Source organism: Fictibacillus fluitans (genome assembly GCF_030418125.1).
In the GTDB taxonomy this organism is placed as follows: Bacteria; Bacillota; Bacilli; order Bacillales; family Fictibacillaceae; genus Fictibacillus_C; species Fictibacillus_C fluitans.
Window position 1 is genome coordinate 170,947 of record NZ_JAUHTR010000007.1, and the last position, 82,882, is coordinate 253,828.

At 45.8% G+C, this 82,882-nt stretch carries 88 protein-coding genes, 1 other RNA gene, 2 pseudogenes and 2 riboswitches (1 of these 93 cut by a window edge); of the genes and pseudogenes, 21 read left to right on the forward strand and 70 right to left on the reverse strand.

Annotated elements, in window-relative coordinates:
* From QYB97_RS14495 to hxlR, 5 genes are all read right to left on the reverse strand, one after another.
* Positions 1-612 carry the 5' portion of an extracellular solute-binding protein gene (locus QYB97_RS14495; RefSeq protein WP_301166719.1) on the reverse strand. Its footprint begins 699 nt before the window's first position, so the window shows 612 of its 1,311 coding nt (coding positions 1-612); its start codon is at positions 610-612; its stop codon lies beyond the left edge, outside the window.
* A gap of 108 nt (positions 613-720) precedes the next feature.
* The gene (locus QYB97_RS14500) at positions 721-1,506 is read right to left on the reverse strand and encodes a response regulator transcription factor (RefSeq protein ID WP_301166804.1); all 786 of its coding nucleotides are present in this window, start codon (positions 1,504-1,506) and stop codon (positions 721-723) included.
* A complete protein-coding gene (locus QYB97_RS14505) occupies positions 1,478-3,262 on the reverse strand; it encodes a sensor histidine kinase (protein ID WP_301166720.1) in 1,785 nt (594 codons plus the stop codon). Before QYB97_RS14505 ends, QYB97_RS14500 begins: the two co-directional genes overlap by 29 nt.
* Before the next feature lie 136 nt (positions 3,263-3,398).
* Entirely contained in the window at positions 3,399-3,848 is a 450-nt protein-coding gene (locus QYB97_RS14510) for an Lrp/AsnC family transcriptional regulator (RefSeq protein ID WP_301166721.1), read from the reverse strand.
* A gap of 102 nt (positions 3,849-3,950) precedes the next feature.
* Positions 3,951-4,307 (reverse strand): transcriptional activator HxlR, encoded by a 357-nt coding sequence (gene hxlR, locus QYB97_RS14515; protein WP_301166722.1) that lies wholly within the window; start codon positions 4,305-4,307, stop codon positions 3,951-3,953.
* A gap of 199 nt (positions 4,308-4,506) precedes the next feature.
* Here hxlR and hxlA point away from each other — a divergent pair, with 199 nt between their 5' ends.
* The 4 genes from hxlA to QYB97_RS14535 all read left to right on the forward strand — a co-directional run bounded on the left by hxlA (position 4,507) and on the right by QYB97_RS14535 (position 8,083).
* Complete coding sequence (gene hxlA, locus QYB97_RS14520; protein WP_301166723.1) at positions 4,507-5,139, forward strand: 3-hexulose-6-phosphate synthase; 633 nt, start codon at positions 4,507-4,509, stop codon at positions 5,137-5,139.
* Between the two features lie 12 nt (positions 5,140-5,151).
* Positions 5,152-5,709, forward strand: a complete 558-nt coding sequence (hxlB, locus tag QYB97_RS14525; protein WP_301166724.1) for a 6-phospho-3-hexuloisomerase — start codon at positions 5,152-5,154, stop codon at positions 5,707-5,709.
* 401 nt (positions 5,710-6,110) lie between these two features.
* Positions 6,111-6,827, forward strand: coding sequence for a 3-ketoacyl-ACP reductase (locus QYB97_RS14530; RefSeq protein ID WP_301166725.1), 717 nt, complete (start codon positions 6,111-6,113; stop codon positions 6,825-6,827).
* Positions 6,828-6,943: 116 nt separating this feature from the next.
* Positions 6,944-8,083, forward strand: a complete 1,140-nt coding sequence (locus tag QYB97_RS14535; protein ID WP_301166726.1) for a zinc-dependent alcohol dehydrogenase — start codon at positions 6,944-6,946, stop codon at positions 8,081-8,083.
* Positions 8,084-8,119: 36 nt separating this feature from the next.
* Here QYB97_RS14535 and QYB97_RS14540 read toward each other — a convergent pair whose 3' ends face one another.
* The 8 genes from QYB97_RS14540 to QYB97_RS14575 all read right to left on the reverse strand — a co-directional run bounded on the left by QYB97_RS14540 (position 8,120) and on the right by QYB97_RS14575 (position 15,685).
* A complete protein-coding gene (locus QYB97_RS14540) occupies positions 8,120-9,265 on the reverse strand; it encodes an ABC transporter permease (protein ID WP_301166727.1) in 1,146 nt (381 codons plus the stop codon).
* On the reverse strand, positions 9,216-10,373 hold the full coding sequence (locus tag QYB97_RS14545) for an ABC transporter permease (RefSeq protein WP_301166728.1): 1,158 nt from the start codon (positions 10,371-10,373) through the stop codon (positions 9,216-9,218). The genes QYB97_RS14540 and QYB97_RS14545 overlap by 50 nt, the downstream gene beginning before the upstream one ends.
* 134 nt (positions 10,374-10,507) lie before the next feature.
* Positions 10,508-10,639 carry a hypothetical protein gene (locus QYB97_RS14550; protein ID WP_301166729.1) on the reverse strand — a complete coding sequence of 44 codons (132 nt, stop codon included), beginning with the start codon at positions 10,637-10,639 and terminating at the stop codon, positions 10,508-10,510.
* A 128-nt stretch (positions 10,640-10,767) separates the two neighbouring features.
* Positions 10,768-11,703, reverse strand: a complete 936-nt coding sequence (locus QYB97_RS14555) for an ABC transporter ATP-binding protein (protein WP_301166730.1) — start codon at positions 11,701-11,703, stop codon at positions 10,768-10,770.
* A 121-nt stretch (positions 11,704-11,824) separates the two neighbouring features.
* Positions 11,825-12,925, reverse strand: coding sequence for a sensor histidine kinase (locus QYB97_RS14560; protein ID WP_301166731.1), 1,101 nt, complete (start codon positions 12,923-12,925; stop codon positions 11,825-11,827).
* Between the two features lie 10 nt (positions 12,926-12,935).
* Positions 12,936-13,574: a response regulator transcription factor gene (locus QYB97_RS14565; RefSeq protein WP_301166732.1), complete on the reverse strand. Its 639-nt coding sequence runs from the start codon at positions 13,572-13,574 to the stop codon at positions 12,936-12,938.
* A 144-nt stretch (positions 13,575-13,718) separates the two neighbouring features.
* On the reverse strand, positions 13,719-15,023 hold the full coding sequence (locus tag QYB97_RS14570) for an Nramp family divalent metal transporter (protein WP_356948185.1): 1,305 nt from the start codon (positions 15,021-15,023) through the stop codon (positions 13,719-13,721).
* A gap of 317 nt (positions 15,024-15,340) precedes the next feature.
* Positions 15,341-15,685, reverse strand: a complete 345-nt coding sequence (locus QYB97_RS14575; protein WP_301166733.1) for a DUF3870 domain-containing protein — start codon at positions 15,683-15,685, stop codon at positions 15,341-15,343.
* A 287-nt stretch (positions 15,686-15,972) separates the two neighbouring features.
* On the opposite strand from QYB97_RS14575, the gene QYB97_RS14580 reads away from it, so the two are divergent.
* Together QYB97_RS14580 and QYB97_RS14585 are read left to right on the forward strand one after the other, a co-directional pair.
* Complete coding sequence (locus tag QYB97_RS14580; RefSeq protein WP_301166806.1) at positions 15,973-17,298, forward strand: alkaline phosphatase family protein; 1,326 nt, start codon at positions 15,973-15,975, stop codon at positions 17,296-17,298.
* A gap of 59 nt (positions 17,299-17,357) precedes the next feature.
* Complete coding sequence (locus tag QYB97_RS14585; protein ID WP_301166734.1) at positions 17,358-18,044, forward strand: hypothetical protein; 687 nt, start codon at positions 17,358-17,360, stop codon at positions 18,042-18,044.
* Positions 18,045-18,083: 39 nt separating this feature from the next.
* On the opposite strand, the gene QYB97_RS14590 is transcribed toward QYB97_RS14585, so the two are convergent.
* From QYB97_RS14590 to QYB97_RS25220, 10 genes and pseudogenes are all read right to left on the reverse strand, one after another.
* On the reverse strand, positions 18,084-18,692 hold the full coding sequence (locus QYB97_RS14590; protein WP_301166735.1) for a DedA family protein: 609 nt from the start codon (positions 18,690-18,692) through the stop codon (positions 18,084-18,086).
* Positions 18,693-18,780: 88 nt separating this feature from the next.
* Positions 18,781-20,166: an MATE family efflux transporter gene (locus QYB97_RS14595; protein ID WP_425589805.1), complete on the reverse strand. Its 1,386-nt coding sequence runs from the start codon at positions 20,164-20,166 to the stop codon at positions 18,781-18,783.
* On the reverse strand, positions 20,163-20,519 hold the full coding sequence (locus QYB97_RS14600) for a GIY-YIG nuclease family protein (protein WP_301166736.1): 357 nt from the start codon (positions 20,517-20,519) through the stop codon (positions 20,163-20,165). The genes QYB97_RS14595 and QYB97_RS14600 overlap by 4 nt, the downstream gene beginning before the upstream one ends.
* 19 nt (positions 20,520-20,538) lie before the next feature.
* Positions 20,539-21,291 (reverse strand): DUF2087 domain-containing protein, encoded by a 753-nt coding sequence (locus QYB97_RS14605; RefSeq protein ID WP_301166737.1) that lies wholly within the window; start codon positions 21,289-21,291, stop codon positions 20,539-20,541.
* Positions 21,292-21,427: 136 nt separating this feature from the next.
* Positions 21,428-22,621, reverse strand: coding sequence for a nucleoside transporter C-terminal domain-containing protein (locus QYB97_RS14610; protein WP_301166738.1), 1,194 nt, complete (start codon positions 22,619-22,621; stop codon positions 21,428-21,430).
* 135 nt (positions 22,622-22,756) lie between these two features.
* Positions 22,757-22,864, reverse strand: a riboswitch (purine riboswitch).
* A 79-nt stretch (positions 22,865-22,943) separates the two neighbouring features.
* Entirely contained in the window at positions 22,944-23,819 is an 876-nt protein-coding gene (gene purU, locus QYB97_RS14615; protein ID WP_425589806.1) for a formyltetrahydrofolate deformylase, read from the reverse strand.
* 78 nt (positions 23,820-23,897) lie between these two features.
* The gene (locus tag QYB97_RS14620) at positions 23,898-24,863 is read right to left on the reverse strand and encodes a nuclease-related domain-containing protein (protein WP_301166740.1); all 966 of its coding nucleotides are present in this window, start codon (positions 24,861-24,863) and stop codon (positions 23,898-23,900) included.
* A gap of 239 nt (positions 24,864-25,102) precedes the next feature.
* Positions 25,103-25,810: a DNA alkylation repair protein gene (locus tag QYB97_RS14625; RefSeq protein WP_301166741.1), complete on the reverse strand. Its 708-nt coding sequence runs from the start codon at positions 25,808-25,810 to the stop codon at positions 25,103-25,105.
* Between the two features lie 95 nt (positions 25,811-25,905).
* A pseudogene (locus QYB97_RS14630) lies at positions 25,906-28,284 on the reverse strand (efflux RND transporter permease subunit); the annotation flags it as partial.
* 138 nt (positions 28,285-28,422) lie between these two features.
* Positions 28,423-29,172, reverse strand: a pseudogene (locus QYB97_RS25220) (efflux RND transporter permease subunit); the annotation flags it as partial.
* Between the two features lie 174 nt (positions 29,173-29,346).
* Between QYB97_RS25220 and QYB97_RS14635 the strand changes: the two are divergent.
* Entirely contained in the window at positions 29,347-30,234 is an 888-nt protein-coding gene (locus QYB97_RS14635; RefSeq protein WP_301166743.1) for a TetR/AcrR family transcriptional regulator, read from the forward strand.
* 37 nt (positions 30,235-30,271) lie between these two features.
* On the opposite strand, the gene QYB97_RS14640 is transcribed toward QYB97_RS14635, so the two are convergent.
* The 3 genes from QYB97_RS14640 to QYB97_RS14650 are packed head-to-tail and all read right to left on the reverse strand — an operon-like array spanning position 30,272 to position 31,988.
* Entirely contained in the window at positions 30,272-30,793 is a 522-nt protein-coding gene (locus tag QYB97_RS14640) for a ferric reductase-like transmembrane domain-containing protein (protein ID WP_301166744.1), read from the reverse strand.
* A complete protein-coding gene (locus QYB97_RS14645) occupies positions 30,790-31,638 on the reverse strand; it encodes an FAD:protein FMN transferase (protein ID WP_301166745.1) in 849 nt (282 codons plus the stop codon). The genes QYB97_RS14640 and QYB97_RS14645 overlap by 4 nt, the downstream gene beginning before the upstream one ends.
* A gap of 38 nt (positions 31,639-31,676) precedes the next feature.
* Positions 31,677-31,988 carry a hypothetical protein gene (locus QYB97_RS14650; protein ID WP_301166746.1) on the reverse strand — a complete coding sequence of 104 codons (312 nt, stop codon included), beginning with the start codon at positions 31,986-31,988 and terminating at the stop codon, positions 31,677-31,679.
* A gap of 182 nt (positions 31,989-32,170) precedes the next feature.
* Between QYB97_RS14650 and QYB97_RS14655 the strand changes: the two genes are divergently transcribed.
* Genes QYB97_RS14655 through QYB97_RS14665 form a run of 3 tightly spaced genes read left to right on the forward strand, consistent with a single transcriptional unit; the run spans position 32,171 to position 33,608 of the window.
* Positions 32,171-32,605: a MarR family winged helix-turn-helix transcriptional regulator gene (locus QYB97_RS14655; RefSeq protein ID WP_301166747.1), complete on the forward strand. Its 435-nt coding sequence runs from the start codon at positions 32,171-32,173 to the stop codon at positions 32,603-32,605.
* Between the two features lie 45 nt (positions 32,606-32,650).
* Entirely contained in the window at positions 32,651-33,286 is a 636-nt protein-coding gene (locus QYB97_RS14660) for a nitroreductase family protein (RefSeq protein ID WP_301166748.1), read from the forward strand.
* 28 nt (positions 33,287-33,314) lie between these two features.
* Complete coding sequence (locus QYB97_RS14665; RefSeq protein WP_301166749.1) at positions 33,315-33,608, forward strand: putative quinol monooxygenase; 294 nt, start codon at positions 33,315-33,317, stop codon at positions 33,606-33,608.
* Between the two features lie 45 nt (positions 33,609-33,653).
* Here the strand turns inward: QYB97_RS14665 and QYB97_RS14670 are convergent, their stop codons facing one another.
* Positions 33,654-35,114, reverse strand: a complete 1,461-nt coding sequence (locus QYB97_RS14670) for an aldehyde dehydrogenase family protein (protein WP_301166808.1) — start codon at positions 35,112-35,114, stop codon at positions 33,654-33,656.
* Positions 35,115-35,294: 180 nt separating this feature from the next.
* Between QYB97_RS14670 and QYB97_RS14675 the strand changes: the two genes are divergently transcribed.
* The 6 genes from QYB97_RS14675 (at position 35,295) to QYB97_RS14700 (ending at position 39,224) form a co-directional block, all read left to right on the forward strand.
* Positions 35,295-35,948, forward strand: a complete 654-nt coding sequence (locus tag QYB97_RS14675; RefSeq protein WP_301166750.1) for a TetR/AcrR family transcriptional regulator — start codon at positions 35,295-35,297, stop codon at positions 35,946-35,948.
* A gap of 173 nt (positions 35,949-36,121) precedes the next feature.
* Positions 36,122-36,547, forward strand: coding sequence for a carboxymuconolactone decarboxylase family protein (locus QYB97_RS14680; RefSeq protein WP_301166751.1), 426 nt, complete (start codon positions 36,122-36,124; stop codon positions 36,545-36,547).
* A gap of 78 nt (positions 36,548-36,625) precedes the next feature.
* Complete coding sequence (locus tag QYB97_RS14685) at positions 36,626-37,015, forward strand: CidA/LrgA family protein (RefSeq protein ID WP_301166752.1); 390 nt, start codon at positions 36,626-36,628, stop codon at positions 37,013-37,015.
* Positions 36,990-37,691 carry an LrgB family protein gene (locus QYB97_RS14690; protein ID WP_301166753.1) on the forward strand — a complete coding sequence of 234 codons (702 nt, stop codon included), beginning with the start codon at positions 36,990-36,992 and terminating at the stop codon, positions 37,689-37,691. The genes QYB97_RS14685 and QYB97_RS14690 overlap by 26 nt, the downstream gene beginning before the upstream one ends.
* Before the next feature lie 82 nt (positions 37,692-37,773).
* A complete protein-coding gene (locus QYB97_RS14695; RefSeq protein ID WP_301166754.1) occupies positions 37,774-38,997 on the forward strand; it encodes an NAD(P)/FAD-dependent oxidoreductase in 1,224 nt (407 codons plus the stop codon).
* 59 nt (positions 38,998-39,056) lie between these two features.
* Positions 39,057-39,224: a hypothetical protein gene (locus tag QYB97_RS14700; protein ID WP_301166755.1), complete on the forward strand. Its 168-nt coding sequence runs from the start codon at positions 39,057-39,059 to the stop codon at positions 39,222-39,224.
* Between the two features lie 34 nt (positions 39,225-39,258).
* Here the strand turns inward: QYB97_RS14700 and QYB97_RS14705 are convergent, their stop codons facing one another.
* From QYB97_RS14705 to QYB97_RS14760, 12 genes are all read right to left on the reverse strand, one after another.
* Positions 39,259-39,783 (reverse strand): PepSY domain-containing protein, encoded by a 525-nt coding sequence (locus QYB97_RS14705; protein ID WP_301166756.1) that lies wholly within the window; start codon positions 39,781-39,783, stop codon positions 39,259-39,261.
* Complete coding sequence (locus tag QYB97_RS14710; RefSeq protein WP_301166757.1) at positions 39,780-41,159, reverse strand: sensor histidine kinase; 1,380 nt, start codon at positions 41,157-41,159, stop codon at positions 39,780-39,782. The genes QYB97_RS14705 and QYB97_RS14710 overlap by 4 nt, the downstream gene beginning before the upstream one ends.
* Positions 41,149-41,850 carry a response regulator transcription factor gene (locus QYB97_RS14715; RefSeq protein ID WP_301166758.1) on the reverse strand — a complete coding sequence of 234 codons (702 nt, stop codon included), beginning with the start codon at positions 41,848-41,850 and terminating at the stop codon, positions 41,149-41,151. Before QYB97_RS14715 ends, QYB97_RS14710 begins: the two co-directional genes overlap by 11 nt.
* Before the next feature lie 101 nt (positions 41,851-41,951).
* Positions 41,952-42,479: a PepSY domain-containing protein gene (locus QYB97_RS14720; RefSeq protein WP_301166759.1), complete on the reverse strand. Its 528-nt coding sequence runs from the start codon at positions 42,477-42,479 to the stop codon at positions 41,952-41,954.
* Positions 42,480-42,832: 353 nt separating this feature from the next.
* Positions 42,833-44,287, reverse strand: a complete 1,455-nt coding sequence (locus QYB97_RS14725) for a DHA2 family efflux MFS transporter permease subunit (protein ID WP_301166760.1) — start codon at positions 44,285-44,287, stop codon at positions 42,833-42,835.
* Positions 44,288-44,305: 18 nt separating this feature from the next.
* Positions 44,306-44,884 (reverse strand): TetR/AcrR family transcriptional regulator, encoded by a 579-nt coding sequence (locus QYB97_RS14730; RefSeq protein WP_301166761.1) that lies wholly within the window; start codon positions 44,882-44,884, stop codon positions 44,306-44,308.
* Positions 44,885-45,256: 372 nt separating this feature from the next.
* Positions 45,257-46,261: a FecCD family ABC transporter permease gene (locus QYB97_RS14735; protein WP_301166809.1), complete on the reverse strand. Its 1,005-nt coding sequence runs from the start codon at positions 46,259-46,261 to the stop codon at positions 45,257-45,259.
* Complete coding sequence (locus QYB97_RS14740; protein WP_301166762.1) at positions 46,261-47,301, reverse strand: FecCD family ABC transporter permease; 1,041 nt, start codon at positions 47,299-47,301, stop codon at positions 46,261-46,263. Before QYB97_RS14740 ends, QYB97_RS14735 begins: the two co-directional genes overlap by 1 nt.
* A 27-nt stretch (positions 47,302-47,328) precedes the next feature.
* A complete protein-coding gene (locus tag QYB97_RS14745; RefSeq protein ID WP_301166763.1) occupies positions 47,329-48,267 on the reverse strand; it encodes an iron-hydroxamate ABC transporter substrate-binding protein in 939 nt (312 codons plus the stop codon).
* A 69-nt stretch (positions 48,268-48,336) separates the two neighbouring features.
* Positions 48,337-49,149 (reverse strand): ABC transporter ATP-binding protein, encoded by an 813-nt coding sequence (locus QYB97_RS14750; protein ID WP_301166810.1) that lies wholly within the window; start codon positions 49,147-49,149, stop codon positions 48,337-48,339.
* Positions 49,150-49,327: 178 nt separating this feature from the next.
* Positions 49,328-49,732: a cupin domain-containing protein gene (locus tag QYB97_RS14755; RefSeq protein WP_301166764.1), complete on the reverse strand. Its 405-nt coding sequence runs from the start codon at positions 49,730-49,732 to the stop codon at positions 49,328-49,330.
* Positions 49,733-49,761: 29 nt separating this feature from the next.
* On the reverse strand, positions 49,762-50,940 hold the full coding sequence (locus tag QYB97_RS14760) for an MFS transporter (RefSeq protein ID WP_301166765.1): 1,179 nt from the start codon (positions 50,938-50,940) through the stop codon (positions 49,762-49,764).
* A gap of 217 nt (positions 50,941-51,157) precedes the next feature.
* Between QYB97_RS14760 and QYB97_RS14765 the strand changes: the two genes are divergently transcribed.
* Positions 51,158-51,706, forward strand: a complete 549-nt coding sequence (locus tag QYB97_RS14765; RefSeq protein WP_301166766.1) for a TetR/AcrR family transcriptional regulator — start codon at positions 51,158-51,160, stop codon at positions 51,704-51,706.
* A 53-nt stretch (positions 51,707-51,759) separates the two neighbouring features.
* Here the strand turns inward: QYB97_RS14765 and QYB97_RS14770 are convergent, their stop codons facing one another.
* Positions 51,760-52,929, reverse strand: coding sequence for an MFS transporter (locus QYB97_RS14770; protein ID WP_301166767.1), 1,170 nt, complete (start codon positions 52,927-52,929; stop codon positions 51,760-51,762).
* Positions 52,930-53,128: 199 nt separating this feature from the next.
* Positions 53,129-54,169, reverse strand: coding sequence for an NAD(P)-dependent alcohol dehydrogenase (locus QYB97_RS14775; RefSeq protein WP_301166768.1), 1,041 nt, complete (start codon positions 54,167-54,169; stop codon positions 53,129-53,131).
* Positions 54,170-54,387: 218 nt separating this feature from the next.
* On the opposite strand from QYB97_RS14775, the gene QYB97_RS14780 reads away from it, so the two are divergent.
* Entirely contained in the window at positions 54,388-54,795 is a 408-nt protein-coding gene (locus QYB97_RS14780) for a MerR family transcriptional regulator (protein ID WP_301166769.1), read from the forward strand.
* A 191-nt stretch (positions 54,796-54,986) separates the two neighbouring features.
* Here QYB97_RS14780 and QYB97_RS14785 read toward each other — a convergent pair whose 3' ends face one another.
* The 7 genes from QYB97_RS14785 to secG form a co-directional block, all read right to left on the reverse strand.
* Complete coding sequence (locus tag QYB97_RS14785) at positions 54,987-55,475, reverse strand: P-loop nucleotide/nucleoside kinase family protein (RefSeq protein WP_301166770.1); 489 nt, start codon at positions 55,473-55,475, stop codon at positions 54,987-54,989.
* A gap of 213 nt (positions 55,476-55,688) precedes the next feature.
* Positions 55,689-56,049, reverse strand: a transfer-messenger RNA (tmRNA) gene (ssrA, locus tag QYB97_RS14790).
* A 126-nt stretch (positions 56,050-56,175) separates the two neighbouring features.
* The gene (smpB, locus tag QYB97_RS14795; protein WP_301166771.1) at positions 56,176-56,643 is read right to left on the reverse strand and encodes an SsrA-binding protein SmpB; all 468 of its coding nucleotides are present in this window, start codon (positions 56,641-56,643) and stop codon (positions 56,176-56,178) included.
* A 101-nt stretch (positions 56,644-56,744) separates the two neighbouring features.
* Positions 56,745-59,045 (reverse strand): ribonuclease R, encoded by a 2,301-nt coding sequence (rnr, locus tag QYB97_RS14800; RefSeq protein ID WP_301166772.1) that lies wholly within the window; start codon positions 59,043-59,045, stop codon positions 56,745-56,747.
* Positions 59,046-59,090: 45 nt separating this feature from the next.
* Positions 59,091-59,843 (reverse strand): alpha/beta hydrolase, encoded by a 753-nt coding sequence (locus tag QYB97_RS14805; protein ID WP_301166773.1) that lies wholly within the window; start codon positions 59,841-59,843, stop codon positions 59,091-59,093.
* Positions 59,844-59,858: 15 nt separating this feature from the next.
* The gene (locus QYB97_RS14810; protein ID WP_301166774.1) at positions 59,859-60,554 is read right to left on the reverse strand and encodes an alpha/beta hydrolase; all 696 of its coding nucleotides are present in this window, start codon (positions 60,552-60,554) and stop codon (positions 59,859-59,861) included.
* A 139-nt stretch (positions 60,555-60,693) separates the two neighbouring features.
* The gene (gene secG, locus QYB97_RS14815; RefSeq protein ID WP_301166775.1) at positions 60,694-60,924 is read right to left on the reverse strand and encodes a preprotein translocase subunit SecG; all 231 of its coding nucleotides are present in this window, start codon (positions 60,922-60,924) and stop codon (positions 60,694-60,696) included.
* A gap of 124 nt (positions 60,925-61,048) precedes the next feature.
* Here secG and QYB97_RS14820 point away from each other — a divergent pair, with 124 nt between their 5' ends.
* Together QYB97_RS14820 and QYB97_RS14825 are read left to right on the forward strand one after the other, a co-directional pair.
* Entirely contained in the window at positions 61,049-61,696 is a 648-nt protein-coding gene (locus QYB97_RS14820; protein WP_301166776.1) for an ABC transporter ATP-binding protein, read from the forward strand.
* Positions 61,686-62,465, forward strand: coding sequence for an ABC transporter permease (locus QYB97_RS14825; RefSeq protein WP_301166777.1), 780 nt, complete (start codon positions 61,686-61,688; stop codon positions 62,463-62,465). Before QYB97_RS14820 ends, QYB97_RS14825 begins: the two co-directional genes overlap by 11 nt.
* On the opposite strand, the gene QYB97_RS14830 is transcribed toward QYB97_RS14825, so the two are convergent.
* From QYB97_RS14830 to QYB97_RS14895, 14 genes are all read right to left on the reverse strand, one after another.
* Positions 62,457-63,173 (reverse strand): ATPase, encoded by a 717-nt coding sequence (locus QYB97_RS14830; protein ID WP_301166778.1) that lies wholly within the window; start codon positions 63,171-63,173, stop codon positions 62,457-62,459. The genes QYB97_RS14825 and QYB97_RS14830 overlap by 9 nt on opposite strands.
* Complete coding sequence (locus QYB97_RS14835) at positions 63,157-63,660, reverse strand: ECF transporter S component (RefSeq protein ID WP_301166779.1); 504 nt, start codon at positions 63,658-63,660, stop codon at positions 63,157-63,159. The genes QYB97_RS14830 and QYB97_RS14835 overlap by 17 nt, the downstream gene beginning before the upstream one ends.
* Positions 63,647-64,234 carry a cob(I)yrinic acid a,c-diamide adenosyltransferase gene (locus tag QYB97_RS14840; RefSeq protein WP_301166780.1) on the reverse strand — a complete coding sequence of 196 codons (588 nt, stop codon included), beginning with the start codon at positions 64,232-64,234 and terminating at the stop codon, positions 63,647-63,649. The genes QYB97_RS14835 and QYB97_RS14840 overlap by 14 nt, the downstream gene beginning before the upstream one ends.
* Before the next feature lie 15 nt (positions 64,235-64,249).
* Positions 64,250-64,678, reverse strand: a complete 429-nt coding sequence (locus QYB97_RS14845; protein ID WP_301166781.1) for a bifunctional adenosylcobinamide kinase/adenosylcobinamide-phosphate guanylyltransferase — start codon at positions 64,676-64,678, stop codon at positions 64,250-64,252.
* Positions 64,630-65,259 carry a histidine phosphatase family protein gene (locus tag QYB97_RS14850; protein ID WP_301166782.1) on the reverse strand — a complete coding sequence of 210 codons (630 nt, stop codon included), beginning with the start codon at positions 65,257-65,259 and terminating at the stop codon, positions 64,630-64,632. The genes QYB97_RS14845 and QYB97_RS14850 overlap by 49 nt, the downstream gene beginning before the upstream one ends.
* Positions 65,217-66,029: an adenosylcobinamide-GDP ribazoletransferase gene (gene cobS / locus QYB97_RS14855; protein ID WP_301166783.1), complete on the reverse strand. Its 813-nt coding sequence runs from the start codon at positions 66,027-66,029 to the stop codon at positions 65,217-65,219. Before cobS ends, QYB97_RS14850 begins: the two co-directional genes overlap by 43 nt.
* A complete protein-coding gene (locus QYB97_RS14860) occupies positions 65,998-66,600 on the reverse strand; it encodes a bifunctional adenosylcobinamide kinase/adenosylcobinamide-phosphate guanylyltransferase (protein ID WP_301166784.1) in 603 nt (200 codons plus the stop codon). The genes cobS and QYB97_RS14860 overlap by 32 nt, the downstream gene beginning before the upstream one ends.
* Positions 66,594-67,679, reverse strand: a complete 1,086-nt coding sequence (gene cobD, locus QYB97_RS14865) for a threonine-phosphate decarboxylase CobD (RefSeq protein ID WP_301166785.1) — start codon at positions 67,677-67,679, stop codon at positions 66,594-66,596. The genes QYB97_RS14860 and cobD overlap by 7 nt, the downstream gene beginning before the upstream one ends.
* Positions 67,654-68,613 (reverse strand): adenosylcobinamide-phosphate synthase CbiB, encoded by a 960-nt coding sequence (cbiB, locus tag QYB97_RS14870; RefSeq protein ID WP_301166811.1) that lies wholly within the window; start codon positions 68,611-68,613, stop codon positions 67,654-67,656. Before cbiB ends, cobD begins: the two co-directional genes overlap by 26 nt.
* Complete coding sequence (locus tag QYB97_RS14875; RefSeq protein ID WP_301166786.1) at positions 68,613-70,076, reverse strand: heme ABC transporter ATP-binding protein; 1,464 nt, start codon at positions 70,074-70,076, stop codon at positions 68,613-68,615. Before QYB97_RS14875 ends, cbiB begins: the two co-directional genes overlap by 1 nt.
* Entirely contained in the window at positions 70,073-71,137 is a 1,065-nt protein-coding gene (locus tag QYB97_RS14880) for a FecCD family ABC transporter permease (RefSeq protein WP_301166787.1), read from the reverse strand. Before QYB97_RS14880 ends, QYB97_RS14875 begins: the two co-directional genes overlap by 4 nt.
* The gene (locus QYB97_RS14885; RefSeq protein WP_425589807.1) at positions 71,100-72,059 is read right to left on the reverse strand and encodes an ABC transporter substrate-binding protein; all 960 of its coding nucleotides are present in this window, start codon (positions 72,057-72,059) and stop codon (positions 71,100-71,102) included. The genes QYB97_RS14880 and QYB97_RS14885 overlap by 38 nt, the downstream gene beginning before the upstream one ends.
* Before the next feature lie 133 nt (positions 72,060-72,192).
* Positions 72,193-72,382, reverse strand: a riboswitch (cobalamin riboswitch).
* 35 nt (positions 72,383-72,417) lie between these two features.
* Positions 72,418-72,984, reverse strand: a complete 567-nt coding sequence (locus QYB97_RS14890) for a GNAT family N-acetyltransferase (protein WP_301166788.1) — start codon at positions 72,982-72,984, stop codon at positions 72,418-72,420.
* A 165-nt stretch (positions 72,985-73,149) separates the two neighbouring features.
* Positions 73,150-74,223, reverse strand: a complete 1,074-nt coding sequence (locus QYB97_RS14895) for a tartrate dehydrogenase (protein ID WP_301166789.1) — start codon at positions 74,221-74,223, stop codon at positions 73,150-73,152.
* 199 nt (positions 74,224-74,422) lie between these two features.
* On the opposite strand from QYB97_RS14895, the gene QYB97_RS14900 reads away from it, so the two are divergent.
* Entirely contained in the window at positions 74,423-74,875 is a 453-nt protein-coding gene (locus QYB97_RS14900) for a TspO/MBR family protein (protein ID WP_301166813.1), read from the forward strand.
* Positions 74,876-74,922: 47 nt separating this feature from the next.
* Here QYB97_RS14900 and eno read toward each other — a convergent pair whose 3' ends face one another.
* The 8 genes from eno to QYB97_RS14940 form a co-directional block, all read right to left on the reverse strand.
* The gene (gene eno, locus QYB97_RS14905; RefSeq protein WP_301166790.1) at positions 74,923-76,215 is read right to left on the reverse strand and encodes a phosphopyruvate hydratase; all 1,293 of its coding nucleotides are present in this window, start codon (positions 76,213-76,215) and stop codon (positions 74,923-74,925) included.
* Positions 76,216-76,309: 94 nt separating this feature from the next.
* Complete coding sequence (gene gpmI, locus QYB97_RS14910; protein ID WP_301166791.1) at positions 76,310-77,845, reverse strand: 2,3-bisphosphoglycerate-independent phosphoglycerate mutase; 1,536 nt, start codon at positions 77,843-77,845, stop codon at positions 76,310-76,312.
* Complete coding sequence (gene tpiA, locus QYB97_RS14915; RefSeq protein WP_301166792.1) at positions 77,838-78,599, reverse strand: triose-phosphate isomerase; 762 nt, start codon at positions 78,597-78,599, stop codon at positions 77,838-77,840. The genes gpmI and tpiA overlap by 8 nt, the downstream gene beginning before the upstream one ends.
* A gap of 107 nt (positions 78,600-78,706) precedes the next feature.
* Positions 78,707-79,891: a phosphoglycerate kinase gene (locus QYB97_RS14920; protein WP_301166793.1), complete on the reverse strand. Its 1,185-nt coding sequence runs from the start codon at positions 79,889-79,891 to the stop codon at positions 78,707-78,709.
* Positions 79,892-80,082: 191 nt separating this feature from the next.
* The gene (gene gap / locus QYB97_RS14925; protein ID WP_301166794.1) at positions 80,083-81,090 is read right to left on the reverse strand and encodes a type I glyceraldehyde-3-phosphate dehydrogenase; all 1,008 of its coding nucleotides are present in this window, start codon (positions 81,088-81,090) and stop codon (positions 80,083-80,085) included.
* 80 nt (positions 81,091-81,170) lie between these two features.
* On the reverse strand, positions 81,171-82,193 hold the full coding sequence (locus QYB97_RS14930) for a sugar-binding transcriptional regulator (protein WP_301166795.1): 1,023 nt from the start codon (positions 82,191-82,193) through the stop codon (positions 81,171-81,173).
* A 166-nt stretch (positions 82,194-82,359) separates the two neighbouring features.
* Positions 82,360-82,611: a glutaredoxin family protein gene (locus tag QYB97_RS14935; RefSeq protein ID WP_425589808.1), complete on the reverse strand. Its 252-nt coding sequence runs from the start codon at positions 82,609-82,611 to the stop codon at positions 82,360-82,362.
* A gap of 67 nt (positions 82,612-82,678) precedes the next feature.
* Positions 82,679-82,882, reverse strand: a 204-nt coding sequence (locus tag QYB97_RS14940; protein ID WP_301166796.1) for a hypothetical protein, incomplete at its 5' end; no start/stop codon positions are given.

The window sequence follows — 82,882 nt, forward strand, 5'->3', positions numbered from 1 at the left end:
GCCTGTCCATCTGTCTTTGTTTCCAAGAGCGATCGGTGCGACGCCATTGCTTCTCAGTGTTTTGACAACCTGCTGAAATTCGCTGTACGTCTTTGGAATCTGAAGGTTATATTTTTTGAAAATGGCTTTGTTGTAGTAGATCGGAGCAATGTTCAGCTCCAATGGAAGACCGTAAGTTTTATTGTCAATCGCATATGCCTCAGTGGTTCCCTTTACAAAAGAGTTCTTCAAGTTTCCGTCAAGAACATCATCAAGCGGTGCAAAGAGTTTTCCTTTTACAAACGGAGTCATATATCCGGCGGCCCACGTAAAGCCTACATCCGGCAGTTCATTGGAAGAAGAAAGCACTTTCATTTTATTTTTGTATTGCTCGTTCTCCAGGATTTCCACCTGAACCTTTACGTCTTTATGCTTTGCCTCAAATTGTTTGATAATATCCTGTACAATCATATTTTGAGGTTTGGCGCTTCCTGCTGGCCATAAGTGCATAAATTTAATGACTTTCTTGTTACCCCCGTCACTTCCTGCACTCTCTGAGCCCGAACAGCCCGTTAAAGCAACTGTCAGAATGAGCAGTACAGCAAGCCAAACAGCATGCGATTTTTTTAACATTTTATTGATCCCCCTGCATCATGTATTCGCTTACATTTATGATTTTACCAGCAAAAAAAAGAAGCTGTAAGGTAACAGCCATTGGGTAAAATTCCACTTTTTTTAGATTTACACATCATTCGTATTACTGTGTTTTCTGTATTTGCTTGGTGTGATTCCCTCGTACTCCTTAAATAATTTAATAAAATACTTTGCCGTTTGGTAGCCTGCGGCTTCGGCAATTTCCTCCACCGAATACTGGGTGGTAAGCAGAAGCCGCTTTGCCCTCTGCAGCCGTTTTCTTGTTACGTATTCGGTAAAGGTAAGCCCGGTTTGTTCCTTGAACAGCACACTGAAGTAGCTCGGGTTCAAATGGACCGAATCGGCTGCCTCCTTCAGGCTGATTGCCTTGTCAGAGTGCTTTTCGATAAAGGAGAGCGCCTGTTTGATATGATCCTTGTCCCCGATTCGTTCATCCTCCATCTGGATCAGCTTCTGGTCCGCTGCTTTTTCCATATACTCTGTTTTCTGCAGGCTTTCTTCCGCTGCCAGCGCCTCTTCAACCGCTTCGATCAGTTTTTGTTTGTTTACCGGCTTTAAAAGATAATTGATGACCCCAAGCCGGATCGCTTCCTGCGCATATTGAAAATCCGGATAACCGGATACAATGATGACGACCGGCTTTTTGCCATTTACACGCAGTGTTTTCAGCAGCTGCAGTCCGGACATCTCGGGCATGTTTACATCCGTGATCATTAAGTGGATCTTTTTTTGCTGAAAATGCTGAAGCGCTTCCTTCCCATCACACGCACTTATAATATCATGGGCTCCTGAAGACCAGACTTCCAGCCGCTTCTTCAGCCCTTCCCTTGTTCGTTCTTCATCATCAACGATCAATATCGTTTTTCCCGCCATCATCGCTCTTCTCCTTTAACGGAATTTCAAAACTGACTGTCGTCCCCCGGCCTTTTTCGCTGTCAATACGCAGTGCGCCCCGTTCCTGCTTGCCAAAATAAAGGCGGAGGCGTTTGTTCACATTCTGAAGAGCAATTCCCAGTCTTTTCGATGGCGTATATGTTCCATTTTCAATAGCCTGCCTGATCGCTGCCAAGGCTTGCGCATCCATCCCCGGCCCATTGTCTTTCACACTAATGATAACCGTTTCTGAATGTTCTGCTCTTTCTGCACCCACTACAATGACTCCATTTTTTCTCTGCTTCTCGATTCCATGGAACACCGCATTTTCAACTAAAGGCTGTATCATCAATTTAGGAATCCTCATATTTGCCAATTCGTACGGTTGCTCAATCTTCCAATCCAGACGTTCACCCAGCCTCATTTTCATAATGGATAAGTAACGTTCGACATGCTCCAGTTCTTCACGGACCGTCACCCATTCATCATGATGGGCCGGGTTGATGGTATACCGGAAAAGCTCGGACATGGCAATCACCACTTCAGCAAGCTCTTCCTCCTCTTTCTCATCAAGCGACCAGTACAGTGCATTCAATGTATTATAAAGAAAATGCGGATCGATTTGAGCCTGCAGCGCTTTCAGCTCGGTCTGGCTTCTCAGCAATTCCTTTTCATAGACTTCCTGAATCAAGTGATTGGTGTTTTCCACCATTTGATTATAGGTTTTATTCAGCTCTGCGATTTCTATGGTGGATGACAGTTCGGGATTAAATTTCAGCTCATCCATTTTGGCGTTTTTCATAATATGCGTCAGCCGCTTGATCGGCCGGGTGATGACGGCGGACAGAAATATGGAAAAAACAAAAAATATAACGTAACCGATCACTCCGGAAAACAGCACGGAAGTCCTGACGACCGATAATCCTTCCATTAAAAAGCTCATGGGCTTTAATATGACAAGCGTCCAGCCTGTAATCTCAGAATGCTCCTTTACGATCATATATTCCGAGCGCCCAATCGAAACACTGTTTCCGGATCTCTCAATGAGGTTCCTTGTGTTCCCTGGGTAATTTGAAGTAATTGGTGTCGAGTCACGGTCAAGCAGCAGCATATATTCTTTCTGATCGCCGCCACTGTCCTTGATCTGAAAATACGGATTGGCAATCCGGACGAGCAAATAGCCTGCCGGTTTAAACCAGTGGTCCATTAAATTTACCCGCCGGACTGCATACGAATAGTCTGCGTCCTTCGCGTCCAGGCCTGTCCACACCAGCCTTCCTTTTTCTTCATCTGCCTTAAGAATCCATTTTCCGTCGATCCTGCTCGACAGCACGTTATCATCGTACGGAAAAATCTTCGTTCCGTTTTGGGAATACAGTTCAAAGGAATAGATGCCGTCAGAATAAGCCAGGAAATTTTGGATGACCCCTAGCAATGCTTTCTTTTTCTCAGGACCAAGAGTCTTACCCTCGGATGTATCCTGCATCATTTGCTGAATCGTCCGGTTGGTGACAAGCTGATTGGAAAGTGTATCAATTTGCCTGTAAAGCGTTTCCAATCTTCCGTTAGCTTCAACAGCGGTTTGCTGGATCTGCTTCTCGGCATTGTTCTTCACCAGTTCCCCAATGCGGTCCAACATGAGAAAGGCTACAATGGTAAGCACGATCGCCATTACCAGTAAATAGATAAATAAGATTTGATTTCGAAGGGTGTTTGCCCTTTTGAGCCGTTTTGCCCATTGCATGTTCATGTTCATCGATACATGTCCCTATTCTTTTTGTAATTATCTAAATTTTATCAGAGACTCCTTTTTTTACAACTTTGATGTTTTTGAGAAACGACAAAAGCCATTCGGGTGCTGGTGACCCGAATGGCTTTTGTATGTAAGCTGCCTACAGTTTTAATCCTGAACGGCTTTTGAATCGCCGCAGCAGAATATGTGATTCAACTCTTGTAATTCCTTCGATACCGTATAGTTCATTATTGATGAAGCTTTCCAGTGACGGAAAGTCTTCTACCAGCACATGCATGTGCAAGGTGCTTGGACCTGTCATCTGATAGCAGCTTGCCACACTTGGGTTAATCACCAGTTTCTCGGCGACTGTCACCAGATAGGCGGGTTCACAGTCCACTTCAAAAAAGGCAGACACCGTCTTCCCAACCATTTCCGAATTGATAACCACACTGAACTTTTCAATGATGCCGGCTTCCATCATCTGATGGACACGATCCCTTATGGATACTCGGGAAATGTTCAATTCCTTACCGATCTCCGCATAGGACATGCGCCCGTTCAGTGAAAGGAGCTCTAAAATTTTCCGGTCTGTTTCGCTTAATTTCAACTTTGATCACCCACGGCTTTTGAATAATACCCATTGTAAGCGTTGCATTCATGAAATACAAATAGTTTTTCGCAAAATAAACCCATCCATGGCTGGACGGGTTTATTTTGCGTCATCTAGCGGTTTCATATCCATGGTGACCATGTAGTCTTTTCCCCACTGGTACATGGCATCCAATATCGGCATCAGGCTTTCGCCTTGTTTTGTTAACGAATATTCGACTTTTGGCGGAACAACAGGATAGACTTCCCGATGTATGATCCGGTCTTCTTCCAGTTCCCGCAGCTGGTTGACGAGCATGCGCTGGGTAATGCCCGGAATCAAAAATTTCAATTCCCCAAACCGCTTCGTTCCTTCTTTCCCCAGGTGCCATAAAATAATCATCTTCCATTTACCGCCGATGACAGACAATGTTAGTTCTTTTTCACAATTAAACATTTTCCCATCCATTCTTGACATTGCACATCACCTCCATCCCCATTATAACCCATAGTATACTTTTTGACACTATGTAATATTAAAGTCAGTACTTCACAAAATGTAAATGAAGAGTATACTTACAACTATCCTTTCCGTGTGAAGCAAAAATAAATCGGGTAAAAGGAAATCATTCAGGTTGCATTAACCTGGGCAAGACACCATAGGAGGAAAACATAAAATGGAATTACAACTAGCGATCGACCTCGTCAATACGGAAGAAGCCATCCAATTGGTGAAAGAAGTAGAAGATCATATTGATATCGTTGAAATCGGTACCCCCGTTGTTATTAATGAAGGGCTGGGAGCTGTGAAAGCCATGAAAGAAGCATTTCCGAATCTGAAGGTTCTTGCTGACTTGAAGATCATGGATGCTGCAGGATATGAAGTAATGAAAGCTTCAGAAGCAGGTGCCGACATGATTACAATCCTTGGCGCTGCTGAAGATGCATCCATCCAGGGTGCGGTAGATGAAGCCAAAAAACAAAACAAGAAGATTCTTGTTGATATGATTGCTGTCAAAGACATTGAGTCTCGCGCCAAGGAGCTTGATGAACTTGGTGTTGATTATATTTGTGTTCATACCGGCTATGACCTTCAAGCGGCCGGAAAGAACTCTTTCGAAGACCTGAAAGCCATCAAACGTGTGGTTAAAAATGCAAAAACAGCCGTTGCCGGCGGCATCAAGCTTGAAACCATTAATGAAGTGGTGGAAGCGCAGCCTGACCTTGTCATTGTCGGCGGTGGAATTACCGGACAAGACGACAAAAAAGGAACTGCTGCTAAAATCCAAGAATTAATCAAGCAAAACTAAGGCTATAAAAACATGGAAGCTTCCCAATATTATTCAGAAATTGTGAAGGAATTAAGCAGAGCTGCCGACTTAATTTCCGACCAAGAAGCAGAAAAGCTTGTCGATGAAATTCTGCTATCAAAAAAGATTTTTGTTGCTGGCGCCGGCCGTAGCGGATTGATGGGAAAATCCTTCGTTATGCGGATGATGCATATGGGCCTTGATTCCTATGTTATCGGTGAAACGGTGACCCCCAATTTTACCGAGGATGACCTTATCATTTTCGCATCAGGTTCCGGGGAAACGAAAAGCTTGATCTCCATGGCGGAAAAAGCCAAAAGCATAGGCGGCAAGGTGATGGCCGTTACCATTTTTCCTGACTCTGCCCTCGGCAAATTGGCAGATGCCTGCGTGAAACTGCCAGGCTCTCCAAAAGACCAGTCGGACAATGAGTATACGACCATACAGCCGATGGGATCCCTCTTCGAACAAACACTATTGTTGTTTTTCGATGCGGTGATTCTGCGTTTTATGGAAAGAAAGGGACTCGATACAAGCACTATGTTCGGCCGCCATGCAAATTTGGAATAGAATAGATTTACCGGGATTGGGGTTGTCCTGAAAGTCAGTAAAGTTGACTTCTAGTAACTCCTTTTTCATATACAACAATGAGTTTGGTAGTTATCTTCTTTGATAATTACTTGGAGTGGAGGGTGCGAGACTCCTCGAAAATGAAGATCGCATTTTCTTCGTGCGATGTATCGCTGCCGGGGCATTCCTTGTCCTGCAGGGGAAGCGTGACAGGTGAGACAAGGTAGGCGTTTACGCCGGTACACAGGCGCTTGCGTCGGTGGGGCTCAGCGCACGCCCTGCGAAAGTAGGCGCCTGCGCCGGTAAAAGCGAGCATCCCGTAACGGAAAGTAACGCTTTCAAGAGCTTCAAAGACACTTATTGGACAGCCCCTTCCCGTGTACATAAAAGGAGGAATATTCATGCAGTCATTAAAGGGAAAAACGGCGCTCATTACTGGAGCCGGCCGGGGAATCGGCCGTGCTACAGCCATCGCTTTTGCACAGGAAGGCATTCATGTCGGGCTGATGGGAAGAACGCAAGCCAATCTTGAAAAAACAGCAGGACAATTAAAGGAATATGGCGTAAAGGTATCCATTGCTGAAGCGGATGTGACAGACTATGAAGCCGTTAAAAAAGCAGCAGAAACCATCTCATCCGATTTAAACCACATTGATATTCTCATCAACAACGCCGGAATCGCTCAATTCGGCGCTTTTCTTGAGCTTTCACCAGAAGAGTGGAAAAATATTATCGATGTGAATGTAATGGGTGTCTATAATGTTACAAGAGCGGTCCTGCCGGGAATGATTGAACGAAAAACAGGCGACATTATTAACATTTCATCCACTGCAGGGCAAAAAGGAGCGCCCGTAACCAGTGCATACAGCGCCTCCAAATTTGCGGTTCTTGGATTAACTGAATCTCTCATGCTTGAAGTCAGAAAACACAATATCCGGGTCAGTGCCCTGACACCGAGCACGGTGGCCACAGATCTGGCCATCGACAGCAACCTGACGGACGGCAATCCTGAAAAAGTCATGCAGCCGGAAGACATGGCAGAATACATGGTTTCACAGCTCAAATTAAACCCGCGTATTTTCATTAAAAGTGCAGGCATGTGGTCAACCAATCCGTAAATCAAAAATGTGCAGCCCTCCATGTGAGAGGCTGCTTTTTTAACGATTATGTAAATGATGGATATATAAATCCCACAAAGGGTATAGGATTTTATACCAATTATAGGAGGTTGATTATGAAGGCCGTTACTTTCCAAGGAGCAAAAGAGATCGAAGTAAAGAATGTAGAAGATCCCCGACTGCAAGAAAAGGAAGATATTATTGTCCGCATTACCTCCACTGCCATCTGTGGGTCGGATTTACACATTTATCAGGGAGCTTTGCCTACACATAAAGACTATGTCATAGGGCATGAGCCGATGGGCATTGTAGAAGAAGTCGGACCTGAAGTCACCCGGGTGAAAAAAGGTGACCGTGTTGTTTTGCCATTTAATATTTCATGCGGCCATTGTTTTTACTGCCAACATGAGATGGAAAGCCAATGCGATAATTCCAACCGTAATCCTGAATTTGATACAGGAGGATATTTCGGATTTACCGAACGCTATGGTGATTACAGCGGCGGACAGGCGGAATACCTGCGTGTACCTTACGGGAACTTTATGCCATTTGTGATACCCGAATCAGCTGAACTGGAAGACGAGGCGGTCCTCTTCATGTCAGACGTTCTTCCTACTGCTTGGTGGAGCGTAGAAAACGCCGGGGTCAAAGAAGGAGATACGGTTGTTGTTCTAGGGTGTGGTCCTATCGGCCTGATGACTCAAAAGTTCGCCTGGATGAAAGGCGCCAAGCGGGTCATCGCTGTAGACAATGTTCCTTACCGCTTGAACCATGCGGTCAAAATGAACAATGTGGAAGCCTTTAACTTTGACCAGTTCGATGATATGGGCGCCCATATTCACGAAATTACCAACGGGGGATCTGATGTCGTCATCGACTGTGTCGGAATGGACGGCAAAAAATCCGCCGTGGAAGCTGTTGAACAAAAATTAAAGCTTCAGGGCGGAACATTGAGTGCGATCCAGATTGCCATCAGAGCGGTTAAGAAATTCGGCACCATTCAAATGACCGGTGTATACGGATCCATGTATAACATGTTCCCGCTCGGAAACATCTTTGAGCGTAACATCACCCTGAAAATGGGACAGGCCCCTGTCATTCATTACATGCCGATGCTTTTTGATAAAATCGCCAACAAAGAATTTGACCCGACAGAAATCATCACCCACCACGTGCCGTTGGACGAGGCGAGCGCAGCGTATAAAACCTTCAACGACCATCAGGATGAATGCATTAAAGTCGTATTGAAGCCATAACGCAAAATCCCCTTTGGTTTTCCAAAGGGGATTTTTTTAGATAAAGTTTCTAACATTGTTTCCGCGGCTGAATTTGTAGATGGCGATCATGAAGAAGGCCAGTGCAAAGGCGAATAAAATCGAAATGTTCATGGAAAGGCTGCTGAGCGAATGCCCTTTTTGCAGCTGGGTAATGGTATCCAGCAGCCATCTTTGTGGCAGGAATTCGGCTATCTTTTGCATGGTTTTTGGCATGATTTCAACCGGCCAGAAGCATCCGGCCAAAAGGCACGTTGGCGTCATAATCAGGTTTTGCATCGCTCCGGCTGAAGCAGTTGTTGAGGCAAAGGAGGTAATAACAAGCGACAATCCTACTCCTGCAAGTGCAAAGATCAATAATACTTCGACCATTGTCCAGAACGGCACGCCCGGAGAGATATGGAATACCTTGGTCATCACTGTGAGTGTAACCAGTATTTGCACGGTCATGATGATCATGTTCACCACCACATTGGAAAAGACATAAATCCGGCTGTTGATGGGTGACGACATTAAGCGTAAATACGTTCTGTTTTCCTTTTCACGAATGATAATCTCTGATAATCCGCCTGCACTCGAAAGCATGATCATGATAAGGAAGCCGATCGTCTGGCCTGTAATATCATTATTTTTCGAAGTGTCCTTCAACGAATGGGCATCCAGCTTAAAGCTTGATGCTTTGTACTGATCGTACATTTTCTGGAATGCCGCATTGTCTCCACCCGACGCTTTGCTTAAGGAAGCCACATTGGACAGATAATTATTCACATACGATTTTACAAAACCTGTGATAGACGCTCCTTTAATTGAAACAATCTCAATATGATCGGGATTTCCATTCATCACACTGCTGGAAAAACCGGAATCCAGTATGATGACGCAATCCAGTTTACCAGATGCTATCTGATCGTTTACTTTTGAAGAATCTATGGTTGTGACCTTAACATTATTGATTCCGTTGATGAATTTCACGGTATCTTTTGCTATTTTTCCATTGTCATGATTAACGACACCTGCATACATCTTAGTCGGGCCCGTATTCCCGTAGGCCGCGATCCCGATCAGAATCCCAATCAGCGGAACAAACAGGTAGGTTAATAATCTTTTCTTGTTCCTAATGATAGAACTCAACGAATTTGAGATGAGCCAAAGGACTTCTTTCATTTAGATCCCTTCCGACGATGGCAATGCTTAAAAAGACAATTGCGATACCCAGGTTTAAACCGATGACTTGAAAAGAAGCAGCGAGATCATTGTTATAGATAATTTTAGTGATCGCGGTATTTGCCCATGTAATCGGGGAAAGATTCATGATAAACTTCATCAGCCCGTCTGCGCCTTCAATTTTGAAATACGCACCTCCAAAGAATGAAGCCAGCTGAAGGATAATCAAAATGAGCGTTCTAGCAGCTTCTCCTGTTTTGACCATATAGCTGATCCCTAGACCGAAGCTGACTGCAAGGAAAACTTCAGAAAGGAGAATGAGGATAACAAAGCCAAGATGATCTCCCCAGTTCGCTTTAAACAGGAATGAACTCACAGCAACGATCAATAAAAGAGACAGCAGGTTGAGCACAATGCTTCCGATGATTTTCCCGAGAAAGATTTCCGCCTTAGTGATTGGCGCAACGGCAAGGCGCACCGCTGTATTCCGGGTTCTTTCCCCCCTGAGCAGGAAGGTGGCTCCAATCGCTCCATATAAGGCAATCATGGTGGTTACCGCCACCGCATAATAATCCATCGAACCCGGTGCTTTTTTGGCGTTCAATGACGTTTCTTTTACATAGTCATGAGAGGATCCGCCCGCGAGCACAGCCTGTGTGTGACCAGGCTTCACCTTGGCCACCTGGCTGACCAGGTTATATTTATCCGCAAAAGCCGTCAGCATGCCCTGAACAATGCTGCTCTCGATGCTGTTCCGTTCACTGCCGTAGAAATTCATTCCCTCATTGGAAACCTCTACATAGGCATCATAGTGGTTTTGCCTTACTTCCTTTTTGCCATCCGCTGAATCGGAGGCTTTATAAAAATGAATGTTTTCCTTTTTGGCCGCTTTCGTAAATTGTTCAAAGTATGGTGCGATGTTCGTATTGTCCGTCTCTTTATACAGGACCTTCATTTTATCGATTTCGAGATGGTTATCAAACGCATTGGATAGTGCTGATCCCAGAACCAGCATCATGACGATGGGAAACGCCAGCATGAAGATCAGCGTTCGTTTATCCCTGATGCTGATTTTCAGCTGCATCAGTGCAATGTTAAACACGTTCACGGGGAGGACCTCCTTAAAAGATAAGATTTTTGAAAGATGTTTTTGTATGGATTGGGGGAGTTGATTTTCGTTTCAGGTCACTCGCTTTCCGCGGGGCGTGCGCTGAGCCCATCGGCGCAAGCGCCTAAATGGTCTCACCTGTCACGCATTTCCTGCAGGACAGGGAACGCTCCGGCAGCAAGACATCGCACGATGAAAATGAGCAGTTCATTTTCGAGGAGTCTCGCACCTTCCACTACAATCAACTGCAAGCAAGCATGAAACAATAGAGCTTCTCTTTTAGCTCCACCTTTTTTAATGGTAGGAGATTTTGGCTAGCGCCTTTTCAAAGGTAGAAGATTTTGGCTAGCGCCTTTTTTTAATGGTAGGAACAATTGACTGTTGTCAATTTTCCTTAATCCCTCAAGTTTCTGCCGGTCAGGGTGAGGAAGACGGTTTCGAGGTTGGGTGCCTGTTCTTCGAGGGAACGGATTTCAATGTTGCGGTTGATAAAATACTGGATGATTTTATTCAGGTTGCTTACTTCGGCCTGGGAGTTGATTTTTACGACGTTTTCTTCAATCTGGACGGCATTTACTCCGTTAATTTCTTTAATCGCTTGTTCTTCAAGGTTTTCGTTTGATTTTACATCGACCCAGATGTCTTTCGTATCCGTAATGATGGCTTTCAGCTGTTCTTTCGTGCCCTCTGCGATAACTTTGCCATGGTCCACAATGGCAATTCTCGTACAGATCTCTTCCACTTCCTCCATGTAATGGCTCGTGTAGATGACGGTGCAGCCCATTTCGTTCAATTGACGGACAGAGTTCAGGATGTAATTTCTCGATTGCGGATCAATGCCGACCGTCGGTTCATCCATGATAATGAGTTTAGGTTTATGGGCAATGGCACATGCGATGTTCAGCCTTCTCTTCATGCCGCCGGAAAAGTTTTTCGGCAGGCTCTTTTGTTTATCGAGCAAGCCAACGAACTTTAGCGCTTCTTCTGTACAGTCTTTCAGTTCGGTACCTCTGAGGCCGTATAGACCGGCAAAAAAGCGGACATTCTCAAAAGCTGTCATATCTTCGTAAATGGCAAGATCCTGTGGAACGATGCCGATGTTGCTTTTTGCAAATTTGCTGTGGCTGGCAATGTTTTTGCCCAGAATTTTTATTTCTCCTTCGTTGCTTCGCAGCAGTCCGGCGATCATATTGATCGTCGTACTTTTCCCGGCCCCGTTCGAACCCAGAAAGCCGAAAATTTCTCCTTCTTTAATACTCAAGGACATATTATCTACTGCGATGAAGTCACCGAATTTTTTTGTAAGATTGTTGATTTCCAAAACGTTCATCCGTCTCACCTCGTGTTATTCTTTATAGTCTCAGTATACGGAAAAAGAGTGAACCCCCGCAGTGCAGTAGTTCACTCTTTTCTTATGAGAATTCTCATGTTCTTCCTGTGAGTACCTTCCTTCAGCCCAGCGGGAGAAGCGTCGTAACGGAAAATCCTTTCGTACCATCAACAATGACGGTTCCATTCACTGAAGCCGTCCTCTCTTCCATCCCCATGATTCCAAGGCCTTTTACTACCTTTTGTGCACCTTTTCCATCATCTTTAACCTCAGCTTTGATCATCTGGTTGAGCACATGAATTTCAATGCATATTTCTGTTGCCCTGCTGTATTTTAACGCATTCGTCAAAGCTTCCGTTATGTTCTCTGTGATAATCTTCCACTGGATCGGTGTGATCAAATCCATATTCCCTTTATAGACAAACGGAACCTTGATCCGGTGTTTGACGGAAAACTCTTCGAGGATCAGTTTCAACCGTTGAACTCCCATCTGTTCGGTTGGCGGCTTCATGTTCTTTAATGTGATCCGTATATCTTCAATGCCTTGCTTGGAAATGGAAATGGCATTCTGCATGAGCTCCTTTGCTTTTTCGGTGTCCAGGCCAAGCAGGCTTTTTGCCGCTTCCATTTGAATCAGTGCTCCAGTCATGGAATGTCCGATGCTGTCATGAATTTGCTGGGAGATCCGGTTCCTTTCCTCCAGCCGGTTGGTGTATTCCGACTGTTTGATGAATTCCTGGTTTTCGTTCAGGCTGGCACTCAGGCGCTGCAGATCATGCCTCATTTTATCGAGCTTATCTTCATAGAGCATTATTTTTTTCGAATAGCTGACTGCCATTGTAAACAATACGAAACTGAGTGCGGACACCAGTCCATAAAGATACTCCGCTTCCGGCAAGTACAAAACCGGAAGTAACCCGAGCGATAAAAGGACCCATTTCACTTTTATGAAAGGAGAGGCCAGTTCATAAAAATTGATGGGCAGCAGCAGAATTAAGAGCGGGTTCACATCATAAAAGGACAGGCCAATGAGGATGACCGACCCCAGCAGAATGCCTTGTCTGATTCTTTCCTTGGTGAATACATACAAGATACTATTCAAGCTGATGTACAGGAGAAGGCAAAAAACAATGTTTGGCAGGTTATCCACATTATCGTGGGCATAGCTGACCGCAAGAAAAATCACGACAGCCAGCTTGGTGTAAATGATCCAAAGCTCCATTTCTTTCGCCCTACCCGACAGACCCGGTTAAATAATAAATGGCAATCTGTGTTCGATGCTCCAGCCCCGTTTTGCCAAGAATCGATGTAATATGGTTGGCAACCGTACCTTCCGATATGAAAAGCTCTTTGGCAATCGATTTATTGGAATACCCTTTGGCGATTAGTGCCATGATTCCCATTTCCCGCTCGGTAAAACGGCTGGCATCAATCTTGTACTCGGTCTTTTTGCTTCCGTCCATCGTTGATTTTAATTTATCCAGCACCACATCCTGCATGACGGTGTTGCCATGATAAACACTTTTAATGGCCTCCCTGATCCGCTCGGGCTCCGTATTTTTCAACAGATACCCTTTCGCCCCGTTTTTAATGGCATCAAATATGTATTCATCGTCATCAAAGGTGGTAAGGATTACCGGCTTCGTCGCCGTCTGTTCCGTTATCAGCTTTGTTGCCTCCACACCGTTCATATTCGGCATCCGTACATCAAGCAAGGCGATATCCACCTTGTTCCACTTGCAATAGTCGACCGCCTCCTGTCCATCATTAAGCGTAGCCAGCACCTCAAAATCTCCGTAGGTGCTTAAGATGATTTTCATGCCTTCGCGTATAAAGGAATTGTCATCTGCGATCACAATTTTTATTGTCATTTTTAATCAGCAGATCAAGCCTGCTGCTCACATCCTTCTATAATAATCTTTCTTTCCTCTATAGTTAATTGGCTCTATTTTACCAGAAATCCTTTTTTCCATAAAAAAAGAACCTGTCACAAGGAACAGGCCCTTTCTTGAGGATTATTGAAAAATCTTTTGAAGCTCCGTGAGCCCAAGATAAGCAAACATCAATACACTTCCGATAAGTACGGCGTTGGCCAGCCACTTGCTTCGGTATTCCGGTTCAACCCGCTTGGAATTCAGCAGAACAACAAGGGATATGGCCAAAAACGGCATGAACAATGCGCCAAGCGCCCCATAAAGGATAATCAGTTCCACTGGTTTTCCGAAGAAAAAGATCAGCATTGGCGGGAATGTCAGCCACGCAAGGTACAGACGGTACATCGGCTCCTTTTCTGTAACTGGCTTTACAGATCTCACTTCTCCTTTTTTCAGACGAATGGTTTTCATAAAGTCAGCAAACAGGTAAGGCACACCGTTCCATACGCCAAGAAGTGACGTAAAAGCAGCAGACCAAAAGGCAATCAGGAACAGCCATCTCAACGGGGTTCCAAATTCTTCACCAAGCATTTGGGCAAGGTTAATCAGCCCCTGGTCTCCACGAAGTTCCACATCGGTACCATATAAAAACTTGGCTCCGATAATCAGAGCGGCCATGGAAAAAAGGCCCGTCATGGCGTAAGCGGCTTTGGCATCGAGTCTCATGACAGAGATCCATCCCTTGCCGTTCCACCCTTTTTCCTTCAGCCAGTAACCGTAGGAAGCCATGGTGATGGTGCCGCCGACCCCGCCAATCAAACCGAGCGCCAGCACGAAAGATCCATCCGGAACTTTGGGAACAAGCCCACCCCCGAATTCCCCCAGGCTTGGCAAGAACAAAAGAGCAGTTCCGATAATCGTAATAAACATAACACCAATCAGCACGGTCATTATGCGTTCAAACAGGAGGTAACGCCCTGTCCAAACAAGAACAAAGCCCAACAGCGAGTGAACAACCGCCCACGCCCAAACCGGCATGATCGGAAACATCGCATGCATGCCAAGGCCGCATGTTAAGGCTGCGGCAGCGCCATATATGTATCCCCAGATGACGGAATAAACACCGAAGTAACCGGTTGCCCACTTTCCCAGTGAATGCCACCCTTGCAGAATCGTTTGTCCGGTGGCCAAATACCAGCGGCCTACTCCTTCGTTCAAAAAGTATTTTAAAATGGCTCCAATAATAACCGCCCAGACAAATGTCATCCCAAACGAAGTTCCGATAACAATGGCTGTAATCATATCAGCTGTTCCTACACCGGTAGCCGCCACCACAAATCCCGGGCCGATCATTTTCAGTTTCTGTCCCCAGCTGTGTGGTGGAGCGCCTCCGTTTTTCATAGATGCGTGGTTGATTTCCGTGCCTGCACTTGCTTCACTTTTCATCTCCAGTCCCCTTTTCTGCAGTTTAGTAAAGCGTTTTCTAAATATGTCCCGATAAAACTGTCCCTTCAAATCTATTATGTCATTAGTATAGAAAATTTTGAATACTTAATATTTAAATATCCATCTCCTTTCCAAAGAGCAGCAAAAAAAGCCCGCACTGAACCATAGGCATAAGGAGTCTGACGCAATTCCCTACTGCTATGGATAGCGGGGCTTTCCTAATTCGTGTGAAATGGGTGTATTTCACCATTAAGAAGACACTTTCCAATCGTATACTCTTAAATTATGGTTTATTATAGCAAGGTCTGCAAACGGTTTCAACAGGTGGTTTGTGACTGCCTCATCTTTTCCATATATCGCTTGTACGCCGCTTTGACCGCCATGATGACTGAATTGGTGGACGGAGTATAATAATAATCTTCTATTCTCTGAACCAGACCGTCAAGCCCCTGAGAAAGGTCATAGCCGACGATCACCCTTCGTAAGAAGTCCCTTGCCAGTTCTGTAACAAAGGTAAATTCGGCATTCACTATTCTGTTGTTCTCGGTGTCAATTTCCATGACAATGCCGGATGTTTTATACAGCTCAAACATGGAACTGCCCTGCGGCGCTTTGGCATACCCGGTAACAAGCACCGTGTTCATCTTAACTAATTCACTCATTTTGCCAGACCCCTTCTTTGTCTGTGATTTGTTTTCATTTCTATTGTAACAAACCTTATGTGCTATCTTACGGTGAATGCCGCAAAAATATATACACAGAAAAAGAAAAAATATGGATTTTCCTTTTTTACAATGAATTTACAATTCTATGATTAATATTTAACATCCATTCATTAAACTGGTAATTGTTAAGAAAAATGATTTAGGAGGTATACATATTGTTTAAAAAGAAGATTGGCAAAAAGTTGATTCCCCTTGCCGTATTGTCCACCGTTGCACTCGGAGGCATGGCCGGAAGCTATCCCCATGCTCATGCCCAGCCACAGCAAGAAAACAAAAATAATGGCAAAATCAAAAACGTTATTGTTCTTATCGGTGATGGAATGGGTGTTTCCTACACATCCGCCTACCGCTACCTGAAAGATAATCCTTCCACTAAAGTTGCAGAGCGGACGGCCTTTGATAAATACCTTGTCGGGCAGCAAATGACCTATCCTGAAGATCCTGAACAAAATGTAACGGATTCCGCATCTGCTGCAACGGCAATGTCTGCAGGGGTTAAGACCTACAATAACGCGATTGCCGTGGATAATGATAAATCAGAGGTCAAAACCGTGCTGGAAGCAGCCAAAGAAGAAGGCAAAGCCACCGGTTTGGTCGCCACTTCCGAAATCACCCATGCAACCCCCGCTTCCTTTGGTTCACATGATGAAAGCCGCCAAAACATGAATGCGATTGCTGATGATTACTTTGATGAAAAAGTAAAAGGCAAGCACAAAATCGATGTCCTTCTTGGCGGTGGCCTCAGCAACTTTGACCGTAAGGACCGCATTTTGACCAAGCAATTTAAAAAAGCAGGTTACAGCTATGTAACAGACCGCAATCAAATGCTGAACGATAAAAACGATCAAATTCTTGGCCTTTTTGCCCCTGGCGGACTGCCAAAGAAAATTGACCGGACGGATGAAGTTCCTTCCCTGAAAGAGATGACCAATACTGCGCTTAAAAAGCTGAACAAAGACAAAGACGGATTCTTCCTCATGGTCGAAGGAAGCCAGATTGACTGGGCAGGCCATGACAACGATATTGTCGCTGCCATGAGTGAAATGAGTGACTTTGAACAAGCGTTCCAGGCAGCCATCAACTTTGCCAAAAAAGACAAGCATACCCTGGTAGTAACGACAGCTGACCACTCTACCGGAGGTTATTCCATTGGTGCCAACGGCATCTACAACTGGTTCGGCGAGCCGATCAGAGCGGCTAAACGCACCCCTGATTTTATGGCGGAGCAAATTGCCAAGGGCAATGATGTGGAAAAAACATTAAAGCAGTACATTGATCAAAAGATTCTTCCTCTTTCCACTGATGAGGTTCAAGCGGTCAAGACTGCTGCTAAAACCAACAACGTGCTCAACATCGATAACGCAATTGAAGCCATTTTCAATAAACACTCCAACACTGGCTGGACGACAGGCGGCCATACCGGCGAGGATGTCCCGGTTTATGCCTTCGGACCTGGAAGTGAAAAGTTTGCCGGACAAATTAATAACACGGATATCGCTAAGAATGTATTCAAAGCGCTAAAATACCCGATTCATATTAAAGATAAGTAAAAAGAAACTTCCCGTTTCGGCGGGAAGTTTTTACAATGAAGAGAGCGAAAGGAGGAACCATGAAAAAATTTGCCTTCATTCTTTCAGCAGCCTTATTTTTGGGCGGCTGTTCACAGAACGCAGCGGAAGAGCCTAAGAAAGCCGGTGCTGAAAGTAAAGCAGAACAAGCGAAAGAGCCAGAAACGGAGAGTCCGACACCCAAAGCGGCCGGCAGCGGCCAGCCCAATCCACAGGTGACCGATGACAAGACACTGACAAAAGTAGGACAAACCTACCGGGATGACAAAGGACAAGCCACACTGAAAGCCATAAAACAAATCAACAAAACCTATAAGCAGGGACCTGTTGAACTGACAATTAAAGATATCAAGCTTATTCATTTAAGACCGGACTATGGCATGATTGATTACTTTCACGTGCTGACTCACAGAGAAGAATTTGATTTTGTGAAAATCAGTGCCAGGATCAAAAACAGTTCATCAAAACCGGTGAATTACGCTCCCGTCGCTCTCCTGAAAACCAATACAAACAAAACCTTTGATTGGGAAAAAGATATTTATCTTGAAAGGCTTGAGGGGAAATTGCCCGCTAATGGCCAAAAATCAGGCAGCCTCGGATTTATCGTGAATCCAGAAGAAAACGAATCGGCGGATAACGTGAAATGGATCGAGATTACTACCAGTGATGTGTTTGACCAGTCCAAAAAGAAGATCAACGACTCAGAGAAAATCAAATTGAGCTTTTAAGCAAAAAAGGGGGCCATGACACCGCATGGCTTCCCTTTTTTACTGTCTTCTTTTTTTCTTTACATAATAAAATACAAATAAACCCAATGCTGCCGCAAGCAAGGCATACATCACATTGGAATAGATGTCCATAAAGTGAACCACCTGCTCCCAGTTGCGGCCAAATGCTGCCCCTACATAAACCAGGATCGTATTCCAAATCAATGTACCTAGTGTTGTGAACAAGAGGAACAGGCTGAACTTCATGCCTGACATCCCCGCCGGAATGGAAATCAGGCTTCTGATCAAGGGAACGAGCCGGCAAAAGAACACCGCCCAATAGCCATACCGGTCAAACCAGTTGTCTGCTTTATGAATATCTTCCTTTTTCAATCTGAGAAGATGTCCCCAACGCTCGACGATTCGTTCGAGCCGCGGAACATCAAGAAAGGTTCCGATCTTGAACAGCACCGCGGCCCCAAAAACAGAACCTGCTGTTGAAGCCAATATCACACCCAAAACCGTCAGCTTGGAAAAGGACGTCATCATTCCTCCGAACGTCAGAATAACTTCGGAGGGAATCGGCGGAAAAATATTTTCAAGGGCAATCATAAAGAATACGCCGATATACCCGAATTGTTCGATCACATGGGTAATCCAGTTTTGCATAAGAAACCTCCTGAAAGCTTTGCACTCCCTAACCTATTACGAACGAAAACCGCTTTGGTTTCATTTTCATCCCAAAGCGGCTTTTTTATTAATCAATCAAACGGACAATCTGTTTATTCTTCCAGGACAGCCGGTAATACGCATACTGAAGGGCAAGCGTAACAGCAAACGCTGCGGGATACCCCACCCAGATGCCCCTGATTTCAAGACTGGTATATTGGGATAAATAATAGGCAAGCGGAACCTCAACAAGCCAAATGGGCAAGATGCTCAATATCGTTGGCCACAGAACGGTACCGCTGGCTCTCATCGTCGCATTTAAAATCGCGGAGTGGCCCATGATCACATAGCTCCACAACGTAATCACCAGAAGACTGTGGGCAATATCGACCGTCGTACCGCTCGTCAGGAATAGACTCAGGATCGGCCTTGAAAAAAGATAGATCAGAATAATGATGGTGCCTCCGAGAACATAGTTAAGCAGGATCCCTGACCGAATAACCAATTTCAGCCGTTCCATCTGGTTGGCCCCAATTGATTGCGCCGCAAAAATAGAAACGGCAATGCTCAACGAAATTGCCGGCATTTGTACATAGCTTGCGACCTGGTTGACGACACCATAGGCGGCGGTCGCATCCGATCCGTACCGGTTGACGAACGAGATGACCGCAATCTCCGATATGGACAGCAGAATCATGCTGATGCTCGATGGGATTCCCAGCCTGAGCAGCAGCTTCAACAGTTCCTTGTTAATTTTCAGCTTGCTGGCAATGGAGGAATCAAGCTGAAGGGGATGCTTCGTTTTCCTTAAATAAAAGATCATAGCGATAAAGGCAACAACGGTTGAAACCACCGATGAATAGGCGGCACCGTACACCCCTGTTTCCGGAAAACCAATCCAGCCAAACACAAACACCGGCATAAAGGCGATGTTCAGCACCGTGCTCACCACGAGAAAGTAAAACGGCGTTTTGGAGTCTCCGGTTCCTCTCATGAAGGTGGTGTATACCGAATAAAGAAACAGCACCGGCAGCGACCAGAACAGAATGCGGGCATAATGGGCACTCACATGGATTATGTTACCCGGTGTACCAATGATGCGCAATACTTCATAGGTGAAAATGCCGCCCAGTATGGCAAGCGCTATTCCAAGTAAAAAGGTAAAGGTTAACGTGGTGCCTACGATTGCCTTCAGCTTTTCCTCATTCTTTGCCCCAAACGCCTGCCCGATCAGGATGGAGCTTCCTGAACCGATCCCGATCACAAATGAAATCAGCAAAAAGAACAATGGAAAGAAGGCAGAGATAGCAGCCACGCTGTCCACTCCGAGCCATCTTCCGATAATGACCATGCCCGCCAGCTGTCCGGCGGATTGCATCACATTGCTGAACAGCAGCGGAACAAGAAAAAGCAGCATGGGCTTCATGACCGTCACCTGTGACGGCTGTTCCTGTAACGCTTCGTTTCCATTCATCGCGGTTTCTCCTTATTATAGCCACGGCTTCCAAATGGCTTCAGCTCTTTAAGCCATTTGTTCTCCAGTACTTCTAGTTCCCGTTTTTCGTTAAAGTAACCCGATTCTTTTTTCTCCAGTGTTTCGAGCACCTCGAATTGGAATGCCTCTTTTCCGTAAAGATTCCAGTCGTCCTGCAGTTCCCTGTTCGTACTGGATCCCTGCTCAAGCTCGAACTTTCTGCCGTTTAATGTTTTTACATTCCGGGTGCTTCCCACAAACATTTTTTGGTTCGCGGTGTTCTTAATGACATATACACCCGCTTCAATTTTTGTTTCAAGATATTGCTGCTTTAATTCTTTCCTTCTATTCAAAACGGTTTCCTTCCTTCTCCTATTTTTTCAGCCAGTAAGAACTTCCATCCGATTTCCGGTCAAGGAAACCATACTCAATCATGTATCGTCTTAAGGTAACAAAATCGTGATAAACACTCTTCAATACTTCATTTACATCCTTTTCAGAGTACGTCTCTTTTGCATGAAACAAGGTTGAAATTTCACGCAAAACCACGAGCTTCTGCTTCTCTTTTGCCGGGAAGGTTTTGAGCGTCCTGCTGTCTTCTATAAAGTACTTTTTAAGCATCTTTTCCTGCTCTTGTTTTGTGACATTGTACCGGTCATCCACCATGGTCGCCGTCTGATGAGGCGCAATCAGTGACGGCGCATGCTCATCCTTTTCCTTCAGCAGTTCCATAAGCGTCAGCAGCATTTTCGCCTGCCGTTCCTTTTCCTTCAGTACAAACCGGTGGTTGCGGATGGTCGATGTACTGCCGACTTCCATCTCCTGCTTAATTTCGGTGTCGCTTTTTCCTTCATAAAAAAGGCGCAGCAGCCTGTTTTGATGGTCCGTGAGTCCCGTCAGCTTTTTATTAAGACCGATGAGATACGTAAAAACTGATCCGTGCTCATGCTGAATATGAAGGTTCATGAACTTTTCCGCTTCATACAGCTTATTGTCCCGTGGATAAATCATGCCCTTCTCCACCTCATTGCCGCAAAGCAGGCAAACGTACTGCTCCTTTTCTTCGAGATACCCATTTTTCAAGTCTTCAAGCGGCGCTTCCCAAAAACGGTCGGATATAACCATACAACTAACAACTCCTATTATCGTTTACTTATTTACAAACATATTATGATAACGTTTGTTTATTGTCAATTTGTTTTTTTGTAAAAAAATGAAAAAAAGACCTTCCGGAAAAATATTCCGAAAGGTCTTTCGCTTTTTACCAGACAAAAAGTCCAACAAGCATGGCACTCAACAGCGATACAGCCATTCCGCTGACAAGCAGTTTCCACACGTTCTTACCGATGATCGCTGACTTTTCTTCTCCAAGGATGGAGTTGTACGTACCATAAATCATACCGACCGTACTAAAGTTTGCAAACGATGTTAAGAAGGTGGTAGCAACCGCCACGGTATGCGGCGGAAGTGTTTTCAACTGTGTTTTCAGATCCATCATGGCGACAAATTCATTGGTCGCCAGTTTAATCCCCATTAACTTCGCCACATACATGGCATCGTGTTTAGGAAGCCCCAGCAGGAACGCAAACGGGCTGAAGATCAATGAGAAGATTTTTTGGATCGTAAGACCATGGATAAAAAAGCCGAGAATGCCGTTTACCGCAGACGTTAATGCCACATATCCGATCACCATCGCAAGAATGACGATAACCATACGAATACCGACAAGCATACTGTTTGAGATGGTCGAGAAGAAATCTTTCTTTTCTTCCTTCGGCGGAACGTAAACCACGTCCTCTTCTTTCGATACATCCACCGGATGCAGGATACTTGCCAGCAGCAGCGCGTTCAGACAGTTAAGCGGAATTGCGGCAAACACATACGTTGCCGGAACCATCGTTAAATACGCTCCAATAATGGATCCGCTGATACTGCTCATGCTCATCAATCCGAACGTCAAGAGCCTGTGCTGCTTGAGCACGACCAACTGCTGGCGGATCACCGCAAGCGCCTCGGTATTACCAAGGAACATCATCTGAATGGAGAAGAAGCTTTCAAGCTTCGGCAGCCCGGAAATTTTTGAAATGACCCAGCCTACCTTATCAATGATCCACGTTAAAATACCGAAATATGAAAGAATATCAAAAAAGGTAACAACAAAGATAATAGGAAGCAATGCGCTAAAAAAGAAATCAACGTTTTCATTCGCCATAACCGACGGAAAGACAAACGCCGTACCGTCATTCGCACATTGAATGAGCCAGGAGAAAAACGCCGCAAACCGGTCAATGATCGCTGTACCGATTTTCGTTCCGAGCATAAACCACGTAATCAGCAGCTCAACAACAAACAAAACGCCGATCGATTTCCACTTCACATTTCTCCGGTTCGGGGAACAGGCAAACACAACGCCAACCACAACCAGGATGCCAATCACATTAATCAAAAAATACAAGCCAACCACTCCCACTTTTTCCGTATATAAAAAGCCCTCATTTCCCGCTTCCGTCCACCGGACAGAAAGCATGAAATAAGGGCAATGGGTTTATCCCTATGAAAAAAATCACAGGGGATACGTGACAAGTCCATTGATATATTCATACTTCCTTGTAGTCCGGCATTTAACGGCTGCCAGGTAGAGACTATCAGACCGAATTCGATTTACTGATATTATACAAGGATATTAGTTATTTTTTGTGAATAACGATTATTTTAGTACATACGTCATAGTTTGACAATATCTGCGTAAAAAGTCCTATTTTACAAAACTTTTTGAATTAATTAAAAACGATCGTTTTGTTTCCATGTACAAGAACGCGGTCCTGCAGATGCCAGTTTACTGCACGCGCCAGCACACTGCGTTCGATCGAACGGCCGATTTTCTTCAGATCCTCGGCATTATGATGATGGCTTACCCGCTCCACGCCCTGCTCAATGATCGGACCTTCATCCAGATCATTGGTCACATAATGAGACGTTGCCCCGATCAGCTTCACCCCGCGGTTATACGCCCGCTCATACGGCTTGGCGCCTATGAAAGCCGGCAGGAAGGAATGATGGATATTAATAATGCGGTGCGGATGCTTTGAAACAAAATTCGGAGTTAAAATCTGCATGTAGCGCGCAAGGATGATGAGTTCAATATTATACTCGTCCAGCAGCTGCAGCTGTTTTTCCTCCACTTCCTGGCGAATATCCTTGTTCGCCGGTATGTAATAAAACGGGATGCCAAGCGACTCCACCAAACCTTTGGAGTTTTCATGATTGCTGATGACAAGTGCAATGTCCGCATCCAGATCCCCGTTTTGGTATTCCCACAACAGCTCGAGGAGACAGTGCGGCTCTTTTGAAACAAAAATGGCGGTCTTTTTACGCTTGGATGCCAGTGACAGCCGCCAGTCCATATTAAATTCAGAAGCAATTTTCGAGAAAGACTGTTTCAGCGCGTCCGCCCTCTCGTGCAGGTTATCAATTTCAAACTCCACGCGCATAAAAAACAATCCCGCCTCAGGATCGGTGGAATGCTGGTTGGATTCCACAATATTGGCTCCCTGCCCATATAAAAACTGTGATACCGCCGCCACAATCCCCGGCTGGTCTCCACAGCTGATCAGCAATCTCGCTTTATTCGTGTTTCGTGCCTGTTCATTCATTTGCCTAATCTCCATTTCTTTGCCTTTTAGTATCTGAGTATACGGCATTGGCGCGGAAAAGTGAAATGAAAAATGAGGCTAGTCGTTAGTGGGGAGGTGGTAGATGGTGGATTTGTGATTTCCTTCGCGGTGGGTGGCTGCTGAGCTTAATAATCTAGTCATTAAATGAATTGAAGATATCAGGAGAAACTCTCTTGCTTCTTGGTTGGTGATCTTCTGGCTAATCAGATAACTGTAGTCTTTAAGTGCATCAATGTGTGCATTTTTGCAGGTACAATAACAATTCTTACAAAACCAGCCCCCATGTCTCCTTTCCATCGGTAGGAGACCGCAATCCATGCATTGGACTCCTTTTAATAGTTCATGTCTGCCTATCTCAAATTGCATCAAAATATCGGAATTCGCCTCACAGTGCTGTTTTAATAGAAGACGAATCATTTTCTTTAATTCTTTATCTGTAAGTACAACCTGATGGAAGGCATATAATTCAGTGATTTTTAGTGGGAGGGCTTCCCGGTGAAGGATTGTTTTACGCAGATATTTATGTTCTGGGGAAATCATGATTTGGGAGTTGGGATTACTGATTACTACAAAAGATTTAATATGAACCTCAGGAAACTTATGTTTGATTAACCAAGCTCTAAGCTGCATTTCATGCCGTTTCACTTGAAGGATTGGATCAGGAAAGACTTCATCCTTTCCATTGAGCGTGCGAACTAGCTGATGAAATTCCTGGTCAAAAAATAGTTTACCGGCGATATTTTTAACTTCTAATATGAGTATGAACCGAGGGGAAACGAGCAAAGTGTCGATCTGAAAGAAATAGTCGTTATGAGGAAGGCGGAGATCGTGAAGAATAAAGTAATCTTGGGAGGAAAGAAAGCTGAGTGGATAGTCTATGGAGTATTCCCCTCTGTACCCAGCCATCTTTTTTGCGAGATTTTCTTCAATATAGGGGATTTTAGGGTGATTTTTTGGTAATCTGCGCAACAATGATTGTAATTTTTGAATCATTAAGGGCAGTTGCCGCTTTTTTATGATCATCTCATCATTCCTTTGCTAAATTTATTAAGTTTATTGGCGATAGTCTGCTAACAGAATTTAACTTACTCTCAAAAAGTCTACATTTATTCTCAAAAAATCTTGTTTATTCTCAAATCAGGCCACTTTATTCTCAAATTCGGTTCAAATATTCTCAAACCGATTAACCCCATTGCATTTCGACTAATTTCGACACAATTAACCCTCACCAAAACCACCTCCTTCCTCCATCCGCATTCAATCTAGCAAATACATGTCTTCTTCTTCACACCGACTTTCCCGCGGTTCTTCACTTTTAAAATATAATCAGTTGCAAGCGGGACTTTGCAGGCGGTGTTGCCGGCATTCACATCAACCTTGCCCACCCGCTCGGCAACGGCCAGTGCTTCATCATGCAGGCTGCTGACGGCGCTCCCAGCCACGATCACAAAGCCGTTCATAACATAGCGGACACGATTTTGCTCGCCGTTAATGGTCTCTTCCACACGCTTCAGCAATCCGCGAATCTCTTCCAAATTCAGTTCTTCGTCCTGAGTAATCGACAGATAGCCGGCATAGGTGCTCCAGCCGCAGGCAGCCACCATCTCCCGCTCATCATCCATCCACTTGCGCGCCAGTTCCAGCGCGAACGGGCTTTCTGCGGCAACATTGGCTACGGTATACTCCGCAAGCATGTACCAATACGCTTTTTCAACCCAGTGCTCCAACTGCTGCCGTGTCAGCTTTTTTGGATCGACCCCAAGTCCTGCCAAGTACATCGCATCATGGTTTCCGGTATCATACAATGCCAGAGCCAGTTCCTGGTCCTTTTTCACGTATTTAACCAGCTTCTTCAGATCTCCTACCTTCACTCCGAAAAACGGTTCCTTAGCGCCATGCCTGATATAGGTTTTCTTTGTTTGCTCCGAGCCCATTTCTTCCAGCTGGTTCATGATTTCATCAACCGTCATTATCTCATCACCTCACCTTCTATAATTCGCTTCATCCTAAAAAAATCCCTCCACAAAAAAAGGCCCGCCCCAGCCGGGCAGGCCTCCAAAACCAATTATTCAGCGGTTTTGCGTTTTCTGTTTTTTCTCGTTAGCTTCATTAAAAACTCATAAACCACAGGCACGATGATCAGGGTCAGCAGCGTGGAGCTGGTGAGACCGCCGATAACCGTAACGCCAAGGCCTTTGGAGATTAAGCCTCCGCCTTCAAATCCGAGTGCCAGCGGGATTAATGCTCCAATGGTGGCCAGTGCAGTCATCAGAATTGGACGCAAGCGGGTTGCCGCTGCTTCCAGGAGTGCTTCACGCGTCGGCATTCCTTCGTTCTCTTTATGAATCACGCGGTCAATGAGCACGATTGCGTTTGTTACCACGATTCCGATCAGCATAAGTGCGCCAATCATGGCGGAAATGCTGATGCTTTCATCCGCGATATACAGCGCAAGGAGCGCACCGATCACCGTGAAGGGAAGGGAGAACAAAATCGCAAATGGTGCAAGAGCGCCGCCAAACGTTACTACGAGTACAAAATAGACAATCGCGACTGCGGCAAGCATGGCCAGGCCAAGCTGGCTGAAGGACTCATTAATATCCTCAGTAACGCCGCCCATCCTGACGTCAACTCCATCCGGAAGATCGAGCTTGTCAATTTTCTTTTGAACGTCCGCAGATACTTGGTTCACGTTCTTGCTTGTCACATCACCACTTACGCTCGCATAAATCTTGTCATCCTTGCGTGTAACGGTGTCTGCGGTTTCTCCTTCTTTTACTTTAGCTACATCACTGATAGGTACTTCTTTACCGGTCGCCGACTGCAGCTTCTTGTCGGTGAGATCATCAATGTTCTTGTAGCTGTTTTTATCTACTTTGATATAAACGTTGACATCCTTGCCGTCTTTTTTCAGTGTCGTTAAGGCTGATTGGTCACCGGAATCGTTCAATTCCATGCCGATCTGGCTGGCTGTAAGACCAAGCTTGCTCAGCTTTTCCTGATCTGCGGCAATGGTGTATTCCTGATAGGACTTGGAAAGGCTGGACCCAACGTTTCTCAGATCGTTTCGGTCATTGAGAATGTTTTGGACCTTCTCCGTTACCGGTTTGATGTCTTTCATGTTATTTCCGTAGACCTGGATTTCCAGCTTGTTGCTTCCGCCGGTAGCGCCAAAGTCCATCGCCTTCCATTCCCCTTTGTCGGTGGTTCCCTGCAGATCATCAATGATCTTCTTCTGCTCTTTTTCAAAGTTTGGCGTATCTTTATCATATTCCATAAAGAACATGGCCTGATTGCTTGCCGCAGGGTTCATCGGATTTTCCCCGCCAACGGAATACTGGATTGTTTTCACGTGGCTGCGGTCAAGCAGAAGTTTCTCTGCTATCAGCGCTTCATCTTCAACTTCTTTTTTCGTCTGGCCCGGTTCCGGGTTAAAGGTGGCAATGACCATCTTCTGTTCGTCGGATGGCAGGAAGCTGACGCCAATTTTCGGTACCAGGAACAAGCTGCCGGCAAGCATAAGAATGGCAAGACCGAATGAAACGATCTTATGACTGAGCGACCAGTTCAATACTCTTCGGTAAAAACCGGCAAGTGCTCCTGGCTTCTCATGGTCTGTTTCCCTCTTTTTGCTTAGTCCTTTTTTGAATAAAGAATCGGCAAATGCCGGTACAACCGTAATGGCCACGATCAGAGAGGCCACAAGGGCAAACACGATCGTCAGGGCAAACGGCATAAAGAGCTCACCGACCGGCCCTTTTACAAGACCCAATGGCAAAAATACAGCAATCGTTACAATGGTGGAGGACATGATTGGGATAAACATTTCCCGGGTAGCCGCTGTAATCAGCTGCTTGCCTCTGATTTCTTCACCCTTTAATGACATTCGCCGGTAAATATTTTCGATAACGACGATAGAGTCATCCACCACCCGGCCGATCGCAACGGTCATGGCCCCGAGCGTCATAATGTTCAGTGTGAGATCCATTTGCTTTAACGCCAGAATCGCCATTAACAGCGATAGCGGAATTGAAATAACGGCAATAATGGTAGAGCGGATATTACGTAAAAATAACATGATAATAATGATGGCAAACAATCCGCCAATCAATGCTTTGTTCAGCATCGTGCTTACAGAATCCTTGATGGGTGTTGCCTGGTCAAAGACGTTGACCGTCTTCAAACCTTCGTGTTCCTTTTTCAACTGCTTTAATTCTTTATTAACAGCGTCAGCCACATTTACTGTATTGGCATCGGCTGATTTGATCACTTGAAGACCGATGGATTCCTGGCCATTTGTTCTTGAAATGGACTCTGCTTTTCCTACCGTTTTGATGGTAGCAACATCTTTTAACTTCACCGTCGGAAGCTCTGATGGCTGAGCCTGCTGAGCTGCAGCTGTCTGCTCGGAAGCTCCCTGTTGCTGGGCTCCTTGACCGCCCGCTTGCTGCTGGGCTCCTTGACCGCCCGCCTGCTGCTGAGCTCCTTGACCGTCCGCCTGTTGCTGGGCTCCCTGACCGTCCGCCTGTTGCTGGGCTCCTTGACCTGCAGATGCGCCTTGACCCTGTGCTCCAGCTTCGGAAGCTTGAGGGGTTACCGGGATTTCCAGGTTTTTCAGTTCTTTTACAGTGGTGATTTGACCGTCGACAACGACAGATTTTTCGGTGTTGTTAAAGTTGTACAGACCAAGCGGCATGGACGCATTGGCACCCTTGATGAATTGCTTGACCGTGTCTTCCGTCAATCCGTTTTTCTTTAATTCATCGGCTTTAAAATCAAGCTGGACTTCTTCCACGTTTTGTCCCGCTACCTGTACGGATGAAACGCCTTCCACTCCTTCAAGGGTCGGAACGACATCATCTTCAACGGTATTGGTCAATTCCTTGAGCGATTTGTTTTTGTCGGACACGCTTAATGACAAAATCGGGAGGTCATTAAAGCTTTGCCGTGACACACTGGGATCTTCCGCAGAATCGGGTAGATTGATGTTGGCAAGAACTTCTTGTACTTCCTCTTTTGCTTTTTCCATGTCTTTATCAAAACTGTATTCGATTTGTACCGATGAGACGTTTTGATAAGAAGAGGAAGTGACCGAATTCACTCCTGAAAGATTCTTAACCTTTTTCTCAATCGGAATGGTCACCTTATCTGCCACTTCTTCAGGTGTGGCACCTGGATAGGCTGCTGTTACGGAAACAATTGGTGTGTTGATGTTAGGCATAGTCTCGAGCTTCATATTTAAACCGGAATAAAGCCCGGCCGCTACAACCAGCAGCGTTAACAGCCAAACAGCAAATTTATTCTTCAAACAGAATCGTATAATCCCACTCATTCTTGTTGCTCCCTCCACTAATGACTGACCAGTCGGATTGTGCTATAATATAAACGAACGGTCATAACAGTTTTAAATATATCTGACCGTCATCTGTAATGCAAGGAATTATAACGATTCTTCAATAGATATCTTTTTATCATTCAATTGGAAAACAGTATTCGGAGGTATGGGATGAAACAGAGAAAAGTCGAGATTATTGAATCTGCAATAGCGTTGTTTGCGGAGAAAGGATTTCATTCAACATCAATCCAGGACATAACCGATCATGCGGGGATGTCTAAAGGAGCATTTTATAATTATTTTTCTTCCAAAGAAGAATTGATGGTAGCGCTATTTCATTTTTACAACGATAAAATCACCCAAAGGATTTCAGCGATCGAAGACCAGAACCTGCCTCCGCGGGAAACCATTAAAAAACAGATGGTTGCGCTGTTTACTTCTTTTACAGAACATAAAAACTTCATCATCATGCATTTCAGGGAACAAAATTCCACGATCAACGAAGAAATGCGGAAACATATGCTCAAAACTCAGTACAAGTCCATGAAATGGCTGGAGAAAAACCTGCTCTCTTTGTATGGAGAGGATATTACCCCGCATTTGGGAGATCTAATCCTGATGGCTCAGGGGCTGCAAAACACCTACATCCGTATTTTTGTTTTCGATGACCAGCTGATTCAGCCGGAAGCATTGGCAGAGTTTTTGCTTCATCGGCTTGATGATATTGTTGACGGCCTGAAGAAAAAGAAAGATGTTATGATCTCGGGCGCTCATTTGGAAAACCTGTTTTCCCGCCTGCACCTTGATAGTGAACAGTCCCTGCAGGACACCATCCACCAGCGTCTGTTTACGATGGGAAAAACAATGGACGGCCTCCCCCTTTCAGCCGAAAAAAGAGATGAATTGAAAAGTGTGATCGAGTTTTTGCTCAGTGAAAACGAAAAAGAAACACCGAACAAAATGGTGTTTCAAGGTATGCTGGCCAATTTAAAAGGGATTAAAGAGCTCGAAAGCGAACGGAAAGATATTGCCAGAATTATGGGAATCGAGCTTTTATAAATAAAAAATGCCCGCGGTTAAAACCGCGGGCATTTTTTTATCTTAATGATCTTGTACGTGTCATTACCGCTCCAAGATAGATCGTTCCTCCAATAATAACAGCGAAAGTGCTCCAATAGAAAATCGGTGCCCAAATGGCGGAAGAATCCGTTCCCAATAAGATTCCGTGTAAAAAGGAAACGAGCCAAAGCGGAAAAACAAGGTAATGTGTTTTCTTCCATGCCGACCGGCCGATCATCTTCATAAAATCTGATGTGAAAAGAACGATGAGCAGCAGGTAAGCACCTATGGTTCCCAAAGCAGACAAAAATGGCTCGTAGGCTGACGCAAAAGGAATAAATATCGCTTCCAGCGAGTACGGCTGGTATTGATCAAATAATAGAAGAAAAGCATGAATGCCGATAAAAAGCATTGCAACCTGGCCAATGATCTGGTGAAACGAAAGATAAAATCCTTTGTTTCTGGGGACATGGCGCAGGATGCCGGCAAGCAGTGACAGAGTAAGCAGGAAATATGCCGTCAACCCTGTCGCTCGAACGAGTATCCAGATCCAGTTCAACGTGCCACCTCCATCTCTTTATACAATGCTGGGTTTCCGCCTGTTACAAGCTGGTGGTCCTCAAAATAAACAAAGTACGCAATCCCCGGGAAATTTTTCTGCAGCAGCGCCCTGGCCTCTTTGTACGGAAGAATGCAAAAGATCTTCGCAGCTGTTTCTGCCTCCATCACGGTTTTGGCAATCACACTTGCCTGCAAAACTCCATTGTTTGCCGGCTTTCCTGTTCGGCCATTCAGTATGTGATGTCCATTGTTCCACTTTCTATAATTCTTTCCTGAGGTCGCAAGCGCAGCGTTTTCCAGCTGAAGGCGGATCATATCTTGTCCCATGTGGACAGGATGCTCAATGCCTGCTGTCATGGTGCCATTAATGAGCAGGTCACCGCCGGCATTTACCAGCCAGTTCTCCTCATCTTTATAAAACCGCTCTTTCAGCCGGTCGACTATCAACCCTTTTCCAAAGCCTCCAAAGTCAAAAGAGAAAGGCTGCTTTTTTATGATCCACTGGTTTGTAAGCAACTCGACCGGCAACCGAAATGGAAGAGACCGTTCATTTGTAGAATCAGACATGGGCGTTTCGAAAATTAGTTCTCTTTCGGAAAAGGAAGAAACATATCCTGCGTTTTTCATCTCTTCTCCAACAAAAGGATGCACATAATAATGAGCCAGCTTGGCAAGTCTCAGTGAGCGCTTCAACAGTTCAAACAATTCCTGCTCCATAAATATCGGCGAATGCAGAGATGCGCTGTTAACAAAATCAAGCGCATTTCCCTTTATAAACCTGCTGGCGGTCTGCTCGAAATGTAATATCTCTTCTTTCATCTGCTCCTGAATCTCCGGTTTCATGCCCTCCAGAATGATTTTGCTGTTCATGGACCGGAAAATCATCGCGACGAACCTGAACTTCCATGATCCTGTTCAAAACCTCCGCTTGGAGCTTGCTGGAAATGATCCTGTCCCCAGTCAGAGGATTGTCCCTGGTCAAATGAATCATCATCCTGCTCCCCGCCGTCTGTAAAACCAAATGTATCTCCCTGATCATCGTTAAACTTATCATGATAGGCATGTCTGTTTGTATCCTGCGTAGAATCGTTTTGTACATTGGTCCCCGCCTGATGCCTGGCAACCAGCCCGCCGAAGGTAAAGAAAGTCACTGTGCTGACAGAAATCACCGACCACTTTACTTTTTTATTCATGTATCACACACTCCTGTATTTGAAGGTTACTGTTTTTCTTGAAGTATACACAGAGTGTAATCGCTGAAGCTTAATAAATCCTTAACTTTAAAGCAAGGCGGTTGACAATTTATTTTAATCGCGTTATATTGTTTGACGTATCAAACATTGAGGTGTCAAAGATTACCGAAAGAGGAGATTCCATGGACCATAAATGTGCGTCAAAAGCGCAAATTGCATATATATTACGGGAGCTTCACTACCAAATCAGTCCCAAGTTTGAACGCTGTACCGGGATCAGCCAGTCCCGCCTGGAGCTTCTTCAGCATTTATATGATGCAGAAGAGATCAGCCAGACCAAGCTGCAAAAAGTGGTGCACATTGATAATGCAGCGGTCACCAGGCATTTAAAGCAGCTCGAGGCTTCAGGAATGGTGAACCGGCGAAAGAACCCAGAGGACAACCGTGTCACGCTTGTAACCCTTACGGAGCAGGGCCGCAGCAAAATTCTTTCCTATCGAAAGGAAAGGGATCAATTTGTCACCAGCCTTCTTCAAGGTTTTTCTGATGAAGAACTCCCTGTTCTTGTTGACATGCTTCACCGCATGCAGCAAAACGCCGAACAAATTGAAGGCTAATCTTCAGACACCTTAGAATAACGTAAAATAAAGGAGAATGTACTCATGAATACAACACTTATCAATGACTATAATGAACTTCTAACAGGACGCCGTTCGATCCGTTATTACGATCCTTCTGTTAAAATCAGCAAAGAAGAAATGACAGAAATCCTGTCAAAAGCGACGTTGGCACCTTCTTCTACCAACATGCAGCCATGGCGTTTTCTAGTCATCGAAAGTGACGAAGCAAAACAAACACTATTGCCTTTAGCGAAATTCAACGCTTCACAGGTGGAAACTTCAGCTGCCATGATCGCTGTTTTTGGCGACCTCAACAACTTTGACAACGGAGAAGAAATCTACAGCAAAGCGGTTGAAAAAGGATTTATGCCTCAAGAGGTGAAAGAACAAATGATGGAGAAACTTTCTGCTCACTTTGAAAACCTCGACCCGGCAGACAATAAGGATGTTGTTCTCGTTGACGGCGGAATTGTATCCATGAGCCTTATGCTTGCTGCCCGTGCGCATGGTTACGATACATGCCCAATCGGCGGTTATGAAAAAGACCAAATCGCTGAAGCTTTCGGGTTGGACAAGGACCGATATGTACCTGTTATGCTGATTTCCATCGGAAAAGCTGCTAACACTGGTTATGCATCTGTTCGTTTGCCTGTTGAAAAAGTCGCAGAATGGAAATAATCCCACATTAATAAAGGAGAGAATGAAAATGATTCTAATTCACGCAAAAATGTTCGTTAATCCGGTTAAAGAAGAAGAATTTCTAGCAGAAGTACAGCAGCTGATCTCCGCATCTCAGGAAGAGGGCGGCAATGTATCCTATGATCTTTATAAAGATACTGTTGAAGACAGCGCGTATATGATGGTTGAAAACTGGAAGGACTTAGAGGCAGTGGACGCTCACAACAAAAGCAGCCATTTCACTGAGTTTGTCGGCAAAGCGCAAAACTACCTCATCCGTCCACTGGACGTGAAAGTATTTAATGCCCAGCAAGTTAAATAAAAAAAGAGAGCCTCAGCTCATAGCTGCGGCTCTCTTTTTTTGTTCTTATTTAATGAATGGACCGTAATCTCTGCGGTTATGCTGAACAGAAAGCCATTTAAGGGTTGTAAATTCTTCGAGCACCCATTCACCGTTAAAGCGGCCAAGGCCTGAATTCTTTTCCCCGCCAAATGGCATGTGAGCTTCATCGTTAACCGGCTGGTCATTGACATGGATCATGCCGGTATGAATTTGGTGTGCGACCTGAGTGCCACGTTCAATGTTGGATGAGTGGACTGCTCCGCTTAATCCGTACGGATAAGCATTAGCCATTTCAATCACTTCCTCTTCACTTTCAAACGGAATCAGGATCGCAACTGGTCCGAAAATCTCATTTTCAGCGACCGGCATATCGTTGGTCACATCAGTCAATACGGTAGGCTGAAGAACGTTTCCGTCCACTTTTCCGCCAAGTCGGACTTTTGCTCCCTGCTTCACACTTGCTTCCACATCTTTTAAGATACGTTCTGCCTGTTCATGATTAATCAGTGGCCCCACATTGGTGTCCTGCTCTGCCGGATTTCCGAATTTTAACTTCTCTGCACGCTGAATGAACTGTTCTTCAAATTCATCGTATTTATCTTTATGAACAAAAATACGGTTAATGGCCATGCATATTTGCCCCTGGTGATAAAATTTACCGAATAATGCAGACTCCACAGCCTGATCCATGTCCGCATCATCAAGCACGATAAACACATTATTTCCACCCAGCTCAAGCGCTGTTTTTTTCAGCTCTTTGCCAGCAATCTCACCTATATGTCTTCCCACTTCCGTTGATCCAGTAAATGAGATCAACCGTGGGACCGGATGAGTGACAATAGCATCACCGATTTCAGAGCCTCTTCCGACAACAACATTCAACAGTCCTTTTGGAAGACCCGCTGCTTCAAAGATACTTGCGAAGATTAACCCGCCAGTAACCGGAGTATCTGTAGCTGGTTTAACGACTACTGCATTACCCGTTGCAAGAGCTGGCGCAATGGAACGCATCGCCAAGTGGAACGGAAAATTCCAGGGACTGATGATGCCGATAACACCAAGCGGATTGCGATACACCCGATTTTCCTTGCCCGGTGTTTGGGATGGAAGAATCTTTCCTTCCATTCGGTACGGATACGTTCCAGATTCTTTAAGAATGTTAAGAGAAGCCCGAAATTCAATATTTGCTTTCATATACGTGCTTCCAGATTCTTTGATCAGCCAATCAATAATCAGCTCTTTATTGTCCATCATAATTTCAGCAGCCTTTTCAATCACCGCCCTCTTGTTTTGCGGAAGCTCTTCGGCCCATTCCTTCTGTGCACGAGCGGCTGCTTTATACGCTTCGTCCAAATCCTCTTTGGACGCTGCCTGGGTGCTGACAAGTTCTTCCCCTGTAAACGGATTTGTGTTTTTCATCGTTTTATCACTTGTTCCGTTTTGCCATTCTCCGTTGATATATATACGTGAAAAGTCTGTGTTCATCATGTACATAACTCTCCTTTATCATTAAATCACCTAACTTTAGACGTTTTTTATAAATTTCGTCTAAAATAAGGTCTGCATAAGACTTTACCCCTCTTCCCGTCTTTTGTAAACTCATTTGCCTTGTGAGACAAAAAGGTGTTTATGCTATAATTCATGTCAGAAAGGGATGGTTTTGGAATGAGAAGAATAACCCCGGAAGAGCGATTAAAAATGCGGAAAGTGTATGTAAGAAAAATGATGAATGAAGTCCGAACACAAGGCTTCCGTGCCATGACCATCCCGAAAATCGCAAAATTAATGAACATTAGCAGGGCCTCTCTCTATAATTACTTTTCATCCAAAGAAGATGTCATTCAAGAAGTAATCATCGTTTACACCGATTACTTAGAGGAATCGAAGGAGTTCATTCAGGACCAGACACGCTCTTATTCAGTACGTTTACAGAAAGTGTTTGAACAAGCCGTTTTCTCTGGCTATTACACTTCCGATGTTTTTATAAAGGATTTGAAGGAAAGCTGTCCCCTGCTTTATGAAAAAAAGCTTCAGTCCCACAAGGAAAACCGTCAAGCTGTTCAAAAATTTTATCAAGACGGCATAACTGATGGTGTCTTCCATTCCATTAACCCGAAAATTCTTATCATGCGGGACGAAACGGCACTAAAAACGCTTTTAAATACTTCCTTCTTACAAGATGTGGGGATATCCTTGGAAAAGGCGCTCGGTGATTATTTCGAAGCAATGTATCAATTGGTTGTTCCTGGATCCGTGAATGAGAAACATTCCATTGACCATGTGGTTCAGCCTATACTGGACAGGCTCTCTGTTGAATAAAAAAGGATACAAAAAGGACCGAAACGGAAATTCGGTCCTTTTTGTATCCTTTTTTCATTGCTTATCATTCTAAAAAGTTATACATATTATAATCATTATGTATTTTACGCATAACTTGATATGAGATATCATTTTCCATGTGATCAATTATTATAGTGGAAGGATGTTACACAATGAAAACAGATCGTTATCAACATGGACTCGATAAATTGATGGAGTACACCATAACCGAAAATGAGGAGGTTTCCACTCATTTAAAAATCTCGGAGGATCTTAAAGATATTGCACCGGATGTAGCGAAGTATATTATTGAATTTGGCTATGGCGATATTTATTCACGCTCTGGGCTGTCCAACAAACAGCGCGCCCAGATTACGATTTCTTCTCTTGTTACACAAGGTACAGAACCGCAGCTTGAGCTTCATATCAATACCGGACTCACTGCCGGCCTGACACCGACTGAGATTGTCGAAGGCTTCGTACAGCTGATTCCTTACACCGGATTCCCTCGAGTTCTTAACGCGCTTGCGGTGGCAAAAAGAGTTTTCGCCCAGCGCGGAGTAAAAGCCGCTGTTTCCGTTAACGAAAACCAGCATTAATAAATCGTCCACCATACCTTAAGGAGCCGTTCGCTTAGAGCGGTTCCTTTATTTAAAGCAATGAAAGAGGTATACACCATGAAATTTGTTACCGGTCTGCTGCAAGTAGCGGCCATCACTTTGCTTTTCCTGCTCGGAAATGCGATTGCCAATTACGCTAGCCTCCCTCTTCCTGGAAGCATGATCGGATTGGTTCTATTATTTCTGCTTCTTGTGTTAAGGGTCATAAAGCTTGAATGGGTGGAACAGGGTGCCAATTGGCTTCTTGCCGAGTTTCTACTCTTCTTCATTCCATCTGCCGTAGGTGTTGTAGATTACAAAGACATGATTGGCGGGCAATGGTGGAAACTTCTCGCTGTCATTGCCTTAAGCACGATCACTGTCATGGCATTCACCGGGTTGACCGCCCAATGGATCGCCAAAAGACGAAAGGATGTTCCTGGTGAATCTTCTTCTCATTCCAGCTAGTATCGCTGTCACGTACTTTGTGTACTGGCTGAATATAAAATGCTATAACCGCTGGAAGCTCGTCATCCTGACGCCGATTTTAATCAGTCCCATCGTTTTAATCCTTTTGCTTAACGCTACCAACACTTCTTTTCCTGCTTATTATAAAGGAGCCAAATGGCTGGGCTACATGCTGGGGCCGGCGACCATTGCTTTCGCGGTTCCGCTGTACAAACAATTTGATGTTGTGAAGAAGAACTTTGTGGAAATCCTCTGCAGTTTAACCATAGGATCGGCCGTGGCGATCGTTTCGTCTTTTCTCTATGCAGTATGGATGCATTTAGGAAGTCAACTGTCCAACAGCCTTGTCCCCCGCTCGATTACCACACCTGTTGCCATGGGCATCTCAAAAGTAATCGGCGGTATTCCAACCTTGACTGCAGTATTCATCATTATCACCAGTGTGGTCGGCGGTTTGCTCGGAACCTTCCTTATACAGCTTTTGCGAATAAAAGAACCCTCAGCAAAAGGCTTAATGCTGGGCATGAGCGCACTTGGTGCGGGCATTGCGAAAGCCTTTGAAATGGGCGAGCTGGAAGGGACCTTCGCCAGTCTGGCCATGATCACAGCAGCCATCATCTCGATTATCCTGGCATCTACGATTTTTCCATTGCTTCAAGGGGATTTGCTGCTCTAAACTTTTCCTGCACTTTACTTGTTAACTTGGTTGCTAAATAGGGTAAAAGTACGATAGAAGCAGTCAAGCAGGAGGAATAACTATGGAATTGCATAACGGCAGCCTCTTCTGGCCCACTACCCTTGATGGGGAAAAGACTATTAGAGGCAGAAAAGAAATCGATCCCCATTACGATGCAGTAATTGTTGGCGGCGGTATGTCCGGCGCATTGACGGCCTATACCCTGGCCAAGGAAGGTCTTCACATTGCGATCATTGATAAAAGAGAAATGGCTGGTGGAAGCTCTTCAGCCAATACAGGACTCCTTCAGTTTTCGAACGATATTATGCTGTATGAACTGATTGAACAAATCGGGGAAGAAAAAGCAGTGCGCTTCTACAAGCTGTGTCAGGAAGCGGTGGATCAGTTGAAAAAAGTGGCAGATTCCCTTCCCCGCCAGGTGGACATGATCAAGCGGAAAAGCATTTGTTATGCCAGTACTAAGGATGATGTTGAAAAGCTTCAAAAGGAATTCGCGGCCTTAACCAGACATGGCTTTCCTGCAGAATATTGGGACGAAGTAGAAATGAAAAAGCACTTGCCCTTTTCAAAAGCCGCCGCTCTCGTTACACATGGAGATGCAGAGGTAAATCCATATCGCTTTATTCAGGGGATTTTGGAACATATCCAGCAAAAAGGGGTTCATTTATTTGAAAACGTCGAGGCAATGGAGGCTGAAGAACAGTCTGACAAGGTTATGCTGAACACTTCCATTGGAACGTTTTCTGCAACGGACATCATTTATGCTACCGGTTATGATACCAATCCGATAAATGATAAAATCGGATCGGACATCAACCGGTCCTATGCCATTGCAACCGAACCGATTGACGATTTATCTTCATGGGAGGACAACGCCATGATCTGGGAAACCAAACGCCCCTACTTTTATATGCGTACAACGGTTGATAACCGAATCATAGCCGGCGGGCTGGACGAGGATAAGCCAGAAGCCCCTCAAAGTAAGGAATGGATCGATAACCGCGCACAGCGGATAAAAAAAGAGCTGGAAAATCTGTTTCCGGATCTCCCGATAAAAATTGACTGTGCATGGGGAGCGAGTTTTGGTGAATCTCTCGATAACCTCCCCTTTATCGGAAAACATCCACACAGAGACCGTTTGTACTATTTGCTCGGCTATGGAGGTAACGGAACCGTCTACAGTATGCTGGGCTCCCATATTTTAAGGGATCTTCTTCTAAATCGCCCCAACAGCGATGCAGAGCTGGTGAAACTGGAGCGGGAGAGCGAAAAAGAACTTGTGTAGGGATGCTGCAATAGAGGAGAGCACATGAAATATACACTCACGAAAAGGGGTTGAGACGCTTGTCTGATTTGTATTTGTTTTTCTTCATTGCGCTGATTGGGCTTGTGGTCATCATAGCGGGCACCATCATTTTGATGACACGGAAAATTGCAGCTCCCAACCAGGAAATCCACAAAAAAGTGGAGCGTCTGGAAAAAGAAATTGAAGCGTTAAAGAACCAAAATTAAAAGACCTGCTCTGATCAGCAGGTCTTTTTACATTTTAATCATTATCATTGTCCCAGACAATCGAGCTGACTTTTCCGGTGTAAACATTCACATACACTTTCGCTTCTTTGGTTTTCGTATTCACTTCCACCTCATACACCTGATCAGAACCCTCTCCCTTGAGTTCCACATCATCGACCTCGCCTTTTACTTCCTTGGCTGCGATGGTTCTTGCTTCCTGTTCCGTTAGTTTGGCAGAAGGATCTCCTCTTGGTTCTGTGTCATCCTTCTTCCCGCGCTTATTGTTGATTTTTTTTACAGATAAAATATTTCCTGTTTTTGCGTCGGCATGGATCGTATATTGCCCTTTTGCACCATCAAACAAGATATCGAAATACTTTTCGTTCACCAGCTGCGTTCGCTTTACATCCCCATCATACGTTGCCGTGACAAGCTCCTCCGCCTGCAGCTGACTTAGCGTTTGATTTTTCTCCCTGACATTCATGTAATATCCTATTCCCGCGCCGGCCAAGATTACTAAAACTGCTATCCCGATCAACCAACTCTTTTTCGGTGTCATACTCCCTCCTCAATCCCGCCATCTTCTGTCTTTTTCAACAACAGGGTTACTTCTGTTCCTTCTCCTTCTTTACTTTGGATGCGCATACTGCCATTCATGTTTTGAATCACCTGCTGAGCGATGGAGAGACCGAGTCCATTGCCTCCGGTTTCACGGTTCCGCGCTTTGTCGACCCGGTAGAACCGCTCGGTAACATGCGGCAAATCCTTCTCAGGAATTCCTTCACCGTAATCCCTTATTACAATAGAGGCGGAAGGACCTTCATTGCCGATGGTTACCTCGATCTGTTCTTTGCTGTATTTTTGAGCATTATCCAGCAGGATAAAAAGAACCTGCTTTAATCCTTCAAGGTTTCCCAGGACAATCTGCTTCTCTTTAAAAGGATAAAACCGGAGATCCCGGTTGTGGATGGCATTAAATGACGCGATGGACTTTCCGCAAAAAGCATTAAGTTCTATTTTTTCTGTTGGCAGCTGAAAATCATCAGTGCTTACAGCGAGTTTTAATAACTGCCGGGTCATCTCTTGCATATGAACCGCTTCCGCATCAATGGCAGCCACGGCTTCCTGAAAAAGCTCCGGCCTCTCCAGACCGCGGCGTTTCAGCAACTGGGTATAGCTTTGAATGATGGTTAACGGTGTTTTTAATTCATGGGAAGCATCGGAAACAAACTGCTGCTGCTTTTCATAGTTTTCCTGCAGCCGGTCCATTAAATGGTTATAGGTGACCGCCACGGTATACAGCTCATCCTTGGAACGATTCGTGAGAGGAATCTTTTTATAGGACCGTTCTCTCTGTGCTTCCTTCATTGTTCCAATCATGGCAGCCACAGGCTTGAGGATCAAATTCCCCAGGATTCTGCCGCTTGCGATGGAGGGAATTAAGATGGCGAGGGATGCAGCCAGCAGCACCCAGCGCAAGATATTGAGATTCTCCTCCACCTGGCTCAATCCTTCAACGACTTCCAGCGTCACTACATTTCCGTCGCTCCAGATTAACGGAATGTGGCTTCGAACGGAAAGCTTTCCATCATTTTTAAAAATGTCCGCAGATTGGCTGTTTGAGAAATGCGGTGTTAGATCGGTAAGCTGATGGTTGTCTTTTTCAATGACCAGGACAGACTTGGAATCTTCCGAAATAATTCGGATCCTCCCGTTGGAGGGAATATAGGCTCTCAAGAGATCAACAACAGCAGTCCGTGAGGCCAGATGAGGCTTGACCGCCTGGGCGATGACTTCTGTTTGCCTGGTCAGCCGGTCTCTTTCCGATTCGGTTGATAGTTTATAAAACATAAAGTAAATGCACGAGTTAATAATCATAACCATAATAAAGAGCCATACCGTAGACAGCATCTGGATCTTGGTTTTAATCTTCACCTTTGCTGCTCCTTATGCAATACCCCACTCCACGGACCGTATGGATCAAATCCTCTTGTTCTTGATTGTCCAATTTTTTGCGCAGATACCGGATATAAACGTCCACCACATTCGTGTCACCATAATAATCGAATCCCCACACATGGCTAAGAATCTGGTCGCGGTTGAGCACTTGATTCTTGTTTTTCACAAGGTAGCATAACAGATCGAATTCTCTGCGGGTCAATTCAATTTCCCGGTTGCCGCGTTTTACTACCCGTGATTTTTCGTCCACTGTCAGATCTGAAATTGTGATGAGGTCTTCCCCGTATTTCTCCTTCGCTCCTTTAAATCTTAACGCTGTACGGATTCTCGCCAGCAGCTCCTCTGTCTGGTAAGGCTTCGTAACATAGTCATTGGCTCCAAGATCAAGGCCGCTGACAATGTCAGGTACCGAATCACGGGCTGTCAGCAAAATGACCGGCGTGTCATTGTTCGCCGACCGCAATCGCCTCAGCACCTCCATGCCACTCAATTGCGGAATCATCACATCAAGAAGAATCAAGTCCCACTCCTGCTTCATTGCTTTGGTTAACCCATCCAGCCCATCGTAGGAAATATCATATTGATAGCCCTCAAACTCCAGTTCCAGCCCCAGTATTCTGGCAATTTTCTTTTCGTCTTCGATAATTAAGATGTTTACCGGATCCAAGATGAGCCTCCTTGTTTTCTATATCTTTTCTCAACTTTAGTATGAGGGTTAACCAAAATCAATGATAAGCTCCAGATTATTGGTAAAACTTCCTTTATCTCTTAATCTTCATCCTTATCTGCGGCTTCACTTTCCATGCTGATCACTTTCCCGGTATTCGCATCAATCGCCAGCTCGGTTTTCTTTGTTTTAGTTTTTACTTCCGCTTCATACAGAAGCTTCCCCGACTCATTGTCCAACTCTATTTCCGATAAGGTTCCTTTGCCTTCTTTCTGTGCAATTCTAGCGGCTTCCATTAAATCAATCTTTGGTGACGAGACGGCGTCATCCTTTTCAAGCGCTTCTTTCTCCACAGAAACCACTTTTCCCGTGTCCGTCTGTATGGTCACTTCAGATTCGTTTTCTTTTCCTTGCAGGCTCACTTCATAAAATTCTTTACCATTTTCCTTATCTGTTTCAAAGCTTACAGGGGTACCGCTTTCGTTCTCCAGCGCCTTGGATACAGCTTCCTCTTCGTCCACACTTGAATTTGAATTGGCCGCATGTGCGGTATAGCTGTATGCGCCAGCTCCTGTTACAAGAGATAAAGCCAATGCACCGGTCATCATTTTCGTTTTCTTTTTCATCATTTATTCCTCCTTGTTGGTTATGGTTAAATCTTACCCATGCCACATTAGAACAACTTTGGAGAAAGATTAGAATTTGATGAGAAATAAAAAGGGGGTATCCAATAAGTGTCCTTGAAGATCTTGAAGGGGTTACTTTCCGTTTCGAGTCGCTCGCTTTCCGCGGGCGGGCGCTGAGCCTCCTCGTCGCAAGCTCCTGCGGGGTCTCATCTGTCCCGCTTTTCCCGCTGGAGTCTCGCACCCACCACTCCAAGTAACTTATAAAGGAAGAGGATGACCCAACTCAATGCTGTCAAACGAAAAAGGAGCTTCCATAAGTCATTTTTACTGACTTTCTGGACAGCCCCTAAACAAAATTACACTTCTCGATATACTTTTACACGCTTGATGAAGATTGAAATGATCAAACCGACGATTGTAATGATAATCCCGAATATAAATGCCTGCTGTACTCCTTCTGTAAAAGCGAGCAGCGGATTCAACGCGTTGGTCTTATCATCGTTCGTTTCCATATAGCGCTGGGCCCCGGAAGACAAAATGGAAATGGCAACAGCGGTTCCGATTGCCCCTGCCACTTGCTGCAGGGTGTTCATGATCGCGGTTCCGTCCGGATACAGTTCCTTTGGAAGCTGATTTAAGCCATTCGTTTGTGCTGGCATAAACACCATGGAAACTCCAATCATCATTAATATGTGAAGAATGACAATCGTTACAGAAGTCGTGTTCAATGTGATTCTTGAAAAGCCCAGCATCGACCCGAGCGTAATCACTAAACCGGAAATCACAAGCCACTTCGGTCCGAATTTGTCAAAAAGGCTTCCCATAACTGGGGACAAAAGACCATTGATGACCCCTCCTGGCAGGAGAAGAAGCCCTGCGGCAAATGTGCTTAGCGCCAAAGAAGTCTGAAGATAAAGCGGTAAAAGGATCATGGAAGACAAAATAACCATCATACATACAATCACCATCAGCACACCCAATGAGAACATCGGATAGCGAAAAGCTCTCAGGTTCAGCATCGGCTGTTCCATGTTCAGCTGGCGAATGACAAACAAAAGGAGTCCAATTGCACCAACGACGAGAGCAATAATGACCGGTGTGCTGCTCCAGCCACCGCTTTCCCCAGTAGAACTGAATCCATACACCACTCCACCAAATCCAAGAGTCGATAACACGATGGAAAGCAAATCAATTTTCGGCTTTGTTGGCGTTGTTACATTCTGCATAAAAAACAGTCCAAAAATCAGGGCCATCACCAACAGCGGAAGCGATATCCAGAAAATCCAATGCCAAGTCAGACTCTTAAGAATCAAGCCGGACAGTGTAGGTCCTACTGCCGGTGCAAACATGATTACCAGGCCGATAATCCCCATGATTTTCCCCCGTTTATACGGCGGCACAATGAATAAGATCGTATTAAACATAAGCGGCAGCAGCAATGCTGTTCCAAGCGCCTGCACAACCCGTGCGATCATCAATACACTGAAGGAAGGGGCGACTGCAGCAATAAACGTACCTATAATTGAAAAAATCAGTGAAGTGATAAACAGTTGCCTGGTCGTGAACCATTGCAGGATCATGCCGGATACAGGAACAAGGATGCCGAGTGTAAGCAAATACCCTGTTGTCAGCCATTGTGCTGTCGTTTCATTGATGCCCAAACTATGGATCAAGTTGCTTAACGCCATATTTAACGCTGTTTCACTGAATAACCCGATAAACCCGGCTACCACAAACGTGATGATAACGGGTGTTGCTTTTATATGTTCAAGGCCGCTTTCACCTGCGGTCACTTGCGAATCAGATGCCATGTTGTAATTCCCCCTATACTAGTCTTCATTCGTAAGCAAAAACGGTATTTGCTTTGAGATCGAACGCAACGGTTCCCCACTGCCGCCCGTCATCGATAAAATGCAGCCTCCTTCAATCAGCGCATTCAAGGTCACACCCAGATCTGCTGCTTTATTGTCATCAAATCCAAACCCTGTCAGAACCTCAGCGTATAACGACTGCCAGTTTGAAAAAGCGGAATGGCATGCTTCCCGGAGCTTTGGATTGGTTTCCGCTGTTTCCGAAGCGATCAGTCCGATGGGCAATCCCGTGGTCTTCTGCTTTGAATCAAATAAAAAAGAAACCTTCTCAATATGATGCACAAAGGCTTCTACCGCAGTTGCTTTGCCGCTTAAATCCTTTTTTGCAGAGTCCAGAACGTGCTGTTTCATTAATTCAATGGCTTCAAGTGCAATCTCTTCTTTGCCATCTGGAAAATGATAATAGATGGATCCTTTCGGTGCTCCGCTTTCCTCTATAATCTGCTTCAACCCCGTGCCATGGTAACCCTGGCATTGAAACAGGCGGGAAGCAGTCCCTAATATACAGTTCCTCGTGCTTTCCTTTTTATTCGCCAACGTTTACACCTCAAAATTATAGTGATCGGTCTACATAATAATATGGCAATCAAACGATCCAGTCAACTTTTACATCCTGTCCAAGAAGGCTGGAAGCAGTTGATTTTCGATCCAGGCCGCTCGCTGTCCGTGGGGCGTGCGGTGAGCCTCCTTGCCGCAAGCGCCTAAGTAGTCTCACCTGTCACGCTATCCCCACAGGACAAGGAATGCTTCGGCAGCGATGCATCGCACGAAGTAAATGTGTTCTTCATTTTCGAGGAGTCTCGCACCTTCCACTACAATCAACTTTTCAGGAAGCCTATTTACGCAAAAAAGGGCCGCTTGAAGGTCAATTTTTGACTTTCAGGCAAACCCTGAGAAACATGCCAATGCTTATTTCCTCGCCAACAGATACATAAAATATGGCGCTCCAATTAAAGTTACGATAATTCCGGCAGGGATGCCGCTCGGGTCCAAAATGACTCTGCCGATCGTATCCGCGGCAAGCAGCAGGACCGCTCCGATCAATGCGGCAAGCGGTAAAAAGGATTGGTGGCGCGGACCGACAAGTGACCTTGCGATATGAGGAGCCATTAGGCCGACAAAGGCGATACCGCCACTGACGGCCACTGATGCCGAGGCAAGCGCAACCGCAATAGTGATCAGCACAATCCGTTCTCTTCCCGCGTTTACACCGGTCCCGATCGCAACGTTTTCGTTCAGGTTCAGCATGTTCAATACGTTGGATTTCACCATGGAGATTGGAAGAAGCAACAAAATCCAGGGAAGCAATGAAAGGACGAAAATCCAATCATCACCCCAAATTCGCCCGGCAAGCCAGTTGGCCATGAACGCGTAGTTCTCCATATCCAGTCTGGTCGCGAGGGTCAGGGCTGCTCCTGAAAGAGCGGCAGCCAAACCGACACCCACCAGAACAAGGCGGGCCGGCTCAACCCCTTCGCCTTTTTTATAAGACATGATATAGATGATTGCTGCGGTTGCTCCGCCTCCTGCCAAAGCAAAAAGCGGAAGTATGTACAGCGAACTGGATGATTCCACAGAAAAGAACATGATGTAAACGACGACCATTAATCCGGCTCCGGCATTAATACCGAGGATGCCGGGATCTGATAGCGGATTTTTCGTTAAGCTTTGAAGAAGGGCACCTGATACCGCAAGTCCCATTCCTGCCAGAACGGCGACAATGATACGCGGCAGCCTGAACTCAAATAAAATAAGGTCCTGTTTTGGTGTACCTTGTCCGAAAATTGTCCAAAACAGCTCCGTGGGAGTTAAAGAGGCAAAGCCGGTTGCCACACTGATAATAAATACTGCGATCAGCAATACAATCGCGGAAATGGTTGTTACTCTTACCTTTTTTGCATGACCGGGATTCATCAACGGCTCATTCCCCCCCTTCTCGCAAGATAAAGGAAGAACGGAACGCCGATCATCGCGACGACCGCTCCAACCGGAGTCTCATAAGGTGCATTGATCACTCGTCCGAAGGTATCGGCCAAAACCATCAGCACACTTCCGAATATGGCGGAACAGGGAATGATCCAGCGGTAATCCGTGCCAACCAAAAACCTGACAATATGCGGAACCATTAATCCCACAAATGCAATGGCACCCACCAGCGATACAGCTGCACCAGCCAAAATCAGCACCAACGTCATCAGAACCATTTTCGTAAGCACCGTATTCTGCCCGAGTCCCCTGGCGACTTCTTCCCCAAAACTGAGCATCGTCAATTGCCTTGAAAACAGAACAGCGACCACAATTCCCACCAAAACCACGGGAACGATGAGCTTAAGCTGTGTCCAGCTGGTGCCCGACACCCCGCCGGCCGTCCAAAACGCAAGGTCCTGTGAAAGCTTAAAATATAGCGCGATGCCTTGTCCCAGTGACGAAAGAAGGGCAGAAACTGCGGCGCCGGCAAGCGTGATCCGGATCGGGGAAAGTCCGCCTCTTCTCATGGATCCCAGGCCAAACACCATTCCCGCTCCAATACCGGCACCAATAAAGGAAATCAGCATAACCGTTAAATAATCCGCTCCTGTATAAAAGGCAAACACACAGGCAAGAGCAAAGCTTGCGCCGGCATTCAAGCCGAGAAGTCCGGGATCGGCAAGGGGATTGCGGGTCATCCCCTGCATGATCGCGCCGCTGACGGCAAAGGCTGCCCCAACCACTGCTGCTCCGAGCTCTCTTGGCAAACGAAGACTGACAATAATGCGGTCGGCCTCTCTGCCAGGATCATAATTTAAAATGGCATTCCAAACCGTTAACACGTTAATCTTCGCTGCTCCAACCGATATGGCTACTCCGATACTTACCAGAAGCAGAACAAGGCCGAGCAGCAGGATGGCTTTTCCTGCTGTCGGCCGGGAATATACAGTATGATCTTTTATCTGTTTCGTTTTTGTTTTGAACATAGCTTGCTACCCTTTTCTATTCGCAATTTAGTTCTTTTTTGTCAGCTCTTTTACGACAAAGTCCAGTTCTTTTTCAAGGGAAATCGGGTCATTGAAGTAGAACGAATCAGAATCAAATTTGATCGCATGTCCGTTCTTCACGGCAGGAAGCTCTTTCCATACGTTGGACTTCATAAAGGAGTTGTCCGGATTGCCTGAACCGGTTCCTACAAAAATGTAGTCGCCTGCATATTTTGGAATCACTTCTGTAGAGATGGCTTTCCAGCCAGGACCGAATACATCCTCTTCCAGTTTCTTAGGTGCTTTTAAGCCCAGCGCCTGGTAAATAACCTCTGTTCCGCGTCCCCAGTTCTTTCCGTACACATACATATCTTTACCATAGGCTTCCATGACCATAAACGTTTTATCTTTACCGATGGCAGATTGTACTTTTTCACGGGCATCAGCGGCTTCATTCTTCCATTCTTTTACCCATGCTTTGGCTTCCTTTTCTTTACCTACCATTTTTCCGATTTCAACGTGCTGCTCCAAATAGTCGTATTTGTCGTACGTCATCGTGACGGTTGGCGCAATTTCTTTGTATTTCTTAAGGTTTTTATCATCAGAGTAGGTGATGATCAAATCAGGATCCAGCTCGAGAAGCTTTTCATAAGAATCGGCTGTTACAACTTCAGCCTTGTCCAGCTTGTTTCCGTAAAATTTGTTTTGCTTCGGATATTCGTTAACAGCTACTGGCGTGATGCCAAGTTCAAGCAGGTTTCCAGCATACGTTGCTGCCATCATGGCCACACGCTTTGGATGGGCCGGAACCTTCACATCGCCCTTTTCGCCTTTATAGATTCTTGTTTTGGATTCCTTCTTACCAGAATCGGCGTTTTCTTCCGATTTATTGCCGCAAGCTGACAATGCCAGCATAAGAACGACGGCCACCAGGCCAATCAACCAGTTCTTTGTATGCTTCTTCATCTTATGAGTCCCCCTATAATTAGCAATAATAATCATTCTCAATTGAAGGTAAAAAAGAAAGGCGCAAGATTACGCCAGGTTCCCAACCAGTTCTACAGGCTTTATGATATCGTATGTCAGACACACGGGCTTTCTCGTTCTTGGGTCCATGCCGATTTCGGCATCGATATTGAAAACGTTTCGAAGCACCTGGCGTGTCATCACCTCTTCAGCTGTCCCCTCGTTGATAATGGAACCGTCTTTCATGGCCACCATGTGATGAGCAAAGCGGGCAGCGTGGTTCAGGTCATGAATCACCATAACAATCGTTCGGTTTTCCACTCTGTTCAGGTGGTCCAGCAGTTCAAGAACTTCCAGCTGGTGGCACATATCAAGGTACGTGGTCGGCTCATCCAAAAGGATGATGTCTGTTTCCTGCGCCAATGCCATCGCGATCCATACCCGCTGGCGCTGTCCGCCTGAAAGGGCATCGACCGGGCGGTCCTTAAATTCATGAATGCCGGTAACCTGCAGGGACCAGTCAATGACCTCATAATCCTTCTTCGTAAGTTTTCCAAGGCCCTTTTGGTAGGGAAATCTTCCGTAGGAAACAAGCTCACCAACTGTCAGTCCTTCTGGTGCGTCAGGGGACTGAGGCAAAATCGCCATCTTTTGGGCAATCTTCTTCGTGGGTTCCTTGCTGATCCCCTTCCCGTCAAGATACACCATGCCGGTTTTCGGATTCAGGATGCGGGACAACGTTTTCAAAAGCGTTGACTTTCCGCATCCGTTAGGCCCGATAATCGCCGTAATTTGTCCATCCGGAATGGAAACTCCGAGATTCTTCACTATATCTCTTTCACCGTATGTAACCGTCAAATTTTCAGCGTGCAGCCTGGACATCATTGAAGCCTCCTCTTAAACCCTACCTGTAATCTATATCAATCCATCAATTGAAAATGATTATCAATCTCGTGTTTAATTTTATGGGATTACCAGAAAGATGTCAACCTTGTTCCCAGAATTGTCAATAAAAAAAGCTGGCCTCCATGATTTGAGAGGGCAGCCTTCTTCTAAAACCTTAGCCTTGCAGCTTACTGTATGCTTCTTCATCGACAGCTTCCAGCCAGACGGTTTCTCCTGGTGTAAGGGCCAAGTGAACAAACCAGCTGTCTTTTGTGGCACCATGCCAGTGTTTTACTTGGGGCGGGATATTAATCACATCGCCTGATTTTAATAATTGAGCGGGTTTTCCTTCCTCCTGATACCAGCCCTCTCCGCCTGTGACCAGTAAAACCTGTCCAACGTTGTGAGAATGCCAGTTATTGCGCGCTCCCGGAGCAAAGGTTACATTTCCAATTGCGGTATTGAGTGGTTCCGGATCGGTAAACACCATCTGCAGGTAGGCATCACCGATAAAATTGGCTGCATCCGCTTTTTGCCCTAACGGAAAAACGGTACTGTTTCTTAAATGTTCATTTTTCACTTTTGTCCCTGCTTTCTTTTACTTTACTTTTATCGTGAAATAGCTTTCTCGTAAGCCCTTGTTTTGATGCTTGGACTCAGCGAAAACCAAGCCATTACAACGGCAATAGCGACCGATACAGCTCCCAGCCAGCTGACCGCCTGTACCGACAGGCTTTTTACAGCAATACCGCCCATTCCGGCGGCGGCCGCAATGCCCAGCTGGATGAAGGAGCCATAAAGACTCAGCATGATCCCTGACGCTTCCGGGGCAAGCCGGATCAGATTATACTGCATACCCGGACCCGATGACCATGCCGAAAAGGACCAAAGCATCAGCAGCGGAATCGCAGCCCATGCGGAGCTGGCAATCGTAGACAGGAGAACTAAAGCCGTGACGTGGAGAACCAGTCCGCCGATTAGCGTCCTGCGGTTACCGATCCGGTCTGTCATGAACCCGCCAAACTTGGAACCTATTAAGGTAGCGATACCAAAGGCAAACAGGGCTCCGCTTACTTCTTTTCCGGTCATGGAGGTAACGGTTAACAGGAAGGGCGCTATATAGGAATACATTACCCCATATCCCAGCTGCCAAAAGAACGTGACACCGAGACCCATTAAAATTTTCGGGTTTTTCAAGTGAGAGAGCTGCCTGCCGAGCGGTACGACAGTCTCATTAGCTGTTGCAGGAATGGTACGGATAATAAGAAGGATTGCCAGTAAGCTGAGAATGCCTATGCCGACGAAAATCATCTTCCAGTTGTAAACCGTTGCGATAAGGCGACCAATAGGTACGCCGATGATAATGGCAGCACTAAACCCGAGGATGATGGTCCCAATCGCTCCTGCCTGTTTTTCCGGCGCTGCTAATTTTGCTGCAGCCGTCTTGGCAGCAATGGCAAAGACTCCACTGCCCAGAGCAAGGACGACACGTGAAACAATAAGGAAACCAAAGCCCGGCATGATAATCGTCATTGTACTGCCGAGCACCATTAAAACAAGTGAAAGCATCAATAATTTAAGCTGGTTCATTTTCGTGGTTGCCATCACGACAAGCGGCGATCCTAACGCATTAGCAAGAGCAAATACGGTAATAAGCTGACCTGCCGCTGATACCGAAACATCATTCGAGACTGCCACTTTATCCAAAATACCTGCGATTACATATTCCGATGTACTCACCATAAAGGTAACCAGGGCAAGCATGTATATCTTCCAGGTGTTGTTCATCTTTATCCTATTCACCCCTCTATTGAGTAAAGGAACTCACATAAAAACATCATTGATTGATTAATCAACATCTGTCTATAATTATATATAGGTGTAATATGCATTCAATCGTTAATTAAGTGTTATTTGTTGTTTAATTAACAAATTCATCAAGTTTGTTGTTTATCCATCAATGAAGCACGTATTGATTATAAATTTTAGAAGGGGTGGCAGGACAATGCCTAAAGTAGATAGAAGAATTGCCAAAACTCAAGAGGCGATAAAAAAGTCAATTCTTGAACTGATGAACGAAAAAGATTTTGATAACATAACCATTCAGGATATTTCTGACCGGGCAAATGTGAACCGAAGCACGGTTTATCTTCATTACCTGGATAAATACGATTTGCTGGAAAAGATGGTGGAAGAACATATCAACCAGCTTAAGGAGACAGATGAATGGGCCTGCCAGGAGGAATGGATTGATGCCACTCAGATCTTTTTTGAATACTTTGAGAAGCATTTTTTATTTTTTTCAACGATGCTGGCCAGCAAAGGTGCTGCTCCCTCTTTTCGCAGTAAATTCCTGGAGTATGTGATGGACGGGTTCAAAGATGAGCTGCAAAAAACAAACGGAAAAAGTGAAGGTCTGAGTGATGATGTGGTGGTTAAATTCGCCGCAAATGCTTATGTAGGAGTTTTGGAATCATGGCTAAAGGATGGAATGCCGTCCCCTCCTAAAACGATAGCAAGAGAACTTGGAATTTTATTAGAGAGAATTCTTTAAAAACATAACGAAAAGGCCGGAGAAACACCTGGCCTTTTCGAATGCTTAGAATTTCACCTGGAAAGTTGCTGTGCTGGCACATGCTTGTAATTCCTTAAGAATATGGCGGCCACACTCAAAACCAATGACAGGATCCCCGCCATTACAACATATTGGATACCCATCTCTGTTATAAACAAACCGCCCATAGCTGCTCCAAAGGTAGCTCCTATGTTGCAGGATGACAAAAATAAACCATTGGCGAAATCCGGAGCTTCGGGAGCTGCGGTTGAAAGCAAATATTGATTGATATTGGCCCCCACCCCGGCCAATATGCCCCAAATGAAAGTGACGATCGCCATGGGCACCGTAAATTGTCCTGTGAAAAATAAAATAATATAAACGGCTCCCAATACAAAAGGAAAAGATGCCACTGATTTCATGGCCCTCTGTGTAAGCAGCCTTCCTGCCACAATGTTTCCTATAATATTGGCTCCGCCATAAATGAATAACGTTAAACTTATGATATTCGGAGACATATTTGTCACGGTTTTCAGGTATTCAGCAAGATAACTGTATACCCCTATGACGGATGCATTTAATAAAATAACAGCCACTACGGAAAACCAGGTGATGGATTTTTTCAATACCTTCAATTGCGATCCATAATGAAGTTTTTCATTAACGGGCATCGACGGCACATACAGCCATGTAGCAATGAGGACTAATGCATTAACAGCCGCAAAGAAACTCATCCCCGTCTGCAAAAAAGTGACACTGGTTATGAAGCTTACAACCGGCACACCGACGACCATCCCTGCTGATACGCCAATAAACACTCTGGAAACCGCTTTTGGCGCTCCCTCCCTGCTGACCGAAGCAGCGGCAACTGAAAAGGCCAATGAACAATAGATGGGATGAAACAGACCTTGTATTCCGCGGGCAATTAACAGAACGTTAAAATTTGACGTGTAGATGGATACAATATTGCCCACAAGAAAAACACACAATACAAGCAACATCACATTTTTGCGATTGATACCCGAAAACAATAACGGCAGCGTTGGGCCGGATAGCGCAACGGCAAGAGCAAAGAAACTCACCAGCCACCCCGCTTTTGAAATGCTGACATTAAAGTGTTCTGCAATATCGGGCAGTATCCCAATTACCCCCATCTCGGTATTCAAAATACCAAAGACACCTACAGTCAAAATGAAGATCAACAGGCTATTGCGATTAACCATGATTAAACACTCCAAACCTTTTAGCAATTACTGTTGATTAAGCAACATATGTCTATCTTATAAAAGGTAAGAACAGACAATCAATCGCTAAATATGTCCGATTTGATGGTTATCCGACATATGAATCGTATTTGTCGATTATCTCTGGAAGATTTAAAACAAAAAAAAAAGCCCCATTTGGGACTTCTTAGGACGCAACTTATATTGTGCTTGTGTCAATAACAAAACGATACTTAACATCAGAAGCCAGTACGCGCTTATAGGCTTCGTCAATTTGGTCAGCTGAGATCACTTCAATCTTAGGAGCAATGTTGTGCTCTGCACAGAAATCAAGCATCTCTTGCGTCTGACGAATGCCTCCGATCATGGAGCCGGCAAATGAACGGCGGTGACCGATCAAAGAGAACACATTTACTTCAAGCGGCTCTGCAGGCGCACCGACATTTACAAGCGTACCGTCAAGCGTAAGCAGTGAGAAGTAAGCATCCATGTCAATCTTTGCACTTACCGTATTGATAATCAGATCAAACGTTCCGGCAAGCTTCTGAAAGGTTTCCGGATCTTTTGTAGCATAGTAATCTTTTGCGCCGAATTCTAAACCATCTTCCTTTTTGCTTAGTGATTGGGACAGAACCGTAACTTCAGCGCCCATCGCATGTGCAATTTTGACTGCCATATGACCAAGGCCGCCCATACCAACAACCGCTACTTTCTTGCCTGGGCCCGCTCCCCAATGCTGTAATGGAGAATACGTCGTGATTCCCGCGCAAAGCAATGGTGCCGCTGCGTCAAGCTCGATGTTATCAGGAATTCTGACGACGAAGTCTTCGGTTACTACGATATGGGTAGAATAGCCACCCTGTGTCGGCTCTCCGTATTTATCAACACCTGCATAGGTAGGAACATTACCTTTAAGGCAGTATTGCTCTTCTCCTTTTTGGCAGTTCACACATTCACCACAGGAGTCGACCATACATCCAACACCTACTCTGTCACCAACTTTGTACTTGGTAACCTCTGCTCCTACTTCTGTTACAAATCCGGCAATCTCGTGCCCTGGAACGAGCGGATAATTCACTTCGCCCCATTCGCCGTGAGCGGTATGGATATCAGAATGGCAGATGCCTGCAAACTTAATTTCAATTAGAACATCATTTGTATCAAGGTCGCGCCGATTAATTTCAGCTTCGCGAAAAGGAGTGTCTGGACCATCTACAGCTCTTGCTTTAGCAGTTATCATGAAAGAACCTCCAAGTATGTATAGTTTCAAGAGATCTTTTTCTCTTGTAACCCCATGGTATTCCTTAGAGTTAACTCTAGGTCAAGCAATTACATCCTATATTTAAAAACTATTTACACATCCCTCCTGAGTGTCTTTGACATGAGATAAATTCAGTGATAGAATTTTCCAAACCATAGAGTTAACTCGAAGTCTATATCCAGACAAGGAGATAAGTGATGAAGACCTATACCATAAGCGAAGTTGCAAAAGAATTGGACCTTACCGTATATACTTTGCGTTACTACGACAAAGAGGGACTTATGCCTTTTGTAGAACGAACACCAAACGGAAATCGACTGTTTAAAGAAACCGACATCGGCGCGTTAAAAGTCATTGAATGCCTCAAATCCACCGGGATGCCGATTAAAGAAATCAAAACCTTCATTGACTGGTGCTCTGAGGGAGATTCCACTCTGGAACAACGATATAACATGTTTATTGAGCGAAAAGCCAATGTGGAAGCACAGATGGAAGAGCTGAAAAAGACAATGGAGATCATCCAGCATAAATGTTCCTATTATAAAACAGCAATGGATGCGGGCACTGAAGATATTCATAAAGAAGAAAAGTTAGCGAAGATGTAATCAAAAAAGCCTAAAATTCCGGAATGGAACATTAGGCTTTTTTGCGTTTAAAAATATAAGGTATTCTCGGGTTTTGACTCAATGGAAACCGCTCACATGCAACTCTACTATTTACTAATTGGTGCTAATATTTTGTAACCTTTGGGTACGTACCTGCTTCTACAACACTGAGTTGAACACTTGTTATTGCTTTAACGAAACTCTAATATATGTAAACCCTCAGATGCCTCTGGTGGTTCAAAAAAATTAGTAACATGAATGAATACCGCTTCTGTATCAAAAGATGCTCTTTCAGGCTGTTCGATACGTCTTTGTGCAATTTGACGTAAGCATTGCTCGTTATTTAGATTAAGGAAAATTAGTTGATGACTTGCATGGACCTCTTTTGCTATATCCAAAAACCACTTTCGCTGTTTTTTCGTGTTACCTGGAAAATCCATCACGACATCTGTACCCACACTTAATATGTTTTGGATATGCTTTTTCAACAATGGTTTTAGCTGAGCGGAAAATTTTAGATAGTCCTCAAATGATTCGACCAGATTGGGATAAAGAGATGAAATCCATTCATCCTCAGACAACAGTACAGCATGCTTTTCCATCGCCAATTGTTTAGATTTAGTTGATTTTCCTGCCCCCATTTTTCCACAGAAAAAGTATAGCGTTCCCGATTGTTTCATATCCTTAACCCCTCGTGCTTTTTAATTATCGCCTGACCTTTTTAAAGCTATATTCTGCTGATACCTGATCATATCCTTCTAAAACCATATCCTCTATCAATAAAAAAAGAGAAATGCTCTGGGCATCTCTCTTTTTTTGATTTAGGCTTTCAATTATGTTTTATCAGAATGCTATTAAGTCACAGAAATAAAAAAACCACCAACAGTATGTATTGGTGGAGACGGTGGGAGTCGAACCCACGTCCAAAGATAACGGCACTTAAGCTTCTACGAGTGTAGTCGACATATTAGCGTTTCGCGACTTCAGCTGCCTGTCGACAGGCGTTTGAAGTGCTAGCCTGATTGTGCTCTTCCTTCGTCCTCAGGCGGAGGACAGCCGGCGTAGCCCACTAAGAGTGAGACCCTTACCCTACCACATGGGCGATGGAGGGAGGATCAGCTAAAGTGCTATTACGCAGCTAAAGCTAGGTTGTTGTTAGTTTTGCCAGTTATAGGCGTTGGCGTTTTAACGAGGCCGACCCCCTCGACTCGCAACTTAAGCTCGAACTATCCCTGTCGAATCCGTAACGTCCCCATGATAGAAATCCCGGGGTGAAACTTACGGGAAGTTAAAGCTGCTGCAACTTTTTATTCAGTTGTTAGCAACACAATAGAGTATAGCATTTTTACGCTGTTTTTTCAACCGTGCGCATTCTCCAGTTTATGCCTTTTGGCGGTCCCTGAAGGCGCGTTCGATCTCGCGTTTGGCATCTTTTTGCTTGAGATCCTGACGCTTGTCGTAGTTCTTTTTACCCTTGGCCAAGCCGATTAAAACCTTCGCAAATCCGTTTTTCAGGTACAGCTTCAGCGGTACGATGGAGTATCCCTGCTCTTTCGTCTGGTCCAAAAGCTTGGCGATTTCCTTCTTGTGTAATAGAAGCTTGCGCGTTCTCAGCGGATCATGGTTGTACCGGTTTCCCTGTTCGTACGGGCTCACGTGCATGTTGTGAAGAAACAGTTCTCCATTTTGCACACGGGCGAATGAATCCTTCAGGTTAATCCGGCCAGCCCTGATGGCTTTGATTTCAGTACCCTGGAGGACGATGCCTGCCTCAAAGGTTTCTTCCACATGATAATCGTGCCGCGCTTTTTTATTTTGAGCGACAAGTTTTCCTTCTCCTCTTGGCATGTTTCATGACCTCCCCAAAACAAGTGCAACCTTAATTATACTTAATTGGTCAGGAAACGTCAAATACAGCAGCAGGCTGCATGACGTTTCCCTGCACCGGTTTATCTCTTTTTGTTTTTCTTTTTCTTTTTCGTCACATTGCCTTTATAAAACGGCTTTTTCTTGCCTTTGGTTGAGCCGCCTTTGTCCCCGCGATCCGCTTCCGGACGGCGTGTTTTTCGTTTACGTTCTCCGCCTTCGATGACTTTTGGACGGTCTTTGCCCCGTTTGCGAGGTGTTCCCTTCATCCCGACGATTTCAAAATCAATGGCACGCTCGTCGAGGTTCACATTGATGACGCGAACAGACAGTTCATCTCCGATTCGGAAGACATTCCCTGTGCGTTCACCGATCATGGCCATATGCTTCTCATCATAGCGGTAGTAATCATCAGCCAGGTAACTTACATGCACAAGTCCTTCAATCGTATTCGGAAGTTCAACAAACAATCCGAAATTCGTTACAGAACTGATTACGCCTTCGTACTCTTCCCCGATTTTGTCCTGCATGAATTCTGCTTTCTTCAGATCGTCCGTTTCACGCTCGGCATCCACCGCGCGGCGTTCTCTGTCAGACGCATGCTTGGCAATCTTCTCAAGCTGCCCCTTCCATCTTTCCACCGTGCTTGGATCGGTCTTTTTATTGATTAGATACGTTCGGATTAACCGGTGAACAATCAAATCCGGGTAACGGCGGATCGGTGAGGTAAAATGTGTATAGAATTCAGTCGCCAGTCCATAGTGGCCCAGGCTTTCCGGATAGTATTTCGCCTGCTTCATGGATCGAAGCATGATTTTGCTGATGACCATTTCTTCCGGCTCGCCTTTAACTTCTTCAAGCAGCTTTTGAAGTGAACGCGGATGAATGTCTTCCACTCCGCCTTTCAGCACATAGCCGAACATGGCGATGAACTCGAGAAAACGGTGAAGCTTCTCTGCATCCGGGTCTTCATGAATCCGGTACATAAACGGAAGATCAGCTTTATGGAAGTGCTGGGCTACGGTTTCGTTGGCACACAGCATGAATTCCTCGATCAGGCGTTCTGCTACTGATCGTTCGCGAAGCACAACTTCCTGCGGCTCGCTGTTTTCGTTCACGATGACGCGTGCTTCACTGAAATCAAAGTCAATCGCACCGCGGTTAAAACGGCGCTTGCGCAATACTTCGGCCAGTTCGCCCATTCCATCAAAAAACGGAATAAGGGATTCATAGCGTTTTAAGACTTCGTCGTCCTCACGCTGAAGGATTTTCCTTACATTCGTGTACGTCATCCGTTCAACGGTTTTGATGACACTCGGGAAAATCTCATGCTTGATCACTTCGCCTTTTGGTGTGATTTCCATCTCGCATGATAGTGTCAGGCGGTCCACTTGCGGATTCAAGGAACAAATCCCGTTGGACAAACGGTGAGGAATCATTGGAATAACACGGTCCACGAGGTACACACTTGTTCCCCGTTCCAACGCTTCCACATCAATCGGTGAACCTTCCGTAACATAGTGGCTGACATCGGCGATATGAACACCGAGTTTATAGTTGCCGTTATCAAGCTTGATCACATTTACGGCATCATCCAGGTCCTTTGCATCTTCTCCATCGATCGTTACGATCGTCTGGTCGCGCAAATCACGGCGGCCTTCGATATCTGCTGGATCAATGGTATCAGGCACACTGTTGGCCTGCTCAATCACTTCTTCAGGAAATTCTCTTGGCAGCCCGTGCTTGAAAATGACGGAAAGGATATCCACGCCCGGATCGTTTTTATGGCCGAGGATGTGGATGACTTCTCCCTCTGCACTGTTCCGCCCTTCAGGATACTTGTTGATTTTCACAACCACTTTATGGCCTTCAATCGCACCGTTTACCCCTTCAGCCGGAATGAAAATATCATTTGGGATCCGCTTGTCATCAGCGACGACAAACCCAAAACTGCGGCTCTGCTGGAATGTTCCTACGGTTTCCGTTACACCGCGCTCCAGAATGCGGATAATGGTGCCTTCCGGATGGGAGCCTTTTGAATTGGTGTTAAGACGTACGAGCACCACGTCATTGTTCATGGCACTGCCCATCTCACCCTGTGAAATGTATACGTCTTTTCCTTCTCCTGTTTCAGGGATGACGAAAGCAAACCCTTTTGCGTGGGCCTGTACCTTCCCTCTTACAAGATTCATTTTGTCGGGAAGACCGTACCGGTTCGTTCTTGTTCTGACCACAAGCCCTTCGTCTTCCATCTCGTTCAGCGTGCGAACCAGAATTTTAAAATCATCCGCTTCCTGAAGATCAAAAGCCTCTTCCAGCTCCTGAACAGTCAGTGGTTTATACGCTTCATCTTTCATGAATGAAAGCAGTTTCTGCTTATCCACTACATCTCCTCCTTATGGGTAAAACTGAATAAAATCAGTTTCAGCTTACTCCACGGACCAGTCCAGCTTTTCAAGGAAGGTGTAGACATCCTCGTGCAGCTGTTCCTTTTCCTTGCCAAGCGTGATTACATGAGTGGATTCTTCGTACCATTTCAAATCCTTCAGGTCGCTTTCCACTTCATTGTAAATAATATTGGCAGAGTCCGTATTAATCATCTCATCATGTCTAGCCTGTACAACAAACGTAGGTGCGTATACCATGTCAATGGAATTTCGCACATCACCCAGGAGCTTTTGCAGGCCATTCAAGGTATCCATAGGGGTTTTCTTAAACGCCTCCATCTCCTGATCAACTTGCTCCTCCGTCTTGTTTTCACGGCTTTTGTATTCCCGGGCGTATTCGAGCACACCCTCGTAAATCGTTTCTTCACTCTTCACATGCATCGGTGCGCACATCGGAATGACACCCATCACCGGCTGCTCGGTCGCCAGTTTTAAGGAAAAAACACCGCCCAGCGATAATCCGCAAACGGCAATTTCCGTATGTCCCTTCTCTTTTAAAAGGTTGAATCCGTCCATGACATCCTTCCACCAGTCATCCGGGCCTGTATGTACGAGTTCTTCCGGCGGGACAGCGTGCCCTTTATACTGTGGCGCATGGCAGGTGTACCCCTTCTTCTGCAGAAAACGGCCCAGCATGCGAACGTCCGCAGAGCTGCCGGTAAAGCCATGTAATAATAATACCGCCCGTTTTCCTCCTTCAAACATAAATGGTTTTGGTGCTGTAATTTTCATCACGATGCTTACTCTCCCTTACTTCGTTGGTTCCATTAAAAATTGAAAAACTTCTTCAATCAGCTCTTCCAGATCCACATCATGGCATATCATGTGCTTTGATTGTTTTAAATAACAAAGCTTCTTTTGTTCCGATGGTATGGTTTTATAAATATATTCGGCGTTTTTACGCGGCACCAGCCCGTCGCACTCCCCCTGGATGATCAGCGTAGGGACATCAATTTCAGAAAACGAGGGCTTGAGCGTTTTGACGAGCTTACGGAATTCGAACGTGGCGGAAAGCGGAGTATCCATAAACTTTTTCCGGTATCTCAGGTACAATTCATCGTCCTTCAGCATTCCCCGCACGCCTTTTACGATCATGTCCTTGATGTCTTTCACCATTTGTGCCGGGTTCATATAATAAGCGCTCGCACTGAGCAGAATAAGCTTGTCGCATCCGTACTTGGAGGCAAGATAACCGCCGATCATTCCGCCCATGGAGAAACCGAGAATATAAATCGTGTCACTCTTTTTCCGCAATTCCAGAAAGGCGCGCTCTGCTTCATCGATCCAAAGCTTGTGTGTGATCCCCTTCAGCATCAATTGTTCTCCATGCCCCGGATAGGTTGGCACCGAAATCTGCCAATCGGTATGTTCTTCTAGATAGCGGGTAACCGGCTCCACTTCATAGGGACTGCCGGTAAAGCCATGAAGACAAAGACAGCCAATCATATTATCACCTTTTTTATCATTAGTTACCCTATAATGTCCGTAAAAAATCATACCATATCCCTATTGGAAAAAGCTTTCAAACTGCCGGGTGAAAAAATAAAAACAGCAAGTGAAAAATTCACCTGCTGTTGGGGTATCATTAAATGAAATAAGCTACCGCAATCGCCAACAAGAAGAACAATGTGGCGAGAATAATCGTCATCCTGCTCAGGACGGCATCCATTCCACGGGCTTTTTGTTTACCAAATAACTGCTCGGCTCCACCAGTAATCGCTCCTGATAATCCTGCCGAACGGCCAGATTGAAGAACAACGACTACAATAAGAGCGATCGAAACAATTACCAATAAAACTGTTGCTGCTGTTTGCATTTGTCACACCTCCACGAACAACGTTACACTATACTTAATGTATCATACGGGCATTCTTTCGGCAATGTATTCCAAATATTTTATCAAGCCGGAAAGACGACTTTTGGGAAGGAGGCACTGACCCTTGTTTGAACTGAAAGATATCATCTATAAAGATATTCTGAAGATCGATCACTTACATATCGAAGACAATAAAGTGAGCATTTTGACCGGAGAAAGCGGAAGCGGAAAAACGACGGTGCTGAAGCTGCTCAATCACCTGATCAGTCCGGATGAAGGTACGGTGCTTTACAAGGGAAAGGACATCGCCGCACTCGATCCCGTTCAGCACCGAAGAAACGTCGTTATGCTTCAGCAGATGCATGCCATTTTTCCAGGGACCGTCAAAGATAATCTGACTGCCGGCCTGAGGTTTGCCGATCAAGCAGTTCCTGATGATCAGTTGCTTGAAGAAGCTCTGCAGCATGTGCATTTAAGAAAATCGCTGGACACAGAGGCAGATGGGTTATCGGGCGGGGAGCAGCAGCGGCTTGCGCTGGCACGTGTTCTTTTACTGGATGCAGAGGTTTTTCTGCTGGACGAGCCGTCATCCGCCCTTGATGAAGAAACAGCCGATGAGGTCATTGCAGGCTTCCTGAAAAAGGTCAAACAAAAGAACAGAACCGTTGTGATGGTCACCCACTCCAAGCAAATTGCCGAACGTTACGCTGATGTGCCTGTTCACCTGGAAGAATACAATCAGAAGAGTAAGGATGCTGCACATGAACGATAAGATCATTGATATCTCACTGTGGCAGCTGCTGTCTGCCTACCTCTTTATCGTTGTGTTAACCGTTATTGTGAAGTGGAGAGGAATTGCGAGAGAGAAAGAAATCATCATCGGAACACTGAGGATGACCATTCAGCTCGTGCTCGCAGGATATATCCTTACCTATGTATTCAAGCACCCGCATCCGCTTCTGACTCTTTTCATTTTCGCTCTTATGGAAATCTTTGCGATTTATAACGTTTTTAAGCGGATCAAATACGAATTATCTTCTTCATTAAAAAAAGTCATCGCTTTTTCGATGACAGTTGGTACTGTGGTCAGCCTTTTATTTTTCAACTATGTGGTCATCCGGTTTTCTCCGTGGTTTGAGCCGCGGTATGTAATCCCGATTGCCGGCATGGTCATCGGTAATGCCATGACAGGAATCACGCTCGGTGTAAACCATCTTGTTGAGGGGATGGAAAAGCAAAAACGCATGGTGGAAGCAGCCCTTATGCTCGGAGCAACCCCGAAAACCGCTTCCAAAGAACTGGTTGACCGTGCGTTTGATTCCGCCATTCTCCCCACCATTAACTCAATGGTCGGCATGGGCATCGTCTTTCTGCCAGGCATGATGACCGGCCAGATCCTGTCCGGTATCGCACCGCTCACCGCTATTGAATATCAGATTGCCATCATGCTGGGGATTGCAGGGTCGGTCTCGTTCAGCGTCATCCTTTTTGTTCAATATGGGTACCGGACGTTTTTTAATGAGCGGTCTCAATTAAAGTAAAGAATCCAGTTCATGAAACAGCATTCCGCACAGATTTGTTATTGCGGATTGCTGTTTTTTATCATAACTGATCAGCACGCATGTGGAAGGCCCTGCAGATTTGTCCATTGGCAGAGTGCTTCTGAACTTTTCTGATGAGCCACACAGCACTTCAAGCTCGTGGCGGATGCCTTTGGAGCCGACAGGCAGCATTTCATAAATGCCTTCTGTTTTCAGCAACTGACTGAAGAGGGACAATGAAATCACTTCTTCCGGACTGGCCATCACTTCATCCCCGACAAGCGGAACACCTATAACGGCAAACTCTGCATCCGCAGGGGTAATTCCCATCTTCAATTCCTCTCGTGCTCCTCTGCCAATCATCGTAAATGAAGACGCAGACTGGATCATGTTCATATTGCTCTCGGTACTGCCCGTAATTTCGATCGTGTCGAGGCCGAGCTCGGCGAACGTTTTTTGAGCCCCGGTCACAAGGTTGCCCCATGCCTCTTCACCGTTAAAAGAGTGGATAATGAACGAAACAGGGACTGCCCCGGCAGCCAGCACTTCCAAAGCACAAACCCTGGCGCCATACTGGGCAACCACTTCATAAGGAACATTCACTTCATCCATCGGAAGGCTTCCGATCCCACCTGAGTTGTCTGCGGCAATTACAACCACCTGCCCACAGCCAAAATCCTGCACGGTAATATCACGTTTTCTTTTCATGGTCGATCCTCATGGCAGACTGAAGGAAAGCAGGCTTTATCCGTGGAATGATGATAAGAGCGGTCAAACCATTAAGAACGGCGGCTGCCAGCAGGCTTGGAATAAGCCCGATAACAACCGCTTTTCCCAGCACCGGCCAGAAACAAAGCGGTGCCAGGATGCCGTTTCCTATGACAAACATCAATGTGGCAGCCCTTTTCGCATTTCTCCTGTACAAGACGCCATAAAAAAACGCCAGAAGTCCCATCTGCACCGCTACCATTACATGGAGCGGTCCCAGAGGAAAACCGGCAAGCCCTGCTGAAAGCAAATGACCGAAACACGCCACAGCAACCCCTGACCATGGAGACATTAACGCCGCCGCAGCCAGGGCAGGCATGGAATCAAAAGCCACACTGCCTGCGGGCGAAGGAATTTTGATAAATGAACCGGCTGCTGCCAGAGAGACAAACGCCGTAAACAGTGCTAATTGCTTATTCCGTGTCATTTTCTTTTCGCTTGCCTCCACGGAAGACGATTGCGCTTCGTTCGTATTCCACGTCCTTTACGCCTTCTCGGTAGTTAATCACCCGGGCAATGGCAAAAAAGTAATCGGACAGGCGGTTCACATATTTTAGTACGACCGGATTGATTTCAGCTTCCTGCTTCAATGCCACGATTTCGCGCTCTCCCCTTCTTGCTACCGTACGGCAGACATGAATGGCCGCTGAAGCCTCTGAACCTCCAGGGAGAATAAAGCGTTCGAGCTCTGGAGCTTCTTTAATATATTCATCAATGCTTTCTTCCAAAAAGGTAATCATGTCGGCGTTCGCTTTGAATGGATAGTCCTTTTTTACAGCAGACAGATCTCCGCCACAGTCAAACAGCTCATGCTGGATCTTCACCAGTTCGTTCCGGATATCCTCAAACCTGGCATCCTGGAGCTTTGTCACTGCCACCCCGACGAAGCTGTTCAGCTCATCCAGTGTGCCATAGGCATTCACACGGATATGGTTTTTATCCAGCCGTCCTCCGATCACGCTCGTTTTCCCTTCATCACCTGTACGTGTGTAAAGCTTCATACCGATCATCTCCTTTTATTTTATCGTCTGTTCCAGACCATACCAGACGATGTTCACTCTTTCGGCCGCCATGGCTGTATCCTGGAAAAACCATCCGGAAACATCCCGCCACCTTCTGTTTTCTTCTTCCATCGGCACAATGCCTTTTCCGATGTCTGTTCCAATCAGGACGAGCCGGCGTCCGCGCACATCCGATTCCCACTCCAGCCAGGACTGCAGCTTTTTCTGAAGCACTTCTCTTGTACCCTTTTTATTCTCCTGTACAACCTTCTTCACCAGCTGCTCCATTCCTTCAAGGACGACCAGGGAAGTTTCGAACTGATCGGTTTCGGGACATTCGGCTTCATACAGATTAAACCAGCCCTCCATGTTCCTGGAGGCTGAATAGGTCTTCATTACCCACTTGGCTTTACCATGGAAGGCGCCTCCTGTAACAAAGTGCATTTTCCATCAAACCTCCCTGTGTTTTCGTTCCAGTCCAGTGCGTACCCCTTGCCGTGGGGAATATGCCATTCCCACATTTCCTTTGGTTCAGAAGCAAACACCGATAAATAGAAGCGGATCGGACCGCCATGAGTAACCACTGTCACATGGCCGTTTTGCTCCGCCATTGGCCATATCTCCTCTTGCCAGGCAGTAAGCAGGCGTTTTTCAAATTCATGAAAATGCTCGCCCCCTGGAGGACAGGTTCCGGATGGATCATCAATCCACGCCCGGTAATGAAGGTCATGACACAGCTCTGCGTACGTTTTATTTTCCCATTCACCAAAATGCAGCTCCCGGAGTGCCGGGCTCGCGATTATACGCTGACCAGGAAAAAGAATTTCAGCAGTCTCCACGCATCTATTCCTGTCACTGGACAGGATCGCTTCCGAAGGCAAAAAGCCCGCCTTCTCATGCAGTTCCCGCAGTTCATTCCTCCCCTCCTCACAAAGAAGAGGATCACTGAATCCGATGTATTTCTTTTGCTGATTCTCCAGCGTCAGCCCGTGACGAAGGAGAGTAACAGCCACCCTCCGAGCCATAATACGGTTTCCATCCCTTCTGAACTTGCACCGAGAGTGTCGCCTGTGATACCGCCAAACTCTACGGTCGCAAAACGTTTGCTTACGACAAAAAACAGTGCGCCCAAAATCGTTAATCCTGCAACTAAAAAAAGCATGCCTGCAAGCCATGAACCGATTCCCACAATCAAAAAATATAACCCATAAATCCCAAAGCTCACTTTTGAAACATTCTGCTTCATGGCAAATGCCATCCCTTCTTCCTTTGCCAGGGGAGCAGAAACCAGCAGGCAGCCCATGCCGGTTCGGGCCAGAAAAGGAATGAGCAGAAACAGCATCCAACTCTCCTCCGGGGCCATTTTCAGGCTTTCGTAGATTAATAGAAAGCGCCAGCTCAGAAGGAACAGAACAGATAACACACCAAACGCCCCGGTTCTGGGATCCTTCATGATTTCCAGCCTTTTTTCTTTATTGCCGTATGAAAAATAGGCATCACTGCAGTCCATCCATCCGTCGAGATGCAGCCCGCCGGTTAAGGCGACTGAGAAACTGAACAGATAGAAGCTGACCATCAGAGGCGGAATAAACGATTGCTGAATCAGAAAGTATGCCTGAACGGCGGTTAATCCGCCGAGCAGAAGCCCAACGGCCGGATACCAGTACACGCTCCATTTTCTGGTTTCCTTTGTCCAGGGAAAGGCGGTCCGAATGGGAAAGGCCGTCAAAAACTGCAAAGCCAGCCCAAGACCGTACCATGGGCTAAACCGTACAGGCTGTGCATTGGTTTCCATCCGCATCATATCCTTTTCGTAAAATCGGCATGCCCAGCTCCACCTGATACACCCAGTGGGCTTGCCTCACGATGTGCTGATGCAGGTGGCCCATCATCTGCATAAAGTAAAACGTTCCGCTGTCATTGGCAGGGAACCCTTGAAACACTTCATTGGAAACAATAATCAGAACTCTGCACTGGTTCTCCAGCTTCTTGATCCCGTTCATGATTTTTTGAAAAACTACTTTCCGGAATCCAGCCTCTTCCCACTGGCTACTGTTGTCACGCCACCCGGCGAACAGCTCGTTGCTGACCAGGTTGGTTAAACAGTCCAGGAGGACCACATCCTCTTTTTCAAAAGCGGCGCACAGGTCATGAAGGTTTCTGGGCTGTTCCCACGTTTTCCATGAGTACCCGCTTTTCTCGCGGTCCTCCCGGTGCCGGCTGATGCGTTCAGCCATCTCTGCTTCACCCTGATCGCATGTGGCGACATAATGAAGGTGATTCCCTTGGCGGCAGTGATAAACTGCTGACATTTCAGCAAACGAGCTCTTGCCGCTTCTCACGCCTCCGGTTATAAAAATCAGCATGATCCTGTCCATCCTTCAAGAGCACCATGCAGCACATCATTTTCTTCCGGCGTCCGGATGGCCAGACGGATATACCTTCCTTCCAGACCGTTAAAATTAAAGGTATGCCTGACGATAATCCCTTTCAAGAGCAAATATTTTATGAGATGGAGGTGGTCCTTTTCTTCGCCCTTTTCTCTCAGACAATAAAAATTAACAAGAGAAGGAGAGGGTTCAAAGCCCAGGCGGCGCAAAGCAGGAAAAAGCCGGTTCCGTTCGTTTGCCGTCTTTTCAGCAATATCAGCAGCATAGATATTTTCCTGTTTCAGGCAAAGCATGCCGATTTTTTGCGCCGGCCCGTTTACGCTCCACGGCGGCTGGTATTTCCTCAACTTCCGGATCAATTCAGCCGAAGACAAGGCGTAGCCGAGACGCAGGCCGGGGAGGTGAAACATTTTGGTCAAGGACCGTAAAATAATTAGGTTGCTGTTATGAGCGAGCAATGGCACGGCAGTAACAGGATTCTCCATGAAATGGACAAAGGCTTCATCGACAACCAGGGTCACCTTTTTCTCTGAACAGAGTTTCAGAAGCTTCTCTATTTGATCTAAATCGAGTGCGGTACCCGTCGGATTATTGGGATGGCACAGAAAACAAAGCTGTTTGTCTTCAAGGCTTTTCTCTAAATTCTCGAATGAAATCCCCCACCCTGCTTCCTCCTGTGTGGTAAAGCTCTCCACTGTGCATCCGTTCGCCTCACATGCCTCTCTGTATTCGGAAAAAGCAGGCTCAATAATCAGCACATTAGCGCCCCGGCAGGCTTGAGCAATGAGGAAAATAAGCTCAGCCGCTCCATTTCCCGCCAGGATCTGCTCCTGCTGCAATCCCGCCATTTCAGCGGCCTGCATCACAAAAGGATCTGCAGAAGGATGGGGATAGTGGAGAACCTCTTCATATAGTGAATTCCAAACCTCTTGAAGACCGGTGAGCGGAGGATATGGATTAACGTTTACACTAAAGTCCAGGCTGTTTTCCTTTAGTTCGGTCTGGAGTGACCGGGCAAGCAACTCCGGGTTAGCTCCATGAGTAGGCAGCAACAATATAAATCCCTCCCGCTGCGAGTAATGTAATCGTGAACCATGTGACCGCCTGCTGCATGATCACAATGGTCTGTTCAATATGTACCGGTTCCAGGCTGTACTCTGCCCGTCCAATGAACGGCCGGTAAGACACCCGGCCGTTGTAGATATTGGTCCCACCGAGCCGTATGCCGAGAAGGCCCGCGACTGCCGCTTCTCCCCAGCCGCTGTTCGGGCTTGGATGATGACCGGCTTGTTCTTTCAGCCAGGAAAACGTCAACCGCTTGTGTATCATCGCACCAAAGACCATCAGAAGCGCCGTGAGACGGGCCGGAATATAATTCAGCACATCATCCAGCCTGGCCGATGCCCAGCCAAAGTCTCTGTATCTGTCATTCTTGTAGCCTACCATGGAATCGCACGTGTTCACGGCCCGGTACAGCAGAGCAAGCGGCGCTCCCCCGATAAAAGCAAAGAAAAGCGGGGCGGTTACGCCATCGCTCGTATTTTCGGCAACCGTCTCCACCGCACCTCTCACAATTTCCTGAGAAGAAAGTCCCTGTGTGTCTCTTCCCACGATCCAGCTTAATTTCGTACGTGCTTCCTCTAAATCCCCGCGGACGAGCGGGTCATATACCGAGCGGCCCGCTTCTTTCAGTCCCCTTGCCGCAATGGTCGTTGAAATCAAAAGGGATTCGATACAAACGCCCAGCACCAAATGAACCGAGTAGGCGTACGAAACGAGTAAAAATGAGAGTACGAGAGTAATAGCCAATATAAGAAAGAGCATGAGGAGCCCCTTCAGCTTTTTGTTGTTTCCTCTGTTCAATGCCCGGTCCAGCCAGCTGATCATCTTCCCGAACCCTTTGACAGGATGCGGCAGCCAGCCGGGGTCGCCGATCAGCTGGTCAATGATCTGCGCAAGAACGATGGACAATAAATGAAGTGAAATCATCATGTTTGCATTCTCTTTCTATAATTTTCAATGGCCGTTCCGATCGTTTGACAGACCGCTTTTCCGATGGCTTTCCCTGCCGGTGTAATCGTACCGGCATACCTCATTTCCTCCCCGTTCTGGGTGGCGGCGATACAAATGCTGTCGGTCGATGTACCGGTCGCAGGGGTTCCTGTTACCGGATCTTTTATATCATAGTCGCGCAGGGCTCCCGCTTTGGCTTCCGTTGCTGTCATCATCGCCTGAACAAACGCTTCGTCCGTCAGCCTGCCCTCCATGAAAATCCAGATGTTGATCGTGCCGATCGGCATCGGCTGATCTTCGCGCTCCCATGAACGGCCGGCATCCACTGCATTGGACGTACCCACTGTTGAAGCAACAAGCAGCTTAATGCCCTTTTCTTCCACCGACACCATGCCGGCATCCTGAAGCCTCGCCGCTGTCATCATGCCGACAGTATCGTTTGGATTTACGGAGTTCGAGTGCAGATAGTCCTCAAATTCTTTTCGGGCATCATCCACGTTATAATTTTTGTCCACATGGCGGTTCACAAAGGTGTCTGCCCACTGGTAGCCGCCACCGATGACGGCTGATGACATTGTTCTTAACGAAAAGGGACTGCGGAAAATCATGGTTTCAGGAGTAGCTTCAAGGACAATGTCAGACAGATCTTTCTGTTCTTCCTGCTGGCGGGGAACAAGCGCAATGAGCGGCTTCGGCTTTTGCGGATGCTCCTGACGGCTTAGGTTGGTCTTATATACCGATTGAAGCCTCCTGCTTTCCATAATGTCACCAGGCTTTCCAATCGCTTGTATTTTCCCTTCATCCAGAAGAAGAACCTGGTCACAATACAGACTCGCAATATTCAGGTCATGAAGAATGGCCACGACGGTCAGCTGGCAGCCTTCCACCCAATCCTTCAACAGGTCCATGAGCTTCATTTGGTAGGCTAAATCCAGATGGTTGGTTGGTTCATCCAGCAGCAGGATTTCAGGCTCCTGTGCGAGTGCCTTCGCCAAAAGAACTCGCTGCCGTTCTCCTCCGCTCAACAGCTGAATACTTTTATCGGCAAATTCTTCGACTCCTGTAAATTTCATGGAATTCTCAACCATTTCCTCATCCCGTGCGGTTGAATGCTTTAATAAGCCTTTATAAAAAGGATATCGGCCCAGCGCCACAACCTCTCTTACTGTAAAATCGAACGAACTCTCGGCATGCTGCGGCAAAACAGCAATGATTCGTGCCAGCTCCTTGGCAGAATAGCTGCTGATCGGCTTATCTTTGATCAAAACTTCACCAGACTGAAAAGGAAGCGCTCCATTGATCATTTTCATGAGCGTGGTCTTTCCGCTTCCGTTCGGACCGATGATCCCTGTAATTTCCCCTTTCTCCACGGAAAACGAGAGATCGTCCACTATTTTTTTACCATCATATCCTCCGGAAAGCTGTTGTACGTTAATCATGTAGTCACCTTCTTTCGCCGATAACGAATAAAGATTACCGCAAAAATCGGACTTCCGATGATGGCGGTCAGGACACCGATGGGAAGTTCAGTCGGTGCAATAATGGTTCGTGCCAGCAAATCAACCAATACCATAAACACGCCTCCGAGCATCATGGAAAGTGGAAGCAGATGCCGGTGATCGACTCCCCAGATCATACGGGCCATGTGTGGAATCACAAGTCCGACAAATCCAATGGTCCCCGAGACAGCCACAGCGGATCCCGTCAGAAGCGAAGCGCCAAACAAAACGAGCGAGGTATGCTTTTTCACATCCACTCCAATGGAGCGCGCATCCTGCTGTCCGAATGACAGTGCGTTGAGTTCACGCGCGCTGGCGAGCAGAATCATCAGCCCTGCCGCTAAAAATGGAGCGATGAGCTGCACGTACTCCCAGCCCCTCATCGATACGCTGCCAAGCAGCCAGCCGATGATCTGTCTCAGTTCATCTCCGGTCAGAGCAATCAGCAGGGACGTGATGGCACCAAGAAAGGAGCTGCATAATACTCCGGCAAGAATAATGGTTTCGACAGACAGGTTCCGCTGTACAAGCCTCGCAAAATAAATCACACCAATCAGTGTAAGAAAACCGGTGATGATGCTGACAACCGGCAGCGTAAAATTGCCAAGCAGCGGCAGATGAATGCCGAAGAATAAAACGATTACCGCCCCGAGCGCCGAGCCTGATGACACACCGAGTGTATAGGGATCAGCCAGAGGGTTCTTCAGCAGCCCCTGAAACGCCGTTCCGGAAAGCCCCAGTGCACATCCGACGAGCATGGCCAGCACGACCCGCGGAAAGCGGATCGCCATGACAATGTTGACCATGGAGGTATCAATGCTGCTTGGGACCGGATGATGAAAAAGCTTGGCCCCCACTATCTGAATCACACGAAAAAGGGGGATAGGTATGGAACCTACCGAAATCCCCAATGCCACGGCGAAGCACAATAACAACAGTACTGCGCCGTATGAAATGAATAGTTTACTTTTTGTATACGTCCGGATAGACGGCTCTTGCAAGCTCCTCCACTCCTTCAATCAAACGCGGCCCCGGCCTTGTTACCTTATCTGAGTGCACATCATAAATGTTTTTATTTTTAACGGCCGGAATGTCTTTCCATCCTTTGCGGGAAAGGACTTGCTCCTTCGGTTTTTTGGAATAATAGCCATACGTGGTCACGATCACATCAGGATTGTACTTGACCGGCTGTTCTTCTGAAACCTTTGCCCATCCCTTCAGGCTGCCCGCCGCATTTTTCGCATGAATGGCAGTCAGCATATCATCAATGAAGGTTCCTTTGCCCGCTGTGTAAATTTCAGGAGCAGGGGCCACTTCCACCCAGACTTTCTTTTCCTTTTTCACTTGCTTTGCTTTTTCTTTAAGGGCAGCAAGATCGTCCTTCATGGATTTTACGATCTTATCACCCTTTTCTTGTGTACCTGTTGCTTTGGCAATCATATTAATGGATTTGTACGTATCGTTAAAATTCTGTGCTTCATTGATTACAACTACTTTTATGCCTGCGTTTTTGAGCTGGTCGATTCCTTGCTTGGACGTATGTGCACTTGAGGCATGCGCAAGCACGAGGTCAGGTTTGATCCCAACAATTTTCTCCACATTAAAGTCCAGGCCGCCAATCTTTGGTTTTTTCGTGGCCGCTTCCGGATAGTTATCGAAGTCTGAAACACCGACAATCTCCTTGTTTAGTCCAAGGGCAAAGGCGACCTCCGTATTGCTCGGAATCAGCGAAACGATTTTCTTCGGCTTCTTCTCGATTTTCACAGTTTCGCCTGTTGCATCTTTAATGCTTACCGGGAATTCACTCTTTGCTGAATGCGCGCCATTTTCTTTTTTGTCTGCTGACTGGTTTCCGGCTGAACAGCCGGCCATGACGGCGATGACGAGCAGCAGCATCATGGTAATTTGAGTTAACTTCTTCACTTTTTCCACGCTCCTGTATGTACTTCGTTTAGCTGGTCGATGTGTGCAAACAAAAAAAGCCCTCCCTTCGGAGAGCGAATCAACAGTAAATCATTTTGCAATGATTACAATTGCTTCACCTTTTCCTCGAAGGATCGCACAGGCAGTTAAGGCAGGTCTCCTGACTCTCGGTCATTGAACATCTTTTCCTTCCCATTCGTTTACGAACAGTGGATATTAAAGAAGCTCTACCGATTACAGTGGCGGGACCGTGCTGGAATTGAACCAGCTTCCCTTTTAACGTTTTATGTGAAATAAAACAGACCTTAACCGTTATTCAGCTATTTTCATTATAACGCTTTGGCGTAAAATGAAAAGGTTATTTTACTGCTGTCCGGCCGGATGACCCGGACTGGTGCTTCCGCCAGTCTGATTCAAGAAGGCCAAGCACATGGATATCATAATAGTTGTCCTCGTCATAATAAGCCAGCCTTCGTGTTCCTTCTTTTTTAAAACCAAGAGAATCAAGCAGATGGAGACTCCTTTGGTTATATTCGTACACCTCTGCATCAATCCTGTGCGTTTCCTCTTGAAACAGATGGTGAAATATGCCTGTCAGTGCTTCACGCATATATCCTTTTCCCCGCTCTTCACCGAGCCCGAACCGGAGCCAGCCAAAACGCTGATTGCTTCCCATCCAATTAAAGCGGACATAGCCCACCGGCCTTCTGCTTTTCTTTTCCGCCACGATCACATAGGTCTCATTTGGGAGCCCGAGGCTTTTTTCGATATCCTGCTTCTGATTGCCTTCATTAATAATAGTCATGGTACCGGTCGACATCTTGCGGAACAAAGGATCGCTTTTCCAGTGAGCAATGGCCCCTGCATCACTCGGTTTAATGTCCCGGATATACAGCCGCTCAAGGTTCATTTCGAACACCGACATGTCCGCCATCCCCTTTCCCTCTAAAAAATTCTGGTGTTGTACTACTTATCATAATATGAGTCTGTATAACAAGGAATACATCTTTATTTCTTTCCAAACTGGTTAATAAACCTATAAGGTCAATCAGAAAAAGCAGGCCACATGTTAACCTGACCTGCTTCTTTATCACTTTGAAACGGCTTCGTTTTGCAGGAGCCGTGCGCAAATTTCATCAGCAACCCCATTGGTGGTGTATTCCCCGCCAATATCCGGAGTTTTAAATTGGTCCTCCGTCACTTCCTCGATGACATCAAGAAGTCTCTGCCCGAGCTCGGCTTCACCGAAATGGTCGAGCATCATTTTGGCTGTCCAGATCTGCCCGATGGGATTGGCGATATTCTTGCCAACAATGTCAGGAGCAGAGCCATGGACCGGCTCAAACATGGAAGGATACTTTCCGTTCACATTCAAATTGGCGGCCGGGGCAATTCCGATACTCCCCATAATCGCTCCGCCGATATCCGTTAATATATCACCGAACAAATTACTTGCCACGATAACATCAAAGATTTCGGGTTTGGTGACAAAGGCCGCTGCCAGGGCGTCAATATGATAAGATGCAGTTTCAATATCAGAATAATCCTTATGTACATCGCGGAACACTTCGTCCCAGAAAGGCATCGAATGAACAATCCCGTTGGATTTGGTAGCAGACGTCACATGCTTGCTGCGCTGGCCGGCAAGGTCAAATGCATATCTCATTGCCCTTTCTGTGCCTTTTCTGGTAAAAATGGCATTCTGTATCGCCATTTCATCCTCACCGCTATGAATCCTGCCCCCTGCTTCGCTGTACTCCCCTTCACTGTTCTCCCGGACGACGATGAGATCAAAATCCTTAGGATTCACGAGTGGTGAACGAAGTCCCTTGAAAAATTTGGCCGGCCGGATATTAACGGATTGCTCAAATGCCCTTCTGATTTTAATAAGGAGACCCCATAACGAAACATGATCGGGAACCATTTGAGGATGTCCCACAGCCCCGAGGAAGATGGCATTAAAATTTTTCAGCGTATCAATACCTGACTCCGGCATCATTACTCCATGTTCCAAGTAATATTCACAGCTCCATGGAAATTCGGTAAAGGTGAATTTCAAGCCGCCATGGAGCTCAGCTATCGTGTTCAAAACGTTCAACGAGGCCGGAACCACTTCTTTGCCTATTCCGTCTCCTGGTATGACCGCAATTTCAAAATGCTTCAAGACAATTTCCTCCTCTTTTTCCCATAACTTCATATTCGTTTTCATTATGCGCCTTGTTGTTTAAATTTTCAATCTAATCGCCCTGTTGTTTACCCCCACCCTGCTGGAGGGAATTAACTTTTATCCGGCATTCTGCTTTCCGCTGCTACGCATACTAATGAAGTAGACACTGCTTAACTTTCTAAAGGAGGGAACACCCATCAAAAAAAGCGTCTTTGTTTTCATCGTGATCTATGCGCTGTTCTATGCTTCCAGCCTGTTATTTCCTATTGACCGTGAATGGTATGATGCATTGAATAAGCCTTCGTGGACACCTACCGGACAAACAATCGGCATGATTTGGGGAGTATTATACGCCCTTATCTCACTGTCGGCCGCCATTATTTATCATAAATTCGGTTTCCGGCCAAAATCGTTCTGGATATTGTTTGTGATTAATTACGTGGTCAACCAGCTGTTCAGCTTTTTCCAATTCCAGCAAAAAGATTTATTGGCCGCTGCAATTGATGCCAGTTTGGTTGCCCTGACCACGCTGCTGCTGATTTTCGCTGCCGCCAGACTTTCTAAGCTCTCTGCCTGGCTCCTCGTCCCCTATCTGCTCTGGAGTGCATTTGCTACATATTTAGCATGGGTTTTCTATAGTTTGAATTAAAAAAGCAGGCTGGAACCCTGGGTTCCAGCCTGCTTTTATGAATCAGATTACTTTTTAAGGTTGTAGAATGCGCTCAAACCAGGGTAGCGGCTGATGCTTGCCAATTCGTCTTCGATACGAAGCAATTGGTTGTATTTCGCTACACGGTCTGTACGGGAAGGAGCACCTGTTTTGATTTGGCCGGCGTTTGTTGCTACAGCGATGTCAGCGATTGTGCTGTCTTCACTTTCACCAGAACGGTGAGAGATAACTGCAGTGTAGCCTGCGCGTTTCGCCATTTCGATTGCATCGAATGTTTCAGTCAATGTACCGATTTGGTTTACTTTGATCAGGATGGAGTTGCCTACACCTTGCTCAATTCCTTGAGACAATTTGTTTGTGTTGGTAACAAAAAGGTCATCCCCAACAAGCTGAACTTTGTCGCCAAGACGGTCAGTCAACAGTTTGTGGCCATCCCAGTCATTTTCATCCAAGCCGTCTTCAATTGAGATGATTGGGTATTTAGAAACAAGATCTTCATAGAAAGCAACCATTTCTTCAGAAGACTTAACAACGCCTTCACCGGAAAGGTGGTATTTTCCATCTTCTTTGTTAAAGAGCTCGGAAGAAGCAACGTCCATTGCCAAACGAACTTCTTCTCCAGGCTTGTAGCCTGCTTTTTCAATAGCTTCCATGATCGTTTGAAGCGCTTCTTCGTTAGAAGAAAGGTTAGGAGCGAATCCGCCTTCGTCACCTACAGCTGTGTTCAATCCTTTTTCTTTAAGAACGGATTTCAGGCTGTGGAAGATTTCAGCACCCATACGAAGTGCTTCAGAGAAAGTTGGAGCACCTACAGGCATTACCATGAATTCCTGGATGTCGACGTTGTTGTCGGCATGCTCCCCACCGTTAAGGATGTTCATCATTGGAACAGGAAGCGTTTTAGAGTTGAATCCTCCAAGATACATGTAAAGAGGAATACCAAGAAGGTCTGCAGCAGCACGCGCAACCGCCATGGAAACACCAAGAATTGCGTTAGCTCCCAATTTCCCTTTGTTTTCAGTTCCGTCAAGCTCGATCAATGTTTTGTCGATGCCGACTTGATCCAATGCATCATAGCCAATCAATTCAGGAGCGATAATGGAATTTACGTTATCTACTGCTGTTTGTACACCTTTACCAAGGTAACGGCCTTTGTCTCCGTCACGAAGCTCAACTGCTTCATATTCACCTGTTGATGCACCGCTTGGTACGATGGCACGTCCGAATGCACCGGACTCTGTGTAAACTTCTACTTCTACTGTTGGATTCCCGCGGGAGTCCAATACTTCTCGAGCATAAACTTCAATAATTGCTGACATAGTTTTTCTCTCCTTTTCAATTGTGGTTATTATTTCAGGAATGAGGCAAATCTTCAGGGGCCCTCTGTCGATTGCCAAATCCCGGTTGCATGAATCAATCTTTGATTAATGATTCGCCTGTCATCTCTTTCGGCTGTTCGCCGCCAAGCAATTTCAGGAAGGTCGGAGCGAGGTCGGCAAGTTTACCGCCATCCCGCAGTTCAATATCTTTTTTCGTTACAATAACCGGCACCGGATTGGTGGTATGAGCGGTCATAGGCTTGCCTTCGAGCGTTACCACTTCATCAGAGTTTCCGTGGTCAGCTGTAATGATGGCATAGCCGTCTTTTTCAAGGATGGCTTCCACGACTTTGCCAAGACATTCGTCAACGGCTTCAATTGCTTTAATCGTAGGCTCCAGCTTACCGGAATGACCAACCATATCCGGGTTGGCAAAGTTCAGGATAATCGCATCATGCTTTTCAGCTTCGATTTCTTTTACCAGCGCATCGGTTACTTCATATACGCTCATTTCCGGTTTCAAATCATATGTTGCTACTTTTGGAGAGTCAATCAAAATCCGTGTTTCACCTTCGAATTCAGCTTCGCGTCCGCCGCTGAAGAAGAATGTGACATGCGGATATTTTTCCGTCTCTGCAATGCGCAGCTGTTTGTAATTTTGCTGTGACAGCACTTCACCGAGCGTGTTGTCAAGGTTAGTCGGCTTGAATGCCACATCACCTTTTACCGTTTCACTGAAGTTTGTCAGGCACACAAAGTGAATGTCTTTTGGAAGCTTGTCCCCACGGTCAAAACCACGGAAGTCTTCGTTTGTGAACACCTGGGAAATCTGAATGGCACGGTCCGGACGGAAGTTGCAGAAAATGATTGAATCTCCATCCTGGACGGTAGCCACCGGAGTACCGTCTTCGTTCTTAAGAACAGAAGGAAGAACGAACTCATCATAGATTTCGTTTTTGTAGGAGTCTTCCACTACTTCAAGCGGATCGGTATAATCAGGTCCTTCGCCATAAACCATGGCACGGTATGATTTTTCCACACGATCCCAGCGCTTGTCACGGTCCATTGAGTAATAACGGCCGGACAAGGTTGCGATTTGTCCTACACCAAGCTCTTTCATTTTATCAAGCGTCTCTTGGATATATCCTTTTGCCGATTGCGGAGGAACGTCCCTTCCGTCAAGGAAGCCATGAAGGTAAACCTTCTCTACTCCCTGTCTTTTGGCCGTTTCCAGCAAAGCAAAGATATGATCAATATGGCTATGGATTCCTCCATCGGAAAGAAGGCCGAAAATATGAAGGCTTGTTCCTTTTTTCTTCACATCATCCATGGCGTCAATGAACGTAGGGTTATCGTAAAACTCCCCTTCCTTGATCGCAAGGTTTACCCGGGTAAGGCTTTGGTAAACAACGCGGCCTGCACCAATATTCAAGTGCCCGACTTCAGAGTTCCCCATTTGTCCCGGTGGAAGCCCGACAGCTTCACCGCATGCAGTCAATTGGTTATGGGGATAGTTTTCCCAATATCGGTCAAAGTTTGGTTTCTTTGCGTGCGCAACGGCATTTCCTTTTTCCTCATCGCGGCATGCAAATCCATCAAGAATAATCAGTGCAACAGGTTTGTTAGGCATTGCTTACACCTTCCAACAGTTGAAGGAAAGACTGCGGTTCAAGGCTTGCTCCTCCAACAAGAGCACCGTCGATATCGGACATGCCCATTAATTCTTTAATGTTGCCTGGTTTTACGCTGCCGCCGTATTGAATGCGCACGGCATCTGCCGCTTCTTGTGAAAACTGTTCTGCGATAACACTGCGGATATAGCCGCATACTTCGTTGGCATCTTCAGAAGATGCTGTTTTTCCTGTGCCGATGGCCCATACCGGTTCATAAGCAACCACTGTAGTTTTCACTTGTTCTTCGGAAAGGCCTTGAAGCCCTTTTTCCGTTTGTGTCTTAACGACATCCTTTGTCTGGTCTGATTCACGCTGTTCAAGCGTTTCACCGACGCACACGATTGGAGTTAATCCATGTGAGAATGCCGCCTTTGTTTTTTGGTTAACCAGTTCATCTGTTTCACCAAAATATTCACGGCGTTCAGAGTGGCCAAGTACCACATAGCCTACTCCTAGATCCTTCAGCATAACCGGGCTGATCTCACCCGTAAATGCTCCGCTTTCTTCATAGTGCATGTTTTGCGCACCCACTCCAAGATCTGTTCCTTTTGAAGTTTCTACAAGAGCGTCAAGGAACAAGGCCGGAGCACAAACGACAGAATCCACTGTGTCTGCAGACGGAATGGATCCTTTCACTTCTTCAACAAATGATTTTGCCTCTGAAAGTGTTTTGTTCATTTTCCAGTTTCCTGCAATAATTGGTTTTCGCATGTTTTTTCACCTTCCTAAGAACGTACAAAGCGCCCGCAGGGTTCAGGGGCCGATGCGGGAAAATGCACGAATCTTCGTCGATTTCATTTCAAATGCATTACGCTGTCTTACTTGTCGTTAAGTGCAGTAACTCCAGGAAGCTCTTTGCCTTCCATAAATTCAAGGGAAGCACCGCCACCTGTGGAGATATGGCTCATTTGATCCGCATAGCCGAACTTTTCAACGGCCGCTGCAGAATCTCCGCCGCCAATCACACTATAGGTATCTTTTGCTTCTGCAAGTGCTTCTGCAACAGAACGGGTGCCTTTTGAGAACGCGTCAATTTCGAATACGCCCATTGGTCCGTTCCATATTACAAGCTTCGAATTTTTAATGGTGTTTTGGTACTTTTCTATCGTTTTTGTACCGATATCCAGTCCTTCCCAATCAGATGGGATGGAATCAATACCTACCACTTCTGTGTTGGCATCATTGGAGAAATCATCAGCCACAAGGATATCTTCAGGAATAAGGAAGTTTACGCCTTTTTCCTTGGCTTTCTCCATAAAGCTCTTCGCTGTTTCAATTTTGTCTTCTTCAAGCAGGGATTTACCAACATCATAGCCGAGCGCTTTGATAAAGGTATAGCCCAAACCGCCGCCTATAATCAGGTTGTCCACCTTATCAAGAAGGTTATTGATGACATCAATTTTATCCTTAACCTTTGCGCCCCCAATGATGGCTGTAAATGGACGCTCAGGGTTGGACAAGGCCTTGCCCAGCACATCCAGCTCTTTTTCCATCAAAAAGCCTGCAACTGCCGGAAGAAGTTTTGCAACTCCCTCTGTGGATGCATGGGCACGGTGAGCGGCACCAAACGCATCATTCACATAGACATCAGCCAATTCTGCAAATTTCTGTGCCAGTTCAGGATCATTCTTTTCTTCTCCAGGATAAAAACGGACATTCTCAAGAAGGATGACGCTTCCGTTTTCAAGGCTGGAAAGTGCCTTTTTCACTTCTTCACCGTATGCCTCATCTGTTTTCACAACTTCTTTTCCAAGAAGATTGCTGAGACGCTGGGCTACCGGGTTCAAGCGAAGCTCTTCCACTACCTGGCCTTTCGGGCGTCCCAGGTGGCTGGCCAAAAGTACTTTGGCTCCTTGCTCTGTTAAGTATTGAATCGTTGGGAGAGCCGCACGAATTCGAGTATCGTCGGTAATTCCCCCATTTTCCATCGGAACGTTAAAGTCAACGCGGCAGAATACCACTTTGCCGTTAACATCGATGTCACGAACTGTTTTCTTGTTCATAAGTATTACCTCCTGACAGTCTTGAATAGAGAAGAAGAGAATCCCTGGTTCACAATCTAGTTTAACCTAAAACAGGCATGAGAAAACGGGAAGTTCAGATCAATGCCCGCCTTCCATAAAAATAGTTGTTTCAAAAGAAAGAGGGTAAGGGCCTTTAACAACCCTTCCCCTCCCGTTTACTCTCTCTTTAATTAAAGTCCTTTTTTAGCAATAAAGTCAACTAGGTCTACAACACGGTTGGAATAACCAGTTTCATTGTCGTACCAAGAAATAACTTTTACCATGTTGCCTTCCATTACCATTGTAGAAAGACCGTCTACTGTGGAAGAGTTAGTGTTTCCGTTATAGTCAGTTGAAACAAGCGGCTCGTCGCTGTATCCAAGAATACCTTTAAGCGGGCCTTCTGCAGCTTCTTTCAATGCTGCATTGATGTCGTCAGCAGAAACTTCTTTATCAAGTTCAGCAACAAGGTCAACAAGTGATACGTTTGGTGTAGGTACACGCATTGCCATACCGTTTAGTTTTCCTTTAAGTTCTGGAAGTACAAGAGAAACCGCTTTTGCAGCACCAGTTGTTGTAGGAATGATGTTTTCTGCAGCAGCACGTGCACGACGGTAGTCTTTGTGCGGAAGATCAAGGATCTGCTGATCATTTGTGTATGAGTGAACAGTAGTCATCATACCGCGTTTGATACCGAATTTTTCGTTAAGAACTTTAGCGAATGGTGCAAGACAGTTTGTTGTACAAGAAGCGTTTGAAAGAACGTGGTGGCTTCCAGCTTCGTATTTGTCTTCGTTAACACCCATTACGATTGTGATGTCTTCATCGCTTGCAGGAGCAGAGATGATAACTTTTTTAGCACCAGCTTCAAGGTGTTTAGCAGCGTCTGCACGTTTTGTGAAACGTCCAGTAGATTCAACTACTACTTCTACACCAAGGTCTCCCCAGCCAAGTTGAGCAGGGTCGCGCTCAGCCAATACTTTGATTTCTTTTCCGTTTACGATTAGTGCATTTTCGCCAACTTCAACAGTAGCGTCCAGTTTGCCATGCACAGTGTCATGCTTTAATAGGAAAGCAAGCATGTTTGCATCAGTTAAATCATTTACAGCGACTACTTCCACCTCAGGGTTGTTTAGTGCTGCACGAAATACGTTACGACCAATACGTCCAAATCCGTTAATTCCAACTTTAGTTGCCATTTAAAATGACCTCCTTATTATTAGAAGAAAAATATAGTTAAAGGGCATTGCCCTTTAGTCACAAAAAGTTACATAGATTTTCATGTCCCGGAAAGAAGTTTATTAGCGGCTCCTTCATCAGTCACCAGCACTTTTTTCGGGCCATGCTTCATGAATGCTGCAATGGCTTCCGCTTTGGAAGAACCACCGGCAACAGCCATGATAAAATCGCTGTGTTTCAGGTCGTTCAATTGAAGACCTATCGTTCGAACGCGATGGACCACTTCGCCTTTTTGGTTGAAGTAATAGCCAAACGCCTCCGCTACGGCTTTTTCACGTTCGAGCTTTTCGAGCACAGCAGAAGAAGAACTTCTCCTGTTTGCCATTGTTTTAGCATCGCCAATCCCATGGATGACTATACTTGCGGAATGAATCAGTTCCATCACTTCTTTTACCCCGGGTTCATCCACCAGTGAGAGGTAAGTTTCTTCACTCAGTTGATCAGGTAAATGAAGCAGACGGTATTTTCCTCTGGCTTTCGCAGCCATGGTTGAACAAATGGTGTTCGCCTGGTTTTCAACTTTTTCACCAAGACCGCCTCTGGCCGGTACAAACAGAAGGTCCTGATCTTTCGTCCCAGGTGTCATCATCTCAGCGACTGAGGCAGTGGTTGTTCCACCGGTTACCGCGATGACATGGTGCCCGGTGAGTTCTTGCTTGAGCCTCGTGGCAGCCGCTTTTCCCATTTCGTTTTTAATCCATGGCTCCTGGTCACTATCGCCCGGAACAATAATCACTTCCGACAAACTTAAGTTTTCCCTTAACCTCATTTCTAAAACGCGAAGTCCGGAAAGTTCATTGATCAGAACTTCTAGCCGTTCAAGGACACTCAAGCCTTCCTGCGTCAGTGACATTCCTCCGGGAAGAATGGACAAAAGCCCCTGATCTTTTAAAAAGTTAACTTCAGAACGGAGAACCCTTTCCGTTATGTTGAGGTTAGCTGAAAGATTTCGTCTGCCGATCGGTTCATGAAAACGAACAATTTTTAAAATGCTGTACCGTTTTGTCATAACTTCCAGAAGATCTGGCAAAAGCTTCTTCTGTACTTCTATTAAATCGTTCATCGTGCATTCCCCTATCTTGTATACGGCAGAACATCAGAGGAGTCCTATACCACGGGACAAAAACCGTCCCGGATAGCCATTTTACGTCCCGACTAGGCTATAAAAAAATGACTATCGTTTAAGTCTTCTTCATTTTACAAAACATGTGACAACATTTCAACAAAAATTACTTATTAATTGTTAGTAAGCGCTTTCTTAGGCTTTCTTTGTTGATTTGCCCGTATTGAATCTCTTCACCTTCTGCCGTAATTACCGGGATCATCAGCCCGTATTTTTCAATCAGTTCCTCCGATTGGTAAATATCGATCTTACGGATCTCCAGCGAAACTTCTTCCTGAAGCTCCTCTAATATCTTATGTGCCTTATCGCAAAGAGGACAATGATTTTTCGTATAAAAGGTAATGGTAATTGGACTCATTTAGTTGTTCCCCCAATGGAATTGTTTTATTCCATAATTTTATCATATTTCAAAATAGGTGATTGCTTTAGGTATATGTCAAAACTTCACTGAGCCGTTGATTGTAGTGCAGGATGCGAGACTCCTCGAAAATGAACTTCCCATTTTCTTCGTGCGATGTCTCGCTGCCGGAGCTTTCCTTGTCCAGTGGGAAAAGCGGGCCAGATGAGACCAGGTAGGTGCTTGCACCGGTAAGGTAGGTGCTTGCACCGGTAAGGTAGGTGCTTGCACC

What these genes read in the sequence shown, in the direction of transcription:
- QYB97_RS14500 (WP_301166804.1), bottom strand. Translation starts at nt 1,506, where the DNA reads ATGGCGGGAAAAACGATATTGATCGTTGATGATGAAGAACGAACAAGG.
- QYB97_RS14505 (WP_301166720.1), bottom strand. Translation starts at nt 3,262, where the DNA reads ATGAACATGAACATGCAATGGGCAAAACGGCTCAAAAGGGCAAACACC.
- hxlR (WP_301166722.1), bottom strand. Translation starts at nt 4,307, where the DNA reads ATGTCAAGAATGGATGGGAAAATGTTTAATTGTGAAAAAGAACTAACA.
- hxlA (WP_301166723.1), top strand. Translation starts at nt 4,507, where the DNA reads ATGGAATTACAACTAGCGATCGACCTCGTCAATACGGAAGAAGCCATC.
- hxlB (WP_301166724.1), top strand. Translation starts at nt 5,152, where the DNA reads ATGGAAGCTTCCCAATATTATTCAGAAATTGTGAAGGAATTAAGCAGA.
- QYB97_RS14530 (WP_301166725.1), top strand. Translation starts at nt 6,111, where the DNA reads ATGCAGTCATTAAAGGGAAAAACGGCGCTCATTACTGGAGCCGGCCGG.
- QYB97_RS14535 (WP_301166726.1), top strand. Translation starts at nt 6,944, where the DNA reads ATGAAGGCCGTTACTTTCCAAGGAGCAAAAGAGATCGAAGTAAAGAAT.
- QYB97_RS14540 (WP_301166727.1), bottom strand. Translation starts at nt 9,265, where the DNA reads ATGAAAGAAGTCCTTTGGCTCATCTCAAATTCGTTGAGTTCTATCATT.
- QYB97_RS14555 (WP_301166730.1), bottom strand. Translation starts at nt 11,703, where the DNA reads ATGAACGTTTTGGAAATCAACAATCTTACAAAAAAATTCGGTGACTTC.
- QYB97_RS14560 (WP_301166731.1), bottom strand. Translation starts at nt 12,925, where the DNA reads ATGGAGCTTTGGATCATTTACACCAAGCTGGCTGTCGTGATTTTTCTT.
- QYB97_RS14565 (WP_301166732.1), bottom strand. Translation starts at nt 13,574, where the DNA reads ATGACAATAAAAATTGTGATCGCAGATGACAATTCCTTTATACGCGAA.
- QYB97_RS14570 (WP_356948185.1), bottom strand. Translation starts at nt 15,023, where the DNA reads ATGAAAAGTGAAGCAAGTGCAGGCACGGAAATCAACCACGCATCTATG.
- QYB97_RS14575 (WP_301166733.1), bottom strand. Translation starts at nt 15,685, where the DNA reads ATGAGTGAATTAGTTAAGATGAACACGGTGCTTGTTACCGGGTATGCC.
- QYB97_RS14580 (WP_301166806.1), top strand. Translation starts at nt 15,973, where the DNA reads ATGGCCGGAAGCTATCCCCATGCTCATGCCCAGCCACAGCAAGAAAAC.
- QYB97_RS14585 (WP_301166734.1), top strand. Translation starts at nt 17,358, where the DNA reads ATGAAAAAATTTGCCTTCATTCTTTCAGCAGCCTTATTTTTGGGCGGC.
- QYB97_RS14590 (WP_301166735.1), bottom strand. Translation starts at nt 18,692, where the DNA reads ATGCAAAACTGGATTACCCATGTGATCGAACAATTCGGGTATATCGGC.
- QYB97_RS14595 (WP_425589805.1), bottom strand. Translation starts at nt 20,166, where the DNA reads ATGAATGGAAACGAAGCGTTACAGGAACAGCCGTCACAGGTGACGGTC.
- QYB97_RS14605 (WP_301166737.1), bottom strand. Translation starts at nt 21,291, where the DNA reads ATGGTTATATCCGACCGTTTTTGGGAAGCGCCGCTTGAAGACTTGAAA.
- purU (WP_425589806.1), bottom strand. Translation starts at nt 23,819, where the DNA reads ATGAATGAACAGGCACGAAACACGAATAAAGCGAGATTGCTGATCAGC.
- QYB97_RS14620 (WP_301166740.1), bottom strand. Translation starts at nt 24,863, where the DNA reads ATGATCATAAAAAAGCGGCAACTGCCCTTAATGATTCAAAAATTACAA.
- QYB97_RS14625 (WP_301166741.1), bottom strand. Translation starts at nt 25,810, where the DNA reads ATGACGGTTGATGAAATCATGAACCAGCTGGAAGAAATGGGCTCGGAG.
- QYB97_RS14635 (WP_301166743.1), top strand. Translation starts at nt 29,347, where the DNA reads ATGAAACAGAGAAAAGTCGAGATTATTGAATCTGCAATAGCGTTGTTT.
- QYB97_RS14645 (WP_301166745.1), bottom strand. Translation starts at nt 31,638, where the DNA reads ATGAAACCGGAGATTCAGGAGCAGATGAAAGAAGAGATATTACATTTC.
- QYB97_RS14650 (WP_301166746.1), bottom strand. Translation starts at nt 31,988, where the DNA reads ATGAATAAAAAAGTAAAGTGGTCGGTGATTTCTGTCAGCACAGTGACT.
- QYB97_RS14655 (WP_301166747.1), top strand. Translation starts at nt 32,171, where the DNA reads ATGGACCATAAATGTGCGTCAAAAGCGCAAATTGCATATATATTACGG.
- QYB97_RS14660 (WP_301166748.1), top strand. Translation starts at nt 32,651, where the DNA reads ATGAATACAACACTTATCAATGACTATAATGAACTTCTAACAGGACGC.
- QYB97_RS14665 (WP_301166749.1), top strand. Translation starts at nt 33,315, where the DNA reads ATGATTCTAATTCACGCAAAAATGTTCGTTAATCCGGTTAAAGAAGAA.
- QYB97_RS14670 (WP_301166808.1), bottom strand. Translation starts at nt 35,114, where the DNA reads ATGAACACAGACTTTTCACGTATATATATCAACGGAGAATGGCAAAAC.
- QYB97_RS14675 (WP_301166750.1), top strand. Translation starts at nt 35,295, where the DNA reads ATGAGAAGAATAACCCCGGAAGAGCGATTAAAAATGCGGAAAGTGTAT.
- QYB97_RS14680 (WP_301166751.1), top strand. Translation starts at nt 36,122, where the DNA reads ATGAAAACAGATCGTTATCAACATGGACTCGATAAATTGATGGAGTAC.
- QYB97_RS14685 (WP_301166752.1), top strand. Translation starts at nt 36,626, where the DNA reads ATGAAATTTGTTACCGGTCTGCTGCAAGTAGCGGCCATCACTTTGCTT.
- QYB97_RS14695 (WP_301166754.1), top strand. Translation starts at nt 37,774, where the DNA reads ATGGAATTGCATAACGGCAGCCTCTTCTGGCCCACTACCCTTGATGGG.
- QYB97_RS14705 (WP_301166756.1), bottom strand. Translation starts at nt 39,783, where the DNA reads ATGACACCGAAAAAGAGTTGGTTGATCGGGATAGCAGTTTTAGTAATC.
- QYB97_RS14720 (WP_301166759.1), bottom strand. Translation starts at nt 42,479, where the DNA reads ATGATGAAAAAGAAAACGAAAATGATGACCGGTGCATTGGCTTTATCT.
- QYB97_RS14725 (WP_301166760.1), bottom strand. Translation starts at nt 44,287, where the DNA reads ATGGCATCTGATTCGCAAGTGACCGCAGGTGAAAGCGGCCTTGAACAT.
- QYB97_RS14735 (WP_301166809.1), bottom strand. Translation starts at nt 46,261, where the DNA reads ATGAATCCCGGTCATGCAAAAAAGGTAAGAGTAACAACCATTTCCGCG.
- QYB97_RS14740 (WP_301166762.1), bottom strand. Translation starts at nt 47,301, where the DNA reads ATGTTCAAAACAAAAACGAAACAGATAAAAGATCATACTGTATATTCC.
- QYB97_RS14745 (WP_301166763.1), bottom strand. Translation starts at nt 48,267, where the DNA reads ATGAAGAAGCATACAAAGAACTGGTTGATTGGCCTGGTGGCCGTCGTT.
- QYB97_RS14750 (WP_301166810.1), bottom strand. Translation starts at nt 49,149, where the DNA reads ATGTCCAGGCTGCACGCTGAAAATTTGACGGTTACATACGGTGAAAGA.
- QYB97_RS14760 (WP_301166765.1), bottom strand. Translation starts at nt 50,940, where the DNA reads ATGAACAACACCTGGAAGATATACATGCTTGCCCTGGTTACCTTTATG.
- QYB97_RS14765 (WP_301166766.1), top strand. Translation starts at nt 51,158, where the DNA reads ATGCCTAAAGTAGATAGAAGAATTGCCAAAACTCAAGAGGCGATAAAA.
- QYB97_RS14770 (WP_301166767.1), bottom strand. Translation starts at nt 52,929, where the DNA reads ATGGTTAATCGCAATAGCCTGTTGATCTTCATTTTGACTGTAGGTGTC.
- QYB97_RS14775 (WP_301166768.1), bottom strand. Translation starts at nt 54,169, where the DNA reads ATGATAACTGCTAAAGCAAGAGCTGTAGATGGTCCAGACACTCCTTTT.
- QYB97_RS14780 (WP_301166769.1), top strand. Translation starts at nt 54,388, where the DNA reads ATGAAGACCTATACCATAAGCGAAGTTGCAAAAGAATTGGACCTTACC.
- QYB97_RS14785 (WP_301166770.1), bottom strand. Translation starts at nt 55,475, where the DNA reads ATGAAACAATCGGGAACGCTATACTTTTTCTGTGGAAAAATGGGGGCA.
- smpB (WP_301166771.1), bottom strand. Translation starts at nt 56,643, where the DNA reads ATGCCAAGAGGAGAAGGAAAACTTGTCGCTCAAAATAAAAAAGCGCGG.
- QYB97_RS14810 (WP_301166774.1), bottom strand. Translation starts at nt 60,554, where the DNA reads ATGATTGGCTGTCTTTGTCTTCATGGCTTTACCGGCAGTCCCTATGAA.
- secG (WP_301166775.1), bottom strand. Translation starts at nt 60,924, where the DNA reads ATGCAAACAGCAGCAACAGTTTTATTGGTAATTGTTTCGATCGCTCTT.
- QYB97_RS14825 (WP_301166777.1), top strand. Translation starts at nt 61,686, where the DNA reads ATGAACGATAAGATCATTGATATCTCACTGTGGCAGCTGCTGTCTGCC.
- QYB97_RS14830 (WP_301166778.1), bottom strand. Translation starts at nt 63,173, where the DNA reads ATGAAAAGAAAACGTGATATTACCGTGCAGGATTTTGGCTGTGGGCAG.
- QYB97_RS14835 (WP_301166779.1), bottom strand. Translation starts at nt 63,660, where the DNA reads ATGACACGGAATAAGCAATTAGCACTGTTTACGGCGTTTGTCTCTCTG.
- QYB97_RS14840 (WP_301166780.1), bottom strand. Translation starts at nt 64,234, where the DNA reads ATGAAGCTTTACACACGTACAGGTGATGAAGGGAAAACGAGCGTGATC.
- QYB97_RS14845 (WP_301166781.1), bottom strand. Translation starts at nt 64,678, where the DNA reads ATGCACTTTGTTACAGGAGGCGCCTTCCATGGTAAAGCCAAGTGGGTA.
- QYB97_RS14850 (WP_301166782.1), bottom strand. Translation starts at nt 65,259, where the DNA reads ATGGCTCGGAGGGTGGCTGTTACTCTCCTTCGTCACGGGCTGACGCTG.
- cobS (WP_301166783.1), bottom strand. Translation starts at nt 66,029, where the DNA reads ATGGAAACCAATGCACAGCCTGTACGGTTTAGCCCATGGTACGGTCTT.
- QYB97_RS14860 (WP_301166784.1), bottom strand. Translation starts at nt 66,600, where the DNA reads ATGCTGATTTTTATAACCGGAGGCGTGAGAAGCGGCAAGAGCTCGTTT.
- cbiB (WP_301166811.1), bottom strand. Translation starts at nt 68,613, where the DNA reads ATGATTTCACTTCATTTATTGTCCATCGTTCTTGCGCAGATCATTGAC.
- QYB97_RS14875 (WP_301166786.1), bottom strand. Translation starts at nt 70,076, where the DNA reads ATGATTAACGTACAACAGCTTTCCGGAGGATATGATGGTAAAAAAATA.
- QYB97_RS14890 (WP_301166788.1), bottom strand. Translation starts at nt 72,984, where the DNA reads ATGTCGGTGTTCGAAATGAACCTTGAGCGGCTGTATATCCGGGACATT.
- eno (WP_301166790.1), bottom strand. Translation starts at nt 76,215, where the DNA reads ATGTCAGCAATTATTGAAGTTTATGCTCGAGAAGTATTGGACTCCCGC.
- gpmI (WP_301166791.1), bottom strand. Translation starts at nt 77,845, where the DNA reads ATGCCTAACAAACCTGTTGCACTGATTATTCTTGATGGATTTGCATGC.
- tpiA (WP_301166792.1), bottom strand. Translation starts at nt 78,599, where the DNA reads ATGCGAAAACCAATTATTGCAGGAAACTGGAAAATGAACAAAACACTT.
- QYB97_RS14920 (WP_301166793.1), bottom strand. Translation starts at nt 79,891, where the DNA reads ATGAACAAGAAAACAGTTCGTGACATCGATGTTAACGGCAAAGTGGTA.
- gap (WP_301166794.1), bottom strand. Translation starts at nt 81,090, where the DNA reads ATGGCAACTAAAGTTGGAATTAACGGATTTGGACGTATTGGTCGTAAC.
- QYB97_RS14930 (WP_301166795.1), bottom strand. Translation starts at nt 82,193, where the DNA reads ATGAACGATTTAATAGAAGTACAGAAGAAGCTTTTGCCAGATCTTCTG.
- QYB97_RS14935 (WP_425589808.1), bottom strand. Translation starts at nt 82,611, where the DNA reads ATGAGTCCAATTACCATTACCTTTTATACGAAAAATCATTGTCCTCTT.